This window comes from Paracoccus sanguinis (assembly GCF_900106665.1).
Classification (GTDB): Bacteria; Pseudomonadota; Alphaproteobacteria; order Rhodobacterales; family Rhodobacteraceae; genus Paracoccus; species Paracoccus panacisoli.
Window position 1 is genome coordinate 1 of the sequence record NZ_FNNA01000002.1, and the last position, 113,586, is coordinate 113,586.

Genomic DNA, 113,586 nt, shown 5'->3' on the forward strand with positions numbered 1-113,586 from the left:
GGCGTGCTGGGCGTCGATTCGCCGCTGGCCGCCGCCAAGCCTCGCCTCGGCGCGAAGTTGCTCGAGCTGTCCCGGAATGTCCTTCATCGCCGCCCGTGGCCGGCGCTTCGTTGAGCGGCGCGATGCACGGCTGGAGGCGTTGCCCTCTAAAAGCCGCTTTGGCCCGCAATTGACCCCACTCGCCCGTGGGGGCCGCGCGGCCTTGGTCGCGGCACACGAGGCCGACGAAATCGCTGCCGCCCTGCACGCCCGGGGCCGGTGGATGGATGCCGCCTCCTGCCAGGTCATGAAGGACCTGCACCGGCGCACTGCGCAGGGAACTGGCCTGGCCGAGGCGCTGCCAATGATCCTCTCCGGGCCTCCCGGCATCAGCAGATCGGCCTGGGCGCGGCACCTGGCCGACCTGCTCGGGGTGCCCGTGATCCGGATCGACCTCAGCGCGGCACAGTCGGGCGCATTCTCGCTGGTCGGGGTCGAGCGCGGCTGGGAGAGCGCCGGAATGGGGATGCTGACTCAAACCATCCTGACCGAGCGGATCGCCAACCCGGTGGTGATCGTCGACGAGATCGGGCTCGCCCGCGAGACGCTGGCCACCACCGGAGGAGGGACGTTGGCTGGCCTGATCCCGGCGCTTATGTCGCTGATCGAGCCGACCACCGCGCAGAACTGGACCGACCCCTATCTGCGCGTTGGTTTCGACATGAGCCGGGTGACGTAAGTGATGACCACCAACGCGCACGACCACCTGCCACAGCCGCTGCTCGGTCGCTGCAGCGTGGTGGGGTGTCGCAAGCCGACGGCCGCGGAATTCGTCGGAACGCTGCGACGGATGGGAGACGGGCGGCTTTGGGCCGAAGGAGACGGCGGTGATCCGATGTTTAGGGCGCCGAGCGATCAACTCAGGCAGCATCCCCCGCGCAGCCTGCGCGCGGTGCGTCGCCTGCTTGACCGCGCCGAGGAGATCATCGCACGGCTTAGGCTGAACTGAAGGAGACGGGGGGATCCTTGCAGCGAGAGTTTGAGGATCCTGCGCGGTCCCAGCCGAGAACGGCGGTCGCTGACGCAGGACCCTCTGGGCCCGCCCGGCTGACGCCGGCCGGGGCGAGGGGGACGAACTAAGGGAGAAGGACCAATGAAGGAGGGAGGAAAAGGACGAAGGTGGTCCAGGCGGCGGGGTGGAAGGGACAGAGAAGGCGAAAGAGCGAAAAGCCCCGCAGCCAATCACGTCTGGACGCTCGCTCTGCTAACATAAGCGCATGACAGAAACAAAGAATCATCGTCGCCCAAATCACGATCCGATTTCGCGCGGCTATCGATTCGAGGATGAACGGTCCTCCCATCCCGCGATCCCCCGCCGCTCGCCTTGGCGGGCTGCCCCAACCGCTGAACGGGCCGAACCTGGTTGCCTTGGTCTAGTTACTGCGCAAGATTGCCTTACGCAGCATCGATCTGGAAGCCCACGGAGAAATGGTCGTGCGCCCGATTGCCCTTACAGTACTGATACTTGCGACGGCCCCTGCCATGGCCCAAGGACACCAGCGCGCTGCTGGCGCGGTTCCTGTAGGAGAAGGGCGAGGATATCGAGAGCTGCTTCGTCGACACGCCGGAGATGAGCGGCGAGTCGCGCGACTCAGTTCCGCGATGCGACGGACGCGGGGCCGGGACCCCTGCGGGGGTGGGTGGTGGCGTTCGATGCGTCGGGCTTCATGGTTGGCGCGCTTGGCAGCCACACCAAGATCGACGCCGCGAAGCAGGCCGTCGTCGCGCTGCTCGATGACTTGCCCGACGAAGTTACCGCAAGTCTGATCGCCTTCCCCCATAAAGGCACGCATGACGATGCAGGTCGCGCCGACACCTGCGCAGGCATCGAGACGTTGGTCCCCATTACCGACGACACCGCATCCGTGCAAACCGCCGCCGAGGCGCTAGAGCCGGCCCCGGCTGGGCGCACCTTGCCAATGCGCTGGTGGCCGCGGGCGCTCAGTAGACACCGTCAGAGACAGTCGGCGGGCAGGTCGTCTACGTCGTTTCGGACGGAGAGAAGACCTGCGGCGGCGATCCGGTCGCGCAAGCCCGCGCCCTGCATGCCAGCGACATCCGGGGGGTCGTCAACATCCTGGGGTTAGGCCTGCCTGCCAAGGAGCGCGCCCAGCTTGAGGCGGTAGCACAGGCCGGCGGCGGGCTGTTCACGTCGATCAACACGCAAGATGAGATGTCGCGCCTGATCGAAGAGATTCGTCGCGACCACGCCAATACTTCCGAGATGGAAAAAGCGACGCTCACGCAACCTGGGCAACTGCGTCACCGACGGGGTAGTCGGCGAAGGCAACCGGATTTCAGACTGGACGAAAGAGCAGCAGCTGAGCCAGGAGCAGACGACTGCGCTAGGGAACGCCCTGAATGATCCACACGAGGGCTACAACGCCCGCGTTGCCGATATTCAGACTAAACTCGAAGACGAGCACGACGCCGCCAACAAAGGCGTCCGGGATTAGCGCGACAAGGACGCCGCCGAGTTCAAGGCGACGCAGTGATCCTCTAGGCTGGCAGCGTATCTCCGCTCATGCAATTCACTACCGCGGCCGGGGCCTTGCGGCAATCGCTAACCAACTCAACTTGTTTTCAATGAGCGGACTGAAGCGGTGCGCTCCCCCGGAGGGCCCGCGTTGGCTGGTTGCAACTACGTGATTACGTGAGGTGCGACCCACGCTTCACCCCTCGAGTGGTGGACTATCGCCAGCCGACGCTGGCGGAATACGCGGGGACGCTGCGTCGGACTGGGGGACAGGCGGCTTTGGGCAAAGGAAACGCCGGGGATCCTGTTTTCCGAGCGCGGACGTATCACCTTACGCAAGATCCGCTGCGCAGCCTGCGCGCCGTGCGACGACTGGTCGACCGTGCCGAGGAGATCACCATGCGGCCAAAGGTGAACTGAAGGAGACGGGGCGATCCTCGCGACAGGGTTTGAGGATCCTACGCAAACCCGACCGCGGGTAGCGGCCGGTGACGCAGGATCTTCGGGCCCCGGTCGGCATGTGCCGCCCGGGTGGAGGGGGAGGAATGAAGGGAAAAGAAACAGGGAAGGAGGAGAAGGACGGAGGCGTTGAATGCGGTGAGGCGCAAGGGACAGCGAAGGCGAAAACAGCGAGGGTGATCGGGAAACGAAGGGTCAACGTCACGCAACGCACGATGCCAAGTTTTTCACTTATGAATATCCTGTGGACTTTCAATATTTGCTTCGGCCTTTTTAGGGCGGCGGCGGGTATAGCGGAATACAATGACTGTTCATCCTCGCCTCGATAGCGGCGCGGACTTGAATTAAGGTAAGTCTTCGACGCAGGCCCTCAGAGGAGAGGTCCGGCACCTAGAACCCATGGTCAAAGGAAAGTGCTGTCCGTGCCTTGCAACAGCGCCCCGGTTGGTCAAAATCCTCGCGCGTGTACATTCTCGTCAATTGAGAAAACTGGTGAAAGGCTGACCATGGGCGATGACACGGGAGCTATGACCGCCTCCAAGCCACCAGCCGCGGCGCCCGAGATTTTGGTTAAGCTCGCACCGAACGTCACCTTCGCATCCCAGCAGAACGACGTGGCGGTGCTCGCTGACCTGGTAATAACGAACCCGACCGACTGCGACCTGGACGACCTCGTGTTGAAGGTGTCGGCGGAGCCTCCCGTGATCGGGCCCCGCTCTTGGACCTTCGACCGGATCGACGCCGGCAGCGTGGTGAGGCCGCGTGATCGCCACCTTCCGCTGTCAGGAGGGTTCCTCGACAGGCTGACGGACAAGGTTCGCGCGAACGTGCGGTTCGAGCTGCGCCAGGGTGAGGCGCTGCTGGCCGAGACAGACGTGCCGCTCACGGCCCTGGCGCGGCACGAGTGGGGCGGCTCGGTTTATGTCCCCGAACTGCTGGCGGCCTTCGTCACGCCGAACGACCCGGCGGTGGACCGACTCCTCAAGGCGGCGTCTGAAGTGCTGCGGGCGGCCGGAAAGCCCGGCGCGCTCGACGGCTATCAGTCCGGGTCTCGAACGCGCGCTTGGGAACTCGCGGCGGCGATCTGGAGCGCAGTGGCGGCGCGGGGGCTGTCCTATGCCGTGCCGCCGGCAAGCTTCGAGACCACCGGCCAGAAGGTGCGGTTGCCATCCGACGTCGAGGCTTCGGGCCTCGCGACCTGCCTCGACACCGCGCTCTTGTTCGCAGGCTGCTACGAGCAGGTGGGGCTCCACCCGATCGTGGTCTTTACCAAGGGCCACGCCTTCGCGGGAGCTTGGCTTCAGCCTCAGCACCTGCCGGGTATTACCACCGACGATCCCCAGGTTCTGCGGAAGGCGCTGAGTCTGAACGAGTTGGTCCTGTTCGAGACGACACTAGCCACGGCGGATCACCCCGTGGCCTTCTCGAAGGCCGTCGCCGAGGCAGGAAGGCAACTCGCCGAAGAGCGCGACGCCGAATTTGCGCTCGCCATCGACATCAGGCAGGCGCGTCGGCGCGGCATCGGCCCGCTCCCGCAGCTGGCCGCAGGCGTCTCCGGGGACGTGGACGCCGAGCCCGTGCGTCGCGCCCCCACACTGGAGGTCGCGCCCGAATTGCCAGGCTTCGACTTGGACGATCGGACGCAGGACGACGCGCCCCAGACGCCGCAAGAGCGGCTCGATCGCTGGAAGCGCGACCTCCTCGACCTCTCGAAGCGCAACCGGCTGCTGAACCTTAGGTCCGGCACGACGGCCATTCCGCTGTTCTGCCCCGACCCCGCGAAGCTTGAGGACCTGATCGCTGAGGGCAAACACGTCGCCCTCGTCGCTGCGCCCCAGCCGGCTGCGGGCGTGGGCCAGGTCGATGCGACGTTGCGCCTGCTTCGGACGGGTGACGACCACGACGAGGAGATTGCCCGCGAGGCGCTGGAGCGGCGACAGGTGATCGCCAACACTGACGCGAAAACCCTCGAGAAGGGCGCGATCGAACTTTACCGGAAGGCCAAGGCGGACCTTGAGGAAGGGGGGAGCAACACGCTGTTCCTCGCGCTCGGCACGCTGCGATGGTCGCCCTCGAACGACCACCGCAGCCACTATCGCGCGCCGATGATCCTTTTGCCCGTGCGGCTGGAGCGGACGAGCGCAAAGACCAAACCCTACCTGAAGGGTCACGAGGACGACCCGGTCTTCAATCTCACGCTCCTCGAGATGTTGAAGCAGGACTTCGGCATCGACATGCCGGACCTCGCGGGCGAGCTGCCCAGCGACGGGAGCGGGGTTGACGTCAAGCGCGTGTGGGACCTCGTGCGCCACCGCATCAAGGACGTGCCGGGCTTTGAGGTTGTCCCCGAAGTCGTGCTGTCAACGTTCTCGTTTGCCAAATACTTAATGTGGAGGGATCTTTCCGAGCGCACGGAGACCTTGAAGCGCACCCCGTTCGTGCGGCACCTGATCGACACCCCGCGCGAGCCCTACGCGGGCGGCGCGGGGTTCGTCTCGCCATGCGAGATCGACGTCCGCGTGGACCCGGCCGAACTCCTGGCGCCCCTGCATGCAGACTCGAGCCAGATCGTCGCTATCCACGCGTCTGGCGGCGATGGCGATTTCGTGTTGGAGGGACCACCCGGCACCGGCAAATCCGAGACGATCGGCAACATCATCGCCCACAACCTCGGCCTCGGTCGCAAGGTGCTGTTCGTGTCCGAAAAGATGGCGGCCCTCGACGTCGTGCACCGCCGGCTCGCCAAGGCGGGTCTGGGGGATCTGTGCCTGGAGTTGCACTCGGCCAAGGCCAACAAGAAGGGGGTTCTGCAGCAGCTTGACCGCGCCTGGCGCTCGCGCGAGGTGCTGTCGCAGGAGTCTTGGGAGGCAAAGGCACGCGAGCTCAAGCGGGCGCGGGACAAGCTCAACGGCTTCGTCGCTGCTCTCCACACCCCCGGGCCGGCCGGTGTCAGCGCTCGAGATGCGATCGCACGCTTATCGCGCTGGGGCGACCTCCACATGGTGGAGCTGGACTGGCCCCGCACGCAAGACGAGCTGCTGCGCGTCCGCACGCCAGACGTTCTGACCGGCATGGTCGAGACCGCACGAAGCCTCGGCCGGCAGTTCAGCCAGATCACGCCCGAGGACGTCGAGGTATTCGCAGGCGTCGGTCATACGGACTGGTCGAACGCCTGGCGCGACGGCATGTCCGTGGCGGCGCGCGCGCTCGACGCCGCGGTCACCGAATTGGTCTCGGCGCGCGCGCAGTTTTTCCAGCGGCTGGGGATGGAGGCAGACGAGGTGCGCGAGGACGAGGTGAGCGCTCTCGCCGATCTCGCACGGCTCATCCCTGCGTGCGAGGCCACAGACCTGAGCTTCGCGCTGAAGCCGGATGCGCGCGAGACCTTCGCGCGACTCCGGGACCTCGGCACCGCGCTCGGCGCCTACCGGGACCGCCGCGGCCGGCTACCCTCGGCCTTTGCCGAGGACCGGATCGCAGGCCAACCGGTCGAGTCCTGGATTACCGAGCGCGACGAAGCCAGGTCACGCAATATCCTGTTCCGCGGCAGCGCCCTTCGCGCGCTGCGCACCAAGCTTGGGTCGGCCTACGGCTTGGCACCCGGCCAGGTCGAGATGCCTGAGGATCACCTCGAGGCGCTGCGAGACCTTGCCCGCGACCAGGCGGCGCTGAAGGCCCTGGAGGCTGACCTGCCGCCCGGCACGCCTTGGCGCAGTCTTGCCACGGAAACTGCCCGGCTCAACGACGCCGTCGAGCAAGGGGATGCACTCCGCGCTGCGGTGACGCGTTACTCGGCTTTGAAGACTGACCCCGTCACAGCGCGATCGCACCTGACGCAAGCGCTCTGCGAGAATCGCGACCTTCTGGAGCCGGGCGGCCCAGCCGATGCGGCCGCCAAGCGTGTGACCGCGGCGGCGGAGGAATTCGGTCGGACGCTGACAGCATGGCGAGAGGCGATCAAGTCCCCTGCCGGCGACGGCAGCGCGGTGCCGCTTGCGCAGATCGCGGCCGAAGCGCGGGCGGTCGCCGACCGGGACCGGCGCCTGAACGTGTGGTGCGCCTGGGCGGCCGCCAAGCGCGAGGCCGAGACCGCCGGACTGCGACCTCTTGTCGTGGCACTGGAGGCGGGGCGGGTGTCACACGACATGGCACACGAGGCGATGCTGACGGCTTATTGCCGCTGGGCCGCGCCGCTGCTCATCGATGCCAGCGAGCCGCTGCGCCGATTCTCGGGCCTGACCCACGAGGCTATGATCGCCGAGTTCCAGCGCCTTGACGCGGAGCTCGCCGAGATGACCGCCGGCCACATCCGTGCCAAGCTGTCGGCCGGGGTCCCCTCGCGCAATTCGCCCACCGCCGGACCGGGCTTCGGGGTGTTGTCGCGCGAAATCCAGAAGCAGGCACGCCATCTGCCCGTCCGCAAGCTCGTGGCGCAGATGGGGCCGTCCTTGACCACGCTCACCCCCTGCCTGCTCATGAGCCCGCTGTCCGTCGCGCAGTTCCTGCCCGCAGAGACCAGCCTCTTCGACCTGGTGGTCTTCGACGAGGCGAGCCAGATCACTGTCTACGACGCGGTAGGCGCCATCGCGCGGGGGCGGCGCTGCGTGATCGTCGGCGACCCGAAGCAGATGCCCCCCACCAATTTCTTCGCCAAGGCACCCGGAGACGACGACGGCGACGGCTCCGTGGACACCGACCTCGACAGCATCCTCGACGAAGCGCTGGCCGCGCGCGTTCCGTTGCACCGGCTGACCGGCCACTACCGCAGTCGGCACGAAAGCCTGATCGCCTTCTCGAACCACGCCTATTATGACGGCGAATTGGTCACCTACCCGGCCGCCGACACGCGCGACACGGTCGTGTCGCTGCGCAAGGTCGCTGGCACTTACGGCCGCGGGCGGGGCCAGACCAACCCGGAGGAGGCCAAGGCAGTCGTGGCCGAGGTCGTGGCCCGCCTGCGCGACCCGGCGCGGCAGGCCCAGTCGCTGGGCGTGGTGACGCTGAATGCCAAGCAGCAGGAACTGATCCTCAATCTCCTCGACGACGAAAGACGCCGCGACCCTGCACTCGAGCGGTTCTTCGGCGACGCCGCGCCCGAGCCGGTGTTCGTCAAGAACCTCGAGACCGTGCAGGGCGATCAGCGCGATGTGATCCTGTTGTCGATCACCTTCGGCCCGACCGAGCCCGACAGCCCGACGATGTCGATGAATTTCGGGCCTCTGAACGGCAAGGGCGGGCAGCGCCGCTTGAATGTCGCCATCACCCGCGCAACGAGTGAGGTGATGATCTTCGCCAGTTTCGATCCGTCGATGATCGACCTGACGCGCACCTCGGCCGAGGCGATGCGTGATCTCAAGCATTACCTCGAATTCGCGCAGCGCGGTCCCGCGGCGCTGATGGGCGCGGTGCGGAATATGGGGGGAACCGCGGGATACGACTCGGACTTCGAGATGGCGGTGGCCGAGGCGCTCCGGGCGCGGGGCTGGACGGTGCGGACACAGGTCGGCGCGTCGAAATTCCGCATCGACCTGGGCGTCGTCCATCCTGACGCCCCGGGGAGCTTCCTCGCGGGCGTGGAGTGCGACGGCGCAACCTATCACGCCTCACCCTCGGCGCGCGACCGTGACCGTGTGCGCCACATCATCCGCGAGACCCTCGGCTGGCGTCTGGCCCGCGTGTGGTCCACCGACTGGTTCAACGACCGCGAAACCGTGCTGGAGCGGCTCGATGCGCGCCTCCGCGAACTGTTGGATGAGGATCGCGCGAGAGCGGCCCGCGAGGACGCAGAGCGTGCGGCGGAGGAGATGCGTCGCACCGAGGTGGCCGCAGCGGCTGTCCTGCCAGACAGCGTCCCCGCAGGCTCTCACGATCAGTCCGCCTTGATCGAACCGTCTGCATCGGCGGACGAGGTTCCCACCCCTCCTCCCGAAATGCCCCTCGCCGGTGACGACGGGCAGCCCGTCGATCCGTCCGTCATCACGCCACCCACGTCGCTCGAACCTCTGGAACGCATCGAGCCTCTCGCGGCGGGCCGACTGGCCGCGGCCTCGCGTGATCCCGCGCAGTTCCATAACCCCTCCTACAGGACCATCCTGACTGCAATGGCGGCCGAAATCATTTCCCAGGAGGGACCGGTGACCTTCAAGCGGCTGAGCGACCTCATCGCCCGCGAGCATGGCTTTAAGCGGACCGGAAAGGCGATCTCATCGACTGTATGGACAGCGATCAAGCACCTTGGCCCGCGCACGCGCGCGTCTGATGGCCATGAGGTCTTCTGGCCCGAGGCGGCGGCTCCCCAGGAGATCATCGCTTTCCGAGGGCTGCGGGTCGCAGGCCGTAACCGGGACTGGAATGAAGTACCCCTCCCCGAAAAACTCGGCCTCATCCGGTCGCTAGCCGATGTCGGGTACGCCGACCTGCCCCGCGCCGTCGGCTCCGCGATCGGCTACAAGCGGCTGACGGAGAGTTTCAAGACGGAAGTGGCGAGATTGTCTGGTGCCGTAAAGGGGCAATCGTAACGGAAGCTTTCGCTTTATCCATGCCGCAGACCTGAACCCGGACAGCCCGTAGCGCTCGCTCGCCCCCGCTCGCGCCTGGTCGCCGATCTGATACGGACGGTGGCCCGCCAGGCCCTCGTCACGATCGTGGACCTGTGGTTGTTTGAGCAGGTCGACGCCTTGTTGATCTCGGGCCAGCTGTATGACAGCAACCGCGCATTATCGTGCTCAGCAGCTGGGGCGTCTGCACGCAGCGGGGATCGCCGTGCACGTCATCCGCGGCAACCACGACACCCTGTCCGTCATCGCGCGCGGGCTGGTTGTGCTCGAAAGCACCCACGAGTGTGCGGCCGAAGCCGTCCGGCTGGACAGCCCACGCGAACGCTTTTCTGTGGAGCTGCATGGACCCCAGCTCTGACGGGCAAATTCAAACTGCTGTCTGCCTAGCTGGATCTCACGATTGGATCCCGTCATGTAGCGGCTCAGGTGTCCCTGCCAAATTACAACTGATTGACGTGTGGGCACCTGATTTCGCACGACTGCGGGCTGCCGTCGCAAGCGCTTGGACGCAACGCGATAGACTGGCAGCCTTGGCCACCGACGCCAGGACTCGAGATGCCCTCACGCAGGCGACGCCGAAGGATCTATCGGTACTGTACGAATGGCGAGACCAGTCGGCCTAGCCGGTGCCGCTCGAGGCCTTCCCGACGTTCCCAATGATTACCCGGACCGCGTGGCACAGCTAACCCGCGATGACTTTGACCTGACGGGCGCTTTCCACACGCTGGAACGCATCGCCGCGGAGGCAGAGGCAGAATCCTCCGCACAAATAAGTTTGGCGATCCGGCCGCTTAACGCCGGGTCTTTTCGCTCGCGCTCCTCGCTCGCTCCCGGGGGCTCGCAGTGCGGCGCGGGAAGGTCGCAATGAAAATCAGCGGCGCGCTGCACCGAGCGGCGCGGGATGTAGGAACCGCGGTCCGAGAGAGGCCAAAGGCAAAAGAAGCGGGTGATCGGTATCTTCGCTTCATCAAGTTGCAGCAAATGGTCCGGGGCCCGGCGGCAGCGCACCTTGAACTTCTTGACCGTCAGATCGGCACCATCCGCGACGAGCCAGACGCGAGATCAGGGACCCGGTATTGGTACGCTTCACCATCAGGATCGGGGATGGGGTCGAATGGGTGCTGGAAGATGACAGGATGGTGGAAATTGAAACCAGCCGTTCGCGAGCGGTCGACGGCATGGTCGCCTTAGTTCCGAGCTTGATTTTGACCGTGAGCGCCGAGAGGGGTTCCTATCCCGCGTTGAATACGTAGACAGGAATGTCGAACTGGCTAGGACGGAAGTCGGCCAAAAGGCACAGCGGTCTTGGCACTCCAGCTGGGACGGGTACGTCGGCCGGCGTCGGGACCAGCTGAGTCGCATGTCCAAATATAAAGGTCCAAAGCTTGGCTTGTCCTCGGGCTTCTCGAAAACCTCGTCCGACCCGACGGTAGCGCGAGAGACGATGCCGAGCCAGGCCCCATCACGCGTGCGGGGAGCGCTAAGCGCGGCGAGCAAGGCTGGCCGGGTCTTGTCAGGACCGTCGCTGCCGGGCCGGGGCTCATCGGCCTTGCCGGCCGAGGCAAGGGGCGGCGCCGCTCCCGCAGATTATGGTCGGATACCTCGCCCTCCTCGTTGACGAACTCCGCTAAGACGCGGAACAGGCGCGAATTGACTTCGTCGTGCACCGCCTCGCACTGAAGTCGCAGAGCGAGCTCAGAGGCCTCGGGTTCCCTGGGGCGAGTACGATAATAGATGACGGTGTCGATCATCGAGGATCGTTCTGTCTTAGGCGAGGGGACGGTCGGCCCAAGGCAGCATGGATGACCCAACGCCGGAGGACAGGGCCCTTTTCGAGGCCCTAACCCAGCAAACTTTTTTTCGGGAGACAACCTTTTCGGGGGCTTCGGTAAATATGGCAAGGCGCGGCGCGTGGGTCAGGGCGGAGACACGGGCCACTGCATCTTCGGCGCGGTCTCGCATACGGCCCGTCATGCCACCACTGCCAGCGCTTCGACCTCATAGCCAAGGCTGATGCGGCGGTCTCGGACAGGGTCATGCATCCTCATGCGGATGCGGGCGGACGGGCGCACGCCGCCCAGCGCGGCGAAGGTGCCGCACAGCATGGCTGCACCGCCATCGCGCGCGAGTGCCTCAAGCCCCGCCCCGGCGATCAGCGCGTCGAGCGGGCGGATGCCGGCAAGGGTGCCGCGCTGATAGCCGAGCCAGTCGCCGCCTTCGTGAATGTCGCAGGTGACCTCGATGAGGTCGAGGTGACCGGCGACCTCCTCCCACAGCCACAACTCTTGTGCGACGGGCTTGGCACAGAGCTGTTTGGACGCGGCGACCGAGACGGTCTCGAGCTTGCGGTCGGTATGGTCAGACCCCAGGCCCAGGTAGCGCTGGCCGTTCTGCGCCACCAGCACCAGCGGTTCCGCCTCGCCCGAGCTGTCGGTCCCCAGCATCGCCACGCGCGGCGCTTGGGTCAGCAGCGACGGCGCGCAGCGATAGAAGAGCGGAACGGTCGAGGGCGGTGCCACGCCCAGCGCCGCCAGCTCGTCGATATGGTGCTGGACTGCGGCCGCATCGCGTCCGGTCCAGCCGGCAACGACCAGGTGGGCCGGGGCGCAGTCGATCTGTTGCCCGTTGCAGGTAAAGCGCATGAGAGTTCCTCAGGACTGGCCCGGCAGCCAAAGCGCCAGGCCGGGAAGGGCGACCAGCGCCGCCACCATCAGCAGCATCACGATCACATAGGGGATGACGCCGACCATCACCTGCGTCAGGTTGCCGCCCTTTCGGGCGCCCTGCACGACATACAGGTTCAGTCCGACGGGCGGGGTGATCAGCGCCATTTCGATCAGCACGATCAGCAGGACGCCGAACCAGACCTTGTCAAAACCAGCAGCGGCGATGATCGGCACGACGATGGGGATGGTGGCGACCATCAGCGACAGGGTCTCGATGAAAAACCCCAGCACGATGTAGAGCGCGATGACCAGCATCAGCAGCCAGAACGGCGACAGGCCCGCACCTTGCAGCAGGTCGGCCAGCGCCCGGCCCAGCCCGGCAGAGGTCAGGGCAAAGTTCAGGAAATACGCCCCGGCGATGACCAGCATGATCATCGCGGTGATGCGGATTGTCCCGTGGAGTGCCTCGGCCAGGGCGCGCAGCCCGATGCCGTCGCCCGACGCCGCGACGATGATGGCCACAACGACGCCGATTGCGGCCGACTCGGTCGGTGTGGCCCACCCGCGATAGATCGAGCCGATCACGACCGTGAACAACACCACCACAGGCAGCAGATCCCGCAGGCTGGCCAGACGCGCAGACCAGGGGTAGCGCTGGGATGGCCCGCCCAGGGACGGCCGGACTCGGCAAATCAGCGCCGTTATCACCATGAACGCCACCGCCATGAGCAGCCCTGGGATCAGCCCGGCGGAAAACAGCTGCGGGATCGACGTCTCGGTCAGGAACCCATAGACGATCAGGTTGATCGAGGGCGGGATCAGGATGCCCAGCGTTCCGCCGGCCGCGATGGACCCGGCAAACAGGCGCGGATCGTAGTTCAGCCGCTCGGCCTGCGGCATGGCGACGGTGGCGACCGTCGCAGCGGTGGCAACGGACGAGCCGGAGGTCGCCGAAAACATCGTCGCGGTGGCGATGTTGGCGTGTACAAGCCCGCCGGGCAGCCAGGAAAACCACTTGTCCAGCGCCGCATAGGTGCGGGCGGCGACGCCGCCTTTTACCAGCACCTCGCCCAGCAGGACGAACATGGGGATGGCGATCAGCGTGGACGACGACGAAGCCGACCATATGACCTGTCCGAGCCCGCGCAGCAGCGGAAATGGCGAATGGAACTGCGCCACCCCCACGCCCAGCAAGAACAGCACCGCGCCGACCGGGATCGACAGCGCCAAGAGCAGCAGGAGGCCGACGAAGATCTGCAGGATCATGCCGTGCCTCCCCCATGTTCGCCGTGCAGGCCACGGGCCTCGGCCAGGGCTTCATCGCCTTCGTTCGCCAAGCCGATTGCGGATTCCAGCCGCGCCAGATCGCCGCGCGCCAGGATCAGAGACGCCGCCAGCAAGGTCAGCACGGCGCAGATGGCGAACCACAGCCAGCCGCCGAACCAGATGCCCTGCGGTATCCACAACGGTGTTTCCAGCGGGGTGTTGGCCCGCGATCCGCGGGCCAGCGTTTTCTCGAGAACCGGCCAAGCCTGATAGGCGACCAGAACGGCGATGCCGGTCAGCGCCGCCATCGCCAGCATATCGATGGCCGCACGGCCGCGCGGGGACAGGCCCTGCCGCACAAGGTCGATGCGGACATGAGCGCGTTCGGTCAGCGCGACGGCCAGTCCCCAACTGGCCAGGATGGCCATCCCATAGCCCGACAGCTCGTCCGAGCCGCCAAGCGAGCGTCCGAGCTGCCGCATGACGACATCGGCAAGGACGAACGCCACCGTCGCCACCAGCAGCACGCCCAGCAGAACGCCGACCGCCCGATTGGCCATGCCGAGGCCCGTCAGCAGGCGTGCCGGCAGATCATTGTCAGCTGCGGCGGTCATTGTGCGACGGTTACGCCCATCGCGGCACCGACCGAGTCGTTCCAGCGCTTGACCCACTCAGGGGTGGTGCGGGACGCCCACTCGGGCAGCACCTGCGACGTGAGGATCTCGGTCGCCGCAGCGGTATCGTCGGCCGTGGGTTCGACCAGCGCCATCGCCGCCGGCTTGCCTGCCGCACAGGCGCCGGTGCCGGTGAGGCAGGCGATGTCGCCGGCCAGCCCGCCTTCGGCCGCGTCCCAGGCCGGCGCCTCGAGCCCCTCGGTCACCGCCTTCTGCAGCGTCGCCTGCTGTTCGGCCGACAGCCCGTCCCAGCGGGCCTGGTTCATCGCCACGACGACCGGGTCCCAGCCACCCAGCGGCAGCGTCATGAGGTGGTCCGAGACCTCCCACCAGCCGGCGGCGTAGCCCGATCCGGCACCCGTCACGGCGCAATCAATCACGCTGCGCTCCAGTGCGCCCGGCACTTCTGAGAAAGCCACGTTGATCCCCTCGGCCCCCAGCGCTTCGAGGAACTTCGTCGTCATTCGGCCCGAACCCCGGACCTTCTTGCCCTTGAGATCGGCGAGACCCTTGATCGCTCCCTTGCAGAACACGACCTGCGGCGGATAGGGCGCGATGGCCAGCATATGCGCGTTGAAGCGGTCCTTCATGATGTCGGCGACCATCGGGCGCGCGGCATCCACCATTTTGCGGGCATCCGCGGGCGTGTTCGCCAGCAGCGGCACATCCAGCCCCTCGAGTTCGGGCGCATCGCCGACGGTGTAGTCGGCCACGGTGGCGCCGATGTCGAAGACCCCGTCGCCCAGCATCCGGTAGACGTCGGCCCCCGCGATGCCCATCTGGTCAAAGCTCGTCAGCGCAGCGGTGAACTGATCGCCCGTCGCGCCGGGCAGCTTCTCGGTCCAGAACGGGGTTTCAAACTTCTGATACAGCGGCAGGTTCGACCAGGTGCCGACGACATTGAGCTGTTCTGCGGCAAACGCCGGCGCGGTCAGGGCCGAGGCGGCGAGGATGGCGGCCGTCAGGGTGCGTGTCATGGTGGCTCTCTCTCTGTGTGGATGCGGGCCTCCAGGGTCTGGCGCCCCGGTTGCGGCGATTAAGCGCCGGTCGCAGGCAGGTCAGTGACCAGCATATGACCGGGGCGGTGGGTAATGGCGAAGGGCAGGCGCGCGTGGCGCAGCGCCTGCTGGCCGGTGACGCCGCACGCCCAGAACACCGGAACGTCGCCCGGCTGGAGGACGGGGGCATCGCCCCAATCGGGACAGGACAGATCGGCGATCCCGATGGCGGCCGGATCGCCCGCATGGACCGGGGCGCCGTGGGCCAGCGGGAAGCCCGCGCAGATGGCCTGCGTTTCGGCCAGGCGGTCGGGGGGAATGCCGCGCAGGCTGACGACCAACGATCCGCCGAACGGGCCGGCGGGGAGGGTCGGGCGGTTGGTGCGATACATGGCGACGTTGCGCCCCGCATCCTGGTGGCGCATCGGGATCCCAACTGCCGCCAGTGCGGATTCAAAGCTGAATGAACAGCCCAGCACGAAGGTCACCAGATCGCCGCGCCACAGATCGACGATGTCCGGCACGGTGGCCTCGACCTGGCCGTCGCGGATCACGCAATAGCCCGGCACGTCGCGGCGGATGTCGATGTACTCGCCCAGCGTGGGCAGCGCCGGATCGCCCGGTCGGCCTTGCGCCAGCAGTGGCAAGGGCTGCGGGTTCAGCGCGCAGAACCGGGCGAAATCAGCGGCATTCGCCGCCGGCAGGATGGCCAGATTGCCTTGCAAGGCCCCGTCGCAGAGCCCGCTGGTCGGGCCCGTATGAGCGCCGCGGCGCACCGACCGACGCAGTTGCGCCGGGGATTGGGCAGGCGGGCGGCCGGAGGGCTGAATGTGGTCCATCCGGGAATGGTCCCACCCTCAAACCCGCAAATCAATCTATCGGTCGCACGCAAAATTGATCTTCTGACGCGATCGTTCAAATCTGTGCTGCCCGCGCGACCAACTGCCCGATCCGCCGATTGCGTGCGGGCATATAGGCGACCACGAACTCCAGTTCCGGCAGTTCCAGCTCGGCAGAGACGTCCAGCGCCTGGACGGCACGGGCCGACAGGTCGAGCACCTGGACCAGAGGGTCGGGGATGGTCCCCACGCCGAACCCGCGCGCGGTCAGGTGATAGGTCATCGACAGAGAGGCGGAACAGTGAATCACCGGGGTCGGGCCGTCGCGGGACATGAGACGCTCGGCCACGTCATGGAAGGGCCGGGCGCCGCGCGGAAAGGTGATGATCGGTAGCGCAGCCAGCCGGGCGGCGTCCACCACCTGACCCAGCGCAACAAGACCGGGCGCGGCATACCACCCAAGCCGCACCGGCGGCAGGGGATGGGCCACGGCGCCGGCCGGCAGGCTGTCGCGCATCAGGATCGCCACATCCAGCAGGTCGGTGCGCAGCGCCTCGGCCATGGCTCGGGACAGATCGACCGACAACTCGAACCGGAGGCGCGGCCAGGAGTCGTGCAACCGGGTCAGCATCGCGGGCAGCATCGTGTGGGTCATCGTCTCGGCCACGCCGAGCCGCACGGTGCCGGACAGGGCCGATGCGCCAGCCATCTCGGCGGCGATCCGGTCACGCTGATTGAGCAGCCGTTCGGCCTCTTCCACGAACAGCCGCCCGGCGGGGGTCAGACGGACGCCGCGTCCCTCGCGGGCGAAGAGGGTCTGGCCCATGCGCCGTTCCAAATCGCGGATGCGGCGCGAGATGGCTGACTGCGCCAGCCCGAGATCGTCTGCGGCGGCGCGGAACCCGCCTGCGCGAACCACGCCCCGGATGATGTCGATGTCGCGAAAGCCAAACATTAGGCAATCATGGCCGTAATATGTGCGGACTCAACAGGGTAGTGCCGGAATGCGCTTTTTGCGCGGCGCAGTTGCCCCACCAAACGAAAGTTGTCTTCGGTCGGCCGACCTGACCCGCATGCTTAAGTCCCTTGTGTGGACCTCGCAACGACTGCAGTAGCGCATTGATGTCTGCAATTTCCAAGAGCAGGAGAAATCTGCTCCGTCCATGTCAACAAACTACAATCGCCGCGGCGATTTTCGCGTGGCTCTAACCGTGTGCCCAGCTTCCCCCAGCCACAGCACCGCGTTAGGTCCGCTGAGATCAAGCGGTCATCGCTTCATCGTTGCGGACATGTAGCAGACAAAACTGTCCGTCAGGCGCAGGGCTTCCCGGGTGGTCCGGGGCGAAGAGCGTTGATTTCGTGCGAACGGCTGCACAGAGGCCGGATCCCTCACCCGAAGCCAGCACGACTCAAGGCATTGATCTCGTTTCATACTGCGCTATTCTTAGACCTGATAATTGGTTACGGCATTGACGCGTGAGACATCCGCCGGGAAGCGTTCTGAAGTAGGGCACGGCGCGACTGATCAGTCACGTTGCGCGTTAGGGTGGTCTATGTTGAGGATCGTGGCACTACTGGTCTGGCCGGCGACCCGACCCTACACACCTCCAAACTGCGCAAGCTCCTCATGGAGATCGGTGGCAGCAGGAAAATCGCCGATGGCGCCAGCACGGGCGGCAGCTATGGATTTGGGAAAGCCGTTTCTGCGGGCTCGTCGCGCATCGCTACCATCATCGCCTACTCCAGGACCACAGACGGCAATGGAAGTCCGCTGTCAGTCCTGATGGGCTGCGCGTATCATGTTGCGCACGAGTTCCATGGACATGAGACCACGGGAAGAGGCTTTCTTTGCACCACCCATCACATCGAAGGACGGGGGCCTCGCTATGACCCGTTCGTCAACGATGATGCAGATGCCATGGCCGAGCAGCTTGGTATGGAGCGGGCCGAGGACGATCTCGGAACTACGATCGCTATAATCGACTGCGAATTTGAGGCAGAGGAGATAAAGACCGGTATCGAACGGTCTTGGTGGCCCCGCATTCTTAAGGACGGCTTCCGCGTTGAGGTGCGAGACGAGGCCAATGTTAAGCACGTTCCTCAGCCCAAGAAGAACCCGCAGATCTTCCCAGCATATTGGGAGGCCATGGAAATCGCCACGAACAAAACGCTGGTCGATCCGGGGCGGACCAAACTCGTGAACGTCGGCAATATAAAGAATAAGGCCTTAGGCAAACTTGGGCTTGTCGTCATGAAGAACGTGACCGAGGAACAACTGGAAGACGACGAGACGATGGACCAGCGCAATACGATCGCCATGGTTCGTTCGACCGGAATGGTCGTCTGGCACCATGCCAAGCGTGGCAACGCCTTTCCTGCGGTCGCCGGGGTATTCCTAGCCGATGAAGGAGAGGAAGTAGATGCAGTCCTTCGCCGTTCGGAACCGCCGGAACACAACCTGTGGGACGAAAAGGCTTCGGGTCTTCTTACCGACGAGGAGCGCGGCATCGTGCGTTCGATCAAAGACGGGTGTTGGCGCCACTTGAAGGACTTCCAGCGAAAAGCGCAGCCACCACGCCCAAGAACCAGCGGGCGCGCAAGTGAGCTGGAACGGTTGCTCGGAAAGATCTTAGGCCCTTCGGCGAAGAAGGCCCCAGGAGGCTCTGGGAAGGAGGCAAGCCCGGTTTCGTTGCGATCGGCGGTTAGCGCGCGCGAGGAGTCTGGCAAGCTGGTCGCTATGGGCACTGTGAAGCTCGCGCTGGCAAAAGATGCCTCTCCCGTTAGCGTCCGCCTGTCAATCGAACTACCGGCGCTGGACGAACAGGGGCACATGAGAGCCTCGATCCCCTTACGGCTCCGAGGCAAAAGCGACATGACGGCTGTTGGGGATAGTTTGGTGGGCAAGTTTGATGTCGACGACAAAACAAAGCTAGTATTTGACCTTGAGAGCGAACCGTACGACAAAGATTGGACGGTGACACTTATCCCGGTGGTTGAACCTGCGAGCCTGGGAGGCGAGGGATGAGCGCCAAATGGTCCCGTAGCGAACCCAAAAATCTTCGGCCATTCTGGGCAACTGTGAGTCTTGAGGACGCACTTGCACAGGCCACGATCGAATTGTTTCGCGGCGACGAACCAATCTCCGATGAAACGAAGGTCCTAGAGAAAGACCAGATGCAGGAGATGGAGCCAATCCTTCGATCGCATCTCGACATCGCCGTCCTCCTCGCTGCTTTGGGCGAGCGAGCCTCCAATTACGACTTGGCAGTCACGATCCGCACTCCGCAAATGATGCGGCGTTCCCTATTCGGTACCTGGCCGCTGGATGAGAACTTGCCGGAAGAGATTGAGCTTGGCGCCGAACCGCTCTTTGATGCGAAGCTCTCCGGCCTAGTCGAGATCGGCGTCGCGATCGTCTGCAAGGGCAACGCCAACCCTGAACCGGGTTGGCCATCGCAGCCAGGCGCATGGCTGGCACGCAAGACGTTCACTATTGGTATCGACCGCAGGCAGTCAACGTTCGAATTTGATCTGCTTACCGACGAGTATTTGGCTCAGAATAATCTCTTCCCAGGTACCGCGTTAGTGGTTGAAGTTGATACCGACCTGAACGTCGCAGTTGACGACGACCTACCTTTCGCCAGAATCTTGGTCACCAACGCAACATTGGAAGCGATACGCGCGGGGAAGCCGTCGCCAGCCGTGCGCTCCATGTTATACTTCAATATAATGGACGCGATTCTTGAAATTAAGGCGGCCGACGTAGACCCGGTAGAATCGATCGTCGCAGGCTCGCTGCTTGATCGACTGACCATGTGGGCCGGTGACGGAAACGTCCCCATGAGAGCATCGACCTTCCATGAGGTGTGTCATTCTAGTTTAAGGCGACGGTCGTTGGTTCAAAGCAAAGTCGAACTTTCAGATGCATTGGGGAATTTGCGATGAGTTATCCAGCCGTTCGCGACGAAGTAGCTCGGTCATGGTATAAGGCTTGGGATGCCGACTGCTCTGCTCAAAATCCCCCGATCCGAGTGGCTGTCGCCGATCCAGACCAGGAATTAAGGTCGGGTGGAGTTGAGCGTGATTGGAGAACGATTGCCGAACAGGCGATGTCGCGTCTGGCTGCTTTATTGTCTCAGGGCACAGCTACATTCGAAAGTGAAGCCGCTGTGCTGCTCCACGAATTTTTCGAGGATCATGAGGCATTGCGCGATCCCGAGTTCTGGATGTGGTTGGCTACTGGTCCGGGGCGATCGATCATCCTAGCGCGGTACCCCGCAGTCTCGATTGAACCTAGCGTGGATGAAAAAGACGGAGGCGTAGAGCGCCCAAGGAAACCGCTTCCAAGCCCGCAGAATTTCTATGGCTTGGCTGCCCGCGAAACGCTCTTCTTCCGGCTTTGGATCCGCGCCGAGATGGGCCGGTCGAACGGCGAGGACCCGTGGAAGTTCGTGCGCCCTGGTATGGTCGACTTTTGGCGCAGCCACGTGTTCCGCCAGCTATATGCACATCACCGTCCCTTTTTGCATGCACTCGTGGACTTCCAGTTCCCCAAAGAGTTGGACGACAACCGGAATATCGGACGACTGAACACAACCAAGATCCGAATTCTCGCGCGCGAGCTGTCAATGGCCTGCGCTAACATCGTCATTGAAAGTCTTGACCGCGCCCAGTGTGCTGCGCTGATACAGAGGGTGTTTGACGAACGAGTGCCGCAGGACTGATCATGAACATGGATGTTGCGGTTTCGCCGGACCCTCTCGCAGCTTGGTGGGCTGCCTTCCTACGGGGTCAGCTCGGATGGGACGATCACAAGTTGCCTCCCTTACGGGTAGTGGATCTTTTTTGCGGTTCTGGCGGATTCGCTTTGGGAAGCGCCATCGCCGCTAAGTCATTTGGCCGGCGGGCAGTCTTTGGCGCGATAGCCGATGCTGACAGGGCGGCCACAGATGTTCACGCTCGCTCTTTGCCGGTGCGCAATATTCTAAACCAGTCCGTCTCGTTAATGGTTGACCATTCCGTAGACGACCGACGAGGATCGGCTGAGTTCGATTATCCGCCTGAAATCTTGGACGAAGTTCTAGCTGCAGAGGCGGGACGATGCGATCTGCTCATCGCTGGGCCACCGTGTCAGGGTCATTCGAACCTCAAACAATCACACTCGCCGGGATGATCCCCGGAACGACCTTTTCATTTCCACCGTCGCGCTCGCCGTTGCACTTGGCGCGCCCACTGTCGTGATTGAGAACGTTCCGTCGGTAACCAATTCTCATGGCGATGTCGTCAAGATCGCGCGGTCCCTCCTTATGAGCGAGGGATATGCGGTGACGTCCGGCGTGATCCGCCTGGACAGCGTAGGTGGTTGGCAAACACGCGCCCGATATTTCATGATAGCGATAGCGAAAGGTGACCAAAGGTCGCTTGATGCGGCGCTTGAAGAATGGACGAGCGCTGCCGGAAAGCGACCGGCATATGAGAAACCGCCTTTGGGTTCGCTTTGGGCGGTTCAAGATCTTCTCGACGTAGATGCTCGCAGCACGTTCGACACACCTCCAACCCCGGGCAAGGAGAATATGAGGAGAATCAACTTTCTCTTCGACAACGAGATCCACGACCTTCCCAATTCCCAGCGTCCCGACTGCCACCGCGACGGGACAACCTACAAATCCGTCTACGGCCGGATGCTCGCACACGACCCAGCACCCACCATCACGACTGGCTTTGGAACGGCAGGTCAGGGTCGTTTCATACACCCGACCCGCCGGCGAATGATTACCCCACACGAAGCAGCGCGTTTCCAGAGCTTTCCAGACGGCTACGGCTTCGAGGGAGATGATGACGTGCCGAGAAAACTATTGGCTAAGTGGATTGGAGACGCCGTCCCACCGTTTCTGGGGTCAATAGCGGCGGGAATAGCTATATCTCAAACTCTTGGCGTTGATTTCGTTCCACCTTGGGCGTGAAAATGACGTTCTCCCGAACTAGCGCCATCATGCGCGCGAATCGCGCAAAGGACACCGGCCCCGAAATTGCTTTGAGAAGGGCACTTCACGCAAGAGGGCTACGTTTCAGACTGAACGTTCGCAACTTGCCTGGTTCCCCAGACTTAGTGTTCCCCCGGCATCACTGCGTCATATTCGTCCACGGATGTTACTGGCACCATCACAAGGGCTGTAAGCGAGCGACCATACCAGAGACCAACCGTTCTTTTTGGATTTCGAAATTTGAGGCCAACCGCGTGAGGGACGAGAGAACCATATCAGACCTACGTTTCATTGGTTGGCGTGTTGGAGTAGTTTGGGAATGCTCTTTAAAAAGCGATATTGTAGACGATGTCGCGCTCTTCATCAGATCTGGTGCAAAGCCGACGCGTGAATGGCCGGCAAAAAAGCTGATTACCTATTCTACCGTCAGGGATGATCGCGATGAAATATAAATTCTGGAATTTGATTTAAATTGCTTTGTTTGGCTGTGCGATGTTGCTTCGGACGTAGTTACAGCATGAGGCTTACAAAATCTGCCCCTGCTGGAGGGCGATTGGATATGTCAGGCCATCAATGGTGGGGCAAAGGCCCGCGGATCTCGTCAGGCGGTAGCCGCCGCGCGGCATAAACTATGCGTGGTTGATCGGTCAATCCTGCCTCACGGACAATCATCTGCCTTATTATTTCGTGATGGATATCGATGGCGATTGGCATAAATAACGCTCCCTCGGCATCGCGGCTGCATTAAAGCTAATCTTAAGTATCGAATGCCCACTGAACCGGAGGATCGGGTTTATATGGGACGGGGCGCTGTTGGGGTAGCCTGTGTCGTTGATAGCTGGCCTCACGCAAAATAGCTCGCAGGTGCACGACGCCTGCTGGCCCAGCCGCCCCCCTAAACCGACAGTGATGAAAGTCTTCTCCTCGTAGGACGCCGGCCGATAACTACACGTAAAGCGTATGTTGCTAGATCGAAACCCCACTCCCCACCCTCATCCAAAAGTCGCACCTCAGTCCAACAGCCAACCCCCGAACCCGAAACCGGCCTACCCTCACCACAGATCACCGATCATGAACTGGAGGGGAGGCCATCATGAGACGTCGTGACTTCAACCTGTTCGCCGCAGCGGCGGCCGGGGGATTTGTCCTTCGGCCGGGGCTCGGCTTCGCGGACGGGACCTGCCAGTCGCCCTACATGGTGCGCATCGAAGGGCGCGAACAGTTCGTCTACGTCTGGACGCTCGGCAAGGAGGGGGTCGGCGACGGGCAGGACAAGCTCGTCACCGTCGACCTGCGCGACGGCTCGCCGACACGCGGCAAGATCGTCGACTCGCTGTCCGTCGGGGGCCGCAACGAGGCGCATCACGGAGGCTTCACCGCGGACCGGCGGCACTACTGGACGGGCGGGCTCGACACAAATCGCATCTTCATCTTCGACGTGGCGAGCGACGCGGGCAAGCCGAAGCTGGTCAAGACCATCGACAGCTTCGTCAAGGACTCGGGCGGCGTCGTCGGGCCGCCTACGTTCTTCGCCCTGCCCGGCAAGATGCTGACCTCGGGGCTCTCGAACGACCAGGACCACGGCGGCCGCACGGCGATCGTCGAGTATACCGACGACGGCGCGCAGTGCCTCGGCACCTACTGGATGCCGACCGCCGACGACATGCGCGGGGCGGTTGCGGTCGATGGCGCGCTCGCCGACGGCTACGGCTACGACCTGCGCGCCCGGCCGGACCGCAACGTGATGCTGACCTCGTCCTTCACCGGCTGGTCGAACTACATGATGGACTTCGGCCAGATGCTGCAGGCCCCCGAGGCGATGAAGCGCTTCGGCAACACCGTCGTGCAGTGGGACCTGCACGCCCGCCAGCCGCGGCGCGTCTTCAACGTCCCCGGCGCGCCGCTCGAGCTGCGCTTCGCCTGGGGCGAGGGGCACAACTACGCCTTCACCACCTCGGCCCTGACCTCGGCCATGTGGCTGATCTTTGAGGACGACGCAGGCGTCTGGCAGGCCGAAAAGGTGGCCGACGTGGGCGACCCGTCCAAGATCCCGCTGCCCGTGGACATCTCGATCGCCGCGGACGACCAGACGCTGTGGGTCAACACCTTCATGGACGGCACCACCCGGCTCTTCGACATCTCGGACCCGCACAAGCCGATGATGGTCTACGAGAAGGTCATCGGCCCGCAGGTCAACATGGTCTCGCAAAGCTGGGACGGCAAACGCGTCTACTTCACCACCTCGCTGCTCGGGAACTGGGACAAGAAGGCGGGCGACGACGTGCAGTTCCTCAAGGCCTATACTTGGGACGGCAAGGAGCTGGTCGAGGATTTCGCCATCGACTTCTACGCCGAGGGGATGGGGCGCGCGCACATGATGAACTTCGGCAGCGCCGAGCTTTTCTCGGCCTGAGATGCCGACGCTCGTCCCTGGCGCGGCACTGGCCGTGGCGGCGGCGGCGCTCGGGCTCTTCGGCCTCGGGGGCGGCGATCCGCCGCCGGGGTTCGCGGCGCGCTTCGCCACCGGTCCGCCGGCCTATCCGATCCCGCCCGCGGGCAGCTATGTCCTGCCGCCCGTGCGGCCCGCCCCGGACGGCGAACTGCTGGACGAGGCCGGCCGGGCCCACCGGCTGAAGGACCTGCTCGGGGGGCAGATGACGCTGGTCTCGTTCGTCTATCTTCTCTGCGGCGACGTGAACGGCTGTCCGCTGGCCCTCTCGACGCTCTTCGACATCTGGCACGGGACGGGCGAGGTGCCGCAGCTCAAGGGCAAGGTGCAGCTGATGACGATCAGCTTCGACCCGGCGCGCGACACGCCCGAGGCGCTGGCGTCCTTCGCCTACCCGATCCGCCACGACGAGGCGCAGGCGCGCAAGATCGACTGGCAGATCCTTACCGCGCGGGACGCCGGCACCATCGCGCCGATCCTGTCCGGGTTCGGGCAGGTCGTGGACCGGTCCGGCGACCCCGACCGGCTGAACCACCTGCTCAGGATGTTCCTCGTCGATGCCGAGGGGCGGGTGCGCAACATCTACGGGCTCGGCATGATCGACCCGCAGCTGATCATGACCGATGTCGAGACGCTGCTCGCCGAAGGCCGCGCGCAATGAGCGCGCCGCGTGTCCTCGCCACCGCACTCCTCATCGCGGCCGGGGCCGGGATGGCGGGGGCCGAGCCGACGCGTCCGCTCGCCACCCCCACGGTCGTGCCGCTGCCGGAACTCGGGTCGGCCGCAGCGCCCGCGGATGCCCCGGCAGCCCCCGTCCCGCCGGCCGATCCCGCCTGCGGCGGCGCGGGCTGGGCGGCGCTGGCCGAGGCCCGCGCGCGGTCCGCGCCGCTGGGCCTGCCGCCGGTCCCCCACCCCGAGGGCGAGCCGCCAACCGCGGCGCGGATCGAACTGGGGCGGCAGCTCTTCTTCGACCGGCGGCTGTCGGCGAACGGCACCATGTCCTGCGCCATGTGCCACGTCCCCGAGCAGGGCTTCACGAGCCACGAGCTGCGCACCGCCGTGGGGGTCGAGGGGCGCAGCGTCAAGCGCAACGCGCCGACGCTCATCAACGTGGGTTACGTCACCGAGCTGTTCCACGACGGCCGCGACCCGGCGCTCGAGACGCAGTACCTCGGCCCGCTGCTGGCGATGAACGAGATGGCCAACCCCTCGGCCGGGCAGGTCGTGGCCCGCATCGCCGGCATGGAGGAGTATCGGCAGGGCTTCTCCGCGGCCTTCGGCGCCCCGCCAAGCATCGACCGGATCGGGGCGGCGCTCGCGGCCTATCAGCGCAGCCTCGTCGCGGGGGGGTCGGCCTTCGACCGGGCCCGCTATGGCGGCGAGGGGGCGGCGCTCGACCCGGCAGCCGCGCGGGGGCTGGCGCTCTTCACCGGCAAGGCCGGGTGCAGCGCCTGCCATGCGATCGGCGCGGACCATGCGTTGCTGAGCGACAACGCCTTCCATGACAACGGCTACGGCTTCATGCGCGAGGCCGAGCGCCAGACCCCCGCCCCCACCGCCAGGGTCGAGGTGATCCCCGGCGTGGTCTATGAGGTCGAGCGCAGCTACATCGCCTCGGTCGGCGGGGTGCGCGAGCCGGACCTCGGCCGCTACGAGGCCAGCGGACGGCCTGACGACCGCTGGCGCTTCCGCACGCCCTCGCTGCGCAACGTCGCGCTGACCGCCCCCTATATGCATGACGGCGGGTTTGCGACGCTGGACGAGGTGGTGGCGTTCTACGACGGCGGCGGCTTTCCGCATCCCGAACAGGACCCCCGCATCCGCCCGCTCGGCCTGTCGGACGCGGAGCGGGCGGAGGTCGTGGCGTTCCTGCGGTCCCTCACCTCGCCCGCAGTGCCGTGCCTCTCGGGCGAGGCGCGGAGCGCGCGGCCGGGGAACTACTGATTTCGCCGGCGGGTGCCCGAGCGCCCGGCGCGAGTGGTCCCTCTCCCGCCCCTTGTGCCGCTGAGCGTCCCGCGCATGATGGCCCAGCGCCGCCTGCCGCGGTGCCCAGAGGGAGGCCTGCAATGGACTGGTTCGAACGGCTCACCGGGTTTCCCGAAACATCGTACGAGGCGACCCGCGCCCAGCTCGAGGTCAGCGACGGCCGGCTGCGGTCGCGCGTCAACGGGCGCAGCTACGGGATCGGCCGGCTCGAGCTGATCTCGCTCGACGCGCTGCGGGCGCAGACGCGGGATGTCGCCGTGCCGGGCCGGCTGACGCTGGGGATCGCGCAGGGTGACGTGCGGCAGATGCACGCCGATCCCCGGAACGCGGGGGCGCTGTTCCAAGTCGCGTCGCAGTTCAACCTGCTCGAGATGATCGGCCCCGAGGTGACGCCCGAGGCCGGCGTCGGCCGCTACGAGGCCGACCCCACGCAGGGGCCGGCCTGCGCCGTGGCCGCGGGGGCGGGCACGATCTGGCGCAACTACTTCGTGCCGGTGGACGGGCAGCCGGGCCAGACGCGGGACCGCCAGTTCGACGCCTTGGCGGACCTCGGCGCGGCGCTGGCGCAGGGGCTCGGCCGATCTGGCGAGCGCCTGTGGCAGATGCGGAACGGCTATGCCCTGCCGTCGCGCGAAAGCCTCGGCCAGATCGACGGCCACCTGCGCAGCCTGCCCGAGGCCGCGCGCGACGCGCTGCGCGGGCGCCTGCGGGTCGGCTGGCACCGGGATGTCGAGGTCACCGACGGTGCCCTGCCGGGACAGACGGTCAGCCAGATCTACTGCTCGGCGCTGCCCGTCGCCTATGGCGCCGGCCCCGCCTCGGCGTGGGCCGCGTTCGCGCAGCTGGTGCTCGAGGCGGCCTATGAGGCGACGTTGCGGGCGGGGCTGACGACGGCCGCGGGGGGCGGGTCGAACCGGGTGCTGCTGACCCGGCTCGGCGGCGGGGCGTTCGGTAACGACGACGCCTGGATCGACGCCGCGATCCTGCGCGCGCTGGCGCTGGTCCGCGATCAGGGGCTGGCGGTCGAGATCGTGAGCTACCGGGCGCCGTCGCCGTCCCTGCGGGCGCTGGTCGCGGCGTTCGACGGGGCCGCCTGACTCACCGAGCACCTGCGTCGGCGGACGGAAGTCCCCGAGCGCAGGCGTTCACCCGTCGCGTGCAGTTCAACCGTCCGGACAAGGCGGCCACGACGTCGGCTTGCCGGCAGCCTCCACGGCGACTCGTCTTGACAGAACGGAACAAAAGAAGAACATTCAGGACCCGGTGCCCGCCCGGCTCCGGCACCCTGCACTCCTGCCCCTCTGCCGGCCCGAGCAAGGAACCCCGCGTGTCTTCCATCGCCCCCGCACCCGCCGCGCGCGCCGCCCGCCCCCTCCGGGCGCGCCCCTCTCCGAGGGGGCCGGATGCCTGACAGCGACACCCCTGCCCCGCGTCGCCTGACCGGCGCGTTCGCCCCCAACCCCCGCGCGCCGTTCGTCGAGTTGGGCGTGACCACGGCCTTCAGCTTCCTGCGCGGCGCCTCGCACGCCGACGAGCTGGCCGCGACGGCGAGCCTGCTCGGCTATGACGCGCTCGGGGTCGCGGACCTCAACAGCCTTGCCGGCGTGGTGCGGCTGCACGCCGCCGCCCGCACCGCCCGGCTGCGCCCGGTGATCGGGGCGCGCATCGTGCTCGCGGACGGGACCGGGTTTCTCGCCTATCCGACCGACCGGGCGGCCTATGGGCGGCTCTCGGCGCTGATCTCGAAAGGGCGGCGGCACGATCTGGAGGGGGCGTGGCAGGCCAAGGGGGTGTGCGACCTGTCGCTCGACGATCTGGCCGCCCATGCCGAGGGCGTGCAGCTCATCTGGCGGCCCGACCCCGAGCGGCCCGAGGACCTGTCGGTGCTGCCCGCGCTCGCCGCGCGGCTGCCGAGCCTGCGCCACGTCGCGGCAAGCTGGCGCTACAGCGGCGACGACGTGGCGCGGATCAACCGGCTGGACCGGGCGGCGCGGGCCGCGGGGCTGTCGATCCTCGCCACCAACGACGTCCATTACCACGTCCCGGACCGCCGGCCGCTGCAGGACGTGATGACCTGCATCCGCACCGGAACGACCATCGACCAGGCCGGGCTGATCCTCTCACCCAACGCCGAGCGGCATCTCAAGCCCCCGGCCGAGATGGCGCGCCTCTTCTCACGCTGGCCCCACGCCATCCGCGCCACGCGCGAGGTCGCCGACGCCTGCCGCTTTGCCCTGACCGACCTCAGCTACGACTATCCGCGCCGGACCGCGCCACCGGGCCGCGCGCCGCAGGAGTACCTCGAAGAGATCACATGGGCGGGCGCCGCCGCGCGTTATCCCGCGGGCATCCCCGAGAAGGTGCGGGCGTCGCTCGACAAGGAACTGCGGGTGATCGCCGGCAAGGACATCGCGCGCTATTTCCTGACCATCCGCGACATCGTGGATTACGCCCGCAGCCGCGGCATCCTGTGCCAGGGCCGCGGCTCGGCGGCCAACAGCGCGGTCTGCTTCGTGCTCGGCATCACCCCCGTCGATCCCGCCCATCACGAGCTGCTGTTCGAGCGCTTCATCAACGCCAAGCGCGACGAGCCCCCCGACATCGACGTGGATTTCGAGCATGAGCGCCGCGAGGAGGTGATCCAGCACATCTACGAGACCTACGGCCGCGACCACGCGGCGCTCTGCGCGACCGTCATCCACTATCGCCCCCGCAGCGCCATCCGCGAGGTCGGCAAGGCGATGGGCCTGTCCGAGGACGTGACCGCCGCGCTCGCCAACACCGTCTGGGGATCGTGGGGCGAGGATCTGGGCCACGCGGGCGAAACCGGGCTCGACCTTACCGACCGGCGGCTGGCGATGACGATCCGGCTGGCCGAGCAGATGATCGGGATGCCGCGCCATCTCAGCCAGCACGTCGGCGGCTTCATCCTGACCGAGGGGTTGCTGACCGAGACCGTGCCGATCGGCAACGGCGCCATGCCCGAGCGCAGCTTCATCGAGTGGGACAAGGACGACATCGACGAACTGCGCATCCTCAAGGTGGATGTGCTGGCGCTGGGGATGCTGACCTGCATCCGCAAGTGCTTCGACCTGATCGCCGCCCATCACGGCCGGGCGCTCACGCTCGCCACCATCCCGGCGGAAGACCCCGACGTCTATGCGATGCTGTCGGCCGGCGACAGCGTGGGCGTGTTCCAGGTGGAAAGCCAGGCGCAGATGAACATGCTGCCGCGGCTCAAGCCCAAAACCTTCTACGACCTGGTGATCGAGGTCGCCATCGTCCGCCCCGGCCCGATCCAGGGCGACATGGTCCACCCCTACCTGCGCCGCCGCAACGGGCAGGAGCCGGTCGAGTACCCCGCCCCCGCCGGCGGCGACCCGGACGAGCTGCGCAACATCCTCGGCCGTACGCTGGGGGTGCCGATCTTTCAGGAACAGGCGATGAAGATCGCCATGGTCGCGGCCGAGTTCGACCCCGTCGAGGCCGAAGAGCTGCGCAAGGCGATGGCCACCTTCCGCTCGCGCGGAACCATCGAGCAGTTGCAGGACAAGATGATCGGCCGGATGGTCGGGCGCGGCTATGACGAGGCCTTTGCCCGGCGCTGCTTCGACCAGATCAAGGGCTTCGGCGAATACGGCTTCCCGGAAAGCCACGCGGCGGCCTTTGCCCATCTGGTCTATGTGTCGGCGTGGCTCAAGCACCACTACCCCGACGCCTTTGCCGCGGCGCTGCTGAACAGCCAGCCGATGGGGTTCTATGCGCCCGCCCAGATCGTCCGCGACGCGCGCGAACACGGGGTCGAGCTGCGGGCGGCGGATGTGAACTTCTCGGACTGGGACAACACGCTCGAGCCCGCGTCGGGCACCGTGCCGCCCCCGGCCGGGCGCTCCGGTCCGCCCGGGCACGTGGGGGCGAGCGGACAGGCGTTCGCGCTGCGCCTCGGGCTCAGGCAGATCGACGGGCTGGGCCAGGCCGCGGTGCGCCGGCTCACGGCGGCGCGCGACACGCCCTTTGCCGGCGTCGAGGATCTGCGCCGGCGCAGCGGCGTCGATGCCCGCACCCTGCGCCAGCTGGCCGCCGGGGATGCGTTCCGTTCGGCCGGGCTCGACCGCCGCGCGGCTCTGTGGGAGGCGCGGGCGATCAAGGATGCGCCCGACCTGCCGCTCTTTGCCGTGGACGAGGGCGCCGAGCCGCCCGTCACCCTGCCCGAGATGCCGGCGGCCGAGCAGGTGGTGGCCGATTACCAGACCCTGCGGCTGTCCCTGAAGGCGCATCCGCTGCGCTTCCTGCGCCGCAGCCTGGCCGCGCAGGGGCACGTGACCGCCGCGGGGCTCTCCGCCCGCCCGGCCGGCGCGCGGGTCAGGATGGCAGGGCTGGTGCTGATCCGGCAGCGCCCCGGCTCGGCCAAGGGCGTGTGCTTCATCACCCTCGAGGACGAGACGGGCAGCGCGAACCTCGTGCTCTGGCCCAAGGTCTTCGAGCGGTTCCGGCGGGCGGCGATGACTGCGCGGGTGATGGTCGTCGAGGGGCGCCTGCAGCGCAGCGACGGCGTGACCCACATCGTCGCCGAGCATCTGGCCGATCGCAGCGACGTGCTGGCCCGGCTGGCGCGGGTCGAGCGGATCACGCCGCCTGCGGCGCAGGCCCCGGCCCATCCGCGCAACATCCGCGTGCTGCCGGCGTCGCGGGATTTCCACTGAGCGGCATGCTCAGGCGAACACCCCGTGCAGGAACCACCGCGGCGCGCCGCCGCGGCCGTCACCCGCCATCCCCTCGCGGAAGATCCAGAGCCGGCGGCCGTGCTCGTCCTCGATGCGGAAATAGTCGCGCAGCCGCACCCCCGGCCGGTCGCGCCACCACTCGGGCGCGATGCGCTCGGGCCCGGCAAAGCGGGCCGCGCGCAGGATCTGGCGGCGCCAGACGAACTGCGCGGGCGGGCCGTCCGGGACGGCGTAGAGGACGCGGATCTCCTCGGGCGGGTCGAAGAGGCGGATGGGACGCGGCGAGAGGAGCGGCGGGGCGGAGAGGGGCGGAGAGGCCGCCGCCGGGATGAGGGGGGGAGCGACGGCCGCGAGGGTGGGGGCCGGGCGCGCGGGGGAGGGGTCGGGGCGTGCGGGGGCCGGGGCGCGGGTGACAGAGCGCAAGGGTGAGGCGGGATCGGCCGCCGGGTCCGACGACCTGCCCGTCGGCAGCGCCGGTTCGGGGCTGGGGTTGCCCTCCGCTCGGGAGGCGGGGCACGGGTCGGTCTGGGGAGCGCCCCGAACCGCGCCAGGAGAGGTCGCCTGGCGGGGGCCGGGCGGGCAAGGGGTGTTCTTGCAGGCAGGTGACGGCGCCCCGTCGGATTCGACCTTCGGCCGGGGGACCGAACGCAGGCCGCTCGGGCGGGCGGGAGAGCAAACCAAAAAACGCTCCGAACGCGCGGCTGAAGCGTGAACCACTCGGACATCCGCCTGCCCCCTCCCCGCGATCACGGGCGAGGAGCCGTCTCGGAAAGCCTCGCTTGCTTCTTCGCCCTTCGCCGGGCTTTCTGCCTCTGGCGCCGTATCGGACGACACCTTCTGTGCGGTGCCGGGAAAAGGTTGAACCACATCTACGGTGACCCCCTGCGCCGCCGGCCCTTGCACCAACCGGACTTCGGCCTGCCCATCGCGCCCGATGAGCTGAAAGGGGAATCTCCGAATGGCTCCGTTCGCTCCCTCCTCCTTCGCCTGCCCTCCTGCCTCACGCACCGCATGGGACGACGCCCGCTGCGCCTTGCTGGGCACGGGTTGGACCGCGCCTGCGGTCACCCGCTGCTCCGCCGGCCCTTTCGCCAAACGGACTTCGGCCTGCCCTTCGCGCACGATAACCTGAAAGGCGCCATCCCGGATGGCCTGATTTGCTTCCTCGCCATTCGCCCGACTTTCTGCCTGTCGCGCCGCATCGGACGACACCTGCTGCGCCTTGCCGGGCAGGGGTTGGACGACCCCGGCAGTTAACCCCTGTACCGCCCGCCCTAGTGCCAACCGGGCTTCGGCCTGCCCGCCACGCGCCATGACCTGAAAAGGGAAGCTCCGAACGGCCTCACAGCCTTCCTCGCCCTTTGTGTGACTTTCTGACTGTCGCACCGCATCGGACGACACCAGCTGCGCCTTGCCGGGCACGGGTTGAGCAGCCCTGAGGGTTACTTCCTGAGCCGCAAGCCACCTTGCGATCGTGACTTCAGCTTGACCACCGCGCACCATGGCCTGAGAGGCGCCATCACGGATTGGCTCACAGCCTTCCTCGCCTTTCGCCTGTCCCGCTGTCTCTCGCGTCGTGTCGGATGACACCGGCTGGGCCCCGCTTGGCACCACGCGCAGAGCCGCCCCGATGCCCCCCAGCGCCGTCGGCCATTGCCCCAACCCGGCTTCAGCCTGCCCGCCGCGCACGATCGTTGGCGAGGGGCGGTCTCGGAGCAACTCGCAGCCTTCCTCGCGCTTCGCCCTCCCCCTTGTCTCTCGCGCAGTATCGGACGGCACCTTCTCCACGCCGCCACCCGTCACGGCTTGAGCCTCCCCGACCCTTCCGTTCTGCGCCACCAGCCGTGGTGCTCCATCAACGCACCGCGGCGTGCGCGCCACAACCCCCGTCTTCCTCCCCCTCCCCGCCCCCGCCCCCCCGCCGACCTCCAGCACCCCCCCGGGCCCCTCGGCGCGCTCGGGGATGTGGCTTTCGCGGGCGACGGGGCAGCTGATCGGACCGGGGCCGAAGCGCGCCGTCAGCCGGTCCACCAGCCGCGCCAGCTCCAGCGCGTGGTCCGGGCCCTCGGCGTCCAGCCGGGGCTGCGCCGGCTCGAGCGGTTCCGTCGCCAGCGCCGTCAGGGTGATGAGGTCGAAGCCGTAGCCCGGGTCCAGCCTGTCCAGCCGGTCGCCCCAGAGGCGCAGCAGATGCGCCGCCTCGCGCGAGGGGGCGGCGCAGCGGGCCACCACGTCGCGGCGCTCGCCGTCCACGCGGAACACCGACAGGCGCAGCCGCCGGCAGCCCTGGTCGCGGGCCGCCATCGCCGCGCAGACCTCGGCGGTCAGGCCCGGCAGCCAGTCGCGCGGGTCCATCACCGGCTCGGCCAGCCGGGCCACGGCCTGAAACAGCGGCGGCGGCTCGGGGGCGCCCACCGGCTCGGCCAGCGCGCCGCGCAGCTGGTCCAGCCGGATCAGCGGGTCGTCCTCGCGCGGGGCGCGGTTGAAGCGGCGCATCAGCGACAGCCGCGGGATCGCCGCCAGCGCCGCCACGGTCTTGAGCCCCAGCCGGCCGAGCAGCAGGCAGGTCTCGGCCGAGAGCCGCAGCGCCTCGACCGGCAGCGGGTCGAGATCGGCAAGGTCGTGGCAGACCGCCCGCTCGGGCCCGAACCGCGCGAGCGCCCAGGCCGCCCCCCAGCCGGGTGCCACCGCCACCCGCGCGGTCAGCCCGGCCGAGGCGAAACGGCCCTGGATGTCGGCCAGCATCGCCGCCTCGCCCCCGAAGAGATGCGCCACGCCGGTGGTGTCGATCACCATCCCCGCGGCGCCGTCGGGGGCCGAGAGCGGCCCCCAGCGCCGCGCCCAGTGGACCAGCCGCGCCAGCGCCGCGGCATCCTCGGCCGGGCGGGCCTCGTCGATCCGCAGCCCGGGGCAGAGCGCGGTGCTGGCCGTCACCAGCGCCCCGCGCCGCACCCCGCCCTGGGCCGCGGCGCGGTTGGCGTCGTGGATGACCTGCCCCTTCGGACCCGGCGCCGAGAGCGCCACGGGCAGGTCAGCGGGCCAGTCGGGATGGGCCCGCTGCCAGCGCTCCATCGCCAGCGAGGGCAGAAAAATCGAGACGATCCGCCGCCCGGTCATGGCGCACCACCCAGGTCCCCGGCTGCCCGTCGCGGCAGCGGAAGAGCTCGGCCCGCCAGCGCGGGTCGCCGGGCGCGAAGGGGTCGTCGGGATCGGGCGCCGAGGGCAGGCTGGTGATCCGCCAGCGCTGCCGCGCGGCGCTCGGCTGGGCTGAGGCGCGGTGCCGGATCAGCCAGCACACCCGCCCCGCCCGCTCGGCCCTGAGCGCCAGCCGCCGTGTGGCGGTGAAGCTCAGCGCCGGAGGGTCGCCGTGGATCTCGCCCACCACGGCGGCGAGGGGGGCGGAGAGCCCGTCCTCCATCGCCGCCAGCACGTCCACCGGGCGCGAGAGGTCCAGCCGCAGCAGCCGCCGCCCCATCCCGGCGAGGCAGGGCACCCCATGCTCGCGCCGCGCCATGCGGTCCTGCGCCCAGAGCACCAGCCCCGGCGGCAGTGCCGCCAGCGCAAAGCCGATCGCCCCGGCATCGAGCGGATGGGCCGAGAACGCCTCGGACAGCGTCGGCAGGGTGAGCGCCGGGGCGTGCGGCTGCGTCTGGCCGGAGGCCAGGGCCCCGCCGGTCGGCAGAGCCGGCGGGGACGGAAGCAGCGGCCGCGGCCCGGCCTGCGGGGGAAAGGTGATCGGGATCATGCATGGCAACGGGAACGGATGTTCTTTCTTTGTTCTCGTCCTTGCGGGTCGATTCGTCAACCTTTGCGTGGGAGGGCGGATGAAATTGGAGGGGGACGGCCTCGGCGGGAGAGGATCAGCAGCCTGCGCGGTCGGGCCGAGGGAGGGCTACAGGCAGAGGCTTGAACGGAGAAGCTCAGGGCAGGCCCACCGTGACGGTCGAGGGCATGGGAGAGGTCCAAGCGGAGCCGCGGGCAAAGCCAGCGGTGAAGTCATGGAGAACGCTAGGGAAGGCCGAAAGGCCCCGCTGCAAACGCCAAGCGCGCCTTGGCTCCCCCGCGCCCGTAGCTTCTCTCCTTCCGGCCCCCCTATCCCCACCTCACCACAACGCCGCAACCCCCTTGGCCTGCGCGAGCAGCACCCCCGCCTCCTGCGGCAGGATCATCAGCGCCGTCGCCCAGGCATCGGCCCGGGCGCAGCTGTGGGCGAGCACCGTCACCGCGGACACGCCCTGCGCGGGCAGCCCGCTGCGCGGGTTCATCGTGTGCGACACCCGCCGCCCGCCGACCTCGACGAAATGCCGATAGTCGCCCGACGAGGCGAGCGCAGTGCCCGCGATCTCGATCATCCCGCGGGCGGCGCGGCGGCCGGGCTCGGGGCGCTCGACCGCCACCCCCCAGGGGCGGCCGTCGGGGCGGGTGCCCAAGGCCACCAGCTCTCCATCCAGCCCGAGCAGCGCCTGCCCGACGCCCATCGCCCGCGCCACCTCGGCCATCGCATCGACCGCGTGACCCTTGGCGATCCCGTCGAGCGTCAGCGTGAGGTCGGCGTGCTTGCGCGCCCGGCCGCGGGCGGGGTCCAGCTCCAGCGCCTGCGCGGTGGCATTCGCCGCGCGCGGCGGGGCCGACATCGCCGCGGGCCGGACCACACCGCGGGCAGCGCCGAAGCCCCAGGCCGCGGCCAGCCCGCCCATGCCGATGTCGAAGAGCCCGCCCGTCTCGCGCCCCATCTCGAGCGACAGGGCGAGCAGGGCCAGCAGCCCCTCCGGCAGCGCCACCCACGCCCCGACCGGGGCGGCGTTGAGGCGGCAGAGGTCGCTGTCGGGGCGCCAGAGGCTCGCCTCGGCCTCGACCCGCTCGACCGCGGCGGCGAGCGCGGCGCCGAGACCGGGGGGCGGGTCGGCCAGCCGCGCGGTCCAGCGGCTGCCCATCGCCGGGCCGGAGAGGGTGACGAGGTCAGTAGGTGTCCTCGACATAGCGCCCCTCTGCCTTGAGCGCGGCGACCGATAGCCCCGCGGGCCTCAGCGCCGCGTCGAGTTCGGCCGCCACCGACTGGCCCATCGCCACGCTGCCGCAGACCAGCACCCGCGCGCCGCGGCCGATCTGGTCGCGCAGCCGCGCGGCATCCTCGCGCAGCCGGTGCTGGACGTGGCCGCGCTCGGCGCCCCGGGCGGCGCGGCTGACGGCGGTCCTGAGACGGGTCAGCCGGCCCTCGGCCTGCCAGCGCCCCAGCTCTTCGGCATAAAGGAAGTCCGACGCCGGATCGCGCAGTCCGAAGTAAAGCACCCGCTCGGCCCCCGGCGCGGCGCGGCGCAGCAGCCCGGCCATCGGCCCGATGCCGCAGCCGGCCGAGATCATCACCAGCGGCGCAGGCGCGGCACGGAAGGCCGGGTTGGCGCGGGTGAAGCCGCGCAGGCGGTCGCCCGGCTGCAACCCGTGCAGGAAGGTCGAGCAGACCCCGCCCGGCACCTTGCGCACGCAGATCTCGACGAAGCCGTCGCGGGCCGACGAGGCGAGCGAGTAGAAGCGCGGCGCGCTCGCCCCCGGGGCCATGACCGCCAGCAGGTCGCCGGCCTCGAAGCGCGGCCCGCCGAGCCAGCGCGGGCGCACGGCGAAGCGCAGGATCGCGGTCGGGGCCTGCACCGCCTCGCCATAGTCGCGGCGCGAGATCAGCCGCAGCCCGTGCAGCCGCGGCAGCGCCGGGCGATGCTCGGGCGCGATGGGCAGCGCCAGCGCGCGGCCCAGCGCCCGGCCCCAGGCGGCAAAGGCCGCCGGCGACTGCCCGTCGACCCGGTCGAGCGGCAGCAGCGCCGGCCAGCCACGCGCGTCGAGCGCCGCCGCGACCGTCTCGGCATAGGCGCAGAAGCGGGGGAAGGCGCGGTCGCCGAAGCCCAGCACCGCGACCGGCAGCGGCGAAAGCCCGTCGAGCCGGTCGAGGAACCGCCGCGCCGAGGCGGGGGCCACCCCGTCGCCGTAGGTCGCGGCCATCACGATCAGCGCCCGCGCCCGCGGCATCGGCCCCACGGCGTCCATGTCGCCCAGATGCACCCGCGCGCCCGTGGCGGTCAGCGCCCGGTGCAGGCTCGCGGCGAAGCCCCGGGTCGAGCCGCCCTCGCTGCCGACGAGGATCACCAGCTCGGCCTCGGCCATCGGCGCGTTGCCGGGCACCCGCACCGCACCGCGGCGGCGCGAAAGCCAGATCGCCGCGCCGGTCGCGGCCAGCACCGGCACCGCCAGCGCCGCGGTCCCGAGGACCAGCCCCAGCGCCCAGAGCCCGTGGCCGGTGTGCAGGCGATAGGCCCACTCCCACACCCGCCCGCCCCAGGTCACCGGGGCGAAGGCCGCAATCGCGCCCGTCGCGGGCTCGACCAGCGCCACCCCCGCGCCGGTCTCGAGCCGCAGCATCTCGCCCGGCCGCGCGGGCAGCGTCAGGCTGCGCAGCTCGGCCAGCGGACGGTCGAGCGCCGGCATCCGCGCCAGCGCCAGGGGCGCCCCGGCCGCCGCGGTGGCGCGGGGCAGCACCGCGGCGCTGCCGTCCGGGGCAAGGCCGAACGTCGCGGCCGAGAGCCACGCCCCGGTCAGCGCCGACACCCCGAGCCCGACGAGCGCCACCCGGCCGATGCGCGCGTGCCACCCCTTGGCGCCGCGCGCATGGACCGGGGCCGCCGCCCGCCGCCAGCCGCCGAGCGCCCGCAGCATCAGCCACAGGCCCGACCCAAGCACCAGCGCCATCGCCGCCGCCATGACCCCCACCGCGGCCCGCCCGCCGTCGCCGAGCAGCAACGAGCGGTGGAACGACTTGACGGCGCGCATGACCGGCCCCTCGGCCACCTCGGGCAGGGTCGCGCCGCTCGCCGGATCGACGGTCAGGACCCGGCGGCCCGCGGTATCGCGGACCTGCGCGGTCACGACGCCGTTGGCGCTGCGGGTGATCGCCTGGGTGCCCGGCGCGGCGGCGGTGATCGCGGCGGCGGTCTCGGCGATGGTCAGGGACTGGGGGGGCGCGGCGGCGCGCTCGATCGCGGGCTGGACAGAGAGTACGGCGCCCGAGCCCGCGATCAGCGCGAGCAGCAGGCCGAGCACGAGGCCCGGCAGGGAGTGGATGCGGCGAAGCATGGGGGGTGTCCTCGAAGGCAGGGCCGCGCGGTGGCGACGGCACGGGCAGCGGGGCGGCGGCAACGTAGCCGCCGCCCGCCCGGTTCAGCGGTAGGTCAGGGACTGGACGTAGCCGTTGCCCGGCACGGGCTTGCCGGCGCCGGCCGAGGTCAGCTCGGCCACCACGTCGGCGGGGGCATCGCCCATGTCCTCGACCGAGCAGTCGATGCGGATCTGGTAGCCCGCGTCAAAAAGCGCGTCGGCCAGATCGACCGTCACGTCGAGCGTGCGCCCCGACCCGACCGAGGCGCCGGTCACGCCGTCCGGCACCGCGCCACCGGTCGCCCGGTGCCAGTCGGCCAGGTGCGGCCACCATTTCGACTTGCCGCCCGCAAGCCACAGCGTGCCCTGATAGGCGCCCGCCGCGTCGGTGACGTAGATGGCGAGATAGGCGCCCTCACCGCCATAGTTGGTGAGGGTGGTGGACAGGCTCACCTCGCGCGCATCGGCGGCGGCGGGGGCGAGGGTGGCGGGGATCAGCGCGGCGAGGCTGAGCGCCAGGGCGGTGGAGTGCTGCATCGTCGGTCTCCTTACTTCACGACGGCGCGGGGGGCGCCGATCAGCGGGTTCTGCGCGGGCGCCGGGCCTGCGGGGCGGGCGGGCGCGCCGCAGCGGCCGGCCGCGTCGTCGTCGCAGTCGTCGTCGTCATCATCGTCATCGTCGTCGTCGTCATCGTCGCCGCGCTCGTCGTCATCGTCGTCGTCCTCGCGGTGGCGGCCGCGCCCGCGGCGGCGGTCGTCGTCGGCCAGCCGCAGCCACGCCGGGTCATCGCCCGTGGGCTCGGCGGCGCGCCCCTCGCGGGCTGCAAAGGCCGCCCCTGCGGCGGCGGGAACGGCAAGCCCCGCGACGGCGGCCATCAGCAGCAGGCGGCGGCGGGAAAGGGTGGGGTCGGGCATCTGGGCCTCCGGGTCTTTGGGTGGATCGATGCCCCCGTCTCGCCCCCGGCGCTGACAGCGGCCTGAACGCCCCGGCCCGCGGCGTTCAGGCGGATGTCAGCCGCGCCAGCGCGTGATAAGGCCGGAACGGGACCACGGGGGGCCAGCGATGCGCATCCTTCTCATCGAAGACGACAGCGGCCTCGGCTCGGCGGTGCGCGACCAGCTCGAGGCCGAGGGTCACAGCCCCGACTGGGTGCAGACGCTCGCCGACGCGGGCGACGCGGCGCGGGTGGTGCCCTATGACCTGATCCTGCTCGACCTGATGCTGCCCGACGGATCGGGGCTGACGCTGCTGCGGCGGCTCAGGGCCGAGGGCTCGGCCACCCCGGTCATCATCCTGACCGCCCGCGACCGCATCACCGAGCGGATCGACGGGCTGAACGCAGGGGCCGACGACTACATCGTGAAGCCCTTCGACCTCGCGGAGCTCTCGGCCCGGATCGGCGCGGTGGCGCGGCGCTACAACGGCAACCCCAACCCGCTGGTCGAGCTGGGGGCGCTGTCGATCGACGTCGCCGCGCGCTCGATCATCGGGCCGGGCGGGCGCATCGACCTTTCGGGCCGCGAATGGGCGATCTTCGAGGCGCTGCTCGCCCGCCCCGGCGCGATCCTGTCGAAGGCGCAGATGGAAGAGCGGCTCTACAGCTTCGACGCCGAGGTCGAGAGCAACACCATCGAGGTCTACGTCAGCCGGCTTCGCAAGAAGCTGGGCCCCGCGGCGGTCGAGACGGTGCGCGGCGTCGGCTATCGGCTCGGCCAGCCGTGAGCGCCCTGCCCCCCCGGCCCGCGCCGCGCCGCCCGGCCAGCCTGCGCCGCGACCTCGCGCTGCGGCTGTCGCTGGGGCTGGTCGTCGCGTGGCTCGCCGCGGTGGGGGGCGCGGGGCTGGCGCTCAAGGCGCGCACCGACCGCATCTTCGACAGCGCGCTGCAGGAGACCGCCGAGCGCATCCTGCCGCTCGCCATCCTCGAGATCGAGGCCGACCGCTATCGCCGCGACCACGACCGCGAGGACCGGCGCGCGCGGCGCGGCGACGGGGGGGACCACGACGAGGAGGATGACGAGGACGACGAGGACGACGACCACCGCCCCCGCGTGGTGCCGCGCACCTCGCAGGCGGCGCCGCATGACGAATACCTGACCTACCTGCTGCGCGACCGGGGCGGCGCGGTGCTGGTACTGTCGCACGACGCCGACCCCGCGGTGTTCCCGCCCGACGCGCCCGAGGGGTTCAGCGCGGCCCGCGACCACCGGGTCTACACCCGCAGCGCCGAGGGCGGGCGCTACATCATCCAGGCCGCCGAGCCGCTGGCGGTGCGGCGCAGCGCGATGTTCGCCACGCTGGGGCTGATGCTGCTGCCGCTCGCGGCGCTGATCCCGATCGCGCTGCTGGGCATCTCGTGGCTGGTGCGGCGGGGGCTGGCGCCGCTCGACGGGCTGTCGGCGGCGCTGGGGCGGCGCGGGGCGCAGGATCTGTCGCCGGTCCCGGACACGGGGCTGCCGGCGGAACTCGAGCCGATCCGCGGGCAGGCCAACCGGCTGATGGCGCGGATGGGCGATGCGCTGGCGGCCGAGCGCGACTTCGCCTCGAACGCCGCGCATGAGCTGCGCACACCCATCGCCGCGACACTCGCCCACACCCAGCGGCTGGTGGCCGAGGCGCCCGCGGGGCCGCTGCGCGAGCGGGCGATGCGGGTCGAGGGCGAGCTGAAGCGGATGGCGCGGCTGTCGGAAAAGCTGTTGCAGCTCGCCCGCGCCGAGGGCGGCGGCGTGGTCCGCGCGGCGCCCGGCAACGTGGTGCCGATCCTCGCGGCGCTGGCCGACGACATCGCGCGCGATCTGCCCGAGGGCCGCGTGGCGGTGACGCTGCCCGAGGGGGCGGTCGCCTCGCGCCTCGACCCCGATGCCTTCGCGGTGCTGGCGCGCAACCTGATCGAGAATGCCCTGCGGCACGGGGCGCCGGGCACGCCGGTCGCGGTCACGCTGACCCCCGCGGGGGTGCTGCGGGTTGAGAACGACGCCCTGCCGGTCGCGGCCGAAGCGCTCGCCCGGCTGACCCAGCGGTTCGAACGCGGCGGCAGCCGCGCCGACGGCTCGGGGCTGGGGCTGACCATCGCCGCCTCGATCGCGGCGGCCATCGGCTCCGAACTGCGCCTCGCCTCGCCCATTCCGGGCAGCGACCGGGGCTTCCGGGCCGAGGTCGCCGTCGCCGCCGCCTGAATGCCGCCTAGATCGTGCAGGCGACGGCGCGCTGCCAGCGGTCGTGGCGGGCGGCGCGCTCATCCTCGGGCATCAGGGGGCTGAAGCGGCGGTCGAGGGTCCAGACCTTCTGGAACTCGGCGGGCTCCGGGCAGAGCCCGGCCCCGAGCCCGGCCAGGTAGGCCGCGCCGAGCGCCGTCGTCTCGGTGATCCGCGGCCGGTCCACCGGCACGCCGAGGATGTCGGCCAGGAACTGCATCGTCCAGTCGCTGCGGGTCATGCCGCCATCGACCCGCAACACCGCGCTTTCGACCGTGGCGCCGTCGGCGCGCATCGCCTCGATCAGGTCGCGGGTCTGGTGCCCGACGCTCTGCAGCGCCGCGCGGGCAAGTTCCGCCGGCCCGGTCGAGCGGGTGAGGCCGAAGATCGCGCCGCGCGCGTCGGGCCGCCAGTGCGGCGCGCCGAGGCCGGTGAAGGCGGGGACCAGCACCAGATCCTGCGCGGGGTCGGCGCGCTCGGCCAGCGCCTGCGTCTCGTCGGCGCTGGCGATCACGCCCAGCCCGTCGCGCAGCCACTGGACGACGGCGCCGGCGACAAAGATCGACCCTTCGAGCGCATAGGTCGGCCGCCCGTTCAGGCGATAGGCGATGGTGGTGAGCAGCCGGTTCTGCGACCACACCGGCCGGTCGCCGGTGTTGAGCAGCGCAAAGCAGCCGGTGCCATAGGTGGCCTTGGTCATGCCGGGATCGAAGCACGCCTGCCCCACGGTCGCGGCCTGCTGGTCGCCGGCCACGCCCATGATCGGCACGGCGCGGCCGAAGAGGTCCGGGCGGGCCTCGCCGAAGCTGCCCGCGCAGTCGCGGACCTCGGGCAGCATCGCGCGCGGCACCCGGAAGAGGGCGCACATCTCGTCCGACCACTCCCCGGCACGGATGTCGTAAAGCATGGTGCGCGAGGCGTTGGTCGCGTCGGTCAGGTGGCAGAGCCCGTCGGTCAGCCTCCAGATCAGCCAGCTGTCCACGGTGCCGAAGGCCAGATCGCCCCGCTCGGCCGCGGCGCGGGCGCCGTCCACGTGGTCGAGAATCCATGCGATCTTGGTGGCGCTGAAATAGGGGTCGAGCAGCAGCCCGGTCGTCTCGGTCACCCGCGGCTCATGCCCCTCGGCCTTGAGGGCGGCGCAGGTGTCGGCGGTGCGGCGGTCCTGCCAGACGATGGCGCGGTGGATCGGCTGGCCGGTGCGGCGGTCCCAGACCACGGTCGTCTCGCGCTGGTTGGTGATGCCGATGGCGGCCAAGGGCGGGTTTCCGGCCTTCTCGATCGCCTCGCGCGCCACCGCGGCGGTCGAGGACCAGATCTCGTCGGGGTCATGCTCGACCCAGCCCGAGTTCGGGAAATGCTGGCGGATCTCGTGCTGGGCGATGGACTGGATGCGCAGATCGTCGGTCAGCACCAGCGCGCGCGACGAGGTGGTGCCCTGGTCGATGGCGAGAATGCTCATGCGCGGCCTCCTGCTGCGGGTCCGCGCGAAGGGGGCGCGGAGGGGTCGGGGTTGGGGGTGCGGTCCATGCCGCCGCACGGGTGACGAAAGGCCCGCGGCGTGCGGGCCTTTCGCGTTGGTCAGGTGGCGCGCGGGCTTACTTCTGCCAGCTCTTCACCAGCTCGTCGTAATCGACGGTCTCGGGCGCCGGGTCCTCGTTCTCGAGCTTGAGCTGAGGGGCGAGGTTGCCGGCCTTGACGGCCTCGGCGTTCCAGTAGGCGAGGTCATGCTCGTCGGCCAGTTTCGGGCCGATGTCGCCCTGCACCCCGGCCTTCTCGAGCCGCGCCATCACCTTCTCCTGCTCGGCGCACAGGCTGTCCATCGCCTCCTGCGCGGTCTTGGCGCCCGACGAGGCATCGCCGATCGCCTGCCACCAGAGCTGCGCGAGCTTCGGATAGTCCGGCACGTTGGTGCCCGTGGGCGACCACTGCAGGCGGGCGGGCGAGCGGTAGAACTCGATCAGACCGCCCAGCTTCGGCGCGCGCTCGGTGAACGACTTGTCGTCGATCGTCGACTGGCGGATGAAGGTCAGCCCGACGTGGGATTTCTTCACGTCCACCGTCTTCGAGGTGACGAACTGCGCATAGAGCCACGCGGCCTTGGCGCGGTCGTCGGGCGTCGACTTCAGCAGCGTCCACGAGCCGGCGTCCTGGTAGCCGAGCTTCATGCCGTCCTTCCAGTAGGCACCGTGCGGCGAGGGGGCGAAGCGCCATTTCGGCGTGCCGTCCTCGTTCACCACCGGCAGGCCGTCCTTGACGAAGTCGGCGGTGAAGGCGGTGTAGGTGAACATCTGCTGGGCGACTTCGCCCTGGCTCGGCACCGGGCCGCTTTCCGAGAAGGTCATCCCCTGCGCGGCGGGCGGCGCATAGGCCTTGAGCCAGTCGAGGTACTTCTGGATCGCATAGACCGCCGCCGGGCCGTTGGTGTCGCCGCCGCGGGCTACGCACGAGCCGACCGGACGGTCGTTCTCGTCCACGCGGATGCCCCATTCGTCGACCGGCTTGCCGTTCGGGATGCCCTTGTCGCCGTTTCCGGCCATCGACAGCCACGCATCGGTGAAGCGCCAGCCGAGCGAGGGGTCCTTCTTGCCATAGTCCATATGGCCGTAGACCTTCTTGCCGTCGATCTCGCGGCCGGTGAAGAACTCGGCGATGTCCTCATAGGCCGACCAGGTGACCGGGACGCCCAGGTCGTAGCCGTACTTGGCCTTGAAGTCGTCCTTGTTCTTCTGGTCGTCGAACCAGTCCTTGCGGAACCAGTAGAGGTTGGCGAACTGCTGGTCGGGCAGCTGGTAGAGGTTGCCGTCCGGCGCCGTGGTGAAGGACTTGCCGATGAAGTCGTCGATGTCGAGCGTGGGCGAGGTCACGTCCTTGCCGGCGTTCGCCATCCAGTCGGTCAGGTTGCGGGCCTGCTGATAGCGCCAGTGGGTGCCGATCAGGTCGCTGTCGTTGACATAGGCGTCATAGACGTTCTCGCCCGACTGCATCTGGGTCTGCAGCTTCTCGACCACGTCGCCCTCGCCGATCAGGTCATGGGTGACCTTGATGCCGGTGATGGCGGTGAAGGCCGGGGCCAGCACCTTGGATTCGTATTCGTGGGTGGTGATCGTCTCGGACACGACCTTGATGTCCATGCCGGCGAAGGGCTTGGCCGCGTCGATGTACCACTGCATCTCCTTTTCCTGATCCGCGCGGGACAGGGTCGAGAGATCGCCGATCTCCTTGTCGAGGAAGGCCTTCGCCTCCTCGATGCCGGCCTGCGCGCCGGTGGCCAACAGCGCAAGCGCGATGGCGGTGGTCAGGTGCAGTCTCATGGTCTTCCTCCCTCAAGGGCCCCTTTTCGGCCCGGTTGTCACACCCAGCGGAACACCGCCGCGGCGTAGATGATCGCAACGACCAGCCCGCCCCAGACCGGGCTGGCGCCCAGCCCGACCCAGGCAAGGTTGATGAATGCCGACCCGAGCAGGCTGATGAACAGCCGGTCGCCGCGGGTCGTCATGATCCCCAGCACGCCGCGGCGCGGCGTCTCGGGAAAGCGGATCGCCAGCCAGATCAGCGTCAGCAGCAGCGCCGCGATGATCCAGTAGAAGAGCGCGGTCGGAAAGGTCCACGCCATCCAGTTGCCCGGCGAGAGCGAGGCGGTCCAGTCGCGCACCCCGTCCTCGACCGGCACGAGGGTGACAAGCCATGCGAGCACGGCGAGCATCAGCGCGGCGGCGGCGGCGAACCCCGCCATCACGGCCCCGGAACGCGACCGCGGCACGGGCGCGGACTTGGGGGCGGCGGCTTCGGGAACAGGCGTCAGGGCCATCACACCCTCCCCAGGGCAAAGCCCTTGGCAATGTAGTTGCGCACGAACCAGATCACGAGCGCGCCGGGCAGGATCGTCAGCACCCCCGCCGCCGCCAGCACCCCCCAGTCCATCCCCGAGGCCGAGACGGTCCGGGTCATGGTGGCCGCGATCGGCTTGGCGTTGACGCTGGTCAGGGTGCGCGAGAGCAGCAGCTCGACCCACGAGAACATGAAGCAGAAGAACGCGGCGACCCCGATGCCGCTCGCGATCAGCGGCACGAAGATGCGGGTGAAGAAGCGCGGGAAGGAATAGCCGTCGATATAGGCCGTCTCGTCGATCTCGCGCGGGACGCCGGACATGAAGCCCTCGAGGATCCAGACCGCCAGCGGCACGTTGAAGAGGCAGTGCGCCAGCGCCACCGCGATGTGGGTGTCGAAGAGCCCTACCGCCGAATAGAGCTGGAAGAACGGCAGCGCGAAGACCGCAGCCGGCGCCATCCGGTTCGACAGCAGCCAGAAGAACAGGTGCTTGTCGCCGAGGAAGCGGTAGCGCGAGAAGGCATAGGCCGCCGGCAGCGCCACCCCGATCGAGATCGCGGTGTTCATCAGCACGTAGGTCAGCGAGTTGACGTAGCCCATGTACCAGCTCGCATCCGTCAGGATGGTCCGATAGTTGGCCAGCGTCGGCGCGTGCGGGAACAGGGTGAAGCTGCCGGTGATCTCGGTGTTCGTCTTGAAGCTCATGTTCACGAGCCAGTAGATCGGGATCAGCAGGAACAGCAGGTACAGCGTCATCACGACAGCCGCGCCATAGCGGGGGGAGCGGGTGCTCATCTCGGGGCCTCGTTCTCGGCGGTCATGACGGTGTAGAAGACCCAGGAAATCAGCAGGATCACGAGGAAGTAGATCAGGCTGAACGCCGCCGCCGGGCCGAGGTCGAACTGCCCCACGGCCATCTTGACCAGGTCGATCGACAGGAAGGTGGTGGCGTTGCCGGGTCCGCCGCCGGTCACGACGAACGGTTCGGTGTAGATCATGAAGCTGTCCATGAAGCGCAGCAGCACCGCGATCAGCAGCACGCCCCGCATCTTGGGCAGCTCGATGTAGCGGAAGACGCTCCAGCGGCTCGCCTGGTCGATCTCGGCGGCCTGGTAGAAGGCCTGCGGGATGGACTGCAGCCCGGCATAGCAGAGCAGCGCCACGAGGCTCGTCCAGTGCCACACGTCCATGACGATGATCGTGGCCCAGGCGTCGAAGGCGTCGCTGACGTAGTTGTAGTCGATCCCCAGCGCCGCCAGCGTGCGGCCCAGAAGGCCGATGTCCACGCGGCCGAACACCTGCCAGATGGTGCCGACGACGTTCCACGGAATGAGCAGCGGCAGCGCCATGAGGACGAGGCAGACCGAGGCCCAGAAGCCCTTCTTCGGCATGTTCAGCGCGATGAAGATGCCGAGCGGGATCTCGATCACGAGGATGATGGCCGAGAACAGGATCTGCCGGCCGAGGGCGGCCCGGATGCGGTCGCTCGCCAGCACCTCCTGGAACCAGCCGAGGCCGTTCCAGAAGAACTGGTTGTTGCCGAAGGTGTCCTGCACCGAATAGTTCACCACCGTCATCAGCGGGATCACCGCCGAAAAGGCGACCAGGACGAGGACCGGCAGGACGAGGAACCAGGCGCGGTTGTTGACGGGCTTGTCCATCAGGCGGCGCTCGCTTGGGTCAGGGGCGCAATGCGCCAGTCATCGACGAAGACCCCGATCCGGGCGGGGTCCAGCACCACGCGGTCGGCGCCCGCGGGGATCGGCTCACCCTCGGGCACGGTCAGGTTGAAGGCGGCCGCGCCGACCCGTCCGCGCACGATACGGTGGCGGCCGGCGTCCTCGATCCGCTCGATGCGGAACGGCAGGCCCGCGCCCGCGGTGGCAAGATGGGCGGCGTCGGGGCGGATGCCGATCTGCACCCGGCCCGCGCCCGGCGCATAGGCCGCGCCCAGCGGCACGGCGGCGCCCGCGACATGGGCCGTCGCCCCCTCGACCTGCGCGTCGAGCAGGTTCATGCCCGGTGAGCCGATGAAATGGCCGACGAAGGTGTGGGCCGGTGTCTCGAAGAGCGCCTGCGGGGTGCCCGCCTGCACGACCCGGCCCTCGGACATCACCACCACCTCGTCGGCGAAGGTGAGCGCCTCGGTCTGGTCGTGGGTCACGTAGATCATCGTGTGGCCGAAGTCGCGGTGCAGCGCCTTGAGCTGGGTCCGCAGCTCCCATTTCATCTGCGGGTCGATCACGGTCAGCGGCTCGTCGAAGAGGATCGCGTTCACGTCCTGCCGCACCATGCCGCGGCCAAGGCTGATCTTCTGCTTGGCATCCGCCGTCAGCCCGCGGGCGCGGTGATCGAGCTCGGCCTCCATCCCGATCATGCGGGCGATCTCGGCCACGCGGGCGGCGATCTCGGCCGCCGGGACGCCGCGGTTGCGCAGCGGGAAGGCGAGGTTCTCGCGCACCGTCATGGTGTCGTAGACGACCGGGAACTGGAACACCTGGGCGATGTTGCGCGCGGCGGTGGGGCTGCGGGTCACGTCGCGGTCGTCGAACAGCACCCGGCCCCGCGACGGCGTCACCAGCCCCGAGATGATGTTGAGCAGCGTGGTCTTGCCGCAGCCCGACGAGCCGAGCAGCGCATAGGCGCCGCCGTCGCGCCAGGTCATGGTCATCGGCTTCAGCGCGTAGTCCGCGTCCGAGCGCGGCGCGGGGTTGTAGCTGTGGGCGAGGTCGTCCAGCGTGATGCGGGCCATGCGGGCTCCCCTCTCTTACGCCGCGGCCGCGTAGGGGGCCGGACGCGCCAGCCGCCCTTGGGCGTCGAACAGATAGACATGGGCGGGGTCGAGCCAGACGGTCAGCGGCTCGCCCGCGGGCAGGTCGCGGACCCCCTCGACCAGCCCCACCCAGCGGTCCTGGCCGTGGGTCAGGTGCAGGTAGGTCTCGGCCCCGGTGATCTCGGTCACGTCGAGCCGCGCGAGCAGCGGGATCGCCCCCGGCCCCTGCGCCAGCCGCAGGTGCCCGGGCCGGAAGCCCGCGGCGTAGCGCCCGTCGGGGAGGCCCGCGACCGCGAAACCCGCGCCGTCCAGCACCGCCTGGCCGCCGCGCACCTCGATCGACTTGAAGTTCATCGGCGGGTCCGAGAACACCCGCGCGGTCGTGGCGTCGCGGGGGGCGCGATAGACCTCGGGCGTGGGGCCGAACTGGGTGATCCGCCCCTCCCACATGGTCGCGGTGTTGCCGCCGAGCAGCAGCGCCTCTTCAGGCTCGGTCGTCGCATAGACGAAGATCGCGCCGCTTTCGGCGAAGATGCGCGGGATCTCGGCCCGCAGCTCTTCGCGCAGCTTGTAGTCGAGGTTGGCCAGCGGCTCGTCCAGCAGCACCAGCCCAGCGTCCTTGACCAGCGCCCGGGCCAGCGCCGTGCGCTGCTGCTGGCCGCCCGACAGCTCGAGCGGCTTGCGCGCCAGATAGGGCGTCAGCCGCATCAGCTCGGCCGTCTCGCGCACCCGGCGGTCGATCTCGGCCCGCGGCACGCCCTTGAGGCGCAGCGGCGAGGCGACGTTATCGTAGACGCTCATCGCCGGGTAGTTGATGAACTGCTGATAGACCATCGCCACGCCGCGGTCCTGCACCCGCTCGCCGGTCACGTCGCGGCCCTGCCACAGCACCCGGCCGTGGGTGGGCTGGTCGAGCCCCGCCATCAGCCGCATCAGCGTGGTCTTGCCCGAGAGCGTCGGCCCGAGCAGCACGTTCATGGTCCCGGGCGCGAGCGTCAGGTCGGTCGGATGGATCCAGACCTGGCCTCCGACCTCCTTGCCGATCCCCGCAAGTTCCAGCGTCATGCCGCGACCCTCGCGCGGCTCATGTGGCGGCCGACCTCGGCAACCTCGTCGGCGGTCATCCTCAACCCCAGTTTCGAACGGCGCCAGAGCGCATCCTCGGCCTCGCGCGCCCATTCCCGCGTCATCATCCAGTCCAGTTCCCGTTCGGTCAACGTCGCGCCGAAGTCGCGCCCAAGGTCGGCCGCGGTCCGCGCGCCGTCCAGCATCACCCGCGCCTCGGTGCCGTAGGCGCGCACCAGCCGCAACGCCCAACGGGGCGTCAGGAAGGGATGCGCGCCACGCAGCGCCTCGACCTGCGCCTGCACGCCGTCGACGGGGAAATCCCCGCCCGGCAGCGCCACGCCCGCGGTCCAGTCCGCCCCGGTCCCGGGCAGCAGCGGCCCGAGCTTGCCCATCGCCGCCTCGGCGAGCCGGCGATAGGTGGTGATCTTGCCGCCGAAGACGTTGAGGCAGGGCGCCCCCTTGCGGTCCAGCGACAGCACATAGTCGCGGGTCGCGGCGGTGGCCGAGGACACCCCGTCGTCATAGAGGGGGCGCACGCCGGAATAGGTCCAGACGACATCCGCCGGCGTCACCGGCTGGCGGAAATAGCGCGAGGCGAAGGTGCAGAGATAGTCGATCTCGGCCGGGGTGCAGACCGCCTCGCCCGGGGCGCCCTGGTGGTCCACGTCGGTGGTGCCGATCAGGGTGAAGTCGGTCTCATAGGGGATCGCAAAGACGATCCGCCCGTCCGGCCCCTGGAAGAAATAGGCCTTGTCGTGGTCGAAGAGGCGCCGGGTCACGATGTGGCTGCCGCGCACGAGGCGGATGCGCTCGGGCGTGACGATGTGGGCCACGTCGGCGATGACCTTGCCGACCCACGGGCCGGCGGCGTTGACGAGCGCGCGGGCGCGGAAGCTGCGTCCGTCGGCCAGGCGCACGGCCCACAGCTCGCCCTCGCGCCGCGCCTCGGTCACCCGGGCGCGGGTCAGGATGTCGGCACCGCGTGCGGCCGCGTCGCGGGCGTTCAGCACCACCAGCCGGGCGTCGTCCACCCAGCAGTCGGAATATTCATAGGCCCGGCGCAGCCGCGGCTGCAGCGGCGCGCCCTCGGGGCCGCGGGTCAGGTCCAGCGACGAGGTGCCGGGCAGGATCGCGCGGCTGCCGAGGTGGTCATAGAGAAACAGCCCCGCCCGGATCATCGCCGCCGGCCGGCGGCCGCGCAGGAACGGCACCATGCGCGAGACCGGGGTGCCACCCTCGAACCGCATCTCGGGGTCGAGCGGCAGCACGAAGCGCATCGGCCAGCTAATGTGGGGCATTGCTCGCAGCAGCACCTCGCGCTCGCGCAGCGCCTCGCGCACCAGCCGGAACTCGAGGAACTCGAGATAGCGCAGCCCGCCGTGGAAGAGCTTGGTCGAGGACGACGAGGTCGCCTGGGCGAGGTCGCCCTGCTCGGCCAGCCGCACCGACAGGCCGCGCCCGGCGGCGTCGCGGGCGATCCCGCAGCCGTTGATGCCGCCGCCGATGATGAACAGGTCCGTGGTTTCAGCCATCCGTCTCGCGCCTCTGAAGCGTGGCACAAACGATCATATCCGCGTGTGCGCTGTCAAAACCTATTTTCGCTTTCGCGCGATATTTGTCGTTTGCGCGCGTCACCCGCGCGCGCTAGCTTCGACCCGAAAGGGAGTGCGCATGGCTCTCAGCATCCGCCAGATGGATATCGTGAACCTCGCCAAGGCCTCGGGCCGGGTCGAGGTCGATGACCTTGCCAGCCGCTTCGACGTCTCGGTGCAGACGATCCGGCGCGATCTGGGCGAGCTCGCCGATCAGGGGCTGGTCGACCGCGTCCACGGCGGCGCGGTGCTGCCGAGCGGCGTCGCCAACCTCGGCTACGAGGCGCGGCGCCTGCTGCACCAGGAGGCGAAGGAGACCGTGGGCCGGCTCTGCGCCGCGCGGATCCCCGACAACTCCTCGCTGATCCTCAACATCGGCACCACGACCGAGGCGGTGGCGCGGGCGCTGCTCGGGCACCGCAACCTGACGGTGGTGACCAACAACATGAACGTCGCCAACATCATGATCCACAACGACAGCTGCGAGGTGATCGTGGCGGGCGGCGCGGTCCGGCGTTCGGACGGCGGGCTGGTGGGCGATCTGACGAGTGAGCTGATGACCAACTTCAAGGTCGATTTCGCGGTGATCGGCTGCTCGGCGATGGATGCGGACGGCGACGTGCTCGACTACGACCTGGCCGAGGTGCGGGTCAGCCGCACGATCCTGCGGCAGGCGCGGTCGCGGCTGCTGGTGACGGACCTGAGCAAGCTGGGCCGGTCGGCGCCGATCAAGGTGGTGTCGCTCGCCGAACTCGACGCGATCGTGACCGAGGCCCTCCTGCCCGACGCGCTGCGCGAACGCTGCGCGGGGTGGGAGACGGAGTGCGTTTCGGCCTGACGCCTCAGGGCGCGAGCAGGTAGCGGCCCCCGCCGGCCGGGTCGAAGCCGCGGATCGCCAGCCCCTCGGCGAAGGCCCCCTCCAGCGCCGTGCGCAGCGCCAGCCGCCGGGCCAGCGGGTCTTCCCCGCCCGCGTCCAGCGGGACGATCCGCGGGGCGGCCTCGGGGCGGATCGGGTCAGGCGTCGGCAGGTGCCATTCGACCAGCAGCCGGTCCGAGGGCACCCCCGCGTTGATCCCCGCCATTTCGCCGTAATAGTCGCGCAGATAGGTCCGCGCGCTCGCCCCCAGGACGCCGATGTTGAGCGCCGCGTTCGGTTTGCGGGCCGGATCGAAGGTCCAGGTGACGAGGCGGATGCCCTGCGCGAGGCACCAGTCGCGCTGGAAGAGCTTGAGCCGCTTGCCCAGGCCCCGCCCCTGCCAGTCGGGCCTGATCCCCAGCCGGTGCGAGTGCTGGCGCGCCGGATCGCGGGTCGGGAAGCCGAAGAGATAGCCGACCGGCGCGCCCTCGCCGTCCGCCGCCACCGCGACAAGCCCCCCCGCCTCGACCACCGCCGCCATCAGGTCGGCGGGGTCGGGCAGGTCGCCCTCGCCCCAGACGGCGACCTGCAACGCCTCGAGCCGGCGCAGGGTGGCGATGTCGCCGACCGCGCGGATGACGGGGGCTTCGCTCATGCGCCGAAGACCTCGCGGCTCGCCGTCACGCTGTCGAGGAAGGCGCGGTCAAGCGTCACGCCGGTCCCCGGTCCGGGCGGCACCGGCATGATTCCGTCCGCCGCCTCGAGCCGCTCGGCCACGATGTCGCGGGCAAAATAGCGGCTCGACGACGAGGTGTCGCCGGGGCGGGTGAAGCCCGGCAGGCTCGACAGATGCAGGTTGTGCGCCCGCCCGATCCCTGATTCGAGCATCCCGCCACACCACACCGGCACGTCGAAGGCGGCGCAGAGATCGTGGATGCGCCGCGCCTCGAGATGGCCGCCGACGCGCCCGACCTTGATGTTGACGACCCGCGCCGCCCCCATCACCAGCGCCCGGCGGGTGTCGGCGGCCGAGCGCAGGCTCTCGTCCAGGCAGATCGGCGTCGCCAGCCGGGCCTGCAGGGCGGCGTGGTCCACCATGTCGTCGAAGGCCAGCGGCTGCTCGATGTAGTCGAGCCCGTAGCGGTCGAGCCGGGCCAGATGCGCGGCGTCCGCCAACCGGTACGAGGCGTTCGCGTCGACCGTCAGATGCGCGTCGGGAAACGCCGCCCGCACCGCGTCGAGCACCGCGAGATCGTGGCCCGGCATGATCTTGAGCTTGATGCGCCGGTAGCCCTGCGCCAGATGCGCGCCGACCCGCTCGACCGTGCCGGGGATGTCGCCGATCCCGAGCGAGACCCCGACCTCGACCGCGTCCCGCGTCCCGCCGAGCAGCGCCTTGAGCGGCACGTTCAGGCTGCGCGCCCAGAGGTCCCACACCGCCATCTCGACCATGGCCCGGGTCATGCGGTGGCCGCGCCACCCCTCCATCCCCGCGGCGATGTCCTGCGGCGCGGTCAGGGCGCGGCCGACGAGGCCAGGCAGCAGCACCTCGCGCAAGAGCGCGAGGGCAGCGGGCAGGGTTTCCTCGAGATAGTCGGGCAGTGGGTCCATCACCCCCTCGGCCACCCCCTCGACCCCGTCCGCGTGCAGGATCAGCAGCGGGAACACCTTCTCGGTCATCGTCCCGGTGGCGATGGTGAAGGGGGTGAGCAACGGCAGCCGCACGATGCGCAGCTCGGCACGCTCGATCCTGAGGGCATGGGGGTTCGGCATCGACGGGCCTCGCGGGGGCGGTTCGGCCGCACCCTAGCCGGGCGCGCGGGCGGGGGGAACCGCCGCGGTCAGAGGCACATCGACATGGTCGCCACCGGCATCAGCGTCCAGACGGTCGCCGCCAGCGCCGCCAGCGCCAGCGTCATGGCGACGAGGCGGTGGAACCGCGTGTCGCCGCCCAGCGGGCCGCGGTAGGCGTGGGCGAGCAGCAGGTGACCCGCGATGGCGACGCCCCAGGCGGCCAGCAGCATCAGCCGCCAGGTGGCGGCGTCCAGATGCGCGCCGTGGCGCGAGCAGACCAGCCCCTCGAGCCCGTAGATCGCGCTGAACGCCACGATCCAGAGGGTGAAGGGCGCGGCGATGCGCAGGATGTCCCGCATCAGAACGCCCCCGGCAGCCAGGCGGCGGCGAGACCCACGGTCCCGACCAGCGCCGCGTAATCCACCCAGAGCCGCAGCACCCGCACCGGGTTGAAGCGCCGCGCCGAGAGGTAACCGGCGCGCTGGCGCGCCATGACGAAGCCCGTCATCACCAGCGCCACCCCGGCGTGGAAGGCCACGTAGCCCGCGATCGCCCAGACCGTCGCGTCATAGGCGTGGGCCGCCGGCGCCCCCACCCCGCGCATCACCGTCACCGCCGCCGCGATCCAGCCCCCCAGCCCCAGCGCGGCGAAGACCAGCCCCAGCCACGGGGTGCCGCCGCGGCGCAGCTGCACCTCGGCCAGCCGCGGGCCGGCGAGCGTCAGCAGCAGCGCGCCCAGCGCCAGCGCCGGGCCGAGCCGGTCGAGCGCGAGAAACGCGGGCGGCGGCCAGTTCGGCGCCACGGTCCAGAGGAACGCATAGCCGAAGAGCAGCGAGCCGAAGAGCACGCTGTCGGCCAGCAAAAGGAACAGCGACCCCCACCAGCCCGGCGGGTCGGCGACCTCGGCCGCGGTGGGCAGCATCACCCCGTGGCCTGCGTCAAGCGGGCCGGTGTCGGCGCGCTCGCCCATCTTCCACGCCCAGCGCAGCGCCAGCGCCGTGACGACCGGCACCGCAAGCCCGGCCAGCAGCCACTGCTTGAAGACAGGCATCATGAACATGAACCCGGTCACCGCGGCGAGGACCAGCGGCTCGATCGTGTTGCCGGGGAACGGCACGATATAGGCCGGCGCCCCGTCGGCGGTCCGCACCGTCAGCGTCTCGCGCCGGCCGCGCAGCGGCTCGCCCAGGTAGCCCTCGCCGCGGGCGATGCGGGCGGGCAGGGTCGGGTCGTCCTCGAGCGGGTAGCGGCCGTGCACCGTGGGGATCGAGGCGATGTTGTAGGGCGGCGCCGGCCGCGCGGTCGCCCATTCGAGCGTCCCCGCGCCCCACGGGTTGCGCGGCCCCCGCGCCGCCATCAGCGCGTTCACCGCGACGTCGATGATCACCAGCGCGAACCCCGCCGCCATCACGAAGCCGCCGATCGAGGCGACCAGGTTGATCCACTCCCACCCGTGGCCGCCCTCGTAGCTGTGGATGCGGCGGCGCTGGCCCAAGAGGCCCGCCCAGTGAAGCGCAAGGAAGGTGACGTGGAAGGCGGGCACGGTCAGCCAGAACGCCGCCTCGCCGGTGCGGAAGAACCGGGTACGGCCGCTGAACATCGGCAGCCAATAGTAGATCGCGGCGATCATCGGGAAGACGAAGCCGCCGACGAGGACGTAGTGCAGGTGCGCCACGATGAACTGGGTGTCGTGCACCTGCCAGTCGAACGGCACCATGGCGACCATCACCCCGGTCAGCCCGCCGATCACGAAGGTGACGAAGAACCCCATCAGCCACAGCATCGGCAGCGACATGGTCGGCCGCCCGCGCCAGAGCGTCCCGATCCAGGCGAAGATCTGCACCCCCGTCGGCACCGCCACCAGCGTCGAGGCGGCCGAGAAGAACGCGAGCCCCATGTGCGGGATGCCGGTGGTGAACATGTGGTGCACCCACAGCCCGAAGCTGAGCACCGCAAGCGACACCGCCGCGGCCACGATCCAGCCGTAGCCGAGCAGATGGGTCCGCGCCATCACCGGCAGGATCGTCGAGATCGCGCCCGCCGCGGGCAGGAAGATGATGTAGACCTCGGGGTGGCCGAAGAGCCAGAAGAGGTGCTGCCAGAGCAGCGAGTCGCCCCCCTCGGCCGGCTGGAAGAACGGCAGGCCGAAGGCGCGCTCGAGCTCGAGCAGCAGCGAGCCGAGGATCATCGGCGGGAACGCCGTCAGGATCATCACCGCGACGACGAGCATGTACCACGCGAAGATCGGCATCCGGTCGAGCGACATTCCCGCGGCGCGGAACCGCAGGATGGTCACCACCACCTCGACCGCGGTGGCGATGGCGGAAATCTCGATGAAGGCGATGCCGAGCAGCCAGACGTCCGAGTTGATGCCCGGCGCGTGGATTGCCGAGCTGAGCGGCGGATACATGAACCAGCCGCTGTCGGGCGCGACCCCGGCCAGCAGCGCCAGCACCATCGTCCCCGAGCCGATGAAGTAGCACCAGAAGGCGAACATCCCGATCCGCGGGAACGCGAGGTCGCGGCTGCCCAGCAGCCCGGGCAGGATGTAGATCGCCAGCGCCTCGAAGAAGGGGATGGCGAACAGGAACATCATGATGGTCCCGTGCATGGTGAAGATCTGGTTGTAGATCTCCGGCCCGACGAAGGCGCTGTCGGGGGTGGCGAGCTGGGCCCGGATCAGCATGGCGAGGATGCCGCCGACCACGAACATCCACGTCGCCGTCATCAGGAACATCCGGCCCAGCCGGGTGTTGCTGGTGGTCTTCAGCCAGCCGCGCAGCCCCGGCTCGTTGTCCCAGACCGGCAGCAGCCGCCGGTGCAGCCTGAGCGCGGTCAGTTCGGGCCCCGGGGCCCCGAGGGGGGACGGGTGCGGCGCGGGCTGGCGGGGCTCGGTCACTCGGTCGCTCCTGCAAGGAATTGCTGCCAGCCGGCAGGGTCGTGGGCGATGACGCGGAAGCGGTGGGCGAGGTAGCCGGTACCGTTGAACTCGGCGCTGACGCCCTTGAACTCGCCCGGGCCGTCGGCCTCGATCCGCAGCACGTTGACGTGGCCGGGGATCGCGTCGAGCTTGCCGGCGAGCCGCGGCACCCAGAAGCTGTGGATGACGTCGGCGGTGGTGATCTCGACATCGACCGGGCGGCCGGCGGGGATGTGCAGCACGTCGCGGGTCTCGCGCCCCGGGGCGTCGGCATAGCCGAAGCGCCACTCCCACTGGCGGCCCTCGGCGCGCACGGTCACCAGGTCGTCGTGCGGCCGCGGCATCAGCCGCTCACCCACCACCAGCCCATAGGCGGTCAGCGCGCCCAGCACGACGAGCGAGAAGGTCAACCCCATGCCGCCGAGCCAGCGCCGCTCGGCCCGTGCCAGATCTTCCCTCGCCAGATCGGCCGCGTCGGTGCCGTCCGCGCGATGGCCGGCGTCAGGATGGCCGGCGCGGAAAGCCAGCACCAGCAGCACCATCACCAGCGCAAAGATCGCCGCCGCGCCGCCGATCAGCACCCACCACATCGTCGCAATGGATTGCGCCGCAGGCCCCGCCGGTTGCAGGGTAGAGAGCGACCCCTCGCACGCCGCGAGCCCCAGCGGGGCCGCGAGCCACACAGACCGGACGGAAAGGCGCCCCGCGCGATGGCCGAGCAGAAGATCGAGACCCCGAACCCCGAGCTGATCGACCCGATCAGCGCCGACCCCGAGTTCCACGAGACCGAGTCGCGCATCGCCATCCTCGGCCATCCGCTGCACGCCATGTCGGTGTCGTTCCCGATCGCGCTGTCGTTCTGCAACTTCGGCGCCGACGGGCTCTACTGGCTGACCGGCGACGTGTTCTGGGCCCGGGCCGGGGTGTGGTCGGCGGGCACGGCCTTCCTCTTCGGGCTGCTCGCCGGGCTGATCGGCACGGTCGAGCTGCTGCTGGTGCCCGGCATCCGCGCCCGCGCCGCGGCCTGGACGCATTTCGTCATCGCCGTGCTGCTGCTGTCGGTCCTGGGGCTGAACTGGGGCTTCAGGATGCAGGGCTACGAAAGCGCGGTCCTGCCCTACGGCATCATGCTCTCGGCGTTCATCGTCGTGATGGTGTCGGCGACCGGGTGGCATGGCGGCAAGCTCGTGTTCGATTATCACCTGGGGACATCCAAGGGCAAATGAACCCCGACCGGGCGGGTCAGCCAGTCCGGCACCGGGACGCTCGACAAATCCGGCTTGGCCAGCACGAAGGTCAGCACGCCGAGGATCGGCACCATGACCAGCACCAGCGGCAGCACCGGCGCGGGCGGGGCGTGCGAGCCCTCGGTCTCGGCCACCTCGACCAGCGTGCCGCCGATCCATGCGTGGAACGCCACCATCAGCGCCACGCAGACGAGCTTGGCGAACATCCAGAGCGTGAAGGCCTCGCGCAGGAAGATCAGCACCGTCCCGGTGGCGATGGCGATCACCGCCGCCGGGGTGACGAGCAGGGTATAGCTGCGGTGCGTGGCCTGGCGGATGCGGCTGAAGTCGGCCTGCCCGACCGCGTTCTCGTGCCGCGCCATCATCATCGGCAGGGCAAAGAGCCCCGCCGTCCACACCGCGATCATGCTGATGTGGACCGCCTTGAGATAGGGGATGAGGGTCAGAAGCCACGCGCTCATGCGCTGTGCGCCACGGTCATTGCGCGCCAGCCGCGCCGGGCGACGAGCAGGCCGAGCGCCGCATAGGGCAGCCCCGCCGGCACCCACATGATCAGCCCGCCGAGCTGCTGGTCCGAGAGCGCCGTGAACCCCCAGTCGAGCGGCGCGGTGGCGTGGATGGCGTAGAGCCCGCGCGGCGCAAAGGTCAGCAGCGCGCCGAGGAAGCCCATCTGCATGTAGGCCCCGAGGATCGAGAGCAGCGCGCTGCCGACCGCCTGGGCGGGGGCGAGCACCGCCCGCCAGAACAGCCAGGCCGAGCCGAGCAGCGTCGCCTGCATCACCCAGTAGACCGCGTGGTTGGCCATCGCCGCGTCATAGGCGGCGGGCACGTGCCAGCCCCACAGCGCCAGCGTCGCCAGCACGAACAGCGGCACCGTGGGCAACGGCCGCCGGGCGGGCAGCGCCAGCGCCAGCAGCGGCGCCGCCACCGCGACGAGGAGGATGTGGTGGACCACGCGGGCCGAGAACAGCGCCGCCGACAGCGCGCAGAGCGGCGAGACGAAGGCCAGCACCAGAACGCCGACCGCCGCGAGCCCTAGCGCCGAGCGGCGCAGCGCGACGGCGGCCCCGGCGAGCGCGGCCAGCAGCAGCGGGTCGACGTTCCAGCGCAGCCAGATCTCGGCCGGCAGCGGCGGGGCGCCGCAGTAAATCCCGCTCAGATCAAGGGACAGCATGGGACATCCGCCATTCGGGTTGCGCTTCGGGCCAGCATGGGTCGGCAAGCCCCGGCGCACAACCCCCGGTTCCGCCGCGTTGCGGTTTGATGCGCTTGGGCCGGGGCGGTGCGGCCGCCCTGCCCCGCCGGCGCCCTACCCCGCCCGCCCCCTACCCCGCCAGCGCCCGCAGCGCCCGCGCCCGGGCCGGCGGGATCGCCTTGATCTCGACCCCGGTGAAGACGTGCATCGTGCCGAGCTGGCGGTCCATCACCGCGTGGTCGCTGACCCAGCCGCCCATCATCAGATAGGTGCGCAGCAGCGGCGGCATCGCCGCCATCGCCCTCCGCGGGTCGGGCCGGCCGATGAGGCGGGCGAAGCGGAAGACCTCGGGCGCCTTGACCCGCGGCAGCCAGCGGCGCGGCGCCACGTGACGGTCGCGCAGCATGGCGAAGGCGTCGCGGTGGCGGGCGGTGTCGGTGCCGAGGAACGACGAGCAGCCGAAGAGCAGCTCGGCCCCCGTCGCCGCGACGTGATCGGCCAGCGCCGCCCAGGCGGCGCGCAGGATGTCGGGATCGGAATGGGCGGGGTGGACGCAGAACCGCCCGAGCTCGACCATCGGCGCGGGAAAGTCCCGCAACCCGCCCAGATCGTAGTGCTGGGCCGAATAGCTGCGCTCGATCTCGGCCCCGGAGGAAAGATCCATGAGCCGGAAACAGGCGACGAGCTGGCCGCTGCGCCCGTCCTCAATCAGCACATGGGTGCAGAGCGCGTCATGCGCGTCGGCATCCCGCGGTGCCGCCTCGGCCGCAGGCTCGGCGCCGTCGCCCGCGTGGCGGGGGCCGAGAAAGCAGAGCCAGCGCAGACGCTGCGCGGCGCTCAGGTCGTCCTCGGTCGTGGCCGGGCGCACCCGCCAGCGCCCCTTCCGCATCTCGCGCATCACGCCCCCTTGCCCGCCGACCGGGCCATCCACCGCGCCCGGCGGTCCCGGCGGGCCGGCGATGCCCGCCCGCCTTGCCCGGCGCCAAACTCGCCCTACCTTGTAAATCTAACGCAACATCGGATGCACCATGAGCGAAAAGATCACCCGCAGCGACGCCGAGTGGCGGGCGCTGCTCGACCCCGAAACCTATCGCGTGACCCGGCAGGCGGGGACCGAGCGGCCGTTCTCGCACGAGGGGTTTCCGAAGGGACCGGGCCACTATGTCTGCGCCTGCTGCGGCGCGCGGCTCTTCGACGGCGACCAGAAGTTCGAAAGCCATTGCGGCTGGCCCAGCTTTTCCCGCGCCGGCGGCGCGATCGGCGAGACGGTGGACCGCAGCCACGGCATGATTCGGACCGAGGTGACGTGCGAGCGCTGCGACGCGCATCTGGGCCACGTCTTTCCCGACGGCCCGCCGCCGACCGGCCTGCGCTACTGCATCAACGGCGTCGCCATCCGCTTCGTGCCGGACGCCGCCTGACGCGCACGCCGACAGTGCCGGCCGAATCAGTTGCCGAACATCTGCCCCGGGTTGAACCGGCCGATCCGCGCAAAGAGCTGCCGCAGCACCGAGGCCGAGGACACCCCGGTGTCGGTCACGCGCTGCGACAGCACCACGATCCGACCCTGCTCGAGCCCGAAGCGCTGGACGTTGGTGACGGTGCCGGCCTGGTCGAAGCTGATCGCCACGACGTGACGCTCGATCTCGCGCGGGGGGTTGAGGCCGTACCGCTCCCACCGCGAGCCGACGTAGTACCAGTCGGACCCGGTCAGCAGCCCCTGCGCCCCCGGACGGCCGATCAGCCCCTCGAGCTCTGCCTGGCTGGTCTGGCCGACGACGACCATCGCCAACTCGTCGTCGGTGGGGACATAGCCGTGGTTGCGGTACATCCGGGTGCAGCCCGCGGTGGCCGCCGCCAGCGGCAGCGCAAGGGTCAGGGCGATCAGACGCCGCCGGGTCGTTGCCATCGGATACCTTCCGCCCACTGGTTCGCGCCGCGTCCTGTCGCGCCCAGTCGCGCCCTCGCGCCGCGGGCGGTTGACGCCGCCGGACCCGCTTAGCAAACTCGGACCGGGCGCTCAAGAATGTCGGTGACACGGCAGCTTGCCGGTCCCCCACCCCTTTCCGGAAACGAGCCTGATGACCGCTGCCCCCTTCTCCCAGCCGCTGCGCGTGACGCAGCTGAACCCCCGCCGCCCGAACCCCGTCACGGTCGCCCCCGACGAGGCCGCCCGCGCCCGGATCGCCGCGGCGCTGGGGCTCTCGCGCCTGCCCGCCGCGCGGCTCGAGGCGACGATCGCCGCCACCGGGCAGGAGGCCTGGACGCTGACCGGCCGGCTGACCGCGCGGGTGGTGCAGCCCTGCGTCGTGACCCTCGCCCCGGTCGAGACCGCCATCGACGAGCCGGTGCGCCGCGTCTGGTCCCCCTATGCCGACAGCGGCGGCGACCTGCCCGAGGGGGCCGAGATCGAGATGCCCGACGACGAGGTCGAGCCCTTGGGCAGCGTCATCGACCCCGGCGCCGTGCTGGTCGAGGCGCTGGCGCTGGCGCTGCCGCTCTATCCGCGCGCCCCCGGCGCGGCGCTCGAGGCACCCGAAGAGGCCGACGCCGACGATGACCCCGGACGCCGGCCCTTCGCCGGCCTTGCCGCGCTGCTCGGGCGGCGCGAAGATTCGCCGGGCGACGGCGGCTGACCCGTCGCCCCGGCGCGCGCCGATTGCCCCTTGGGCCTTGCGGCGCGCGGTTTTGTGACGTATCTGCCCGGTTCGATCCGAAACACGAACGGGCCGGGACAACAATCGCCCAGCCCCCTGCACTCGAAGGTTGTCCCATGGCCGTCCCCCAGAACCGAGTTACCCGGTCCCGCCGCAATATGCGCCGCTCGCATGACGCGCTGGTTGCCGGGAACCCCAACGAATGCCCGAACTGCGGCGAGCTGAAGCGTCCGCACCACGTCTGCCCGTCCTGCGGCCACTACGCCGACCGCGAAGTCGTGGCGCAAGCGAACGACATCGACCTGGACGACGACGCGGCCTGATCCGGCTGACGGCGCACAGGGATGCCGACGGCGTTTTCCCCTTCCGACGCGGCCCCGGTCGCGCCCCAGGCGGCTGCCGGCAACGGCGGCGCGGTGGTGATTTCCGTTGACGCGATGGGCGGGGACCGCGGTCCCGCCGCCGTCGTGGCCGGGATCGAGAAGAGCGCCGACAAGAACCCCGAGATCCGCTTCATCGTTCACGGCCCCGAGGCCGAGCTGCGCCGCCTGATCGGCAAGCGCCGCGAGATCGCCGCGCGCTGCGACATCCGCGATGCGCCCGGCGTCGTGACCATGCACGACAAGCCGAGCCAGGTGATCCGGTCGGCGCAGGGCACGTCGATGTGGTCGGCCATCGAATCGGTCCGCCAGGGCGAGGCGACGGTCGCCGTCTCATGCGGCAACACCGGCGCGCTGATGGCGATGTCGATGCTGCGGCTGCGCAAGCTGCCCGGCGTGGCGCGCCCGGCGATCGCCATCCTCTGGCCCTCGCGCAACCCCTCGGGGTTCAACGTGGTGCTGGACGTGGGCGCCGACATCCGCGCCGATTCGACCGACCTGCTGCAATACGCGATGATGGGTGCGTCCTACGCCCGCAACGGCCTCGGGCTCGAGCGGCCGCGCGTCGGGCTGCTCAACGTCGGGACGGAAGAGCACAAGGGCCGGTCCGAGCTGAAGGAGGCGCAGGAGCTGATCGCCGCGGCGGCGGATTCGGCGCGCTTCGACTATGTGGGCTTCGTCGAGGGCGGCGACCTGATGGGTGACCGCGTGGATGTGATCGTCACCGACGGATTTACCGGGAATATCGCGTTGAAGACCGGCGAGGGCACGGCCAAGCTGGTCGGCGATTTCCTCAAGGACGCCTTCGCCAACTCGATCATGTCCAAGTTTGCCGCCCTGCTCGCGATGACCTCGCTCAAGCGCCTGCAAAAGCGCATCGACCCGCGCCGGGTGAACGGCGGCGTGTTCCTCGGGCTGAACGGCACCGTGGTCAAGTCGCACGGCTCGGCCGATGCGACGGGCGTCTCGGCGGCGATCAAGCTGGCGTTCCAGTTGGCCAAGTCGGGGTTCCAGGACCGGCTGGCCGCCCGCGTGGCCCAGGCCGCCGAGCAGGCCGCCACCGCCGCCGCGCCCGCGCCCGGCCCGACCGGGGACAACGGCTGATGCGCCGCGCGGTCGTCCGGGGCACCGGCCATTACCTGCCCGCCCGCGTGGTCGAGAACAGCCATTTCGAGGCGACGCTCGACACCAGCGACGCCTGGATCCGCGAGCGCACCGGGATCGAGCGGCGCCATTTCGCGGCCGAGGGCGAGTTCACCTCGGACCTCGCCACCGCCGCGGCGCGCGGGGCGCTCGAGCGCGCCGGGATGGCCGCCGACGACATCGACGCGATCGTGGTGGCGACTTCGACCCCCGACCTGACCTTTCCGGCCGTCGCCACGATGGTGCAGGCCGGACTGGGGATGACCCGCGGCTTTGCCTATGACGTGCAGGCCGTCTGCGCGGGCTTCGTCTTCGCGATGGCCAACGCCGACGGGCTGATCCGGTCGGGCCAGGCCGACCGGGTGCTGGTGATCGGGGCCGAGACCTTCAGCCGGATCATGGACTGGACCGACCGCGGCACCTGCGTGCTGTTCGGCGACGGCGCGGGGGCGGTGATCCTCGAGGCGGTCGAGGGCGAGGGCACGACCGCCGACCGCGGGGTGCTGTCGACCGACCTCAACAGCGACGGCACGCTGCGCGACCTGCTTTATGTGGACGGCGGTGTCAGCCGCACCGGCACCGCCGGCTGCCTGCGGATGCAGGGCAACCTCGTCTTCCGCCACGCGGTCGAGAAGCTCGCCAAGACCGCGCATCACGCGCTGGACAAGGCGGGGCTGACGCCGGCCGACGTGGACTGGCTGGTGCCGCACCAGGCCAACCTGCGGATCATCGGCGCGACCGCGCAGAAGATGCAGCTGCCGATGGACAAGGTGGTCCTGACGGTGGCCGACCACGGCAACACCTCGGCCGCCTCGATCCCGCTCGCGCTGTCGGTCGCCGACGGCGAGGGGCGCTTCGCCGAGGGCGATGTGCTGGTGCTTGAGGCGATCGGCGGCGGGATGAGCTGGGGCAGCGTCGTCCTGCGCTGGTGATGCCTGCGCCGGCTTGACCACGCGCTCCGAGACTGCCCCGCACAGGCGGCGCCTGCGTGCTACCCCCCTTGCGAAGCAGCGCCGCTCCCGCCGCCCAAACCCACGCCCGGGCCCGCTTGCTTGCAGGACAAACGCACGCGCCCCCCTCCCCCCTCTCCCTTGCGCAAATATCCTGGGGTGAGGCGCGGCACGCGCCGAGGGGCAACGCCCCTCCCGTCCCCCCTTCCCCCCCGCAGCCCGCGCGGCTAATCAGGCGCCATGCTCAAGACCCGCATCATTCCCTGCCTCGACGTCGCCGACGGGCGCGTGGTCAAGGGCGTCAACTTCGTCGACCTGATCGACGCGGGCGACCCCGTGGCGGCGGCCGCCGCCTATGACGCGGCGGGTGCCGACGAGCTGTGCTTCCTCGACATCCACGCGACCCACGAAAATCGCGGCACGATGTACGACCTCGTGACCCGCACCGCCGAGCAATGCTTCATCCCGCTGACTGTGGGCGGCGGGGTGCGGACCCCGCAGGACGTGCGCGACCTGCTGCTCGCGGGCGCCGACAAGGTCTCGTTCAACTCGGCCGCCGTCGCCGACCCCACGGTGATCGCCGCCGCCGCTGACCGCTTCGGCAGCCAGTGCATCGTCTGCGCCATCGACGCCAAGACCGTCGCCCCCGGCCGGTGGGAGATCTTCACCCACGGCGGCCGCAAGCCGACCGGCATCGACGCCGTGGGCTTCGCCCGGACCGTGGCCGCCCAGGGCGCGGGCGAGATCCTGCTGACCTCGATGGACCGCGACGGAACCAAGGCGGGCTTCAACATTCCGCTGACCCGCGCCATCGCCGACGCCGTCGACATCCCGGTGATCGCCTCGGGCGGGGTCGGCACGCTCGATCACTTCGTCGAGGGCGTGACCGAGGGCCACGCGAGCGCCGTCCTCGCCGCCTCGATCTTCCACTTCGGCACCTTCACCGTCGGCGAGGCCAAGGCCCACATGGCGGCCGCCGGCATCCCCGTCCGCCTGAGCTGAGGCCCGCCGATGACCGACACGCTGACCCGCCTTGCCGCCACCATCGACGCCCGCCGCGGCGCCGACCCGGCGTCGAGCTGGACCGCGCAGCTTCTGGCCAAAGGCCCCGAGAAATGCGCCGAGAAGTTCGGCGAGGAGGCCGTCGAGGCGATCATCGAGGCGGTCCGCGGCGACCGTGCGCGCCTGACGTCCGAGGCCGCCGACGTCCTCTATCACCTGCTCGTCATGCTGACTGCGCGCGAGGTGCCGCTGGCCGACGTGCTGGCCGAACTCGACCGCCGCGAGGGCCGCTCGGGCGTCGAGGAGAAGGCCGCGCGCCCGCGCTGACGCGCGTGTGACAGCCCCATGACACCCGCCCCGCGACGGGCTAACACGGTCCGACACCGACGAGGGGCCGGCCCATGAACCTGCTGCAGGACTTCACCGATCCGATGACCTCGGTGCCGCTGGGCGTCGCGGTGCTGCGGCTCGTCACCGCGATGCTGCTCGGCGGCATCATCGGGTGGGAGCGCGAGGTGAACGCCCGCGCCGCCGGGCTGCGGACCCACATGCTGATCGCGCTCGCCGCCGCCGTCTTCGCGCTGGTGGCGATGGAGCTGACGAGTTTCGAGGGCGCCCCGGGCACCCAGCTCAACACCGATCCCCTGCGCCTGATCGAGGCGGTGACCTCGGGCGTGGCGTTCCTCGCCGCCGGGTCGATCGTCATCAACGGCGCGAACGTGCGGGGGGTGACGACGGGGGCCTCGATGTGGCTCTGCGGGGCGATCGGGCTCTGCTGCGGGGTGGGCGACATCAAGCTGGCGGTGCTGGTCACGGTGCTGGCGATGGTGGTGCTGTGGCTGATCCACCATCTGGTGAGCCCGGTCGCCGAGCGGATGCAGGACGACACCCGGCACCGCGCGGACGACTAGGGCACGACCGCACCCGACCGCCGGAACAGCCATCCCGGCGCCGGCGCGGGCCGCGCAACGGACGAGAACCTGTGCGCCTCGACCCGCGCGAAGCCGCATTTCTCGAGCACCCGGCACGACGCGGGGTTGTCGGCAAAGACCTCGGCCGTCAGCCCCGCCGGCGCGTGGCGGGCGAGCATCTCGGCGGCGAAGGCGCCCACGACCTCGGTCGCAAGCCCCTGCCCGGCGGCCTCGGGGGCGAGGAAGTAATAGACGGGCGGCGTCGCGCCCGCGCCGATTCCGATCGAGCCGATCACCTGCCCGTCGCGCTCGATCGCCGCCCGGAACGGTGGCACCCGCGCGCCGGGCGGAAAGATCGCGTCGAACGCCGCCCGCCCCATGTCCGGGGCAAAGACGAACAGCATCCGCGCCACCTCGGGGCGGGTGGCGATGGCGTAAAGCGTGGCCAGGTCCGCCGCCGCGACGCTGCGGATCAGCGTGCGCGGCGTGACGAGCCGGAAGGCGTCAGCCAACCGGCACCACCTTGATCGCCCCACCCGACGCCGACAGCGCGATCCGCCCCTGCGCCAGGCGCAACGCGTCGTTGCCGAACACCTCGGCCCGCCAGCCGGTCAGCGCCGGCAGGTCGCGGCCGCCCGAGGCGATGGCGTCCAGCTCGGCCGAGGATGCGATCAGCCGCGGCGCGACCCCCTCGGCGTCGGCCTTGGCCTTGAGCAGCACCCTGAGCAGCTCGGACAGCGCGCCGTTGCCCTGCCGCCCCGGCTCGTCGGGGGCGGGCTTGGGCAGGTCCGTCGCCTCGACCCCCGCCTTGACCGCGGCCAGGATGCCTTGCGCGATCTCGCCCCGGCGTGCCTCGCGCAAGAGCAGCCGCGACTTGGACAGGTCGTCGTCGGTCAGGGGCTTGGTCGAGGCGAGCTCGATCAGCGCGTCGTCCTTGAACACCCGCGAGCGCGGCACGTCGCGGGACTGGGCGTAGCTCTCGCGGAACTTCGCCAGCTCGCGCACCACCGCGAGGAACCGCGGCGAGCCCGAGCGTGTCCGCACCCGCTCCCACGCCTCGTCGGGGCGCACGATGTAGGTCTCGGGATCGACCAGCACCGCGGCCTCCTCGGCCACCCAGGGGGCGCGGCCGGTCTTGTCGAGCTGGGCGCGCAGGTATTCGTAGATCGCCCGAAGATGGGTCACGTCGGCCAGCGCATAGTCCGCCTGCGCGGCGGTCAGCGGCCGGCGCGACCAGTCGGTGAAGCGCGAGGACTTGTCGAGCGGCGCCTTGGCGATCCGCTTGACCAGCGTCTCGTAGCCCGCCTGCTCGCCGAAGCCGCAGACCATCGCCGCGACCTGGGTGTCGAACAGCGGCGTCGGGAACACGCCCGCGTCGTGGAAGAAGATCTCGAGGTCCTGCCGCGCGGCGTGGAAGACCTTGACCGTCGCCTCGTGGCGGAAGAGGTCGTAGAGCGGCTCGAGCGACAGCCCCTCGGCGAGCGGGTCGATCAGTACCGCCTCGCCCCCCGGCGCCTTCGGCCCCGAGGCCGGCGGCAGCGCCATCTGCACGAGGCAGAGCTTGGAGTAATAGGTGCGCTCGCGCAGGAACTCGGTGTCGAGCGTGACGTAGGGCTGGGACTTGGCCCGCGCGCAGATGTCGGCGAGCTCTTCGGTGGTGGTGATGATGCGCGGTTCGGCGGCCATCGTGGTCCTCTGGCTGGCGGGTCATCCGCCACATGGGGGTGGCGGGCAGGCGTCGGGGCCGCGCGGCCCGCCATGCGTGGCGGAGCGGCCCCTCGGCCCGGCCCCGCGCACCGCGGGTGGGGCACAGGCACCGGCGCGGCAGGGGCCTGTCCGGCAGGACTGCGCGGGCCTCTGCCCAGCGGGGAAAGTATGTGGTCGGGGCGAGAGGATTCGAACCTCCGGCCTACGGTACCCAAAACCGTCGCGCTACCAGGCTGCGCCACGCCCCGGACCGCCGGTCTCTTATCCCGCAATGCGGCGGGGCGAAAGACGAAACCGCGCAGGCGCGGCGTCGCGGGGGGTCAGCGGCACGGGGCGGCGGCGCCGGCCTGCGGCACCGCCGGGTGGGTCAGCACCGCGCCCGGCCCAAGGCCGAGGCGCGCTGCCTCGCCGCCGCCGAGTTCGAGCACGAGCAGCCGGTCGGGGTCGGGATCGCCGGGAGCGGCGCCGGAAATGGGGGTCAGGTCCAGCGGCGTGGCCTGCGGGTGGACGTGACGCAGACGCCCGGCGGCATCGAAGAACAGCATGTCGAGCGGAATCAGCGTGTCCTTCATCCAGAAGCTCGCCGGCCGCGGGGTCTCATAGACGAAGAGCATCCCGTGACCGGGGGGCAGCGTCCGGCGGCCCATCAGCCCCTGCGCCCGCTCGGCGGCGTCGTCAGCGATCTCGACGGTGACCGGGATGGCGCGGCCCTCGGCGGTGGTGAGAAGTGCCGTGCCCGGCGCGCAGGACGCGGCAAACGCCGCGGGCGCCCAGAGCGTCAGCCCGGCGGCGAGCACGCCTGCGCCGAGGCGCCCGGCGCGCCGCATCAGGCGACGACCGCGCGGGCCGCAGCCGACAGCGTAGCCTGCGGCACGAGATGAAGATTGCGCAGCTCGGCGCTGGTCAGGCGGCCATTGCCGCACCCGCCCGGCTGCCCGTTGCCCTGCGTGGACGGAGGCACGCCGCCGGCAGACCCGTTGCCGCCCTCGGTGAACCCGCCTTCGGCGCGCGCGACCGCACGATCCCAGGCGAGGATTTGGGCCGCGATCGGGCCGCGGGGGCCGGGGACCATGCGCAGGCCCACCGCCTCGCCGGGCGCGAGGTCGGCAAAGCCCCCGTGACGCAGCACCTCGATATGCAGGAACACGTCGCCGCGCTGGCCGAACACATTGGCGAAGCCGAACCCCTTGGCCTTGTCGAACCATTTCACCCGCGCGGGCAGCAGCGGCAGCTCACCCAGCTCATGCGGGGGCAGCACCGCGAGGTCGGCGATCGGCGCCTGGCCCTGCGACGGCGGCGGCTCGATCGACAGCACCTGCGTCGCCTGACGGCCGCGCGCGGTGGTCATCGCCCTGACCTCGACCATGGCGCCCTCGGCGACCGAACTCTGCCCGAAGTTGCGCAGCACGTTGGCGTGAATCAGCACATCCGCGCCGCCCGCCGAATCAGCCAGAAAACCAAAGCCCTTGATCGGGTCGAACCACTTGATCGGTCCCTGCACGATCGCCGAGGGCTTGGCGGTTTCAGTATCCATCATCGTCCCTTCGCACGGCGGAGATGCAAAACGCGTCGTCGCCGCCAGATTGCAAATAATGCAGCATACCTGACCTAACGTCAACTCGCGGGCGGTGTCATTCACCTAAACGTATGACAATCGCAACGGGTCGATCTCGGCCGAGACAATATACCTAGGGTTGCAAGCGGGTCACATCCCATTCGGCGTGAACGGAGGGTCTCGCCCAACGGAAGCGGTCGTGCAAGCGGAACGCCCCGTCAGCCCAGAACTCGATCTCGATCGGGGTGATGCGGAACCCGCCCCAGAACGGCGGACGGGCCGGGTTCACCCCGTGCCGCAACCCCTGGCGCGCGACCTCGGCCATCAGCGTGCCCCGGCTGTCGAGCGGCTGGCTCTGCCGGCTCGCCCAGGCGCCGATCCGCGATTGCAGCGCCCGGCTGGCGTAATAGGCGTCGGCCTGCGGCCCCTCCTCGCGGGTCACGGTGCCGCGGGCGCGCACCTGCCGGCGCAGCGATTTCCAGTGCATCACGAAGGCCGCGTTGCCCGTCGCGGCGATCTGGCGGCCCTTGGCGCTGTCGTAGTTGGTGTAGAACACGAACCCGCCCGCGGGCCCCGTCTCGATGTCCTTGAGCAGCACCATCCGCGCATCCGGCATCCCGTCCGCATCCACCGTCGCCAGCGCCATCGCGTTGGGATCGTTGATCTCGGTCGCCGCTGCCTCGTCCAGCCACGCCCGGGCGATGGCGAACGGGTCGTCGCCGGCGAAAATTCCGTTGCGGTCGCTCATCTTGATGCCCTCACGGGTTTGGCATAATCCTCGCGTGAGTTGAGAGCGCGGGGAATGACTCATGTCAAGCGAGCGGACTGCGGGCGGGCTGATGGCAGGCCGGCGCGGCCTCATCATGGGGCTGGCGAACGACAAATCCATCGCCTGGGGCATCGCCCGCGCGCTGGCCGATCAGGGGGCGGAACTCGCCTTCTCGTATCAGGGCGAGGCGCTGAAGAAGCGGGTCGCGCCGCTCGCCCAGCAGCTCGGGTCCGACATCGTGCTGCCTTGCGACGTGGCCGACATGGCCTCGGTCGATGCGCTCTTCGCCGAACTGGGTGAGCGCTGGGGCAAGCTCGACTTCCTCGTCCACGCCATCAGCTTCTCGGACAAGGAGGAGCTGCGCGGCCGCTACGTCGACACCAGCCGCGACAACTTCCTGATGACGATGGACATCTCCGTCTATTCCTTCACCGCCGTGGCGCAGCGCGCCGCCGCGATGATGCCCGAGGGCGGCAGCCTGCTGACGCTGACCTACTACGGCGCCGAGCGGGTCATGCCGCATTACAACGTGATGGGCGTCGCCAAGGCCGCGCTCGAGGCGTCGGTGCGCTATCTCGCCGAGGACCTCGGGAAGGACGGCATCCGCGTCAACGCCATCTCGGCCGGGCCGATCAAGACGCTCGCCGCCTCGGGGATCGGCGATTTTCGCTACATCATGCGCTGGAACGAGCTGAACTCGCCCCTGCGCCGCAACGTGACCACCGAGGACGTGGGCAAGTCGGCGCTCTATCTGCTCTCGGACCTCGGCTCGGGTGTCACGGGTGAGACGCATCACGTCGACGCGGGCTATCACGTCGTCGGCATGAAGGCCGTGGACGCCCCCGACATCGACGCCACCGCCAACCGCAAGGCGGCCGAGTAACCCGCCTTGGCCGGCTCGGCCTTCGAGGCGCTGGCGCTCGACGGGGTGACCCTGCCGCAGCTGGCGCTGTTCGTCAGCACGCTGGCGGTGGCGATCCTGTCGCCCGGACCCGCGATCATCGCGGCCAGCCGCTCGGCCGCAGCGCGCGGGCGGCAGGCCTCGATGCCCTATGCGCTGGGGCTGGCCACGGGCGCCTCGCTCTGGTGCCTCTTCGCGCTCTTCGGGCTGACGGTGCTGTTCCGCGCCATGCCGCAGCTCTTCGTGGCGATGAAGCTTGCGGGCGGGGTCTATCTGATCTGGATCGCGGTGCAGATGTGGCGCCACGCGGCCGATCCGCTGGCGATGGGCGACGAGACGGTGACCGGCCCCGGCTTCTGGCAGGGGATCGCGCTCAACCTCTCGAACCCCAAGCCCGCGCTCTTCTACGCCAGCGTCATCATGTCGATCTTTCCCGCGCTGCACGGGGCGGCGCCGGCGGTGATCTATCTCGTCGCGCTGTCGGTCGAGCTGAGTTTCTACGTCGCGGTGACCACGCTCATGGCCACGGGGCCGGTGCGGCGGCGATATATCGCGGCCAAGCCGTGGATCGACCGCATTGCCGGGGGGCTGATTGGTGCGCTAGGGGTGTCGCTGATCTTGCGTCACTAGACGCCCCCGCTTCTGCCCCCGCCCCCGAGGAGACCATGGCCCGCACCCCCGCCACCGACCGCCTGCCGCACGAGCGCGGCTTTCACGTCAGCTGGGACCAGCTGCACCGCGATGCCCGCGCGCTGGCCTGGCGGCTGCAGGACAAGGCCCCGGCGGGGGGCGGCGAATGGCGCGCCGTGGTGGCGATCACCCGCGGCGGCATGGTGCCGGCGATGATCGTCGCGCGCGAGCTCGACATCCGCACGATCGACACGATCTCGATCAAGTCCTACAAGGGCGACGGCGCCAAGGGCGTGCAGGGCGAGCTTCAGGTACTCAAGTCCCCTGACGCCGATATGATGGGCGACGGCGAGGGCGTGCTGGTCGTCGATGACCTCGTGGACAGCGGCCGCACGCTGGAACTGGTGCGGCAGATGTATCCCAAGGCGCATTTCGCCACCGTCTACGCCAAGCCCAAGGGCCAGCCGATGGTCGAGACCTACATCACCGAGGTCAGCCAGGACACCTGGATCTTCTTCCCGTGGGACATGGCGCTGCAGTATGTCGAGCCCTATCGCGGCACCGACTGACGCCGCGCGCGCCTTGGTCCGCCACCTGCCCCACGACGACGGCCTGCTGCATCGTCTGTTCGAGCTGAGCCTCGGCGCCAAAGCGGTGTTCGCGGCCATCGAGGCGATGGCGGGCGCGGCGCTGATCTTCGTCCCCAACGCGGCGCTGCACCGCGGGATGATCTGGCTGACCCACGCCGAGCTGATCGAGGACCCCTCGGACCCGCTGGTGCGCCGCATCCTCGCCGCGGCGAGCCACATCGACGCGGGCAGCCAGCAGTTCTATGCGCTCTACCTGCTGACCCACGGGCTGGTGAAGCTGGCGGTGGTGACGCTGCTCGCGCGCGGGGTGGCCTTTGCCTATCCGCTGGCGCTCGCCGTGTTCGGCGGGTTCGTGGTCTACCAGATGCACCGCTGGCAGATCAGCGGCTCGCCCGCGATGCTGGCGCTGTCGGCGCTGGACGCGGTGGTGATCGCGCTGACCTGGCGCGAGTGGCGGCTGGCCGGCGCCGGCAAACTGCGGCACGGGTCCAGGCGGGCCTGACACCCCGCCGCAATGCAAACGGCCGCCGGGTGAGCGGCGGCCGTCATCATGGGCTCGAGGGTGGGCTCAGGCCGTCGCCTTACCGGTGTCCGGCGTCTTCACCGACTTGTCGGTGCCGGGAATGTCGTCTTCCTGCTTGCCGTCCTGATGGGCCTGGTTCTTGCCCATGATGCGCTTGTTGCGTTCGGCCTCGTCGGGGGTGACGTGCTCGACGGGGTTATAGACGGCCGGGTTGTGCTTCATGCTCATGGCATCGCTCCGTTTGAATGGGACGCGACGGGGCCTAGCGGACCGAACGTCGCTCATGCCGGGTCAACCGCCCCGGCACCGCCACGGTTCCGACCGGAACCCGACCGCCGGATGAACGGTTCTGCCTCGGCAGGATGCCATTCCCAGAGGAGAGATCCGATGACCAAGGACATTCGCAGCCACGAGCTGGTCGAGGGCACCGACGAGGACGAGGCCGGCAAGATGAAGCAGCAGATGCGCATCGAGGAGGCGCAGCGGCTGCGTCGCCAGAACCAGGCCGCCGCCGCCAAGGCACCGAAGCCCGAGTGAGCCCCGGGCCGCGGCCCCTCAGTTCCCCCGAACGAACCGCGCCGCCCCTTCGGCGGCCCGGACCATCGCCTTGGACTTGTGCACGCACTCCATGAACTCGGCCTCGGGGTCGCTGTCGTAGACGACCCCGCCGCCGGCCTGAACATACAGCGTCTCGTCCTTGACCACCCCGGTCCTGAGCGCGATGCACATGTCCATCTCGCCGTTCGCCGCGAAATAGCCGATGGCGCCGCCGTAGATGCCGCGCTTCTCCGGCTCCAGCTCGTCGATGATTTCCATCGCCCGGACCTTGGGTGCGCCCGAGACGGTTCCCGCCGGCAGCCCCGCGAGCAGCGCCGACAGCGCGTCCTCGCCCTCGTTCAGCTCGCCCACCACGTTCGAGACGATATGCATGACGTGCGAATAGCGCTCGATGATGAACTCTTCGGTCGGACGCACCGTGCCGATGCGCGCCACACGGCCCACGTCGTTCCGGCCCAGGTCGAGCAGCATCAGGTGCTCGGCCAGCTCCTTCTCATCCGCCAGCAGGCTCGCCTCGTTGGCGCGGTCCTCTTCCGGCGTCGCGCCGCGCGGGCGGGTGCCGGCGATGGGGCGGATCGTCACCTCGCCGTCGCGGACCCGCACGAGGATCTCGGGCGAGGCGCCGACGATCTGGAACCCGCCCATGTTGAGGAAGAACATGAACGGCGACGGGTTGGTGCGCCGGAGCGAGCGGTAGAGCGCGAAGGGCGGCAGCGGAAAGTCGATGGCCCAACGCTGCGAGGGCACCACCTGGAAGATGTCGCCGGCGCGGATGTAGTCCTTGGCGGCCTCGACCGCGGCGACATAGCCCGCGCGGGTGAAGTTCGAGCGCGGCTCGCCCACCGCGCCCCCCTGCCCCAGTGCGCGCGGCTCGGCCGGTTGGCGGTCGAGCGACCGCAGCGCCTCCATCACCCGCTCGGCGGCCTGGGCATAGGCGGCGCGCGCCGGCACCGCCGGGTCGTGCCAGGCCGGCGCGCAGAGCGTCACCTCGCCCTTCACCCCGTCCAGCACCGCGACCACCGAGGGCCGCATCAGCATCGCATCCGGCACCCCCAGCGGGTCCGGGTTCACGTCCGGCAGATGCTCGACCAGCCGGATCATGTCATAGCCGAGATAGCCGAAGAGCCCCGCCGCCACCGGCGGGATGCCCTCGGGCATCTCGATCCGGCTTTCAGCGATCAGCGCCCGCAGGCTCTCGAGCGGCGGGCGCGGATCGTCCTCGAAGCTGTCGGCATAGCGGGCCTGCCGGTTGATCCGGGCGCGCCCGTCGCGGCAGTCCCACACGAGGTCCGGCTTCATCCCCACGATGGAATAGCGCCCCCGCACCTCGCCGCCGGTCACGCTTTCCAGCATGAAGGACAGCGGCTGCGCCTCGGCCAGCTTGAGCATCAGGCTCACCGGCGTGTCGAGATCGGCGGCCAGCCGGATCGTCACCAGCTGGTTCTGCCCCGCCGCCCAGCCCTGCGCGAAGGCGTCGAAATCCGGCGCGAGGTCCATCACTGGATCCGGGCGTTGGCCGCGGCGATGGCGGGCGTGTTGATCGTCACCCCCAGCGTCGTCTGCAGCGCGCGGGCATAGGCCTCGAACACGTCGCCCTGCAGCGACTCGCCCAACCGGCGCGAGACGCCGTCGAGCACCGGCGCGGCCTCGACCGTGCCGAGGTCGGCCGGGTGCACCGCGTCGAGCCGGATCACGAACACCCGCCCGTCGGCCTCGACCACCCCGGTGTCGCCCGGCGCCTTGAGGCGGAAGGCCGCGGCGGTCACATCGCCCGGCACGCCCTCGATCCCGGTGTCGCGCTCGACCGCGGGGGCCGGGGTCAGGGTCACCGGCAGGCCCGGCGCAGCGGCGCCGTCGGCGGCGGGCGCCATGCTCAGCTGCATCTCTTCCTCTTGCGCGAGCGCCTTGAGCTGGCGCCGCGTCTCGGCCGCGGTCCAGTCGTCGAGCACCGCGGTGCGGACCTCGGCAAACGGCCGCAGCGTCGGCGGTACCACCGCGTCGAGCCGCAGCGCGAACACGCCGCCATCATCGAGCGGGTAGATCTGCGGGAAATCCTTGTCGGTGAGCTGCGCGGCGCGCTCGCGGAAGCTCTGATAGGCAGCGATCCCGCCCGCCGGGGTGTCGGCGGAAAAGTCGATGCTCCCCACCTCCATCGGCGTGTCCTTGGCCAGATCCTCGAGCGTCGCGCCCCCGGCGATCAGGTCCTCGAGCTGCGCGGCCTGATCCTCGATCAGCCGCTTGGCGCGGTCGGCCGCGGCCTCGGCGCGCAGGTCGGCCTGGGCCTGCTCGAAGGGGATATTCACCGGCTCGAGGATGGCGTTCATCGAGATCAGCGCCGGGCCAAGCGCGGTCTCGACCGGGCCCACGACGCCCGGCTGGTCGAGCGCGAAGACCGCGGGCCCGGCCGCGCCCAGCGCCGCCTCGGTCATCTCGCCCAGGTCGATGTCCGAGAGCTGCAGGCCGCGCTCGGCCGCGAGCTGCTCGAAGTTCGCCTGCCCCGAGTCGAGCCGCGCCTTGGCGGCCGTGGCGGCGGCGGAGTCGGGATAGACGAGCTGCTCGACCATCCGCCGCTCGGGCTGCTGAAACTCGGCGATGCGCTGCTGATAGATTTCGCGCAGCGCGGCCTCATCCAGCTGCACGGTGTCGGCCAGCATCTCGGGCGTGAGCCAGGCATAGGTGATCTTGCGGACCTCGGGGGCGGTGAACTCGGCCGCATTGGCCTGGTGCCAGGCCTCGAGCGTCGCCTCGTCCGGCTGGGTCACCGGGCTTTTCAGCTGCGCGGGCGTCAGCTCGGCCCAGGACAGGTCGCGGGTCTCGAGCAGCCAGCCGGCGGTCCGGTCGCGCAGCGTGATCGGCGCGCCCAGCCCGCCGATGGCGGCGCGCTGCAGGATCATCCGCGCCTCGTCCATCCGCACCTGCTCTTCGAAGGCCGCCGGGGTCAGCCCCTCGCGGCGCAGCACGTCGGTATAGCGGGCGTTGTCGAAGTTGCCGCCCTGCCCCTGGAACCCCGGGGCCTGCGTCAGCTGGCGCAGCACCGCCTCGTCGCCGACCGACAGGCCGACCCGCCGCGCCTCGTCCTCGAGCGCCGCGGCGGTGAAAAGCCGCGCCTGCACGGTCTGCGGCAGGCCCATGGTGCGCGCCTGCTCGGCGGTGATGTTCTGCCCGGTCTGGGCGGCGAAGCCCTGCATCTCGGACCTGATGCCGCGCAGGTAGTCGTCGGTGCCGATGTCGGTATCCCCGACCGAGCCGATGCTGCCCACCGCCCCGCCCGAGAAGTTGCGCACGCCGAAGCCGCCGAGGCCCAGCAGCAGCATCCCCAGCAGGATCCAGACGATGGTGGATTTGCCCTTGGTTCGCAAACTGGTCATTCGGTCGCCCCCGTGCCCCCGTGTTCCTGCCGGCCGCGTCTGTGGCGGCCCGACCCGGGACGCCCTGCGCCCGGCCCGGCGTGTTTAGGCGCAGCCCGCCGGGCCGGCAAGGCCGCTTGCCGGGGGCGCGACCGCGGCCAGCCGCCGGCCCAGCGCGGCGATGCCGTCCGCGTCGGCGTTGGCAAAGGCGATGCGGACGTGGCGCGGGCCGTCGGGGTCACCCTCGGGCATGAACATCGTCCCCGGCAAGAGCAGCACCCCCGCCTCGGCCACCAGCCGCCGGGCGAGCGTGGCCGAGCTTTCCGCGAAGGGATGCTTGACCCAGGCGAAATAGGCGCCGCAGCCCTTGACCCGCCAGCCCGGCAGTTCCGCCATGACCCGCGCCATCGCGTCCCGGCGGCGCAGGATCTCGGCCCGCTCGCCGGCCAGCCAGTCGCGCAGATGCGCCATCCCCCAGACCGCGCCGATCTGGCCCAGTTGCCCGGGGCAGATCGCCACGGTGTCGAGGAACTTCTCGACCTCGACCAGCCGCGCGGGACTGGCGACCAGCGCCCCGACCCGGTGCCCGGTCAGCCGGAACGCCTTGGAGAAGCTGTAGAGCTGGATCAGGGTGTCGTCCCAGTCCGGGTCGGCGAAGAGCCCGTGCGGGGCGCCCTCGCGCGAGTCGAAGTCGCGGTAGGTCTCGTCCACCACCAACGCCAGCCCGTGCGCGCGGGCGAGGTCGCGGAAGCCCGCGAGCACCTCGGCCGGATACTCGGCGCCCGAGGGGTTGTTGGGACTGACCAGCACGATGGCGCGGGTCCGGGGCGAGATCAGCGCGGCCGCCGCCTCGGGGTCGGGCACCATCCCCTGCCCGCAGCCGAGCGGCACGGCGCGGACGCCCTGCATGTCCAGCCACATCTTGTGGTTGAAATACCAAGGCACCGGGATGATGACCTCATCCCCTGGCCCGGCGAGCGTGGCGATGGCCGCGCAGAAGGCCTGGTTGCAGCCCTGGGTGATGGCGACGTTCCCGGCCTCGACCCGGCCGCCGTAGGCGCGGGACCACTCGGCGGCGACCGCCTCGCGCAGGTCGGTGTTGCCGAGGACGGGTCCATAGAGATGCGCCGCGGTCTGGTTCAGCGCCGCCTCGGCAATGGCCGCCCGCAGCGCCTCGGGCGGGCGATCGACGGGGGCGGCCTGGCTCACGTTGATGAGCGGGCGGTCGGGCGGAAAGCTGACCCCTTCGAGCCAGCGCCGCGCCTCCATCACCGGGGGGCGGAAGGTGGCGGCGAGGGCGGGGTTCAGGGGCAGCATCAGTTCGAGGCTCCGGGCGCAGCGAGGGGGGCGAGGTCGGTCAGGTCGGGTTGGGCGGGGGTCTCGCCCGAGGGCCGGGCCAGCGTTGGCGCCTGCCGCGTGGTGGCGGACAGTGGCAGCGACGGGAGTGACAGGTTCGGTGCCGGGCGCGGCACGTCGCGCGGCGGCGGGACCGGGGAGGCGCCGGAGGTGGCAGGCGCGGTGAGCGGGCGCGGGGCGGTGACGTCGGGGCGCGCGGGCGGGTCCACGGCGGTCGGGTCGGCCTGCGGGGCTGCATCGGCAGTCGGTGACGCGGCCGGGGGGGTTGGCGCGGTATCGGTCACGGCGGGGCGGTCGGTGGCCGCGTCCGGCGTGCGGCTCTCCGGGGCGACGTCCGCAGGGGCACCCGGATCGGGCGAGGCGTCCCGCGCGACGGGGGCGGGCAGCGGCTCGGCCGGGGCGCTGCGCTCGGGCAGGCGGTCGAGGCTCGGGACCACGACCTGCCCGGGCGGGGCGACCGGGATGGGCGCCTCGGCCCCCGGCGCGGCCACGGGTTCGGGCGCGAGCGGGGCGGGCGCCAGCGGCCGGGGCGCGGCCGGGGCGTCGGTTTCGGCCGGGGCTCCGGCGGGGTCGGTGTCGGGCGCGACCGGCGCCGCGCCGCCGTCCGTCGTGGGCAGTCCCGGCGGCCCCGCGGGCATCGCGGGGGCGGCCTGCGCCTCGGGCGGGCGCGGGCTGTCGTCGCCCGCGCGGCGGAACTCGGAGCCGACCGGCGAGGGCAGTTGCTCAGCCGCAGGCCCGTTCAATGCGGGCACAACGGTGGGCTGCGGGCCAGCCTGTGTGTCCGTCACCGCATTCCCCGGCGGGAGCGCCGAGTCTGCCGGTGCTCCCGAGACTGGCGTTGAGGGAGACGCAACAGGTGCGGTGTCGATGTCGGTGGCAGGGGTTGTCGCGGGGACGCCAGCGGATGACGCCGCGTCCGGCGTGACCGGACCGCGGTCCGTCTCGACCGCCTCACCCGCCACCGGCCCCCGCGCCGTCTCGCCGGGCGCAGCCGTCGCCGTGTGCGCCGCACCGCCCGCCGCCGTCCCCGACCCACCGGCCTCGCGGCCGAACGCCGGCACCGCCTCCCGATCCACTGGCGGCAGAGCCAGCGACAAGGCCGCCAGAGTCGCGGCGCTCATCAGCGTGCCATGCGCGAGACCGCGAAAAAATCCCATCGTCCGCCCTTCGCCTGCCCTGTCCGTCCAGCCGGCCTGACCGCGGCCCGTGACCGGACCCGTCGCCTGCCCCAAGCGCTTGGCGGACCGACCCCGCGCCCCCGACGGGGGGCAGGGTTGACCCTGTGCGCCGCTTGAGAGCATCTATAGCCCACCGCAATCCGCGGGCCACCCCCCTTCGCGGGGCGGCGACGCCCCGCCCCTGCCACGAGCCCGCCATGACCGCCCCGGCCCCAGAACAGGCCCCCGAACCGGCCGCCGCACAGGCCCCTTCATCGGCCCCGACCGTCCGCCGCCGGCCCCTCGCCCCGGCACCGGGCCCGGACGCCCGGCCGGACAAGATCGCGCCCCCGTCGGTCCTCATGATCGACAACTACGACAGCTTTACCTGGAACCTCGTGCACTACCTCGGCGAGGCCGGCGCCGAGGTCGAGGTCATCCGCAACGACGCCCTGACCGTCGCCGAGGCGCTGGCCCGCCGCCCCGCGGGCATCCTGATCTCGCCCGGCCCCAAGGCCCCGGCGCAGGCCGGGATCATCGTCCCGCTGATCCGCGCCGCGGCCGACGCAGGCGTGCCGGTGATGGGCGTCTGCCTCGGCCATCAGGCCATCGGCGAGGCATTCGGCGGCCGCGTCGTCCGCGCCGCGCGGATCGTGCACGGCAAGGTGGACGCGATCAGCCACGACGGCACCGGCCTCTTCGCCGGGCTGCCCTCGCCGCTCAGGGCCACGCGCTATCACTCGCTGACGCTCGAGCCCGAGACCCTGCCCGAGGCGCTGCGCGTCACCGCGACGGCCGCCGACGGCACAATCATGGGCGTCGCGCACCGCACGCTGCCGGTCGAGGGGGTGCAGTTCCACCCCGAAAGCATCCGGTCCGAGCACGGCCACGCGATGATCGCCAACTGGCTGCGCCGCTGCGGCAACGGGGCCGGCGCGCCGCTCAAGGAGACTGCATGACCGAGACGACCGACATCCGCCCGCTGATCGGCCTCGCCGCGTCCCGCCCCCTGACGGGCGAGGAGGCCGAGGCGGCCTTTGGCGCACTCTTCGACGGCAAGGCCACCCCGGCGCAGATCGGCGGTCTGCTGATGGCGATGCGGGTGCGCGGCGAGACGGTGGACGAGATCGCCGCCGCCGCCCGCGCCATGCGCGCCCGGATGCACCGGGTGCGGGCGCCCGAGGGGGCGATGGACATCGTCGGCACCGGCGGCGACGGCAAGGGCACGCTGAACATCTCGACCGCGACGGCCTTCGTGGTGGCGGGCGCGGGGGTGGCGGTCGCCAAGCACGGCAACCGCAACCTCAGCTCGAAATCCGGCAGCGCTGACGCGCTGACGCACCTCGGGCTCGACGTGATGGGCGGCCCGGCCCGGGCGCAGGAGGCGCTCGACGCGGCCGGCATCTGCTTCATGATGGCGCCGATGCACCACCCGGCGATGCGCCACGTCGGCCCCGCGCGGACCGAGCTTGGCACGCGGACGGTGTTCAACATCCTCGGGCCGCTGACCAACCCGGCCGGCGTGCGCCGCCAGCTCACCGGGGCGTTCTCGGCCGACTGGCTGCGCCCGATGGCCGAGACGCTGCGCGACCTCGGCTCGGACGCGGTGTGGCTGGTGCATGGCGGCGACGGCACCGACGAGCTGGCGATATCGGCCCCCTCGCGGGTGGCGGCGCTCAGGAACGGCGCGGTGACCGAGTTCGAGGTGGCACCCGAGGACGCGGGCCTGCCCGCCCACCCGTTCGAGGAGATCGTCGGCGGCACCCCGGCTGAGAATGCCGCGGCGCTGAAGGCGCTGCTCGACGGCGCGCCCGGCGCCTACCGCGACGCGGTGCTGCTGAACGCGGCGGCGGCGCTGCTGGTGGCGGGCCGGGCCGCGGACCTGCGCGAGGGCGCCGCGATGGCGCGCGAGGCGATCGACTCGGGCGCCGCGCGTGACCGGCTGGCGCGCCTCGCCGCCGTCACCGGCGCGCCGCCGGCCGAGGGCTGAGGCCATGACCCGCGCCGAGGTCAACGCGCTCTGCGCCGCGCACCCCGGCGCCGGGGTCAGCGAGCCCTTCGGCGAGGGCCACGAGGTCTGGAAGGTCGGCGGCAAGATCTTCGCCATCGTCGGGACGTCGACCGGGGCGGTGTCGGTCAAGACCGACGGGATCGAGACCGCCGAGCTGCTGATCGAGGCCGGCGTCGCCACCCGCGCGCCCTATCTCCACCGCAGCTGGGTGGCCCTGCCGCTCGACGCCGACCCGGACGAGCTGCGCCACCGCATCGACGCCAGCTACCGGCTGATCCGCGCCAGCCTGCCGCGGCGGGTGCAGGCCGAGCTGCCGCCGCTCTGACGATGCCTGCCGTCGTTCTGCCGGTCACGGTACTGCAAGCCTTGGCTCTGACCGCGTCGGCTCTGCCGGCAGAGGCTCTTCCTGCCCCCGCTCTGCTCGCGCCGGCTCTGCCCGCTCCAGCGCTGCGTGCATCGCCCTTCTTAGCCTTGCTTCACTCGCACTTACCCATCAACCCCTTGTCCCTGCCCGCCGGGCCTGTCCCCCAAAGGGTCAGCCCCCCCACCACCGCCCCTGGGCGCGTCTCACCCGGCCCGCACTGACGATGCCCAGACCCCCCGCCGCCTGGGCTCACCTGCCGTTCTTCGCCGCCCCTTGGCCCGCGATCCGCGCCCGCCTCGGGGCCGCCCCCTACCTGCCCGGCCCCGACCGCCTCTTCGCCGCGCTCGAGGCGGTCGCCCCGGCCGAGGTGCGGGTGGTGATCCTCGGGCAAGACCCATACCCCACGCCGGGCCACGCCAACGGCCTCGCCTTCTCGGTCAATCCCGGCGTCCGGCCGCCGCGCTCGCTGGCCAACATCTTCACCGAACTGGCCGCCGACATCGGACAGGCGCCGCCCTCAGGCGACCTCACCGGCTGGGCGCGACAGGGGGTGCTGCTTCTGAACACCGCGCTCAGCGTGGCGCCGGGCGCGGCGGGCAGCCATGCGCGCTGGGGCTGGGGGGCGCTCGCGCGGCAGGCGGTGGCCGCGGCGCAGGCGGAACGACCGCTCGCGTTCGTGCTCTGGGGCGCCCACGCGCAGACGGCGCTGGCCGGCCTGCCGCGGCCCATCGACCTGACCCTCGCCAGCGCCCACCCCTCGCCGCTTTCGGCGCGGCGCGGGTTCTTCGGCTCGCGCCCCTTCTCGCGGGTCAACGCCTGGCTGACCGCCCGCGGCGAGCCTCCCATCGACTGGTCCGGGGGCGACTGGTCCGGGGCCGCCTGACCGCCCTTCCGTCCCCCGCCCGGCGCGGCTAGGGTGCCGGCATGGACATTCTCGACCGCATCAAGACCTACAAGCTCGACGAAATCGCCGCCGCCCGCGCCGCCCGCCCGCTGGCCGAGGTCGAGGCCGCCGCCCGCGCCGCCCCCCCGGTGCGGGGCTTCGCCGCAGCACTCGACCGCGCCGCCGCGACCGGCCCGGCGCTGATCGCCGAGATCAAGAAGGCCAGTCCCTCCAAGGGCCTGATCCGCCCGGACTTCGACCCGCCCGCGCTCGCCCGCGCCTATGAGGCCGGGGGCGCCGCCTGCCTGTCGGTGCTGACCGACGCGCCGTCCTTCCAGGGGGCGCCCGAGTTCCTCACCGCCGCCCGCGCGGCCTGCACCCTGCCGGTGCTGCGCAAGGATTTCCTCTATGACCCCTATCAGGTCGCCGAGGCCCGCGCCTGGGGCGCCGACTGCATCCTGATCATCATGGCCTCGGTCGATGACACCCTGGCCGCCGAGCTCGAGGACGCCGCCCGGCACTGGGGCATCGACGCGCTGATCGAGGTCCACGACGCGCCTGAGATGGAGCGGGCGCTACGTCTGCGCTCGCCACTGATCGGGGTGAACAACCGCAATCTCAAGACCTTCCACGTCGATCTTGAGACGACGCTTCAACTCGCGCCGATGCTGCCATCCGACCGCCAGCTTGTCTGCGAAAGCGGCCTCTTCACCCACGCCGACCTCGCCCGGATGATGGACGCCGGCATCCGCCGCTTCCTCATCGGCGAAAGCCTGATGCGGCAGGACGACGTGACCGCCGCGACCCGCACCATCCTCGGGGGCGATGCATGACGCTCACCCATTTCGACGCCGCCGGACAGGCGCACATGGTCGACGTCTCGGGCAAGGCCCCCACCCAGCGCGAGGCGGTGGCCGAAGCGGCCGTGGTCATGGCCCCCGAGACGCTGGCGCTGGCCACCGGCGGCGCCGCCAAGGGCGACGTGCTGGGCGTCGCGCGCCTCGCCGGGATCATGGGCGCCAAGCGCACCGCCGAGCTGATCCCGCTCTGCCACCCCCTCCCGCTCCACAAGGTGGCGGTCGAGCTGGTGCCCGACCCCGCCCTGCCCGGCGTGCGGATCACCGCGACCGCCCGCACCACCGGCCGCACCGGCGTCGAGATGGAGGCGCTGACCGCCGCCACCGTCGCCGCGCTGACCGTCTATGACATGCTCAAGGCGGCGCAGAAGGACATGCGGATCGAGGGGGTGCGGCTGCTCTCGAAGACCGGCGGCAAGTCCGGCAGCTTCCACGCGCCCGACACCGGCCCCGGGGCCGCGCCGTGAGCCTGCTGACGGTCGAGGACGCGCTGGCGCTGGTACTGGGCCTCGCCCCCGCACCGCAGGCCGAGGACGTCGACCTCAGCGACGCCGGAGGCCGGGTGCTGCTTTCGGACGCTGTGGCGCGGATCACCCAGCCGCCGTTCGATTCCGCCGCGATGGACGGCTATGCCCTGCGCGCCGCCGACCTGCCCGGCCCGCTGCCGGTGGTGGGCGAGGCCGCCGCCGGGCGCGCCCTCGCCGCCCCGCTCGCCCCCGGCACCGCGGCGCGGATCTTCACCGGGGCGCCGGTGCCCGCGGGCGCCGACATCGTGGTGATGCAGGAACACGCCCGGCGCGAGGGCGACCGCGTCACCATCGCCTCAGCCCCCGGCCACGACAACATCCGCCGCCGCGGCAGCGACTTCGCCGAGGGCGACCGCCTCGCCGCCGGGCGGCGGCTGTCGGCCGCCGACATCGGCCTGCTGGCGGCGATGAACGTGCCGCGCGTTACCGTCGGGCGCGCCCCGGTCGTCGCGGTCCTCGCCGGCGGCGACGAGCTGGTGCGCCCGGGCGAGGCCCCCGGCCCCGGCCAGATCGTCAGCTCGAACGACCTCGCCATCGCGGCGCTGGTGGCGGCCGCGGGCGGCGTGCCCCGCATCCTGCCGCTGGCCCGCGACAGCGAGGCCTCGCTGCGCGCAGGCTTTGCCGCGGCGGAGGGGTCGGACCTGCTGGTGACCATCGGCGGCGCCTCGGTGGGCGACCACGACCTGATCGGCCGCGTCGCTGCCGATCTGGGGATGGCGCGCGCCTTCCACCGCATCGCCATGCGGCCGGGCAAGCCGCTCATGGCGGGCCGGCTGGGCGACATGGCGCTGCTGGGCCTGCCCGGCAACCCGGTCTCGGCCATCGTCACCGCGATCCTGTTCCTGCAGCCGCTGGTGCGGCGGATGCAGGGCGACGCCACGCCCGTCCCGCCCCTGCGCCACGGCCGGCTGGGCCGTGCCCTCGGGCCCGAGGGCGACCGCCAGCACTATCAGCGCGCGACGCTCTCGGACGGTCCCGACGGGGTGATCGTGACGCCGTTCCCCGACCAGGATTCGGCGCGGCTGTCGCTCATGGCCGAGGCGCAGGCGCTGCTGGTCCGCGCCCCCGGCGATCCGGCCCGCGAGGCGGGCGCGCCGGTCGCCTATATTCCGCTGCCGCGTTAACCGATCCTTCATGCGAATCGGCTTATCCGTTGACCTGAAAGGTGAACGGGTCTAGAACATTGGATGAACACGGCAGCCGAATGCGGGGGACGGGCCGACCATGCTGACGAGAAAACAGATCGAGCTGCTCGACTTCATCCAGACGCGGATGGCCCGCGACGGGGTGCCGCCGTCGTTCGACGAAATGAAACTGGCGCTGGACCTGCGCTCGAAATCGGGGATCCATCGGCTCGTGACTGCCCTCGAGGAACGCGGCTTCATCCGCCGTCTGCCCCATCGCGCCCGCGCGCTGGAAATCGTCCGCCTGCCCGACGCGCTGCTGCGCGACGAGGGTGAGGGGGCCGAGGGCACCGCGCCGGGCTTCGCCCCGCGGGTGATCGACGGTGACCGTCGCGCGAGCATCGGCCGCCCGCGCGGCGCCATGGACATCGTCGACAGCCCTGCGGTCGAGTTGCCGGTGATGGGCCGCATCGCCGCCGGTGTCCCGATCGAGGCGATCTCGGAAGTCTCGCACCACATCGCCGTGCCCGGCTCGATGCTGACCGGGCGCGAGCATCACTACGCGCTCGAGGTGCGCGGCGATTCGATGATCGAGGCGGGGATCAACGACGGCGACGTGGTGGTGATCCGCGAGCAGGACACGGCCGAGAACGGCGACATCATCGTGGCGCTGGTCGAGGGCGCCGAGGCGACGCTCAAGCGCTATCGCCGCAAGGGCGGTATGATCGCGCTCGAGGCGGCCAACCCGGCCTACGAGACCCGGATGCTGCCCGAGGACAAGGTGAAGGTGCAGGGCCGGCTGGTGGGGTTGATCCGCAGCTATTGAGGCGGTTTCAGTTGCCGTGACGCAGCTGTTTGGACGCGGGCGCTATCTGACCGTAAGGCTGGCGAAGGAGGCGCGTTCGCCAGGTTAGGCGCCGTCAACCTCCCGCTTGCCGGCCAGTTTCCCAATTGAGAGTTCGGCCTCGCTCGGCGTGCGTTCTCAACCGCCTCAACGGAGCGGCGGCGACCCGCGATCGGGTGAAATGCCACTCAGCTCGAGGAACGCAGGCGGCGCCCGACCCAGTAGTTCCTCGGCCAGATCGCGGCCCATCGCCACGCCATCCGAGGACGAGCCGGCCCGCGTGCCGGTGATCGAGATCGACCCGTCGGGCAGCAGGATCTCGCCCCGCAGCATCAGCCGGTCGCCGTCGAGTTCGGCAAGCCCCGCGATGGGGGTCTCGCACGATCCGTCGAGCCGACGCAGAAAGGCGCGCTCGGCCTCGACCCGCAGCGTCGTCGACTGGTCCGAGATCGCCGCCAGCAGCGCCCCGGCCCGTGCGTCGTCCGCCCGCCGCTCGACGCCGATGGCGCCCTGCGCCACGGCGGGCAGCATCTCCTCGGGCGGGATGCGGCTTTTCACCACATCCAGCATCCCCAGCCGGGTCAGCCCCGCCATGGCGAGAAACGTCGCCTCGGCCACCCCTTCGGCGAGCTTGCGCATCCGAGTCTGGACGTTCCCCCGGAACTCGACCAACGCCAGGTCGGGCCGCCGGTGCGCCAGCTGCGCGCGCCGCCGCAGGCTCGACGAGCCGACGACCGTCCCCGCCGGCAGCGCCGAAATCGAGTCCCACCGCGCGCTCACGAATGCGTCGCGCACATCCTCGCGCGGGAGGTAGCAGTCGATCACCAGCCCGTCCGGCTGCAGCACCGGCATGTCCTTCATCGAGTGCACCGCGATGTCGATCCGCGCATCGAGCAGCGCGTCCTCGATCTCGCGGGTGAAGAGCCCCTTGCCGCCGATCTCGCGCAGCGGCCGGTCGAGCACCCGGTCACCGGTCGTCTTGATGACAACGATTTCGAAGGCGTTGGCGGGCAATCCGTGCGCAGCGGCAAGCCGTTCGCGCGTCTCATGGGCCTGCGCCAGCGCGAGCGCCGAGCCGCGGGTGCCGATCCTCAACGGCGCATCGGGAGTGGGATGGTCCATCATGGCCGCGGGTTACCCCCGCCCGACGCGGTTGACAACCGCCGAGGTGCGGGGAGGGGGGTGGAGAGTGCGCTGAGGGAAAACTACGAGCCCACAACTAAGTCATTAGCGCACCAAACTGGCCGACCGCGTTCAGCGGGGCAGCGAGACGCTCCCCTAGTGGCGGCTGAAGGATTGTAGCCGTCTCGCCAGGTTACCCTATGTCAACATGCTCAAACTGCCCGCGCGGTCGATGATCGGCATGGTAACCATACCGGGCTAACTAAATGGGCAGACCCTCCTGGTGAGCGGCCGCGTTCGCCGCGAGGACAGCCGTCTGCCGACCTGAAAGCTGCCTGACGACTGCTCCAGTCAGCCGCAGCCAATCCGCGGGGAAGCATAAGCGGCCTAACGATCCGGTCGGTTCGACACCCTAACCAATCCTTGGCGAGCCGCCTGTGAGTCCACAATCGTGAGCCAGCGAGTGTTTCCAACGGGCGGCGACAAACAGGGCTCCCTGACGGTTCCGCCGCTAGGTCGATAGACCGAGAGGAAAGCACGGCGGCGGACGGAGCCCGCTTTGCAAGTCCGCAAAGTCTAGCAATTCTGCGTCAGCACCAGCGTGCAATCACCCATCGAACTGACCACCGCGAGTGAAGTGCCCGACGGGCGATACTGCTTAGATGTTCTGATGACTTGCTCCGCAAAAGCTCCCCACGCCAAAACCGCCGGCCAACGACCGCTCTCTACCCGCTCGCTACCCGACCCCATTCCCTCACCCCGCGCAGATCTGCTGGAGCTGCACCCATTCTCCCTCGCTCATCAGCGGCTCGGGCGGCGCGCTGGTGCGGAAGGGGTCGGCCTCGATCAGGCTGAGGACTGTCTCGCCGCTGGGGTCCAGTGAGCGGGCATAGGGCTGGCTCGGGACGCCGGCGGTCTCCAGCCGGGACAGCAGCGCCTCGTCATCGGGGCGAGGCGAGGGGGCGAGGAGCCGCGCCGCGCCCTGACCGGCGACTGCCGTCTCGGGCAGCGCGCCGGTGACGAGCATCTCGACGGCCGCGCGAAGCCCGGCGGTGTGGATGACCTCGCCGAGCGGATCGGACGCCCCTGCGGCGACGTCGGCGGCAAGGACGTGTCCGGCCGCGACCTCGGGCCCCGGGGCGCCGGCGATCATGTCGTCGCCGATCACCACGATCCGGCCCGGCAGAGCGCGGGCGCCGCGGAGGGTGGCGGGCAGCACGACGATCCGCCCGCCCGGCCCGAGCAGCCGCGCCGACAGCCGGTCGAGCACGGCCGCGCCGGCCGCCCGGTCGCAGGGCTGACCGGCCGTCCGACTCATGTCGGACAAAAGCTCCATCCCGACCGCGGTGCGTTGGGCGGGCGGCGCAATCCGGGCGGCGTGGGCCATGACGGCGCCGGGCAGCCAGATCACCGCCGCCAGCGCCAGCGCGCCGAGGGCCGACCAGATCAATGCTCCGCGCAGCCGGCCGGGGCGTGGGCGGCTGGCGAGGATCGCGGTGTGGACGCGCCCGATCGCCTCGACCATCAGGCGGTCGTCGATCTCGACCACCTCGTCCTGGGCGGCGTCTCCGGGGGCGAAGATGGCGGGCATCTGGCCGGGGTTGAGGCGGGTGACGGCGGGCAGCGACCAGTGCGACAGCGGCTCTTCCGAGCGCGGATCGCGCAGGATCAGCGAGGCGTCGCCGAAGGACACGACGATGTCGCGCAGCCGGGCGCCGGGCGCGGCCCTCCAGACACCCGGCGCCTCGAGCCGCTCGAACTGGGTCAGTGCGGTCACGTTGCGGGCACGCCCCTGCTGCAGATTGACTGAAACGATTGTGGCGATCCTGATCGTCGCGTCCAGTCCCCGCGCGAACGGGGGGCTGCGGCAGACAGCATCGGACGTGCGGCGAGCCCCGACCCCGCGTCTGGCTCACCGCCGCGCGTAGGCGTCGCGGAACCCGGCGCGGCGGACGCGGTCGAGCGCGCGCACCACGGCCTCGCGGCCGGTCAGCGGGCCGACCATGATGAGCTGCGTCTGTCCCTGCAGCGAACGGGCGACGGGGAGGCCGAGGTCGGAGACACGCCGCGCGGTGCGGGCTGCGTTCCCAGCGTCGCGGAAGGCGCCGATCTGGACGTAGCGCGCGCCGGGGGGAATCATCGGCTCGGCCCCCTGCCGCACCGCGGTCGTCGTGCGTCGCTCGGTGGCCGCGCGGGGGGATGCCGTGGCCGGTTGGCGCGGCGCTTTCGGCGTGGCGGCGGACCGGGACGGTCTGGCGCCGCGCGCGGCCAGAGGGGGCGCAGAGGCGGCGGTGGCAACCCTCGCCCGGCTTGGTGCGGGCGTCCCGGGGCGGGCTTGTGGCGACAGGCTGACCGACGCAGGGCCGCAGAAGCCGAGCGCGGTGGCGCCGCCGATGCCGGGCTGCGGGGCGGCGGCGGCGCCGGTGAGGGCGCAAAGCCGTGCGTGGCGGCGCGATGGGTCCGGCGCGGTCACGACGCTCGCCTCGCGCACGAGGGCCGAGAGGCCGAGGGGGTCGGTGGGCGTGCCGGGGCCGGGGGTGCGCGCCGCGATGGGGCCGCCGTTCTCGGGCGAACCGTTTGGATCGGTCGCCACGGCGGCGGCCGGGGGCTGGCTGGTCGCGGCCGCCACGCTCGGCGCATCGCCCGACGCCGATGCCGCCGATGCGTGCGGCGCGGCGGGCGGGGTCACCAGCTCGCCTTCGATGAGGTTGGGGACGATGGTTTCCGTCAGTACGCGCTCGATCCGCTGGGCGCGGGGCTCCTCGGGGGGCGTGAAGAGCGTCGGGGGGCGGTCGGGATCGGTGCGGCGGGCCGAGAGCGTGGGCGGATAGCCGCAAATCGCCGAGCCGTCGCGGGCGATGCGCGCGGCCCAGCCCCCGCCGGCCCGCACGAAGACGCAGCCTTGCGAATCAATGTATTGGGCCGCGGTGAAGCCGGGGGGCGGGGCTTCGGCGGGGGCGCGGTCGGCCAGTTCCTCGGGCGGGATGTCGGGGGCGCGGAGCGGGCCTTCGGGCACGGTCACGACCCGCTCTGCCGGAGGTCCGGCGGCGCCGTGCTCGCCCGCGGCAGGCGCGGCGTCGTGGGCGCCGCCGGCGGCGTGGACAGGCGGGGGCAGCGCCAGCAGGGCCAGCGCGGCGAGGACCGCCAGGGCGGAAAAACCGGTGATGCGCATCGCCACTCCCACAGCCGAATCGCCGTTCGGGCAGGATTACGCGCGGCGCGCTAAGGCCGGGTTAACGCAGCCCTATTTCGTGCCGAACATCCGGTCGCCGGCGTCGCCCAGGCCCGGCACGATGTAGCCATGATCGTCGAGCCGCTCGTCCAGCGCGGCGGTCACGATCGGCACGTCGGGGTGCGCCTCGGCCATCCGCGCCACCCCTTCGGGAGAGGCCAGAAGGCACAAAAATCTAAGGTTTTTCGCGCCTTGCGCCTTGAGCAGGTCGATGGCGGCGACCGACGAGTTGCCGGTCGCCAGCATCGGGTCCACGACGATCACCATGCGCGCGTCGAGCGCGTTCGGCACCTTGGAATAATACTGCACCGGCTGCAGCGTCTCGGGGTCGCGGTAGAGGCCGATGAAGCCCACGCGTGCGGCGGGAATCAACTCGAGAATCCCGTCCATCAGCCCGTTCCCGGCCCGCAGGATCGAAATCAGCGCCAGTTTTTTCCCTTCCAGCAGAGGGGCTTGCATGGTGCAGAGCGGGGTCTCGATGGTGGTCGTCGTCAGTTCCAGCTCGCGCGTCACCTCGTAGGCGAGCAGCAGCGAGATCTCGCGCAGCAGGCGCCGGAAGCTGGCGGTCGAGGTCGCCTTGTCGCGCATCAGGGTCAGCTTGTGCTGGACCAGCGGGTGGGTGACGACGGTGAGATGTTGGGTGCTCATGGGGGCCTCGGCAGCGGTGTGAAAACGGTCTGATGTTCGTGCAAGGTTCATGCAGCGTTCATGCAAAGTTCATGCGAACGATCGGGGTCATGGCGCGGGAAGCCGCTGCCGCAGGCGGGCGCGGGTCGCCGCGTCGCAGAAGGCCGCGTCGAGCGCCCAGTGGTTCATCCGGGCGAACTCGCCCTCGCCCCAGCCGAAGGCCTCGGCCAGGCGGTCGTATTCGCGCGTGAGCGTGGTGTCGAAGAACGGCGGGTCGTCGGTCGAGACGGTGACCCGGCAGCCGGCGTCGGCGAGCCGGGCGATGGGGTGGGACGGCCAGTCGGGGTAGAGCCCGAGGGCGATGTTCGAGCCGGGGCAGATTTCGAGCGTCACGCCCTGCTCGGCGAGGTCGCGGACAAGGGCGGCGTCCTCGATGGCGCGGACGCCGTGGCCGAGGCGGGTGACGCCGAGGCTGAGGGCGTCGCGCACCGACTGGGGGCCGCGCCACTCGCCGGCGTGGCAGGTGAGGCCGAGCCCGGCCTCGCGGGCGCAGTCGAAGCTCCAGGCGAAATCCTGCGGGTGACCGACGGTCTCGGCCCCGGCGAGGCCGAAGCCGGCGATCCAGCCGCGGCCGCCCTCGCCGGCCGTCTCCGCGGCGCAGCGGGCGGAGGCGCGGGCGCGGTCGGGGCCGAGGTGGCGGATTGGGGTGACGATGCCGCGGCTGGCGATGCCCTGGGCCTCGAACGTCGCGGCGACCTCGGACCAGGCGGCGACGTGCTCGCGCCAGGCGGTCAGGTCGCCGCCGCCGCAGAACGCGGGCGAGACGAAGAGCTCGGCGTAGATCGCGCCCTGCTCGGCGCAGTTTTCCAGCACCACGGCGAGCAGGCGGGCGTAGTCATCGGGGCCGTCGAGGACGGCGGTGGCGGCCTCGTAGACGCGCAGGAAATCAGCGAAGTCGGTCCAACGGTAGCGGCCGTCGGGGGTGAAGATCGGGCCGAGATCGCGGCGTTTCTCGGCGGCGAGGCTGCGGATCAGCGCCGGGGGTGCGGCGCCCTCGAGGTGCAGGTGCAGTTCGATCTTGGGGATCATGGCAGCACGTTGCGGCCATGCGCGGGTGCCGGAATGCCGAGATGGGCCGCGACCGTGGCGCCCACGTCGGCATAGGCGATAAGGCCCGCGGCGTGGGGCGGCGTGCCCCAGCCGAGCACCGGGACGCGTTCGCGCGTGTGGTCGGTGCCGGACCAGGTCGGGTCGTTGCCGTGGTCGGCGGTGAAGATCGCGAGGTCGCCCGGCCCCAGCGTGGCGAGGAAGCGCGCGGCCACGCCGTCGAACCATTCCAGCGCCGCGCCATAGCCCGCCACGTCGCGGCGGTGGCCGTAGAGGCTGTCGAACTCGACGAAATTGGCGAAGGTCAGGCTGCCGGGTTCGGCCTCACGCCCGAGGCGGATCAGGTGGTCGGCGAGGTCGGCGTCGGACTTGCCCTTGTGCAGCCGCGTGATGCCGCGGTGGCTGAAGATGTCGCCGATCTTGCCGATGGCGTGGGTGGTGCGGCCCGCGGCTTGGGCCAGGTCGAGGATCGTGTCGGCGGGGGGCGCGATGGCGAAATCACGCCGGTTCGGGGTGCGGTGGAAGGCGCCTTCGGTCCCGGTGAACGGGCGGGCGATGACCCGGCCCACGCGCATCGCGTGGACGCTGGGGGCGAGTGCCTCGCAGAGCGTGATGAGGCGGTCGAGGCCGAACGCCTCTTCGTGCGCGGCGATCTGCACCACGCTGTCCACCGAGGTGTAGGCGATGGGCCAGCCGGTGCGGAGGTGCTCGGCCCCGAGCCGGTCGATGATCTCGGTCCCCGAGGCGTGGCAGTCGCCGAGGATGCCCTCGGTCCCGGCCAGCCGCGCGATGCGGGCCGAGAGGTCGGGCGGGAAGGCGGGGTGCGTGTCGGGGAAGCTGTGCCAGTCCCACGGGACGGGGACGCCGGCCAGTTCCCAATGGCCCGAGGGGGTGTCCTTGCCCGAGGATGTCTCGGTCGCCGCGGCCCAGAGGCCCTGCGGGGCGGGGCCGTCCCAAGGCTGGTTGTTGGCCAGCGCGAGGGCGGCGCGCAGGCCGAGCGCGTCGAGCGTCGGCGTGGAGAGGCCACGGTCGCGGATGATGTGGCCCACGGTGTTGGCGCCGCTGTCCGGGACGCCGCCCGAAGCGAAGCGGTCGGCGTCGGGGGCGCCGCCGATGCCGACGCTGTCGAGGACGATGAGGAAGGCGCGGGTCATGCGGGGTCTCGTGCGTCGGGTTGGGGGGCTTTGTCCCCGCCGGCCTGCGGCCGGCCCTCCCAGGATATCTGGGGGCAGGACAGAAGCGGGGTCTGCCGCGCCCGGCGGGCGGGGGGCGCGGTCATGTCAGGCGCTCGCGGATCAGCGGGCCGGGGTCGGTCGGGGGGCCGAGCGTGTAGGCGGCCTGGACGGCGGCGATGGCTGCCCTCGCATCGGCCTCGGAGGCCGCGTGGACACGGCCAAGGCGCCGGGCGGGCTCGCCCAGGCGGGCGAGGTCGGTCAGGCCCACGGCGGGGTCGATGGGGGCGCCGGCGCGGATGCGGCCGCCGCCCAGCGCGAGGACGGCGTGGCCGAGCGCGGTGGCGTCGATGCGGGCGATGTGGGTGCCCTCGCCGCGGGGGGCGGGGATGTCGCGGATGACCGGGGCGGTGGGCAGCGGGGCGGTCAGCACGTCGGCCGGGCCGCCCTGCGCCGCGATCATGCGGGCGAAGCGCTCGGCGGCGGCGCCCGAGGCGAGGGCCTGCGCCACGCGGGCCTCGGCGTCGGGGATCCCGCCGACCCGCAGGCACTCGGCCGCGAGCGCCAGCGAGAGGTCGCGGAGCGGTTCCTCGCCGGGGTCGCCGCGCAGGACGGTGAGGGCGGCGGCGACCTCGACCGCGTTGCCGGCGGCGCGGGCGAGCGGCTGGTCCATGTCGGTGATGAGCGCCACCGTGGGGCAGCCGGCGGCGGTCGCGGTGTCGACCAGCGCGCGGGCGAGGTCGCGGGCGGCCTGCGGGTCGGTCAGGAAGGCGCCCGAGCCGGACTTGACGTCGAGCACCAGCCCGTCGAGCCCGGCCGCGAGTTTCTTGGACAGGATCGAGGGGGTGATGAGGTCGATGGTCTCGACCGAAGCGGCCTCGTCGCGGATAGCGTAGAGGCGGCGGTCGGCGGGGGCGAGGTCGGCCGAGGCCGCGACGATGGCGCAGCCCACGTCCGCGACGACGCGGCGGAAGGCGGCCTCGTCGAGGTCGGTGCGGAAGCCGGGGATCGCCTCGAGCTTGTCGAGCGTGCCGCCGGTGTGGCCGAGGCCGCGGCCCGAGATCATCGGGACATAGGCCCCGCAGGCGGCGACGAGGGGGGCCACGATCAGCGAGGTCACGTCGCCGATGCCGCCGGTCGAGTGCTTGTCGACCGCGGGGCCGGGTAGGTCCCAGGCCAGCACCCGGCCGGAATCGCGCATCGCGCGGGTGAGCGCCGCGCGGCCCTCGGGCCCGAGGCCGCGGGTCAGGACGGCCATGGCGAAGGCCCCGGCCTGGGCGTCGCTGACGCTGCCGTCGGCGAGGCCGCGGGCGACCCGGGCCGCGCCCGCCGCGTCGAGGCCGCGCCCGTCGCGCACCGCGGCGATGATCGGGCGCGGGTCGAACATCAGGCGCGGTCCATGTGGCCGGCCGCGAACCGGCCGGGCAGCAGCTCGCCCACGGTGGTGGCCAGCGTCTCGCCGTCGAGCGTGGCGAGCAGCACCGGCGTGCCCTCGCGCGCGAACTCGGCCAGTTTCTGGCGGCAGCCGCCGCAGGGGGGCGTCGGGTGGGGGCTGTCGGCAATCACGCAGATCTCGGTGATCTCGGTCTCACCCCCCGCCACCATCGCGGCGATGGCGCCGGCCTCGGCGCAGGTGCCCTCGGGGTAGGCGACGTTCTCGACGTTGCAGCCGGCGTAGATGCGGCCCGAGGGGGCGCGCAGCGCGGCGCCGACCTTGAAGCCGGAATAGGGGGCGTAGGCGGTCTCGCGCACCCGGCGGGCGGCGTCGATGAGGGACATGGGCGGGACTCCTTTGGCCGTGGGGGGCATCATCCCCCTGCCCTGCCCGAGGTGCAAGCGGCGGGTTTCGACTGGTGGAAAGCGCGGGACGGGCGGGTTGTGACGCCACGTCGGCAGGGATAGGACGGCGGAAAGGACCAACCGGGCGGGGATGCGATGGACGAGCGGCGGCAGGACACGGCACGGCAGGCAGCGCTGAACTATCACGAGCTGCCGAAGCCCGGAAAGCTCGAGATCCGGGCGACGAAGCCGCTGGCCAACGGCCGCGACCTGAGCCTCGCCTATTCGCCCGGCGTGGCCGAGGCCTGCCTCGAGATCAAGGCCGATCCGGCGACCGCGGCACGCTATACGGCGCGGGCGAACCTGGTCGCGGTGGTGTCGAACGGCTCGGCCGTGCTGGGGCTTGGCAACATCGGCGCGGCGGCAGCCAAGCCGGTGATGGAGGGCAAGGCGGTCCTCTTCAAGAAATTCGCCAACATCGACTGTTTCGACCTCGAGGTGAACGAGCCGGACCCCGAAAAGCTCGCCGCCATCGTCCGCTCGCTCGAGCCGACCTTCGGGGCGATCAACCTCGAGGACATCAAGGCGCCCGAGTGCTTCATCGTCGAGAAGCTGTGCCGCGAGACGATGAACATCCCGGTGTTCCACGACGACCAGCACGGCACCGCCATCGTTGTGGGCGCCGCCGCCACCAACGCACTGCGGGTGACGGGGCGGCGGTTCGAAGACATCAAGGTCGTCTCGACCGGCGGCGGGGCGGCGGGGATCGCCTGCCTGAATATGCTGCTGAAGCTGGGCGTGCGGCGCGAGAACGTGTGGCTCGCCGACATCCACGGGGTGGTCTACGAGGGCCGCACCGAGGACATGACCCCGCAGAAGGCGGCCTATGCGCAGCCGACCGAGCTGCGGACGCTGGGCGAGGTGATCGACGGGGCGGACCTGTTCCTCGGGCTGTCGGGACCGGGGGTGCTGAAGCCCGAGATGGTGGCGCGGATGGCGCCGCGGCCGATCGTCTTCGCGCTCGCCAACCCAACGCCCGAGATCCTGCCCGACGAGGTGCGCGCGGTCTCGCCCGATGCGGTGATCGCCACCGGGCGCAGCGACTATCCGAACCAGGTCAACAATGTCCTGTGCTTCCCCTTCATCTTCCGGGGCGCGCTGGACGTGGGCGCGACCGAGATCAACGACGCGATGCAGCTCGCCTGCATCGAGGGGATCGCGGCGCTGGCCCGCGCCACCACCTCGGCGGAAGCCGCGGCGGCCTATCGCGGCGAGCGGCTGACCTTCGGCCCCGACTATCTGATCCCCAAGCCCTTCGACCCGCGGCTGATGGGCGTCGTCGCCACCGCCGTCGCCCGCGCGGCGATGGAGACCGGGGTCGCCACCCGGCCCCTGCCCGACATCCACGCCTACAAGCGCGCGCTCGACGGGTCGGTGTTCCGCTCGGCGATGATCATGCGGCCGGTGTTCGAGGCCTCGAAACAGGCCACCCGCCGGATCGTCTATGCCGAGGGCGAGGACGAGCGGGTGCTGCGCGCCGCCAACGCGATCCTCGAGGAAGGCGACGACGTGCCGATCCTGATCGGCCGCCCCGAGGTGATCGCGCGCCGCGCCGAGCGCGCCGGCCTGCCGATCCGGCCCGAGGTCGATTTCGAGATCGTCAACCCCGAGAGCGACGCCCGCTACCGCGACTATTGGGAGACGTATCACGGGCTGATGGCCCGGCGCGGGGTGACCCCCGACATCGCGCGGGCGATCATGCGCACCAACACCACCGCCATCGGCGGGATCATGGTCCACCGCGGCGAGGCCGACAGCCTGATCTGCGGCTGCTTCGGGCAGTATTCGTGGCACCTGAAATACGTCCGCGAGATCCTCGCCCGCGGCGGGCTGCACCCGGTCGGTGCGCTGTCGATGCTGATCCAGGACCAGGGGGCGCTGTTCGTGGCCGACACGCAGGTGCACCACGACCCGACCCCGGAGGAGGTCTACGAGACCGTCGTCGGCTGCGCCCGCCACGTCCGCCGCTTCGGCCTGACGCCGCGGATCGCGCTCTGCAGCCATTCGCAGTTCGGCAACCTCGACACCCCCTCGGGGCGCAAGATGCGCGACGCGATGGACCTGCTGGCCAGCCGCGAGGCGGATTTCATCTATGACGGCGAAATGCACGTGGATGCGGCGCTCGACCCCGCGGTGCGGGCGCGGCTGCTGCCCTCGTCGCGGCTGGGGGACGAGGCGGCCAACGTGCTGGTGTTTGCGGGCACGGATGCGGCCTCGGCGGTCCGCAACGTGCTGAAGACCCGCGCCGGCGGGCTCGAGGTCGGGCCGATCCTGATGGGGATGGGGAACAAGGCGCATATCGTGACGCCCTCGATCACCGCGCGGGGGCTGCTGAACATCTCGGCGCTGGCGGGGACTCCGGTGGCGCATTACGGGTGAGGGCTTGGGGGGCGGGGTGACCGGCTTCGGTTGCTCGCGCGAGATTGCCGTTCGTGACCCGCGGGTCGCTGACCGGATTAGTGGGTCGTCGAGCAAATCGCTGCCGTCCCCGGCTTCGCGGGCGGCTCAGTCCCTGATGTGTATCGCTGCACCATGCGAGCCGACGAGGTCGTGGCACGGGCGGCGAGTCACCGCCCCTGCACCGATGCCTGCACCACCGCGCGCGAGGCGCTCCGAGAGGCGGCCAAGGGTCGTCGTTCGAGCCATCCAAGGCGCATTCCACCGCCCTCACCCCAATGTCGCCCAGCCTCGCCCTCCCCCGCACTCCCCCGGCCCGGGGGCAGCGGCAATCCGCCGCCCTTGCGCTCGCCGCCAGAAATATTCTTGTTAGGATTCTGCCGCAGTTGGTCGCGGCACGAGACCGGGGGGAGCGAGTCATATGGGTTATCAGGACGTCTATTCTGCGTGGAAGAACGACCCCGAGGCGTTCTGGATGCAGGCCGCGCAGGGAATCGACTGGATCAAGCCGCCGTCGAAGGCGCTCTTCGATGACCGCGCGCCGCTTTACGAATGGTTCGCCGACGGGGTGCTGAACGCCTGCTGGAACGCGGTGGACCGCCACGTCGAGGCCGGGCGCGGCGACCAGCTGGCCATCATCCACGACAGCCCGATCACCCATTCCTACCGTGGCATCACCTACAAGGACCTGCAGACCCGGGTGGCGAGCCTCGCCGGGGCGCTACGCGCCAAGGGGATCGAGAAGGGCGACCGGGTCATCATCTACATGCCGATGGTGCCCGAAGCGCTCGAGGCGATGCTGGCCTGCTCGCGGCTCGGCGCCACCCATTCGGTGGTGTTCGGGGGCTTCGCGGCGCACGAGCTGGCAGTGCGGATCGACGACTGCACCCCCAAGGCGATCATCGCGGCCTCCTGCGGGCTCGAGCCGGGGCGGGTGGTGCACTACAAGCCGCTGCTCGACCGGGCCATCGACGAGGCCACCCACAAGCCCGAGTTCTGCGTGATCTTCCAGCGCGAGCAGGAGGTAGCCGAGCTGATCGAGGGCCGCGACGTGGCCTGGCACAGCTTCCAGTTCGGGGTCGAGCCCGCCGAGTGCGTGCCGGTCGAGGGGAACCACCCGCACTACATCCTCTACACCTCGGGGACGACCGGCCAGCCCAAGGGCGTCGTGCGCCACACCGCCGGGCATTGCGTGGCGCTGAACTGGACGATGAAGAACATCTACGGGATCGACCTGGGCGAGGTGTTCTGGGCGGCGTCCGACGTGGGCTGGGTCGTCGGCCACAGCTACATCTGCTACGGCCCGCTGCTGCGCGGGGCCACGACCATCGTGTTCGAGGGCAAGCCCGTGGGCACCCCCGATCCGGGGATCTTCGGGCGCATCATCCAGAACCACAAGGTCAAGACCTTCTTCACCGCCCCCACCGCGATCCGCGCCGTCAAGCGCGAGGACCCGGAGTGCAGCTTCATCAAGGACTACAGCCTCAAGTCGCTCAAGGCGGTGTTCCTGGCCGGTGAGCGCGCCGACCCCGACACGGTGAAATGGGTCGAGGAGCATCTGGCCGTCCCGGTGATCGACCACTGGTGGCAGACCGAGACCGGCTGGGCGATCGCCGCGAACCCCTTCGGGATCGAGACGCTGCCGGTGAAGCACGGCAGCCCCTCGGTGCCGATGCCGGGCTACGAGGTGGCGATCCTCGACGAGGCCGGCCATCCCGTGGCCCCCGGCACGCTGGGTGCGGTGGCGGTCAAGCTGCCGCTGCCGCCCGGCACGCTGCCGACGCTGTGGAACGCCGAAGAGCGGTTCCGCAAATCCTACCTCGCCACCTTCCCCGGCTATTACGAGACGGGCGATGCGGGGATGCTGGACGAGGACGGCTACCTCTACATCATGGCCCGCACCGATGACGTGATCAACGTGGCCGGGCACCGGCTCTCGACCGGCGCGATGGAGGAGGTGCTGTCCTCGCACCCCGCGGTCGCGGAATGCGCGGTGATCGGGGTGGCCGACAGCCTCAAGGGGCAGATGCCGCTCGGGTTTCTGGTGCTCAAGAAGGGCATGGAGGGCGAGGCCGACAAGGTCCGCAAGGACGTGGTCAAGATGGTCCGCGACCGGATCGGCCCGGTGGCCGCGTTCAAGGAATCGATCGTCGTGGACCGGCTGCCGAAGACCCGCTCGGGCAAGATCCTGCGCGCGACGATGGTCAAGATCGCCGACGGCGAGACGTTCAAGATGCCGGCGACGATCGAGGACCCGGCGGTGCTGGACGAGATCCGCGCGGCGCTCGAGGGCGCGGGACTGGCGCAGGCCTGATCGGGCGCTGCGGCGAGGCTTCTGGTGTCGGCGCGGCGTAATGGGCCGCGCCGGGGCTTTTGCCCGTGCGCCGGGCGACAGGGCGAGCTTCGATGGGTACTAGGTCTAGAAAGAAGGCCGGAGTCGTGTGCCCCTGCGCGGGGTCGCGTTGGACCGGCTAAAGTGTGACCCCCGCTGAAGGGCACCCACCAAGCGCCTCCCCCGAACCCCACCCCTGCCCCGCCTTGCCACCCTGCCCCTGCCGGCCTACCGAGGCGGGGAGCGGGCCGGGGAGAGGCGCCATGACCACATCGACATCATGGCGGTAGCCACCACGACCGCCGTCATCGCCGCACTGGCGCCGGCCGGGCTGCTCATCGCGCTCGGCTGGGGGCTGCGGCGGCGGGGGCTGATGCCCGAGGGGTTCTGGGGCCCGGCGGAATGGCTCAGCTACTACGTGCTGCTGCCCGCGCTCTTCGTCCACGGGCTCGCAACCGCCGACATGAGCGGGGTGCCGGTGGCGCGGATCTTCGCAGTGCTGGTCGGCGCGGTGGTGCTGACCGCGGCGCTCGTGGTCGCCGGGCGGCGGCTCGTGGCGGTCGATGACGCAGGCTTCACCTCGGTCTTTCAGGGCGCCGTGCGCTTCAACAACTATGTCGGCGTGATGCTCGCCACCGGGCTTTACGGGGCCGAGGGCACCGCCCTCGCCGCGGTCGCCAACGCCGCCATCGTGCCGACCGTCAACGTGCTGTCGGTGCTGGTATTCGCCCGCTACGGCGGGGCACGACGGGGGCTGGGGCGGGGGCTGGGCTTGGTGCTGCGGCAGGTGGCGACGAACCCGCTGGTCCTTGCCAGCGCGGTGGGCGGGGCGTTGCAGGCGACTGGCGCGGGCCTGCCGCCGGGGATCGACGGCACGCTGCGCGCGCTGGGTCAGGCGGCGCTGCCCATGGGGCTCATGTGCGTCGGCGCGGCATTGCAGCTGGGCACGCTCAGCCGCGACCTCGGGCCGACGCTCGCGGCCTCGGCGGTCAAGTTCGTGCTGCTGCCGGCGATCACCGTCGCGGCCTGCCTCGCCGCCGGTCTGGGCGGTCCGGCGGCGCTGGTGGCGGTGCTGTTCCACAGCCTGCCCACCGCCTCGTCGAGCTATATCCTGTCGCGCCAACTGGGCGGAGACGCGCGGCTGATGGCCTCGATCATCGCGCTGCAGACGCTGCTGGCGGGGCTGGCGATCCCGCTATCCGCGGCGCTGGCGGCGGCCGTGCTGCCGGTCTGAGCCACGGGCCGCCGCGGGCGATGGACGGCGCAGGGCGCGCGTGGCAGAGCTTGCGCTACAGCTGCCCCCTGCCCGTCCGATAGGCCGCCGATGTCCCTGATCCTGTCCTGCGTCGTCGATCGGGCCCCGAAGTTCCTGACCCAGGCGGAGACGCTTCTCACCTCGCTCAGGGCGGCGGGTTTCGTCGCGGATGCCGAGAACCGCATCCTCGTCCACGTGGTGGACCAGCCCGCCGACGATCCGCGCTTCGAGCCGCTGCGCCGGCTCGGGGCCGAGATCCGCACGGTCGCCGCCTTCGGCGAGGGGCCGGCGGCGTGGTCGAACAAGCTGCGCCAGCTCGAGACGCCCGAGATCCGGGCGGCCCGCCGGGTGATCCTCTGCGATGCCGACCTGCTGGCGCTGGCCGATCCGCGCGGGTTCTTCGACGAGGCCCCGGTGCGGGCCAAGATCGTGGACCGCGCGAACCCGCCCGCGCCGCTGCTCGCCCAACTGTGGGCGGCCGCGGGCCGCGCCCTGCCGCCGCTCGTCGCCCCCGCCTTCAACGACGACGAGCGGACCCATCCGCTGAACTGCAACGGCGGGCTCTACCTCCTCCAGCACGGCGCGGCGGACGCGCTGGCCGAGGCGTGGCCGCGCTGGACGCGCTGGTGCCTCGCGCAGGCCGGGCTGCTCGGCCGCTTCACCCTGCACGCCGACCAGCTGGGCTTCGTGCTGGCGATGGAGGAGCTGGGCCTCGGCTTCTCGCCGCTGGGGATCGCGCACAACCTGACCACCAACCTGCCGGTCGAGGCCTATGCCGGGCGGGCCCCGGTCGCCCCGCAGATCATCCACTACCACGACCGCGTGGCTGAGGACGGGCTGCCGAGGGCGATCGGGGTGGACTGGATCGACGCCCCGCTGACGGCCGCGACGGCGCGGCTGCGGGCCGCGGGCGGGGGCACGGCGAACCCGCATGACATCGGCTCCGGCGCGCTGGCCTGGGGGCTGGCGGCGACGCCGACGCCAGAGCTGCTCACGGCGCTGGTGGCGCTGAGCCGCGACCGGCTGGGGTTCTTTCCGGCGACCGTGATCCGTACGCTGGAATACCCGTGGGTGGCGGCGCGGCTGCGCCATACCGGCGGGGCGCGGGTGCTCGAGGTCGGGTCGGGCGTCTCGGTGCTGCCGCTGTGGCTGGCCGGGATCGGCGCCTCCGTGACGACCTGCGACCCGCATCCGCTGCACCGCGACCCCGCCGACCGCAGCCGCTGGACCGAGTGGGGGTTTCTCGACTACGGCGCGCTCGACCCCCGCATCACCTCGATCAACGCGCCGGTCGAGGCGCTGGAGGGCGCGGCCCCCTTTGACGCCGCCTGCTCGGTCAGCGTGGTCGAGCATCTGCCGGCCGAGGTGCGGCGCGCGGCCATCGCCCGGATCGCGGCGCTGCTGCGGCCCGGCGGGCTGCTGGTCCTGACCGTCGATCTGGTGCCGGGCAGCGACGTGCTGTGGCCGCTGTCCGAGGGGCGGGTGGTGGACCCCGACGTGCCGCACGGGACGCGCGGCGACCTCGAGGCCGAGCTGGTGGCGGCGGGGTTCGCGCTGCGCGAGGTCACGCTGCGGCGCGCGATCCCGGGCAGCCGCACCGATCTTGCGCTGATCGAGGCGGTGCGGGGCTGAGGCGCCCCGCGCCTCGGGGTCAGCCGATGTCGGCCCCGAGCCGCCGCATCAGCGGCAGGAAGTCGGGGAAGCTGGTGGCGATCGGGCCGCCGTCGTCGACGGTGATCGGCGCGTCGCTGACGAGGCCGAGGACGAGGAAGCTCATCGCGATGCGGTGGTCGAGGTGGGTGGCGACCGTCGCCCCGCCCGGCACCGCCGCGCTGCCGTGGACGGTCAGGCTGTCGGCGGTATCCTCGACCCGGACACCGTTGGCGCGCAGGCCGTCGGCCATTGCGGCGATGCGGTCGCTCTCCTTGACCCGCAGCTCGGCCACGCCGTGCATGAGTGTGGTGCCCTCGGCCCGCGCGGCGAGCGCGGCGAGGATCGGGAACTCGTCGATCATGCTCGCCGCCCGCTCGGCCGGCACGGCGACGCCGCGCAGGGGTCCGTGGCGCACGGTGAGGTCGGCGACCGGCTCGCCCCCCTCGAGGCGGTCGTCGGACCAGGTCAGGTCGGCGCCCATCTCGGCCAGGGTGACGTAGAACCCGTCGCGGGTCGGGTTGCGGCTGACCCCCGGCACGGTGATCTCGGACCCCGGCACCAGAAGCGCGGCGGCGACGGGAAAGGCCGCCGAGGACGGGTCGCGCGGCACGGCGACGGGCTGGGCCACAAGCTCGGGGCGGCCGGTCAGGGTGATGACCCGGCCCTCGTCCGTGACCTCGGTGGTGATCCGGGCGCCGAAGCCCGCGAGCATCCGCTCGGTGTGGTCGCGGGTCGGCTCGGCCTCGATCACCACGGTCTCGCCGGGGGCGTTCAGCCCCGCGAGCAGCACTGCCGACTTGATCTGCGCGCTGGCGACGGGGGTGGCATAGCGCACCGGCAGCGCCTCGGCCGCGCCGCGGATGGTGACGGGCAGCAGCCCGCCCTCGCGCGCGGTGATCTCGGACCCGAACAGCGCGAGCGGATCGGTGATGCGGCGCATCGGGCGGCGCGACAGGCTCGCGTCGCCGGTGAAGGTGGCGGTGATCGGGGTGGTGGCCATGGCGCCCATGATGAGCCGCACCCCGGTCCCCGAGTTGCCGCAGTCGATCACGCCGGCAGGCTCGGCAAAGCCGCCGACGCCGACGCCGTGGACCACCCACTCACCCTCGCCCACCCGCGTCACCTCGGCGCCGAAGGCGCGCATGGCGCTGGCGGTGTCGAGCACGTCCTGCCCTTCCAGCAGGCCGGTGATCCGCGTCTCACCCACCGCCAGCGCGCCGAGGATCAGCGCCCGGTGGCTCACCGACTTGTCGCCGGGGACGAGCGCCGCGCCGGTCAGCGGGCCGCCGCGGCGGGCGGTGAGCGGGTGGGGTTCGGCGGAATGGGACATGAGCGGCCTCCTGACGTTGGCCGACAGCGTTACCGTGCCGGCGGGGGCAATGCCACGCCCCTTCTTTCTTGCCCAAATATCCCCGCCGGAGGCACGCCGCGGAAGCGGCGTTCCCTTGGGGCGTTCCCTCAGCGGCGGAAGGTCGCGTAATGCGGCACCCGCCCCTCGCGCAGCGCCTTCTGCTCGTAGCGGGTCGAGTGCCAGTCACCCCACGCCACGGGGCCATCCGAGACTAGGGTGAAGCCGGCCTTCGGCACCTCCTCGAGGGTCTGGCGCATGTAGTCGGGGATGTCGGTCGCCACGCGGAACTCGGCGCCCGGCGCCATGACGCGGTAGAGCGGCACGAGGTGCTCGGGGGTCACGAAGCGGCGGCGGTGGTGGCGGGCCTTGGGCCAGGGGTCGGGATAGTTGAGGAACGCCCGCGCCAGGGAGGCGTCGGGCAGCACGTCCATCAGGTCGCGGGCGTCGCCCGGGTGGACCGACACGTTGGAGACGCCCGCCGCGCGGATCTTGCCCAGCAGCATCGCGACGCCGTTGATGAACGGCTCGCAGCCGATGATCCCGATCTCGGGATAGCGCGCGGCCATCGCCACCATGTGCTCGCCGCCGCCGAAGCCGACCTCGAGCCAGACCGGCCGGTCATCGCCGAAGATCGCGGCGGGGTCGATGGGGGTGCGCGCGGGGTTCTCGTCCAGCGTGATGCCGCGCGGGCGCAGGGTGCCGAGGTCGTCGGCGAGGTAGCCCTTCTGGCTCTGCCGCAGGGTCTTGCCGTGCCGGCGGCCGTAGAAGTTGCGGTGCGGGGGTGTGGGGTCGAAGTCGCTCATGGCCGGGTCCTTCATGGCCGGGGTCCTTCATAACCATGTCGCGCATGGCCGGATCGTTGGTCCGGGGCGATGCCGCGCCGCGGGCGCGAGGTCAAGCGCGATGCGGGCGGGGTCAGGCGCCGTGGGGGTGGTCGTGGGGGTGGTCGTGGTCGTGATCGTGGGGGTCGGCTTCGGTCCCCGCCTCGGCGCAGCCGGTGGCGGCGGTCTCGGTCTCGATGGTGGCGTGGTGGACGCCGTGGGTGGCGAGCACCCGGCGGGCGGCGACCCGGGCGGCGAAGGGGTCGGTGTCGGGCGCGAGGACGAGGTGCATCTCGGCCGAGACGCGGCGCTCGTCGATCTGCCACAGGTGCAGGTGGTGCAGCCCCTCGACCCCCGGCAGCGCCAGGAGGCCGGCGCGCAGCGCCGCGTCGTCCACGCCGTCGGGCGCGCCCAGCAGCAGCATCCGCAGCACGCCGCCGATCTCGCCGCGGATGTGCCAGAGGATCACCACCGAAATGAGCAGCGTCAGGATCGGGTCGGCGAGCCGCCAGCCAAAGACGAGGATCAGCGCGCCGCCGACCAGCACCGCGACCGACACCGCCGCATCGGCGAGGTTGTGCAGCCAGGCGGCGCGGATGTTGACGCTTTCGCGCGCCAGCCGCGCGGTCAGCCAGGCAGTGCCCAGGTCCACGACCAGCGCCAGCCCTGCCAGCGCCATCACCACCCCGCCCGCGACCGGCGGCGGGTCGGCCAGGCGGCCCGCGGCCTCGACCATCAGCCAGACCGACACCGCGATCAGCGCGAGGTAGTTGACGAAGGCCGCGACGATCTCGGCCCGGCCCCAGCCGAAGGTCATCGACCGGCTCGCGGGCCGGGCGGCGAGGCGGCGGGCGCCGAAGGCCAGCACCAGCGCCAGCGCGTCCGAGAGATTGTGCACCCCGTCCGCCACCAGCGCGACCGAATCGGCGACGAGGCCGCCGCCGATCTGGGCCGCGGTGAGCACGAGGTTGATGACCACCGCCCAGAGGAGCGCGCGGTCCCCGAGGCCCTCGGCGCCGTGGGCGTGCGCGTGGGGGCCGTGCCCGTGGGAGCCGTGCCCTTGATGGGTGTGGTCATGCGGCATGGGGTCGGCCCTCGGGCGGCAGAACGCAGCGCGACCCGCGCGACGTCGGACGGAGCGCGCGGGGCGCCCTCGCGCCCGCCTCCGCCCTGCGCAGGGACGCCGCCCGGCTCAATGCGCCTCGGCCCAGGTCGCGCCGGCGCCGGCGTCCACCACCAGCGGCACGGTCAGGTGCACGGCGGGGGCGGCGGCGCCCTCCATCACCTCGCGCGCGACGGCGATGAGGGGCGCGACGGCGCCCTCGTCGGCCTCGAACACCAATTCGTCGTGGACCTGCAGCAGCATCCGGGCAGGCAGCCCCTCGATCGCGGCGGGCATGCGGATCATCGCCCGGCGGATGATGTCGGCGGCCGTCCCCTGGATCGGCGCGTTGATCGCCGCCCGCCGCGCGCCCGCCGCGGCCGGACCCGAGGAGGAGATGCCCGGCGTATGGATGCGCCGCCCGAAGAGCGTGCGCACGAAGCCCTGCGCCTTCGCCTGCCGGGTGGTCGCGTCCATGTAGGCGCGGATCTCGGGGAAGCGCTCGAAATAGGTGTCGATGAAGGCCTGCGCCTCGGCCCGCGGAATCCGCAGGTTGCGGGCGAGGCCGAAGCCCGAGATGCCGTAGATCACGCCGAAGTTGATCGCCTTGGCCTGGCGCCGGATCATCGGGTCCATACCCTCGACCGGGACGCCGAACATCTGGCTGGCGGTCATGGCGTGGATGTCGATGCCCTCGGCGAAGGCCTGTTTCAGCGCCGGGATGTCGGCGATATGGGCGAGGATGCGCAGCTCGATCTGGGAATAGTCGAGCGAGACCAGCCGCTTGCCCTCGGGCGCAAGGAACGCCTCGCGGATGCGGCGGCCCTCGTCGGTGCGCACGGGGATGTTCTGCAGGTTCGGATCGGTCGAGGCGAGCCGCCCGGTCGAGGCCCCGGCGATGGAATACGAGGTGTGGACCCGCCCCGTCTCGGGGTTCACATAGGTCGGCAGCGCGTCGGTATAGGTCGATTTCAGCTTCGAGAGCGCCCGCCAGTCGAGGATGCGGGCCGGCAGCTCGTGCCCCTCGGCCGCCATGTCCTCGAGCACGTCGGCCGAGGTCGAGAGCGCCCCGGACTTGCCCGCCTTGGTCCCGGTCAGCCCCATCTGGCCGAACAGGATCTCGCCCAGCTGCTTGGGCGAGCCGAGGTTGAACTTGCCGCCGGCGAGCCCGTAGGCCTCGTCCTCGAGCGCCGCCATCTTCTGCGCGAAGGCCCCCGACATCCGTCGCAGATGGGCGGCGTCGATCTCGACCCCCGCCATCTCCATCCCGGCCAGCACCTCGATCATCGGGCGTTCCAGCGTCTCATAGACCGTCGTCACCCCAGCCGCGGGGAGCTGCGGGCGGAAATGCTGCCAGAGCCGCCAGGTGATCTCGGCGTCCTCGGCCGCATAGCGGGTGGCCGCGTCGATCGGCACCTGGGCAAAGCTGATCTGCGACTTGCCCGAGCCGATCAGCTCCTTGATCGGCTGGCAGCGGTGGCCGATGTAGGTGTCGGCCAGCTCGTCCATGCCGTGATTGTGCAGCGCGGCGTTGAGCGCGTAGCTCATCAGCATGGTGTCATCGACGGGCGCCATGCGGATGCCGTGGCGGGCAAGGATCTTCCAGTCATACTTGGCGTTGTGCAGGATCTTCAGCACCGCCTGATCCTCGAGCATCGGCTTGAGCATCGCCAGCGCCCGGTCCATCGGGATCTGCCCCGCGGCACGGCTGCCGCCGCCAAAGAGGTCCGCGGCGCCCTCGACGTGACCCAGCGGCACATAGGCCGCGAGCCCCACGTCCGGGCAGAGCGAGATCCCCACCAGCTCGGCCTGCATCTCGTCGAGGCTGGTCGTCTCGGTGTCGAGCGCCACCGCGCCCTTCTGCCGGATCGCGGCGATCCAGCGGGCCAGCGTCTCCTCGTCGGTGATGGTGACGTAGTCGGCGCAGTTGACCGGCGGGAACTCGGGCGCGGCAGGGGACGCCTGCTCGGGCGGCGGGGCGACCGGCTCGGGCGCCTCGGCCTTGAAGCGCTCAGCCACCCGGTTGGTCAGGGTGCGGAACTCCATCCGGTTGAGGAACTCCATCAGCGTCGCGGGGTCGGGGTCGGTGACCTCGAGCGTCGCCATGGCGAAGTCGATGGGGGTCTCGCAGTCGAGCTGCACGAGGCGTTTGGAGACCCTGATCTGCTCGGCGTGGTCGATCAGCGTCTGGCGGCGCTTGGGCTGCTTGATCTCTTCGGCGCGGGCCAGCAGCGTCTCGAGGTCGCCGTACTCGCCGATGAGCTGGGCGGCGGTCTTGATGCCGATGCCGGGCGCGCCGGGGACGTTGTCGATGCTGTCGCCGGCCAGCGCCTGCACGTCCACCACGCGCTCGGGGTAGACGCCGAACTTGGCGAACACCTCGTCGCGGCCGATGCGCTGGTTCTTGATCGGGTCGAGCATCTCGACGCCGTCACCGACGAGCTGCATCAGGTCCTTGTCCGAGGAGATGATCGTGACCCGGCCGCCCAGCGCGCGCGCCTGACAGGCGAGGGTGGCGATGATGTCGTCGGCCTCGAAATCGGCGATCTCGATGCAGGCGACGTTGAAGGCGCGGGTCGCCTCGCGCGTCAGCGGGAACTGCGGCTTCAGCTCGTCCGGCGGCTCGGGGCGGTTGGCCTTGTAGTCGCTGTAGATCTCGTTGCGGAAGGTCTTGGACGAGTGGTCGAAGATCACCGCCGCATGGGTGGGGGCGTCGGCGCCGCGGGCCTCCTCGATGTATTTCCACAGCATGTTCGAGAACCCCGCCACCGCGCCGATGGGCAGGCCGTCGGACTTGCGGGTCAGCGGCGGCAGCGCGTGGTAGGCGCGGAAGATGAAGGCCGAGCCGTCGATGAGATGCAGGTGGCTGCCCTTGCCGAAGCCCGCGTCATTGGTACCGGAGGCGTCGTTCATCGCGGGGAGTCCTTGGGGGAGAGGGGGAGAGTGCAGGCGTGGGGCCGTTCTGCCACGCGCCGGGCGGGGGCGCAAACGTCGCGGGGCGGAGGAGCGGGGGGTGGGGCTCAGCCGCGGGCGGCGCGCCAGCCGGCGGCCTCGGCCTCGGCCGGTGAGCAGAACCAGCGCTCGCCCGCGGCCGGGTCGATGGCGGTCCGGTCGTACCAGCGCCCGCCGGGCAGGTGGTAGATGCGGCCGCCGGTCGAGATGTTACCCTTGATCGTGCAGTCGCCCGGCTCCTCGGCGGGCGGCGCGGCATGGGTCGTGCGGGCGAGGCGGTAGAGCGCGGGCTCCTCGGCCTCGCCGGCCCACTGGCCGCGGCGGGCGGCGCGGGCCGCGTTTTCGTCGGGCAGATAGTCGGTGGCGTAGCGCAGATAGGCGCGGGCCATGCCCGCGGCGACCATCGCCTGTCCCAGATCGCGGCCCCGTGCCGTGCAGCGCGCGACGATGCGCTCGTGCCGGTCCATGTCGAGCGGCTCGCACGTCACCCGCGCCCGCCCGACCAGCGCGCCCAGCGCCTCGGTCGCCCGCACGCCGCAGGGATAGGCGTCGCCTGCGGCGTCGGCGCAGCTCTGGCCACGTTCCGGCGCGTCGATCCCGTGCAAGCGGATGATCGCCTCGCCCCCCGGCGTGGCGAGACCCAGCGTGTCGCCGTCGATGATCCGGGCGGTGCCGGTCAGCGGACCGGCGAGGGCCGGAGTGGCGAGCAGAACGAGGAGCGAACAGACCCTTAACATTCCGTTAAGTTAAGGGTTCGTTTACCGTTTGTTCAAGGTGGGGGTGGCGGGGTGGATCGCTCAAATGCCCGGGAATCGCGCGGGAGAGGCGGCTTGGGTAGTTGGGCAAGAAAGAAGCCCCCCTGCGTTCTTTCTGGCTCAGTTACCCATCCGGGCTCGCCCGTCACCGCAGCGCGTCGTCCAGCCAGCGGCGCACCATGCCGTGCGCGTCGTCGGGGCTCGGGCCGCGGGCGTCTACCACGGCGCGCAGATAGACGCCGTCGATCAGCGCCCCCAGCGTTTCGGCCAGGCGCGGGGCGTCGGCACCCGCGCGGGGGCGCAGGGCGTGGGTCAGGTTGGTCCGCAGCCGGCGGTGATAGATCGCCAGCAGCCGCGCGGCCTCGGGCTCGGTCACGGCGAGGGGGTAGAAGTTCAGCCATGCGGCGATGGTGTCGTGGTCGAAGTGATCGGCCGACAGGCTCGCGGCGACGATCGCCTCGGCCCGCCCGTTGGGCGGGGCCTCGGCGAGTGCGGCGCGGACCTTGGCGCCGTAGGTCGCGAGGATGTGACGCATCGCTGCGGTCAGCATCTGGGACTTTGAGCCGAAGTAGTGGTGGGCGAGCGCGGGCGACATCCCCGCTTCGCGGGCGATGGCGGCGACCGTCACGTCACCGGTGCCGGATCGGCCGACTGCCGCAATGGCCGCATCGACGAGCGCCGCCTTCCGGCTGGCCTCGGCCCCGATTTTGGGCATAACTGGCCCCTCGGCAGAATCACTCCGCGCCGAGGGGATACCGCGTCCTTGATTGACTCGTCAATCAATAAAAACGCGGCCCGCCCGGCCAAGACGAAAAGGACCAACAGGCGATGACCCTCCGTTCCACCTTCCTCGTGCTGGCCGCCGCGGCGCTGCCGCTTGCCGCCCAGCCCCTCGCCGCCCAGACTCCGGCGGCCCCGGCGCCGGCCGCCGCCACCGAGCCGGCCTCCTGCAAGGCCGTGCGCTTCTCGGACGTGGGCTGGACCGACATCACCGCGACGACGGCGCTGGCCACGACGGTGCTGGGCGCGCTCGGCTATCAGCCCGAGGTCAAGGTGCTGTCCGTGCCCGTCACCTTCTCGGCGCTCTCCACCGACGATCTCGACGTGTTCCTCGGCTACTGGCACCCGTCGATGGAAGCGGATCTGAAGCCCTACACCGACAGCAAGACCGTCGACACGGTCCGCACCAACCTGACCGGGGCCAAGTATACGCTCGCCACCAACAAGGCCGGCGCCGACCTGGGGATCACCGACTTCGCCGCGATCGCCGCCCACAAGGACCAGCTCGCCGGCAAGATCTACGGCATCGAGCCGGGCAACGACGGCAACCGCCTGCTGCTGGACATGGTGGCGCAGGACAAGTTCGGCCTCGGCACCTTCGAGATCGTGGAAAGCTCGGAACAGGGGATGCTGGCGCAGGTCGCCCGCGCCGATGCGGCCGGTGAGCCGGTGGTGTTCCTCGGGTGGGAGCCGCATCCGATGAACACCCAGTTCGCGCTGACCTACCTCGCCGGCGGCGACGACATCTTCGGGCCCAACCTCGGCGGCGCCGAGGTGAGGACCACGACCCGCGCGGGCTACGTCACCGAATGCCCGAACGTGGGCCGGTTCCTGCAGAACCTCGAGTTCACGCTCGAGATGGAGAACGAGATCATGGGCGCGATCCTGAACGACGCCGCCGAGCCCGCCAAGGCCGCCGAGACCTGGCTGCGCGCCCATCCCGACACCGCCAAGGCGTGGGTCGCGGGGGTCACCACCGCCGATGGCGGCGACGCGGTCGCGGCGCTGTCGGACAAGCTCGGGGACTGATCCATGCTCGAGCCGCTGACCGCCCTTCTGACGGACCACAAGCTGCCGGTCGGGCGGTCGGCGAAGCTCGGGTTCGACTGGGTTAAGGCCCATGCGAGCCCGCTGTTCGATGCGGTGGCGCTGGCGCTCGACCGGCTGATCGCCGGCATCCAGACGATCCTCGAGCTGCCGCATCCGCTGGTCTTCACCGCCATCGCGGTGGCGCTGGCCTGGGGGCTGCGGCGCAGCTGGAGGACCTGCCTCTGGGTCGCGGTGGGGTTCCTGTTCATCCTCAACCAGGGCTACTGGGACGCCACCATGCAGTCGCTGACGCTGGTGCTGTCGGCCTGCGTCGTCTGCATGGCGGTCGGCGTGCCGGCGGGGATCGCGCTGGCGCACCGGCCGCGGCTCTACCGCTATGTCCAGCCGCTCTTGGACCTGATGCAGACGCTGCCGACCTTCGTCTATCTGATCCCGGCGATCGTGTTCTTCGGCATCGGCATGGTGCCGGGGCTGATCGCCACGGTCATCTTCGTCCTGCCCGCGCCGATCCGGCTGACCTGGCTCGGCGTCTCGACCACCCCGCCCGCGCTGGTCGAGGCGGCGCGCGCCTTCGGCGCCACCCCCCGCCAGCTTCTGTGGAAGGTCGAGCTGCCCAGCGCCCTGCCGCAGATCATGGCCGGGTTGAACCAGACGATCATGCTGTCGTTGTCCATGGTGGTCATCGCGGCGCTGGTCGGCGCCTCGGGGCTGGGGGTGCCGGTGGTGCGGGCCCTGAACAGCGTCAACACGGCGCTGGGTTTCGAATCCGGGTTCGTGATCGTCGTGGTGGCGATCATCCTCGACCGGATGTTCGCCATGCGGAGGAAACGCCCGTGATGCAGAGACAGACGCTCGACGCCGCGACGGCCATCCCGCCTGCCCCCCTGCCCGCCCGCGCCCAGGCGCTGCGGCCGGGGGCGCGGCCCACAGGCCCCGCCCCGCGTCCTGCGGCCGCGCCGGTGGCGGTGGCCTTCGACAAGGTGTCGATCATGTTCGGCGACCGCCCCGCCAGCGCCCTGCCGCTGGCCGACGCCGGGCGCGACCGGAACGAGATCCGGGACGCGACCGGCCAGGTGCTGGGCGTGCACGACTGCACGCTCGAGGTGGCCGAGGGCGAGATCCTCGTCCTCATGGGCCTCTCGGGGTCGGGCAAGTCGACGCTGCTGCGGGCGGTGAACGGCCTCACCCCCGTGGTGCGCGGCGACTGCCGGGTGCGGATGGGGAGCGAGCTCGTCAGCGTGACCCACGCCGACCGCGAGACGCTGCGCGAGCTGCGGCTGCGCCATGTGGCGATGGTGTTCCAGCAGTTCGGCCTGCTGCCCTGGCGCACGGTGCGCGAGAATGTGGGGCTGGGGCTCGAGCTGGCCGGCCAGTCGCGCCGCCAGCGCCGGGCGCGGGTGGACGAAGAGCTTGAGACGGTGGGCCTTGCCGACTGGGCCGAGCGGCGGGTGGGGGACCTCTCGGGCGGGATGCAGCAGCGCGTGGGCCTCGCCCGCGCGTTTGCGACCAGCGCCCCGATCCTGCTGATGGACGAGCCGTTCTCGGCCCTCGACCCGCTGATCCGCACGCGGTTGCAGGACGACCTGCTGGAGCTGCAGGCGCGGACCCGGCGGACGATCCTGTTCGTCAGCCACGACCTCGACGAGGCGTTCAAGCTCGGCAACCGGATCACGCTGATGGAGGGGGGCCGGATCGTCCAGACCGGCACCGCGCGGCAGATCATCAATGCCCCGGCGAGCGACTATGTGGCCGATTTCGTCGCCCACATGGATCCGCTGGTGGTGCTGACCGCCGCCGATCTGGTCGAGCCGGGCGAGGCGCCGGGCGTGCCCCTGCCCGCGACGATGCCAGTGCGCGAGGTGATGGCGGCGCTGGCGAAGCTGCCCGCCGGGGCCGAGGGGCTGCCGGTCGCGGGCGGCGGGCGGGTGACCTGCACCGGCGTGCTGGCGCGGCTGTCGGCGCCGCGCGGCTGAGGGCGGCTAGCCGCCGAGGATCAGCGTCGCGGCGATGGCCCACATCACCAGCGCCACAGCGGCGTCGAGCACCCGCCACGCGGCCGGCCGGGCAAAGACCGGCGCGAGCAGCCGCGCCCCATAGCCGAGCGAGAAGAAGAACAGCACCGACCCGGTCATCGCCCCCGCCGCAAAGGCCACCCGGTCGGGCGACTGGGCGCTGACCGCGCCCAGCAGCACCACCGTGTCGAGCCAGACGTGCGGGTTGAGCCAGGTCAGCGCCGCGATGGTGGCGAGCGTTGCCGCGAGCGAAGGCAGTACGGCCCCCTCGGGCGCCAGCGCCTCGCCGCCCTGCCACGCGGCCCGCGCCGAACGCAGCCCGTACCAGATGAGGAACGCCGCGCCGCCCCAGCGCATCGCCGACAGGAACCACGGCGCCCGCGACGCCAGCGCGCCCGCCCCGGCCACCCCGGCCGCGATCAGCGCCGCGTCCGACAGCGCGCAGAACAGGCAGACCGCGAACACGTGCCGGCGCAACAGGCCCTGCTTGAGGACAAAGGCGTTCTGCGCCCCGATCGCCACGATCAGCGACAGCCCCGTGCCCAGCCCTGCGGCAAACGACC

Annotated in this window: 100 protein-coding genes, 1 tRNA gene and 3 pseudogenes (1 of these 104 only partly in view); 48 read left to right on the top strand and 56 right to left on the bottom strand. The window is 70.7% G+C overall.

What is annotated here, in order from left to right; genetic code table 11:
* The first annotated feature begins 76 nt into the window (after positions 1–76).
* The 6 genes from BLW17_RS18075 (at position 77) to BLW17_RS18080 (ending at position 10,784) form a co-directional block, all read left to right on the top strand.
* Positions 77–718, top strand: a complete 642-nt coding sequence (locus BLW17_RS18075; RefSeq protein WP_052176351.1) for an AAA family ATPase — start codon at positions 77–79, stop codon at positions 716–718.
* A gap of 3 nt (positions 719–721) precedes the next feature.
* The gene (locus BLW17_RS17715; RefSeq protein WP_139305946.1) at positions 722–988 is read left to right on the top strand and encodes a hypothetical protein; all 267 of its coding nucleotides are present in this window, start codon (positions 722–724) and stop codon (positions 986–988) included.
* Between the two features lie 694 nt (positions 989–1,682).
* Entirely contained in the window at positions 1,683–2,126 is a 444-nt protein-coding gene (locus BLW17_RS18285; protein ID WP_211656929.1) for a vWA domain-containing protein, read from the top strand.
* A gap of 1,354 nt (positions 2,127–3,480) precedes the next feature.
* Complete coding sequence (locus BLW17_RS06555; RefSeq protein WP_052176350.1) at positions 3,481–9,492, top strand: DUF3320 domain-containing protein; 6,012 nt, start codon at positions 3,481–3,483, stop codon at positions 9,490–9,492.
* A 181-nt stretch (positions 9,493–9,673) separates the two neighbouring features.
* Entirely contained in the window at positions 9,674–9,889 is a 216-nt protein-coding gene (locus tag BLW17_RS17720; protein ID WP_139305947.1) for a hypothetical protein, read from the top strand.
* Between the two features lie 718 nt (positions 9,890–10,607).
* Positions 10,608–10,784 (top strand): hypothetical protein, encoded by a 177-nt coding sequence (locus BLW17_RS18080; RefSeq protein WP_156116118.1) that lies wholly within the window; start codon positions 10,608–10,610, stop codon positions 10,782–10,784.
* Between the two features lie 717 nt (positions 10,785–11,501).
* On the opposite strand, the gene BLW17_RS06560 is transcribed toward BLW17_RS18080, so the two are convergent.
* From BLW17_RS06560 to BLW17_RS06585, 6 genes are all read right to left on the bottom strand, one after another.
* On the bottom strand, positions 11,502–12,173 hold the full coding sequence (locus tag BLW17_RS06560; RefSeq protein ID WP_036733164.1) for a DUF2848 domain-containing protein: 672 nt from the start codon (positions 12,171–12,173) through the stop codon (positions 11,502–11,504).
* 9 nt (positions 12,174–12,182) lie between these two features.
* A complete protein-coding gene (locus tag BLW17_RS06565; RefSeq protein ID WP_036733161.1) occupies positions 12,183–13,463 on the bottom strand; it encodes a TRAP transporter large permease in 1,281 nt (426 codons plus the stop codon).
* A complete protein-coding gene (locus BLW17_RS06570; RefSeq protein ID WP_052176349.1) occupies positions 13,460–14,077 on the bottom strand; it encodes a TRAP transporter small permease subunit in 618 nt (205 codons plus the stop codon). The genes BLW17_RS06565 and BLW17_RS06570 overlap by 4 nt, the downstream gene beginning before the upstream one ends.
* Positions 14,074–15,114 carry a TRAP transporter substrate-binding protein gene (locus BLW17_RS06575; protein WP_036733158.1) on the bottom strand — a complete coding sequence of 347 codons (1,041 nt, stop codon included), beginning with the start codon at positions 15,112–15,114 and terminating at the stop codon, positions 14,074–14,076. Before BLW17_RS06575 ends, BLW17_RS06570 begins: the two co-directional genes overlap by 4 nt.
* A 59-nt stretch (positions 15,115–15,173) precedes the next feature.
* The gene (locus tag BLW17_RS06580) at positions 15,174–15,974 is read right to left on the bottom strand and encodes a putative hydro-lyase (protein ID WP_052176348.1); all 801 of its coding nucleotides are present in this window, start codon (positions 15,972–15,974) and stop codon (positions 15,174–15,176) included.
* 76 nt (positions 15,975–16,050) lie between these two features.
* Positions 16,051–16,929 (bottom strand): LysR family transcriptional regulator, encoded by an 879-nt coding sequence (locus tag BLW17_RS06585; protein ID WP_036733155.1) that lies wholly within the window; start codon positions 16,927–16,929, stop codon positions 16,051–16,053.
* 591 nt (positions 16,930–17,520) lie between these two features.
* On the opposite strand from BLW17_RS06585, the gene BLW17_RS17725 reads away from it, so the two are divergent.
* From BLW17_RS17725 to BLW17_RS06630, 10 genes are all read left to right on the top strand, one after another.
* Positions 17,521–18,999 carry a hypothetical protein gene (locus tag BLW17_RS17725; RefSeq protein WP_139305948.1) on the top strand — a complete coding sequence of 493 codons (1,479 nt, stop codon included), beginning with the start codon at positions 17,521–17,523 and terminating at the stop codon, positions 18,997–18,999.
* Positions 18,996–19,919, top strand: a complete 924-nt coding sequence (locus tag BLW17_RS17730; protein WP_139305949.1) for a hypothetical protein — start codon at positions 18,996–18,998, stop codon at positions 19,917–19,919. Before BLW17_RS17725 ends, BLW17_RS17730 begins: the two co-directional genes overlap by 4 nt.
* Before the next feature lie 86 nt (positions 19,920–20,005).
* Complete coding sequence (locus tag BLW17_RS17735) at positions 20,006–20,698, top strand: DUF6339 family protein (RefSeq protein WP_211656930.1); 693 nt, start codon at positions 20,006–20,008, stop codon at positions 20,696–20,698.
* A 414-nt stretch (positions 20,699–21,112) separates the two neighbouring features.
* Positions 21,113–21,937: a DNA cytosine methyltransferase gene (locus tag BLW17_RS06600; RefSeq protein WP_269429077.1), complete on the top strand. Its 825-nt coding sequence runs from the start codon at positions 21,113–21,115 to the stop codon at positions 21,935–21,937.
* A gap of 2 nt (positions 21,938–21,939) precedes the next feature.
* A complete protein-coding gene (locus BLW17_RS06605) occupies positions 21,940–22,410 on the top strand; it encodes a very short patch repair endonuclease (protein ID WP_074826336.1) in 471 nt (156 codons plus the stop codon).
* Between the two features lie 641 nt (positions 22,411–23,051).
* Complete coding sequence (gene mtoX / locus BLW17_RS06610) at positions 23,052–24,371, top strand: methanethiol oxidase (protein ID WP_036733147.1); 1,320 nt, start codon at positions 23,052–23,054, stop codon at positions 24,369–24,371.
* 1 nt (position 24,372) lies between these two features.
* Positions 24,373–25,068, top strand: a complete 696-nt coding sequence (locus tag BLW17_RS06615) for an SCO family protein (protein WP_036733144.1) — start codon at positions 24,373–24,375, stop codon at positions 25,066–25,068.
* Positions 25,065–26,351, top strand: a complete 1,287-nt coding sequence (locus BLW17_RS06620; protein WP_052176347.1) for a cytochrome-c peroxidase — start codon at positions 25,065–25,067, stop codon at positions 26,349–26,351. Before BLW17_RS06615 ends, BLW17_RS06620 begins: the two co-directional genes overlap by 4 nt.
* A gap of 122 nt (positions 26,352–26,473) precedes the next feature.
* Positions 26,474–27,490, top strand: a complete 1,017-nt coding sequence (locus BLW17_RS06625; protein WP_036733141.1) for a hypothetical protein — start codon at positions 26,474–26,476, stop codon at positions 27,488–27,490.
* Between the two features lie 306 nt (positions 27,491–27,796).
* Positions 27,797–31,096 (top strand): error-prone DNA polymerase, encoded by a 3,300-nt coding sequence (locus tag BLW17_RS06630; RefSeq protein WP_036736798.1) that lies wholly within the window; start codon positions 27,797–27,799, stop codon positions 31,094–31,096.
* 9 nt (positions 31,097–31,105) lie between these two features.
* Here BLW17_RS06630 and BLW17_RS17745 read toward each other — a convergent pair.
* The 7 genes and pseudogenes from BLW17_RS17745 to BLW17_RS17750 all read right to left on the bottom strand — a co-directional run.
* Positions 31,106–31,420 (bottom strand): annotated as a pseudogene (locus BLW17_RS17745) (DUF6504 family protein); the annotation flags it as partial.
* 2,415 nt (positions 31,421–33,835) lie between these two features.
* Positions 33,836–34,231, bottom strand: a pseudogene (locus BLW17_RS18875) (Y-family DNA polymerase); the annotation flags it as partial.
* Positions 34,146–34,859, bottom strand: a complete 714-nt coding sequence (locus BLW17_RS06640; RefSeq protein ID WP_231572853.1) for a hypothetical protein — start codon at positions 34,857–34,859, stop codon at positions 34,146–34,148. The pseudogene BLW17_RS18875 and the gene BLW17_RS06640, both read right to left, overlap by 86 nt.
* A gap of 358 nt (positions 34,860–35,217) precedes the next feature.
* Positions 35,218–36,093: an FAD:protein FMN transferase gene (locus BLW17_RS06645; protein ID WP_036736710.1), complete on the bottom strand. Its 876-nt coding sequence runs from the start codon at positions 36,091–36,093 to the stop codon at positions 35,218–35,220.
* Positions 36,074–38,233 carry a PepSY domain-containing protein gene (locus BLW17_RS06650; RefSeq protein WP_074826343.1) on the bottom strand — a complete coding sequence of 720 codons (2,160 nt, stop codon included), beginning with the start codon at positions 38,231–38,233 and terminating at the stop codon, positions 36,074–36,076. Before BLW17_RS06650 ends, BLW17_RS06645 begins: the two co-directional genes overlap by 20 nt.
* Positions 38,234–38,317: 84 nt before the next feature.
* On the bottom strand, positions 38,318–38,791 hold the full coding sequence (locus BLW17_RS06655; RefSeq protein ID WP_074826347.1) for a DUF2271 domain-containing protein: 474 nt from the start codon (positions 38,789–38,791) through the stop codon (positions 38,318–38,320).
* An 11-nt stretch (positions 38,792–38,802) separates the two neighbouring features.
* Positions 38,803–39,168, bottom strand: a complete 366-nt coding sequence (locus tag BLW17_RS17750; RefSeq protein WP_052176446.1) for a hypothetical protein — start codon at positions 39,166–39,168, stop codon at positions 38,803–38,805.
* Between the two features lie 148 nt (positions 39,169–39,316).
* Here BLW17_RS17750 and BLW17_RS06665 point away from each other — a divergent pair, with 148 nt between their 5' ends.
* Both BLW17_RS06665 and BLW17_RS06670 read left to right on the top strand, forming a co-directional pair.
* On the top strand, positions 39,317–39,976 hold the full coding sequence (locus tag BLW17_RS06665; protein ID WP_036734192.1) for a response regulator transcription factor: 660 nt from the start codon (positions 39,317–39,319) through the stop codon (positions 39,974–39,976).
* Positions 39,973–41,427 (top strand): histidine kinase dimerization/phospho-acceptor domain-containing protein, encoded by a 1,455-nt coding sequence (locus tag BLW17_RS06670; RefSeq protein WP_052176445.1) that lies wholly within the window; start codon positions 39,973–39,975, stop codon positions 41,425–41,427. Before BLW17_RS06665 ends, BLW17_RS06670 begins: the two co-directional genes overlap by 4 nt.
* A gap of 7 nt (positions 41,428–41,434) precedes the next feature.
* On the opposite strand, the gene glpK is transcribed toward BLW17_RS06670, so the two are convergent.
* From glpK to glpD, 8 genes are all read right to left on the bottom strand, one after another.
* Positions 41,435–42,904: a glycerol kinase GlpK gene (gene glpK / locus BLW17_RS06675; RefSeq protein WP_036734190.1), complete on the bottom strand. Its 1,470-nt coding sequence runs from the start codon at positions 42,902–42,904 to the stop codon at positions 41,435–41,437.
* Between the two features lie 136 nt (positions 42,905–43,040).
* On the bottom strand, positions 43,041–44,756 hold the full coding sequence (locus BLW17_RS06680; protein ID WP_036734187.1) for an ABC transporter substrate-binding protein: 1,716 nt from the start codon (positions 44,754–44,756) through the stop codon (positions 43,041–43,043).
* 38 nt (positions 44,757–44,794) lie between these two features.
* A complete protein-coding gene (locus tag BLW17_RS06685) occupies positions 44,795–45,253 on the bottom strand; it encodes a DUF2160 domain-containing protein (protein WP_231572797.1) in 459 nt (152 codons plus the stop codon).
* Positions 45,253–46,068 (bottom strand): carbohydrate ABC transporter permease, encoded by an 816-nt coding sequence (locus BLW17_RS06690; RefSeq protein WP_036734185.1) that lies wholly within the window; start codon positions 46,066–46,068, stop codon positions 45,253–45,255. The genes BLW17_RS06685 and BLW17_RS06690 overlap by 1 nt, the downstream gene beginning before the upstream one ends.
* Positions 46,065–46,934 carry a carbohydrate ABC transporter permease gene (locus tag BLW17_RS06695; protein ID WP_036710269.1) on the bottom strand — a complete coding sequence of 290 codons (870 nt, stop codon included), beginning with the start codon at positions 46,932–46,934 and terminating at the stop codon, positions 46,065–46,067. The genes BLW17_RS06690 and BLW17_RS06695 overlap by 4 nt, the downstream gene beginning before the upstream one ends.
* Positions 46,934–48,025: an ABC transporter ATP-binding protein gene (locus BLW17_RS06700; protein WP_036710267.1), complete on the bottom strand. Its 1,092-nt coding sequence runs from the start codon at positions 48,023–48,025 to the stop codon at positions 46,934–46,936. Before BLW17_RS06700 ends, BLW17_RS06695 begins: the two co-directional genes overlap by 1 nt.
* Before the next feature lie 15 nt (positions 48,026–48,040).
* On the bottom strand, positions 48,041–49,111 hold the full coding sequence (locus BLW17_RS06705) for an ABC transporter ATP-binding protein (RefSeq protein ID WP_036710264.1): 1,071 nt from the start codon (positions 49,109–49,111) through the stop codon (positions 48,041–48,043).
* Positions 49,108–50,646, bottom strand: a complete 1,539-nt coding sequence (gene glpD, locus BLW17_RS06710) for a glycerol-3-phosphate dehydrogenase (protein ID WP_036734183.1) — start codon at positions 50,644–50,646, stop codon at positions 49,108–49,110. The genes BLW17_RS06705 and glpD overlap by 4 nt, the downstream gene beginning before the upstream one ends.
* Positions 50,647–50,785: 139 nt before the next feature.
* Between glpD and BLW17_RS06715 the strand changes: the two genes are divergently transcribed.
* Entirely contained in the window at positions 50,786–51,544 is a 759-nt protein-coding gene (locus BLW17_RS06715; RefSeq protein ID WP_036734181.1) for a DeoR/GlpR family DNA-binding transcription regulator, read from the top strand.
* A gap of 4 nt (positions 51,545–51,548) precedes the next feature.
* Here the strand turns inward: BLW17_RS06715 and BLW17_RS06720 are convergent, their stop codons facing one another.
* The 5 genes from BLW17_RS06720 to BLW17_RS06740 all read right to left on the bottom strand — a co-directional run bounded on the left by BLW17_RS06720 (position 51,549) and on the right by BLW17_RS06740 (position 56,959).
* On the bottom strand, positions 51,549–52,217 hold the full coding sequence (locus BLW17_RS06720; RefSeq protein ID WP_036734179.1) for a GNAT family N-acetyltransferase: 669 nt from the start codon (positions 52,215–52,217) through the stop codon (positions 51,549–51,551).
* On the bottom strand, positions 52,214–53,335 hold the full coding sequence (menC, locus tag BLW17_RS06725) for an o-succinylbenzoate synthase (RefSeq protein WP_036734177.1): 1,122 nt from the start codon (positions 53,333–53,335) through the stop codon (positions 52,214–52,216). The genes BLW17_RS06720 and menC overlap by 4 nt, the downstream gene beginning before the upstream one ends.
* Positions 53,336–53,403: 68 nt before the next feature.
* Entirely contained in the window at positions 53,404–53,715 is a 312-nt protein-coding gene (locus BLW17_RS06730; protein ID WP_036734175.1) for a hypothetical protein, read from the bottom strand.
* Positions 53,715–56,195 carry a cytochrome c oxidase subunit I gene (gene ctaD, locus BLW17_RS06735; RefSeq protein ID WP_036734193.1) on the bottom strand — a complete coding sequence of 827 codons (2,481 nt, stop codon included), beginning with the start codon at positions 56,193–56,195 and terminating at the stop codon, positions 53,715–53,717. The genes BLW17_RS06730 and ctaD overlap by 1 nt, the downstream gene beginning before the upstream one ends.
* A gap of 56 nt (positions 56,196–56,251) precedes the next feature.
* Positions 56,252–56,959: a cytochrome c oxidase subunit II gene (locus BLW17_RS06740; protein ID WP_074826350.1), complete on the bottom strand. Its 708-nt coding sequence runs from the start codon at positions 56,957–56,959 to the stop codon at positions 56,252–56,254.
* A 27-nt stretch (positions 56,960–56,986) separates the two neighbouring features.
* On the opposite strand from BLW17_RS06740, the gene BLW17_RS06745 reads away from it, so the two are divergent.
* Positions 56,987–57,502, top strand: a complete 516-nt coding sequence (locus tag BLW17_RS06745; RefSeq protein ID WP_052172001.1) for a DUF2231 domain-containing protein — start codon at positions 56,987–56,989, stop codon at positions 57,500–57,502.
* Here the strand turns inward: BLW17_RS06745 and BLW17_RS06750 are convergent.
* The 3 genes from BLW17_RS06750 to BLW17_RS06760 form a co-directional block, all read right to left on the bottom strand.
* Positions 57,475–57,984 (bottom strand): CopD family protein, encoded by a 510-nt coding sequence (locus BLW17_RS06750; RefSeq protein WP_036734171.1) that lies wholly within the window; start codon positions 57,982–57,984, stop codon positions 57,475–57,477. The genes BLW17_RS06745 and BLW17_RS06750 overlap by 28 nt on opposite strands.
* Complete coding sequence (locus tag BLW17_RS06755; protein ID WP_036734169.1) at positions 57,981–58,697, bottom strand: cytochrome c oxidase assembly protein; 717 nt, start codon at positions 58,695–58,697, stop codon at positions 57,981–57,983. Before BLW17_RS06755 ends, BLW17_RS06750 begins: the two co-directional genes overlap by 4 nt.
* A gap of 151 nt (positions 58,698–58,848) precedes the next feature.
* Positions 58,849–59,616, bottom strand: coding sequence for a GNAT family N-acetyltransferase (locus BLW17_RS06760; protein ID WP_036736542.1), 768 nt, complete (start codon positions 59,614–59,616; stop codon positions 58,849–58,851).
* Positions 59,617–59,746: 130 nt separating this feature from the next.
* Between BLW17_RS06760 and msrB the strand changes: the two genes are divergently transcribed.
* Positions 59,747–60,139 (top strand): peptide-methionine (R)-S-oxide reductase MsrB, encoded by a 393-nt coding sequence (msrB, locus tag BLW17_RS06765; RefSeq protein WP_036736543.1) that lies wholly within the window; start codon positions 59,747–59,749, stop codon positions 60,137–60,139.
* 26 nt (positions 60,140–60,165) lie between these two features.
* Here the strand turns inward: msrB and BLW17_RS06770 are convergent, their stop codons facing one another.
* On the bottom strand, positions 60,166–60,627 hold the full coding sequence (locus tag BLW17_RS06770) for an outer membrane protein assembly factor BamE (protein ID WP_036704395.1): 462 nt from the start codon (positions 60,625–60,627) through the stop codon (positions 60,166–60,168).
* Positions 60,628–60,799: 172 nt separating this feature from the next.
* On the opposite strand from BLW17_RS06770, the gene BLW17_RS06775 reads away from it, so the two are divergent.
* The 7 genes from BLW17_RS06775 to BLW17_RS06805 all read left to right on the top strand — a co-directional run bounded on the left by BLW17_RS06775 (position 60,800) and on the right by BLW17_RS06805 (position 65,761).
* A complete protein-coding gene (locus BLW17_RS06775) occupies positions 60,800–61,354 on the top strand; it encodes a YceD family protein (RefSeq protein WP_036736547.1) in 555 nt (184 codons plus the stop codon).
* Positions 61,355–61,491: 137 nt separating this feature from the next.
* A complete protein-coding gene (gene rpmF / locus BLW17_RS06780) occupies positions 61,492–61,698 on the top strand; it encodes a 50S ribosomal protein L32 (protein ID WP_036704393.1) in 207 nt (68 codons plus the stop codon).
* A 21-nt stretch (positions 61,699–61,719) separates the two neighbouring features.
* The gene (plsX, locus tag BLW17_RS06785; protein ID WP_052176648.1) at positions 61,720–62,859 is read left to right on the top strand and encodes a phosphate acyltransferase PlsX; all 1,140 of its coding nucleotides are present in this window, start codon (positions 61,720–61,722) and stop codon (positions 62,857–62,859) included.
* Positions 62,859–63,830 carry a beta-ketoacyl-ACP synthase III gene (locus BLW17_RS06790; RefSeq protein WP_036736550.1) on the top strand — a complete coding sequence of 324 codons (972 nt, stop codon included), beginning with the start codon at positions 62,859–62,861 and terminating at the stop codon, positions 63,828–63,830. Before plsX ends, BLW17_RS06790 begins: the two co-directional genes overlap by 1 nt.
* A gap of 258 nt (positions 63,831–64,088) precedes the next feature.
* Entirely contained in the window at positions 64,089–64,850 is a 762-nt protein-coding gene (gene hisF, locus BLW17_RS06795) for an imidazole glycerol phosphate synthase subunit HisF (RefSeq protein WP_036711327.1), read from the top strand.
* A 9-nt stretch (positions 64,851–64,859) separates the two neighbouring features.
* Positions 64,860–65,177 carry a phosphoribosyl-ATP diphosphatase gene (locus BLW17_RS06800; RefSeq protein ID WP_036736252.1) on the top strand — a complete coding sequence of 106 codons (318 nt, stop codon included), beginning with the start codon at positions 64,860–64,862 and terminating at the stop codon, positions 65,175–65,177.
* A gap of 74 nt (positions 65,178–65,251) precedes the next feature.
* The gene (locus tag BLW17_RS06805) at positions 65,252–65,761 is read left to right on the top strand and encodes an MgtC/SapB family protein (protein WP_036704960.1); all 510 of its coding nucleotides are present in this window, start codon (positions 65,252–65,254) and stop codon (positions 65,759–65,761) included.
* Here the strand turns inward: BLW17_RS06805 and BLW17_RS06810 are convergent.
* The 6 genes and pseudogenes from BLW17_RS06810 to pdxH form a co-directional block, all read right to left on the bottom strand.
* On the bottom strand, positions 65,758–66,273 hold the full coding sequence (locus BLW17_RS06810; RefSeq protein ID WP_052176620.1) for a GNAT family N-acetyltransferase: 516 nt from the start codon (positions 66,271–66,273) through the stop codon (positions 65,758–65,760). The genes BLW17_RS06805 and BLW17_RS06810 overlap by 4 nt on opposite strands.
* Positions 66,266–67,447 carry a ribonuclease D gene (rnd, locus tag BLW17_RS06815; protein ID WP_036711325.1) on the bottom strand — a complete coding sequence of 394 codons (1,182 nt, stop codon included), beginning with the start codon at positions 67,445–67,447 and terminating at the stop codon, positions 66,266–66,268. Before rnd ends, BLW17_RS06810 begins: the two co-directional genes overlap by 8 nt.
* A gap of 192 nt (positions 67,448–67,639) precedes the next feature.
* Positions 67,640–67,716 (bottom strand) — tRNA-Pro (locus BLW17_RS06820).
* A gap of 72 nt (positions 67,717–67,788) precedes the next feature.
* On the bottom strand, positions 67,789–68,295 hold the full coding sequence (locus BLW17_RS06825; RefSeq protein ID WP_052176619.1) for a DUF192 domain-containing protein: 507 nt from the start codon (positions 68,293–68,295) through the stop codon (positions 67,789–67,791).
* A 185-nt stretch (positions 68,296–68,480) separates the two neighbouring features.
* Positions 68,481–69,002, bottom strand: a pseudogene (locus BLW17_RS18935) (cold-shock protein); the annotation flags it as partial.
* 154 nt (positions 69,003–69,156) lie between these two features.
* Complete coding sequence (pdxH, locus tag BLW17_RS06835) at positions 69,157–69,771, bottom strand: pyridoxamine 5'-phosphate oxidase (RefSeq protein ID WP_036736250.1); 615 nt, start codon at positions 69,769–69,771, stop codon at positions 69,157–69,159.
* Positions 69,772–69,832: 61 nt separating this feature from the next.
* Between pdxH and fabI the strand changes: the two genes are divergently transcribed.
* From fabI to BLW17_RS06855, 4 genes are read left to right on the top strand one after another with little or no spacing between them, the layout of a single operon-like run.
* Positions 69,833–70,675 (top strand): enoyl-ACP reductase FabI, encoded by an 843-nt coding sequence (gene fabI, locus BLW17_RS06840; protein WP_036736247.1) that lies wholly within the window; start codon positions 69,833–69,835, stop codon positions 70,673–70,675.
* 6 nt (positions 70,676–70,681) lie between these two features.
* Positions 70,682–71,323 (top strand): LysE family translocator, encoded by a 642-nt coding sequence (locus BLW17_RS06845; RefSeq protein ID WP_231572843.1) that lies wholly within the window; start codon positions 70,682–70,684, stop codon positions 71,321–71,323.
* A 35-nt stretch (positions 71,324–71,358) separates the two neighbouring features.
* Positions 71,359–71,892: a xanthine phosphoribosyltransferase gene (gpt, locus tag BLW17_RS06850; RefSeq protein ID WP_036736387.1), complete on the top strand. Its 534-nt coding sequence runs from the start codon at positions 71,359–71,361 to the stop codon at positions 71,890–71,892.
* A 13-nt stretch (positions 71,893–71,905) separates the two neighbouring features.
* Entirely contained in the window at positions 71,906–72,415 is a 510-nt protein-coding gene (locus BLW17_RS06855) for a DUF2127 domain-containing protein (protein ID WP_052176632.1), read from the top strand.
* Positions 72,416–72,481: 66 nt separating this feature from the next.
* On the opposite strand, the gene BLW17_RS06860 is transcribed toward BLW17_RS06855, so the two are convergent.
* A complete protein-coding gene (locus BLW17_RS06860; RefSeq protein WP_036705010.1) occupies positions 72,482–72,664 on the bottom strand; it encodes a hypothetical protein in 183 nt (60 codons plus the stop codon).
* 159 nt (positions 72,665–72,823) lie between these two features.
* Between BLW17_RS06860 and BLW17_RS18085 the strand changes: the two genes are divergently transcribed.
* The gene (locus BLW17_RS18085) at positions 72,824–72,973 is read left to right on the top strand and encodes a hypothetical protein (RefSeq protein ID WP_156113622.1); all 150 of its coding nucleotides are present in this window, start codon (positions 72,824–72,826) and stop codon (positions 72,971–72,973) included.
* An 18-nt stretch (positions 72,974–72,991) separates the two neighbouring features.
* Here BLW17_RS18085 and trpE read toward each other — a convergent pair whose 3' ends face one another.
* The 4 genes from trpE to BLW17_RS06880 form a co-directional block, all read right to left on the bottom strand.
* Positions 72,992–74,491 (bottom strand): anthranilate synthase component I, encoded by a 1,500-nt coding sequence (trpE, locus tag BLW17_RS06865; RefSeq protein ID WP_036736383.1) that lies wholly within the window; start codon positions 74,489–74,491, stop codon positions 72,992–72,994.
* Entirely contained in the window at positions 74,491–76,362 is a 1,872-nt protein-coding gene (locus BLW17_RS06870) for a peptidylprolyl isomerase (protein WP_036736385.1), read from the bottom strand. Before BLW17_RS06870 ends, trpE begins: the two co-directional genes overlap by 1 nt.
* An 84-nt stretch (positions 76,363–76,446) precedes the next feature.
* Positions 76,447–77,661 (bottom strand): aminotransferase, encoded by a 1,215-nt coding sequence (locus BLW17_RS06875; protein WP_052176634.1) that lies wholly within the window; start codon positions 77,659–77,661, stop codon positions 76,447–76,449.
* Positions 77,658–78,449, bottom strand: a complete 792-nt coding sequence (locus BLW17_RS06880; RefSeq protein ID WP_211656931.1) for a hypothetical protein — start codon at positions 78,447–78,449, stop codon at positions 77,658–77,660. Before BLW17_RS06880 ends, BLW17_RS06875 begins: the two co-directional genes overlap by 4 nt.
* Positions 78,450–79,216: 767 nt before the next feature.
* Here BLW17_RS06880 and BLW17_RS06885 point away from each other — a divergent pair.
* The 8 genes from BLW17_RS06885 to lexA all read left to right on the top strand — a co-directional run bounded on the left by BLW17_RS06885 (position 79,217) and on the right by lexA (position 85,446).
* Entirely contained in the window at positions 79,217–79,813 is a 597-nt protein-coding gene (locus tag BLW17_RS06885; RefSeq protein ID WP_036736985.1) for an anthranilate synthase component II, read from the top strand.
* A complete protein-coding gene (gene trpD, locus BLW17_RS06890; RefSeq protein ID WP_036736983.1) occupies positions 79,810–80,844 on the top strand; it encodes an anthranilate phosphoribosyltransferase in 1,035 nt (344 codons plus the stop codon). Before BLW17_RS06885 ends, trpD begins: the two co-directional genes overlap by 4 nt.
* Before the next feature lie 4 nt (positions 80,845–80,848).
* Positions 80,849–81,190 (top strand): MmcQ/YjbR family DNA-binding protein, encoded by a 342-nt coding sequence (locus BLW17_RS06895; RefSeq protein WP_036736981.1) that lies wholly within the window; start codon positions 80,849–80,851, stop codon positions 81,188–81,190.
* A gap of 262 nt (positions 81,191–81,452) precedes the next feature.
* A complete protein-coding gene (locus BLW17_RS06900) occupies positions 81,453–82,112 on the top strand; it encodes a uracil-DNA glycosylase (protein WP_074826359.1) in 660 nt (219 codons plus the stop codon).
* Between the two features lie 41 nt (positions 82,113–82,153).
* Positions 82,154–82,945 (top strand): indole-3-glycerol phosphate synthase TrpC, encoded by a 792-nt coding sequence (gene trpC / locus BLW17_RS06905; protein ID WP_036736117.1) that lies wholly within the window; start codon positions 82,154–82,156, stop codon positions 82,943–82,945.
* Positions 82,942–83,436 (top strand): cyclic pyranopterin monophosphate synthase MoaC, encoded by a 495-nt coding sequence (moaC, locus tag BLW17_RS06910; RefSeq protein WP_036736115.1) that lies wholly within the window; start codon positions 82,942–82,944, stop codon positions 83,434–83,436. Before trpC ends, moaC begins: the two co-directional genes overlap by 4 nt.
* A complete protein-coding gene (locus tag BLW17_RS06915) occupies positions 83,433–84,620 on the top strand; it encodes a molybdopterin molybdotransferase MoeA (RefSeq protein WP_331429094.1) in 1,188 nt (395 codons plus the stop codon). The genes moaC and BLW17_RS06915 overlap by 4 nt, the downstream gene beginning before the upstream one ends.
* A gap of 100 nt (positions 84,621–84,720) precedes the next feature.
* Complete coding sequence (lexA, locus tag BLW17_RS06920) at positions 84,721–85,446, top strand: transcriptional repressor LexA (protein WP_036736113.1); 726 nt, start codon at positions 84,721–84,723, stop codon at positions 85,444–85,446.
* A 165-nt stretch (positions 85,447–85,611) separates the two neighbouring features.
* Here the strand turns inward: lexA and hemC are convergent, their stop codons facing one another.
* The 8 genes from hemC to BLW17_RS06960 all read right to left on the bottom strand — a co-directional run bounded on the left by hemC (position 85,612) and on the right by BLW17_RS06960 (position 94,503).
* Complete coding sequence (hemC, locus tag BLW17_RS06925) at positions 85,612–86,589, bottom strand: hydroxymethylbilane synthase (protein ID WP_052176606.1); 978 nt, start codon at positions 86,587–86,589, stop codon at positions 85,612–85,614.
* A 751-nt stretch (positions 86,590–87,340) separates the two neighbouring features.
* Positions 87,341–88,363, bottom strand: a complete 1,023-nt coding sequence (locus tag BLW17_RS06930; RefSeq protein WP_036736111.1) for a hypothetical protein — start codon at positions 88,361–88,363, stop codon at positions 87,341–87,343.
* A gap of 135 nt (positions 88,364–88,498) precedes the next feature.
* Positions 88,499–89,758 carry an SPOR domain-containing protein gene (locus BLW17_RS06935; RefSeq protein WP_074826363.1) on the bottom strand — a complete coding sequence of 420 codons (1,260 nt, stop codon included), beginning with the start codon at positions 89,756–89,758 and terminating at the stop codon, positions 88,499–88,501.
* 72 nt (positions 89,759–89,830) lie between these two features.
* Complete coding sequence (gene upp / locus BLW17_RS06940) at positions 89,831–90,466, bottom strand: uracil phosphoribosyltransferase (protein ID WP_036705582.1); 636 nt, start codon at positions 90,464–90,466, stop codon at positions 89,831–89,833.
* Between the two features lie 87 nt (positions 90,467–90,553).
* Positions 90,554–91,534 carry an adenosine deaminase gene (locus BLW17_RS06945; RefSeq protein ID WP_036735814.1) on the bottom strand — a complete coding sequence of 327 codons (981 nt, stop codon included), beginning with the start codon at positions 91,532–91,534 and terminating at the stop codon, positions 90,554–90,556.
* Positions 91,531–92,706: a phosphopentomutase gene (locus tag BLW17_RS06950; RefSeq protein ID WP_036735817.1), complete on the bottom strand. Its 1,176-nt coding sequence runs from the start codon at positions 92,704–92,706 to the stop codon at positions 91,531–91,533. Before BLW17_RS06950 ends, BLW17_RS06945 begins: the two co-directional genes overlap by 4 nt.
* 121 nt (positions 92,707–92,827) lie before the next feature.
* Positions 92,828–94,111, bottom strand: a complete 1,284-nt coding sequence (locus tag BLW17_RS06955; RefSeq protein WP_036735819.1) for a thymidine phosphorylase — start codon at positions 94,109–94,111, stop codon at positions 92,828–92,830.
* Positions 94,111–94,503, bottom strand: a complete 393-nt coding sequence (locus BLW17_RS06960; RefSeq protein WP_036705514.1) for a cytidine deaminase — start codon at positions 94,501–94,503, stop codon at positions 94,111–94,113. Before BLW17_RS06960 ends, BLW17_RS06955 begins: the two co-directional genes overlap by 1 nt.
* Before the next feature lie 156 nt (positions 94,504–94,659).
* On the opposite strand from BLW17_RS06960, the gene BLW17_RS06965 reads away from it, so the two are divergent.
* The 4 genes from BLW17_RS06965 (at position 94,660) to BLW17_RS06980 (ending at position 102,179) form a co-directional block, all read left to right on the top strand.
* Positions 94,660–96,942, top strand: coding sequence for an NADP-dependent malic enzyme (locus BLW17_RS06965; RefSeq protein ID WP_036735821.1), 2,283 nt, complete (start codon positions 94,660–94,662; stop codon positions 96,940–96,942).
* 439 nt (positions 96,943–97,381) lie between these two features.
* Positions 97,382–99,274 carry a propionyl-CoA synthetase gene (locus BLW17_RS06970; RefSeq protein WP_036735823.1) on the top strand — a complete coding sequence of 631 codons (1,893 nt, stop codon included), beginning with the start codon at positions 97,382–97,384 and terminating at the stop codon, positions 99,272–99,274.
* 298 nt (positions 99,275–99,572) lie between these two features.
* Positions 99,573–100,526 carry an AEC family transporter gene (locus tag BLW17_RS06975; RefSeq protein ID WP_074826365.1) on the top strand — a complete coding sequence of 318 codons (954 nt, stop codon included), beginning with the start codon at positions 99,573–99,575 and terminating at the stop codon, positions 100,524–100,526.
* 90 nt (positions 100,527–100,616) lie between these two features.
* Entirely contained in the window at positions 100,617–102,179 is a 1,563-nt protein-coding gene (locus tag BLW17_RS06980; RefSeq protein ID WP_036736068.1) for an SAM-dependent methyltransferase, read from the top strand.
* A gap of 19 nt (positions 102,180–102,198) precedes the next feature.
* Here the strand turns inward: BLW17_RS06980 and aroA are convergent, their stop codons facing one another.
* The 6 genes from aroA to betI all read right to left on the bottom strand — a co-directional run bounded on the left by aroA (position 102,199) and on the right by betI (position 109,896).
* Positions 102,199–103,530, bottom strand: a complete 1,332-nt coding sequence (gene aroA, locus BLW17_RS06985) for a 3-phosphoshikimate 1-carboxyvinyltransferase (protein ID WP_036736066.1) — start codon at positions 103,528–103,530, stop codon at positions 102,199–102,201.
* A gap of 128 nt (positions 103,531–103,658) precedes the next feature.
* Positions 103,659–104,354: a tRNA (guanine(46)-N(7))-methyltransferase TrmB gene (trmB, locus tag BLW17_RS06990; RefSeq protein WP_036736072.1), complete on the bottom strand. Its 696-nt coding sequence runs from the start codon at positions 104,352–104,354 to the stop codon at positions 103,659–103,661.
* 112 nt (positions 104,355–104,466) lie between these two features.
* On the bottom strand, positions 104,467–105,456 hold the full coding sequence (locus BLW17_RS06995; protein ID WP_074826370.1) for a cation diffusion facilitator family transporter: 990 nt from the start codon (positions 105,454–105,456) through the stop codon (positions 104,467–104,469).
* A gap of 108 nt (positions 105,457–105,564) precedes the next feature.
* Positions 105,565–108,387 (bottom strand): DNA polymerase I, encoded by a 2,823-nt coding sequence (gene polA, locus BLW17_RS07000; RefSeq protein ID WP_036736063.1) that lies wholly within the window; start codon positions 108,385–108,387, stop codon positions 105,565–105,567.
* Positions 108,388–108,494: 107 nt separating this feature from the next.
* Complete coding sequence (locus BLW17_RS07005) at positions 108,495–109,163, bottom strand: thermonuclease family protein (protein WP_036734090.1); 669 nt, start codon at positions 109,161–109,163, stop codon at positions 108,495–108,497.
* Between the two features lie 163 nt (positions 109,164–109,326).
* Positions 109,327–109,896 (bottom strand): transcriptional regulator BetI, encoded by a 570-nt coding sequence (gene betI / locus BLW17_RS07010; RefSeq protein ID WP_036734089.1) that lies wholly within the window; start codon positions 109,894–109,896, stop codon positions 109,327–109,329.
* Positions 109,897–110,009: 113 nt separating this feature from the next.
* Here betI and choX point away from each other — a divergent pair, with 113 nt between their 5' ends.
* The 3 genes from choX (at position 110,010) to BLW17_RS07025 (ending at position 112,984) form a co-directional block, all read left to right on the top strand.
* Positions 110,010–110,990 carry a choline ABC transporter substrate-binding protein gene (gene choX / locus BLW17_RS07015; RefSeq protein WP_081969153.1) on the top strand — a complete coding sequence of 327 codons (981 nt, stop codon included), beginning with the start codon at positions 110,010–110,012 and terminating at the stop codon, positions 110,988–110,990.
* Between the two features lie 3 nt (positions 110,991–110,993).
* Positions 110,994–111,848 carry a choline ABC transporter permease subunit gene (gene choW / locus BLW17_RS07020; protein WP_036734088.1) on the top strand — a complete coding sequence of 285 codons (855 nt, stop codon included), beginning with the start codon at positions 110,994–110,996 and terminating at the stop codon, positions 111,846–111,848.
* Positions 111,849–112,000: 152 nt separating this feature from the next.
* On the top strand, positions 112,001–112,984 hold the full coding sequence (locus BLW17_RS07025; RefSeq protein ID WP_036734100.1) for an ATP-binding cassette domain-containing protein: 984 nt from the start codon (positions 112,001–112,003) through the stop codon (positions 112,982–112,984).
* A gap of 6 nt (positions 112,985–112,990) precedes the next feature.
* On the opposite strand, the gene BLW17_RS07030 is transcribed toward BLW17_RS07025, so the two are convergent.
* Positions 112,991–113,586: the 3' portion of a LysE/ArgO family amino acid transporter gene (locus tag BLW17_RS07030; protein ID WP_052176432.1), read on the bottom strand. The gene runs 25 nt beyond the window's last position; the window shows 596 of its 621 coding nt (coding positions 26–621); its start codon lies off the right edge, out of view; it ends in the stop codon at positions 112,991–112,993.

Excerpts from the sequence above, each read along its gene's own strand:
- BLW17_RS18075 (WP_052176351.1), top strand. The coding sequence starts at position 77 with ATGTCCTTCATCGCCGCCCGTGGCCGGCGCTTCGTTGAGCGGCGCGAT.
- BLW17_RS17715 (WP_139305946.1), top strand. The coding sequence starts at position 722 with ATGACCACCAACGCGCACGACCACCTGCCACAGCCGCTGCTCGGTCGC.
- BLW17_RS06555 (WP_052176350.1), top strand. The coding sequence starts at position 3,481 with ATGGGCGATGACACGGGAGCTATGACCGCCTCCAAGCCACCAGCCGCG.
- BLW17_RS17720 (WP_139305947.1), top strand. The coding sequence starts at position 9,674 with ATGACAGCAACCGCGCATTATCGTGCTCAGCAGCTGGGGCGTCTGCAC.
- BLW17_RS06560 (WP_036733164.1), bottom strand. The coding sequence starts at position 12,173 with ATGCGCTTTACCTGCAACGGGCAACAGATCGACTGCGCCCCGGCCCAC.
- BLW17_RS06565 (WP_036733161.1), bottom strand. The coding sequence starts at position 13,463 with ATGATCCTGCAGATCTTCGTCGGCCTCCTGCTGCTCTTGGCGCTGTCG.
- BLW17_RS06570 (WP_052176349.1), bottom strand. The coding sequence starts at position 14,077 with ATGACCGCCGCAGCTGACAATGATCTGCCGGCACGCCTGCTGACGGGC.
- BLW17_RS06575 (WP_036733158.1), bottom strand. The coding sequence starts at position 15,114 with ATGACACGCACCCTGACGGCCGCCATCCTCGCCGCCTCGGCCCTGACC.
- BLW17_RS06580 (WP_052176348.1), bottom strand. The coding sequence starts at position 15,974 with ATGGACCACATTCAGCCCTCCGGCCGCCCGCCTGCCCAATCCCCGGCG.
- BLW17_RS06585 (WP_036733155.1), bottom strand. The coding sequence starts at position 16,929 with ATGTTTGGCTTTCGCGACATCGACATCATCCGGGGCGTGGTTCGCGCA.
- BLW17_RS17730 (WP_139305949.1), top strand. The coding sequence starts at position 18,996 with ATGAGCGCCAAATGGTCCCGTAGCGAACCCAAAAATCTTCGGCCATTC.
- BLW17_RS06605 (WP_074826336.1), top strand. The coding sequence starts at position 21,940 with ATGACGTTCTCCCGAACTAGCGCCATCATGCGCGCGAATCGCGCAAAG.
- mtoX (WP_036733147.1), top strand. The coding sequence starts at position 23,052 with ATGAGACGTCGTGACTTCAACCTGTTCGCCGCAGCGGCGGCCGGGGGA.
- BLW17_RS06615 (WP_036733144.1), top strand. The coding sequence starts at position 24,373 with ATGCCGACGCTCGTCCCTGGCGCGGCACTGGCCGTGGCGGCGGCGGCG.
- BLW17_RS06620 (WP_052176347.1), top strand. The coding sequence starts at position 25,065 with ATGAGCGCGCCGCGTGTCCTCGCCACCGCACTCCTCATCGCGGCCGGG.
- BLW17_RS06625 (WP_036733141.1), top strand. The coding sequence starts at position 26,474 with ATGGACTGGTTCGAACGGCTCACCGGGTTTCCCGAAACATCGTACGAG.
- BLW17_RS06630 (WP_036736798.1), top strand. The coding sequence starts at position 27,797 with ATGCCTGACAGCGACACCCCTGCCCCGCGTCGCCTGACCGGCGCGTTC.
- BLW17_RS06640 (WP_231572853.1), bottom strand. The coding sequence starts at position 34,859 with ATGATCCCGATCACCTTTCCCCCGCAGGCCGGGCCGCGGCCGCTGCTT.
- BLW17_RS06645 (WP_036736710.1), bottom strand. The coding sequence starts at position 36,093 with ATGTCGAGGACACCTACTGACCTCGTCACCCTCTCCGGCCCGGCGATG.
- BLW17_RS06650 (WP_074826343.1), bottom strand. The coding sequence starts at position 38,233 with ATGCTTCGCCGCATCCACTCCCTGCCGGGCCTCGTGCTCGGCCTGCTG.
- BLW17_RS06655 (WP_074826347.1), bottom strand. The coding sequence starts at position 38,791 with ATGCAGCACTCCACCGCCCTGGCGCTCAGCCTCGCCGCGCTGATCCCC.
- BLW17_RS17750 (WP_052176446.1), bottom strand. The coding sequence starts at position 39,168 with ATGCCCGACCCCACCCTTTCCCGCCGCCGCCTGCTGCTGATGGCCGCC.
- BLW17_RS06665 (WP_036734192.1), top strand. The coding sequence starts at position 39,317 with ATGCGCATCCTTCTCATCGAAGACGACAGCGGCCTCGGCTCGGCGGTG.
- glpK (WP_036734190.1), bottom strand. The coding sequence starts at position 42,904 with ATGAGCATTCTCGCCATCGACCAGGGCACCACCTCGTCGCGCGCGCTG.
- BLW17_RS06680 (WP_036734187.1), bottom strand. The coding sequence starts at position 44,756 with ATGAGACTGCACCTGACCACCGCCATCGCGCTTGCGCTGTTGGCCACC.
- BLW17_RS06685 (WP_231572797.1), bottom strand. The coding sequence starts at position 45,253 with ATGGCCCTGACGCCTGTTCCCGAAGCCGCCGCCCCCAAGTCCGCGCCC.
- BLW17_RS06690 (WP_036734185.1), bottom strand. The coding sequence starts at position 46,068 with ATGAGCACCCGCTCCCCCCGCTATGGCGCGGCTGTCGTGATGACGCTG.
- BLW17_RS06695 (WP_036710269.1), bottom strand. The coding sequence starts at position 46,934 with ATGGACAAGCCCGTCAACAACCGCGCCTGGTTCCTCGTCCTGCCGGTC.
- BLW17_RS06700 (WP_036710267.1), bottom strand. The coding sequence starts at position 48,025 with ATGGCCCGCATCACGCTGGACGACCTCGCCCACAGCTACAACCCCGCG.
- BLW17_RS06705 (WP_036710264.1), bottom strand. The coding sequence starts at position 49,111 with ATGACGCTGGAACTTGCGGGGATCGGCAAGGAGGTCGGAGGCCAGGTC.
- glpD (WP_036734183.1), bottom strand. The coding sequence starts at position 50,646 with ATGGCTGAAACCACGGACCTGTTCATCATCGGCGGCGGCATCAACGGC.
- BLW17_RS06715 (WP_036734181.1), top strand. The coding sequence starts at position 50,786 with ATGGCTCTCAGCATCCGCCAGATGGATATCGTGAACCTCGCCAAGGCC.
- BLW17_RS06720 (WP_036734179.1), bottom strand. The coding sequence starts at position 52,217 with ATGAGCGAAGCCCCCGTCATCCGCGCGGTCGGCGACATCGCCACCCTG.
- menC (WP_036734177.1), bottom strand. The coding sequence starts at position 53,335 with ATGCCGAACCCCCATGCCCTCAGGATCGAGCGTGCCGAGCTGCGCATC.
- BLW17_RS06730 (WP_036734175.1), bottom strand. The coding sequence starts at position 53,715 with ATGCGGGACATCCTGCGCATCGCCGCGCCCTTCACCCTCTGGATCGTG.
- BLW17_RS06745 (WP_052172001.1), top strand. The coding sequence starts at position 56,987 with ATGGCCGAGCAGAAGATCGAGACCCCGAACCCCGAGCTGATCGACCCG.
- BLW17_RS06750 (WP_036734171.1), bottom strand. The coding sequence starts at position 57,984 with ATGAGCGCGTGGCTTCTGACCCTCATCCCCTATCTCAAGGCGGTCCAC.
- BLW17_RS06755 (WP_036734169.1), bottom strand. The coding sequence starts at position 58,697 with ATGCTGTCCCTTGATCTGAGCGGGATTTACTGCGGCGCCCCGCCGCTG.
- BLW17_RS06760 (WP_036736542.1), bottom strand. The coding sequence starts at position 59,616 with ATGCGCGAGATGCGGAAGGGGCGCTGGCGGGTGCGCCCGGCCACGACC.
- msrB (WP_036736543.1), top strand. The coding sequence starts at position 59,747 with ATGAGCGAAAAGATCACCCGCAGCGACGCCGAGTGGCGGGCGCTGCTC.
- BLW17_RS06770 (WP_036704395.1), bottom strand. The coding sequence starts at position 60,627 with ATGGCAACGACCCGGCGGCGTCTGATCGCCCTGACCCTTGCGCTGCCG.
- BLW17_RS06775 (WP_036736547.1), top strand. The coding sequence starts at position 60,800 with ATGACCGCTGCCCCCTTCTCCCAGCCGCTGCGCGTGACGCAGCTGAAC.
- rpmF (WP_036704393.1), top strand. The coding sequence starts at position 61,492 with ATGGCCGTCCCCCAGAACCGAGTTACCCGGTCCCGCCGCAATATGCGC.
- plsX (WP_052176648.1), top strand. The coding sequence starts at position 61,720 with ATGCCGACGGCGTTTTCCCCTTCCGACGCGGCCCCGGTCGCGCCCCAG.
- BLW17_RS06790 (WP_036736550.1), top strand. The coding sequence starts at position 62,859 with ATGCGCCGCGCGGTCGTCCGGGGCACCGGCCATTACCTGCCCGCCCGC.
- hisF (WP_036711327.1), top strand. The coding sequence starts at position 64,089 with ATGCTCAAGACCCGCATCATTCCCTGCCTCGACGTCGCCGACGGGCGC.
- BLW17_RS06800 (WP_036736252.1), top strand. The coding sequence starts at position 64,860 with ATGACCGACACGCTGACCCGCCTTGCCGCCACCATCGACGCCCGCCGC.
- BLW17_RS06805 (WP_036704960.1), top strand. The coding sequence starts at position 65,252 with ATGAACCTGCTGCAGGACTTCACCGATCCGATGACCTCGGTGCCGCTG.
- rnd (WP_036711325.1), bottom strand. The coding sequence starts at position 67,447 with ATGGCCGCCGAACCGCGCATCATCACCACCACCGAAGAGCTCGCCGAC.
- BLW17_RS06825 (WP_052176619.1), bottom strand. The coding sequence starts at position 68,295 with ATGCGGCGCGCCGGGCGCCTCGGCGCAGGCGTGCTCGCCGCCGGGCTG.
- pdxH (WP_036736250.1), bottom strand. The coding sequence starts at position 69,771 with ATGAGCGACCGCAACGGAATTTTCGCCGGCGACGACCCGTTCGCCATC.
- fabI (WP_036736247.1), top strand. The coding sequence starts at position 69,833 with ATGTCAAGCGAGCGGACTGCGGGCGGGCTGATGGCAGGCCGGCGCGGC.
- gpt (WP_036736387.1), top strand. The coding sequence starts at position 71,359 with ATGGCCCGCACCCCCGCCACCGACCGCCTGCCGCACGAGCGCGGCTTT.
- BLW17_RS06860 (WP_036705010.1), bottom strand. The coding sequence starts at position 72,664 with ATGAGCATGAAGCACAACCCGGCCGTCTATAACCCCGTCGAGCACGTC.
- BLW17_RS18085 (WP_156113622.1), top strand. The coding sequence starts at position 72,824 with ATGACCAAGGACATTCGCAGCCACGAGCTGGTCGAGGGCACCGACGAG.
- trpE (WP_036736383.1), bottom strand. The coding sequence starts at position 74,491 with ATGGACCTCGCGCCGGATTTCGACGCCTTCGCGCAGGGCTGGGCGGCG.
- BLW17_RS06870 (WP_036736385.1), bottom strand. The coding sequence starts at position 76,362 with ATGACCAGTTTGCGAACCAAGGGCAAATCCACCATCGTCTGGATCCTG.
- BLW17_RS06885 (WP_036736985.1), top strand. The coding sequence starts at position 79,217 with ATGATCGACAACTACGACAGCTTTACCTGGAACCTCGTGCACTACCTC.
- trpD (WP_036736983.1), top strand. The coding sequence starts at position 79,810 with ATGACCGAGACGACCGACATCCGCCCGCTGATCGGCCTCGCCGCGTCC.
- BLW17_RS06895 (WP_036736981.1), top strand. The coding sequence starts at position 80,849 with ATGACCCGCGCCGAGGTCAACGCGCTCTGCGCCGCGCACCCCGGCGCC.
- BLW17_RS06900 (WP_074826359.1), top strand. The coding sequence starts at position 81,453 with ATGCCCAGACCCCCCGCCGCCTGGGCTCACCTGCCGTTCTTCGCCGCC.
- trpC (WP_036736117.1), top strand. The coding sequence starts at position 82,154 with ATGGACATTCTCGACCGCATCAAGACCTACAAGCTCGACGAAATCGCC.
- moaC (WP_036736115.1), top strand. The coding sequence starts at position 82,942 with ATGACGCTCACCCATTTCGACGCCGCCGGACAGGCGCACATGGTCGAC.
- lexA (WP_036736113.1), top strand. The coding sequence starts at position 84,721 with ATGCTGACGAGAAAACAGATCGAGCTGCTCGACTTCATCCAGACGCGG.
- hemC (WP_052176606.1), bottom strand. The coding sequence starts at position 86,589 with ATGATGGACCATCCCACTCCCGATGCGCCGTTGAGGATCGGCACCCGC.
- BLW17_RS06935 (WP_074826363.1), bottom strand. The coding sequence starts at position 89,758 with ATGCGCATCACCGGTTTTTCCGCCCTGGCGGTCCTCGCCGCGCTGGCC.
- upp (WP_036705582.1), bottom strand. The coding sequence starts at position 90,466 with ATGAGCACCCAACATCTCACCGTCGTCACCCACCCGCTGGTCCAGCAC.
- BLW17_RS06945 (WP_036735814.1), bottom strand. The coding sequence starts at position 91,534 with ATGATCCCCAAGATCGAACTGCACCTGCACCTCGAGGGCGCCGCACCC.
- BLW17_RS06950 (WP_036735817.1), bottom strand. The coding sequence starts at position 92,706 with ATGACCCGCGCCTTCCTCATCGTCCTCGACAGCGTCGGCATCGGCGGC.
- BLW17_RS06955 (WP_036735819.1), bottom strand. The coding sequence starts at position 94,111 with ATGTTCGACCCGCGCCCGATCATCGCCGCGGTGCGCGACGGGCGCGGC.
- BLW17_RS06960 (WP_036705514.1), bottom strand. The coding sequence starts at position 94,503 with ATGTCCCTCATCGACGCCGCCCGCCGGGTGCGCGAGACCGCCTACGCC.
- BLW17_RS06965 (WP_036735821.1), top strand. The coding sequence starts at position 94,660 with ATGGACGAGCGGCGGCAGGACACGGCACGGCAGGCAGCGCTGAACTAT.
- BLW17_RS06970 (WP_036735823.1), top strand. The coding sequence starts at position 97,382 with ATGGGTTATCAGGACGTCTATTCTGCGTGGAAGAACGACCCCGAGGCG.
- BLW17_RS06975 (WP_074826365.1), top strand. The coding sequence starts at position 99,573 with ATGGCGGTAGCCACCACGACCGCCGTCATCGCCGCACTGGCGCCGGCC.
- BLW17_RS06980 (WP_036736068.1), top strand. The coding sequence starts at position 100,617 with ATGTCCCTGATCCTGTCCTGCGTCGTCGATCGGGCCCCGAAGTTCCTG.
- aroA (WP_036736066.1), bottom strand. The coding sequence starts at position 103,530 with ATGTCCCATTCCGCCGAACCCCACCCGCTCACCGCCCGCCGCGGCGGC.
- trmB (WP_036736072.1), bottom strand. The coding sequence starts at position 104,354 with ATGAGCGACTTCGACCCCACACCCCCGCACCGCAACTTCTACGGCCGC.
- BLW17_RS06995 (WP_074826370.1), bottom strand. The coding sequence starts at position 105,456 with ATGCCGCATGACCACACCCATCAAGGGCACGGCTCCCACGGGCACGGC.
- polA (WP_036736063.1), bottom strand. The coding sequence starts at position 108,387 with ATGAACGACGCCTCCGGTACCAATGACGCGGGCTTCGGCAAGGGCAGC.
- BLW17_RS07005 (WP_036734090.1), bottom strand. The coding sequence starts at position 109,163 with ATGTTAAGGGTCTGTTCGCTCCTCGTTCTGCTCGCCACTCCGGCCCTC.
- betI (WP_036734089.1), bottom strand. The coding sequence starts at position 109,896 with ATGCCCAAAATCGGGGCCGAGGCCAGCCGGAAGGCGGCGCTCGTCGAT.
- choX (WP_081969153.1), top strand. The coding sequence starts at position 110,010 with ATGACCCTCCGTTCCACCTTCCTCGTGCTGGCCGCCGCGGCGCTGCCG.
- choW (WP_036734088.1), top strand. The coding sequence starts at position 110,994 with ATGCTCGAGCCGCTGACCGCCCTTCTGACGGACCACAAGCTGCCGGTC.
- BLW17_RS07025 (WP_036734100.1), top strand. The coding sequence starts at position 112,001 with ATGTTCGGCGACCGCCCCGCCAGCGCCCTGCCGCTGGCCGACGCCGGG.